Below are 111,904 nucleotides of genomic sequence, written 5' to 3' on the forward strand. Positions count from 1 at the left end.
GCTCTCAGGATGTCGGCGGCCGGTCGGCCGCTGTCGAGTGCCTCGCCGACCTGATCGCGATCGAGCCGGTGGACGGCCTGGAGGTAGGCGACGACGAGGTCTTCCTTGCCGGGGAAGTGGCGGTACAGCGTCGCGCGGGTCACCTTCGCCTCCGCGACGATCCGATCGATCCCGACGGCGTGGATGCCTTCGGTGTAGAAGAGCCGGGTGGCGGTTTCGAGGAGCCGCGATCGTGCTTCGGAAACCTGACCTCGAGCGTGATGCGCCATCGTGCGGAGTGTAATCGATAGAACGTTCAGTCTGCCGCCATCATCGGCCCCGTTGATGATGGCGGTATCGCGCGGACCGCTCAGCCGTTGCGGACGATACTGACGCCGCCGAAGATCCCGTAGCGGTGCACTCGAACGGTCGGCGCGTCCGGACCGCCGGTGCCGCGGAACCGCCGGCGTCCGAAGAGGCCCGGCACTCCGAAGCCGATGGCCTCCACGGTGACGTCGGCCGGCACCGTGAGCCTCACGCCGCCGACGAGTGACACCTTGACCACGGTCACATCGTGGTCGATCCCGCTCAGGTCGACATCCGCGCCGCCGATCGGGGAGATGGACACGAAGCGCGGGGACGCCTGCTGTTCGACCTTGTACTCCGCGCCACCGAGGACCGCGATGTGGAATTTCGTGTTCGTGTTCGTCATGCCCTGAACGCTAGAGACGCCCAGGTCGGCGCGTTAGTACCGGCGATCATGCTTCGCCGATGACAAAAGTCATGGCCCCGAGCGGGGTCATTCGGGTGGGTGGAGCCGGGCGCGGAGTTCGGTCTTCCGGACCTTGCCGAGTTCGTTGCGGGGGAGCGCGTCGACGCATTCCAGGCGAGTGGGCAGCCACCACTCCGTCATGCCCGCACGGAGGAGGTGTTCCCGCAGGTCGGTGAGGGTGGGAGCCGGGCCGGCGGGAACCACGACGGCGCAGACGGTCTCCTCGGCGGCGTTCCGGTCCGGGCAGCCGACGAGGGCGACGTCGGCGACGGCGGGGTGGCGCAGTAGTTCGTCCTCGACCTCCAGGATCGGAATCGGGTGGGGGCTGCCGATCCGGTCGGCGACCCGGGAGAGGTAGCACAGGCCGCCGCGGCCGTCCTCGCGGACGAGGTCGCCGGTGTCGTACCAGCCGTCCGTGGCCGCCGGGTCCCAGGTCGGCCGCCGGTCGCGGAGCCGGAAGGTGCCCGCGCACACCGAGGGGCCGCGTACGTGGAGGCGGAACGCCCGGTCCGGGGAGGGCGGCTCGGCGGCCACCAGGCGGATCTCGCAGCCGGGGACGGGGCGGCCGATGCTGTGGCCCGCCCAGCCGGGCGGGTCGTCGACGGCGGTCGCGGTGAGGCCGCCCGTCTCCGTCATGCCGAAGCCGTTCACCAGGCCGGGGGACAGCCATTCGTGGATCGGGGCGACGAGGGAGGCTGGCAGCGGGGCCCCGGTGCTGGTGATCACGCGCAGGGCGGGGAGGGGCCGGTACCGGCGCCGCTGGGCCTGGATCAGGCTGAGCAGCATGTGGGGGGCGCCGAGGAAGTGGGTGACCCGGTGGCGGGCGAGGAGGTCGAGCCAGACGTCCGGGTCGCGCGTGTCGGCGAACACGGAGCAGCAGCCCGTCACCAGGGGCGTCAGGACGTTCGTCCGCATCCCGACCGAGTGGGTCAGGTCGGCGGGGGTGGCCGTTCGCGGCATCGGGACGCCGCGCAGGGCGCCGCGCCGGGCGCGGGTGGAGGCGTACTGGGTGTTGGGGGTGTGGAGGATGCCCTTCACCTCGCCCGTCGTTCCGGAGGTGAACAGGATGAGGGAGACCTCGTCCGGTCCGCGGGGCGCGGGTGCGCCGGTGGCGGGCGCTTCGAGGAGGTCGGTGAACGCGGTCGCGCCGGTCGCCGCCGCGTCGCCGATGACGATCCGGTGGCGGAGGCGCGGCAGGCGGGGGCCGAGGTCGGCCAGCAGGCGGGCGGGGCGCGCGGTCTCCCATCGGTCGACGACGACGCAGGCACCGGCCTCCGTCCCGGACAGGATGCGCTCGACCTCGCGGGCGCCCAGCGTCGCCATCATCGGCACGGCGATCAGGCCCGCGTCCAGGCACGCGAGGGCGAGCGCCGCCGCCTCCCACCAGTTCGGGAGCTGGAAGGCGACCACGTCGCCGGGGCGCAGTCCGAGGCCGCGCAGCCCGGCGGACAGGCGGTCCACGGCCGCCGCCAGGTCGCCGCAGGTGACGACGACCTCCCGGTTCAGGTCCCGGCGCCAGTTGACGAAGACCGTACGGTCGGGCGTGTCCGCGGCCGCGGCGCGCAGGTCGTCCACGAAGGTCTCCCGGCGCCACCAGCCGCGGGCGTAGTACGACGCGGCGGGGCGGAGGCGGCCGTTCACCGGACCGCCGTCCGCTCGTCGGGGCCGAGAGGACGCAGGGTGAGCAGGCGCCGGCGGCGCCGCGACGCCATCCGGCGGAACGCCGCCGTGTCGTTCAGGTGCGGGAACGGCTCGTCCGGCCTGGGCACGCCGAGGAAGTCGCACAGCGGTCCCCAGCCCTGGCCGACCTCGTACACCAGCAGCCGATGAGCGGGGATGACCTCCTGCACGTGGGCGTTGTGCCATTCGAATACCTGGATGGCGAAGTCGGGGTCGGCGAACCGTGACCCGAAGGTGCCCTCCCAGATCACCCGCTCGCACATCCGGCGCCGGACGCGGAGCCCGGCGCAGGCCCGGTCCTCCAGCCACATCGCGAGGCCGTGCCATCCCGGCTGCCGGTGGCTGGAGCGGTAGATCGTGTCGCGCATGCTGGCGTACCACCGGGCGGGATCGCGCACGGTGAGGATGACGGGGGCGTGGCGGTAGGTGTCCGCGAGTTCCTCCCAGAAGAAGCACGAGGGCCAGTCGACGGTCGCGCGATAGCCCGCCAGGAGGTCTCCCCAGGCCACCGGTTCGCCGCGGGCGGCCGCCTCCCAGCCGTTGATCCGGCCGAGGTCCCCGCCGAGCGAGGACATGTGGTGACAGGGCCCGTGTCCCAGGCGCTCGAGTGCTGCTTTCAGCGAGTAAGTGCCGGTCCGTCCCATGCCGGCCCCGATGACTTCCAGCATGTGCTCCCCCCGGTGCGGGTCGACTGTATGTCCGGCTCCGTCCGCGGCCCTTATTCAGATCGGGGGGTTAACACCCAGTTTGACACGTGAACAGCGAGTTTGACGCTGGTTGTCGTGGTCAGCGAGCCCTGGCATAGAGTCGCCGACCATGAGGTCCCCCGCCCCCCGGGTCGTCATCGGCCTGCTCCTCGTCGTCGCGATCGTGGGATGCGTCGCGGTCTTCGGACTCTCCGCGCGGCCGTGGTCGGTGCTGGCGGTCCTCACGGCGGGGACCGCGGCGGGGGCCATCAACGCGATCGTCGGGTCGGGATCTCTGATCACCTTCCCGACGCTGCTCGCCGTGGGGCTGCCGCCGATCACCGCGAACGTCTCGAACAACATCGGCCTGGTGCCCGGCGGCGTCACCGGCGTGCTGGGGTACCGGGCCGAGCTGAAGGGCCAGCGCGGCCGGCTCGCCCGGCTGGCCCCGGCCTCGGTGCTGGGCGCGCTGGTCGGCGGCCTGCTCCTGCTCACCCTGCCCGAGCAGGCCTTCACGGTGGTGGTGGCCGTCCTGATCGGGGTGTCCTGCGTGCTGGTCCTGACCCAGCCCCTGATCAGTCGCCGGCTCGCCTCCCGGCCCCGGCGGGCGCACGGCGGGCCCTGGCTCTGGCTGGGGGTGTTCGCGGGGGGCGTCTACGGCGGCTACTTCGGCGTGGCGCAGGGCGTCCTCCTCGTCGGCCTGCTCGGCATTTTCCTCGATGAGGACCTGCAGCGCGTCAACGCCGCGAAGAACCTGCTGACGATGCTGGTCAACGCAACGGCGGCGGTCCTGTACATCTGCGTCGCGAAGGTCGACTGGCAGGCCGTGCTGCTGGTGGCCCTGGGCTCCATGGTGGGCGGTCTCCTCGGCGCCAGGGTCGGGCGCCGGCTGCCGCCCGTGATCCTGCGCACAGTGATCGTCTGCGTGGGCGTCGCCGCGGTGATCAAGCTCGTCGCCGGCTGAGGACCGCTCAGCCGCGGGGCTGACCGCGCCGGTTCAGGTGCAGGTGCGGCCGCCGGTGGCGACGGGCCTGCTCGTGGCCGTCGACGAGGGCGGGCTCGGCCGCCGGTTCGATGCCGGTCGTACGCCGGAGCAGCTCCCACAAATGGTGGTTGACCTCGGCGGCGCGCTCCAGGGGCAGCAGGTGACCGGCGCCGGGGACCACGACGAGATCGGCGCCGGGGATCTGCGCGGCGAGAGCCTCCGCGTGCCGCATCGGCGTGATGAGGTCACGGTCACCGACCATGACCAGCACGGGCACGCGGCCGAGGGCGGGCAGCGCGGCCCGCTTGTCGTACGCGATCAGCTCCGTGTAGAAGGTCGCGATCACCTCGATCGGCACGGACGCCATCAGCCGGGTGGTCACCTCGGCGACCTGCCTCGACACGTGGGCGCCGAAGAGGTACGAGCGGGTGAGCAGGAAGGACATCCCGCCGAGCGGCCGGCGTGCGGCGTCCACCAGTCTGGCCTGGTGGCGGAGCGTGCTCAGCGTGACGGGGACCATCCGGTGCAGGACCCGCGCGGTCCGCTCGGGGAGCCCGATCGTGACGGAGGACAGGTCGCCCGAGGAGGTGGAGGCGAGCAGCACCCCGACGATCCGGTCGCCGAACAGCTCCGGGTGCGCGTCGGCGAGCCCGAGGATCGCCATGCCGCCCATCGAGTGGCCGACCAGGACGACGGGCCCCTCCGGTGCGGCCTCCGTCAGTACCGCGAACAGGTCGCGGCCGAGCTGGTCGATCGTGGCGTTCGGCGGGGAGCCCCACCCCGACCGGCCGTGGCCGCGCAGGTCCCAGAGCACGACGCGGACCCGGCCGGCCAGCGCGTCGCGCTCGACGCGCCAGCTCGTGGAGTTCAGCAGGAACCCGTGGCAGAAGACGACGGTCGCGTCCGCCTCGGGGGCCTCGCTCACCTCGACGTGGAGCCGGATTCCGTCGTCGGCCGTCACGGTCGGCGTGCGGAGATCGCCGGCGACGGCGTCCCGGACCTCCCGCGTCTCCCCGGGTGATCCGCTCATCCACCAGCTGTGCCGGCCGAGGATTTTGGTGATTTCCGTGAAGGACATGGCCACCTCCGCCCGTTGCCGCTCCCAGCCTTTTACGGTGGCCCCTAACTCCAGTTTGGGTCATGGTGGAGGCATCGTCAAAGGCAGGAGCCCTGCTCAAGGACCTCACGGCGGTCCGGGACAGGCCACCGCGAGCCGCCCGTCCTCCTCGACGACCTCCGTCCCGAACGCCGCGCAGGCGCTGATGAACCGGTCCCGGATCCAGGCGTGGTCGGTGCCCGTCGCCAGGCGCGTACGGGCGTACTCCAACGTGAGGGGGAGCGCCGTCAGCCGGGTGATCCGCGAGCCGTCGAGAGCGACGTGGAAGACCAGGCCCAGGTCGTTGCGCAGGGCCGGATCCACGGCGTAGTCGTCGACGAGGTCACCGAGGTCGTACAGCACGCGGCCGGACATGCCGTGGAAGACGTGCGCCGAGTGCCCGGCGATCAGGGTCGCCCCCGCGTCGACGAGCGCATGGGCGGCCACCTGGACGTATCGCGGGGGCTCCGTGGTCATGTTCGGGCCCCAGTGCGCCAGCACGAGCACGCGGAACCCGTCGGCGGACAGCCGGCGGATCCGGTCGGTGAGCCAGGACGGGATCTCGCGGCGCAGGTCCGCGTACGCCACTCCGGGCCGCTCCTCGCGGGCGGCGTAGTCGGCGGGATGGTCGGTGATCCCAAGGACGGCCACGGGCCCGTCCGCGGTGTCGAACAGGGCGGGTTCGCGCGCCCGGCGCACGTCGGGCCCCGCCCCGACGGCCCGGATCCCGACCCGTGCCAGGTGGCCGAGCGTGTCCGTCAGCGCCTCGGGGCCGTAGTCCAGGGCGTGGTTGTTGGCGAGCGTGACGCAGTCGATCCCCAGGTCGGCGAGGGTCTCCGCGGCCGGCGGCGGCGCACGGAAGTGGAACGGCCTGCCGGGGGCAGCCCACGGCTCGCCGCGTGCGGAGACGCAGCACTCCAGGTTGACCAGGGCCAGATCGGCGGATCGGAAGATCTCCCGCACCTCGTCGGCGAACATGCCGTACGGGCCGCATGCCGCGATCCGCTCCGCGACCCCGCGTCCCAGCATCGTGTCGCCGCCCAGGGCGACCGTCATGGTCACATCGAACTCCCGCTCTCCAGGATGGTCGCGCCGGGCGCGCGCGGCCAAGGGACCAAGGTCCCCCGGCGGCGATCACCCGTGTTCGTCCACAGCCTGTGGGCGGAGCCGTACTCTGGGACCATGCCGGAGCTGCCCGAGGTCGAGTCCCTCGCCGCGTTCCTGCGCGAGCACGCCGTCGGGCGGGTGATTGCGCGGATCGACGTGGCGGCCATCTCGTCGCTGAAGACGTACGACCCGCCGATCACCGCGCTGAACGGTCTCACGATCACCGGGGTCGCCCGCCACGGCAAGTTCCTCGACCTCGACGTCGACGGCATCCACCTCGTCATGCACCTGTCCCGGGCCGGCTGGCTCCGGTGGAAGGACGCGCTGCCGCCCGCGCCGCCCCGGCCGGGCAAGGGTCCGCTGGCCATGCGCGTCCATCTCGACGACGGCTCCGGGTTCGACCTCACCGAGGCGGGCACCCAGAAGCGGCTCGCGGTGTACGTCGCAGGAGACCCGGCGGACGTGCCGGGCGTCCGGTCGCTCGGTCCCGACCCGCTCGGCGAGGGCTTCACCGTCGAGACGCTGAAGGGCATCCTCGACGGGCGGCGCACCCAGATCAAGGGGCTGCTGCGCGACCAGAGCGTGATCGCCGGGATCGGCAACGCCTACTCCGACGAGGTGCTGCACGTGGCGCGGATGTCGCCGTTCAAGCTGGCCGCGAGCTTCACCGACGAGGACGTCACGACGCTGTACGACGCGATCGTCCGCACGCTCGGCGACGCCGTCGAACGCTCCCGTGGCGTCGCGGCCAAGGACCTCAAGGGCGAGAAGAAGGAGGGCCTGCGGGTCCACGGCCGGGCGGGGCAGAAGTGCCCGGTCTGCGGCGACACGATCAGGGAGGTGTCCTTCGCGGACTCCGCCCTGCAGTACTGCCCCACGTGCCAGACCGGCGGCAAGCCGCTGGCGGACCGCCGGATGTCCCGCCTGCTCAAGTGAGCCGGTCCCGGCGGCCCGGCGGCCGGGTCAGCGCTCGGGCGGCGTCGTCCCGAACAGCGAGGCGAGGTTGCCCCACCGCTTGATCTCGCAGCCGTTCCTCCGGTTGAACGTCGCGTCGATCTTCTTGCCGTTCCAGGTGCCGGTGACCGTGGCGGTCTGCGGGCCGCCGTAGATCTGGGTGCACATCTGGTCCTTGGGCGTGGGCGCGAACGGGTCCTCCCCCTTCGCGGCCGCCGCGGCCAGCACCGTGCACGCCTGCTCGGCCGCGGGCAGGCTCCCGCCCACCGGGTCGCAGGTGAGCGTCCAGGACTTCGGCGCCGACGTCTGCGACGCCCGTACGGTGACGGTCAGACGGGTCCCGGCCGCCGACCCGCTCGGGGCGGGCGCGGTCGGAGAGGTGGTCGGCGCCGGTGTGCCCGGCGCCGCCGACGAGGTCGGGGTCGGGGAGTCCTTGCTGTGCGCGGTGGCGCCTCCGTCCCCGTTCTTGCAACCGCCCAGCGCAAGGGCGGCCAGGATGCCGGGGATGGCGAGGGCCGTGGGTCCCAGTCTGGAGAGAGATTGCCTCATGACGATTCGACTCCGGGCGACGACTCATGGTTCCTTTGATGGGTGAACTCTTTCAGGGAACAGATTCCCGCCGTGGAGGTCGCCAAGGTTCCGGACGACGCGTTCCTGCTGGACGTGCGCGAACTGGACGAGTGGCAGGCCGGTCACGCGCCCCGGGCCGTACACATCCCGCTGAGCCAGCTCGGCGCCCGCGCCTCCGAGGTGCCGACCGGTGAGGACATCTTCGTCATCTGCCGGTCGGGGGCGCGCTCGGCGTCGGTGGTCGCGGCGTTCAACAACGCGGGCTGGAAGACCGCGAACGTCCAGGGCGGCATGAACGCCTGGGCGGCGGCGGGCCGTCCGATGGTCAGCGAATCGGGCGGGGAGCCATACGTCGCCTGATCGAGGTACATTGACGGCGGAAAAGTAAAGACCCGCGGGAGCTCGGACGACGACCGGGCTGAGAGGGCGGCTTCGAACGTGCCGCCGACCGCTCGAACCTGACCGGATAATGCCGGCGTAGGGAGTGTGCCTTGAGCGCTGCCGTCGAAGAGCGTTCGTCCAACGAGGCCCCGTACACCCTCGACCAGCCCGCGCCGAAGGTCCTCAGCTTCTGGGACCAGAGCGCCTTCTGGGCGAACCTCGGTGTGAGCCTTCTCGCCTTCTCGGGCGCGTACACCGTGCTCGCCCCGGACGCCCAGGGCACGCCCCGGCTGCCCATCGTCGCGGGGATCCTCGCCATGGTCGTCGGCACCGCGATCGGCGGGATCATGCTGGGCCTGGCCGCCGTGCCCGGCACCCGCGCCGGCGTTCCGGCGATGATGCTGCTGCGCGGCCTGTTCGGCACGCGCCTGTCCTACATCCCCACCGTCATGAACATCCTGCAGATGGTCGGCTGGGGAACGTTCGAGCTCGTCACGATCGCGGGCGCGGCGAAGGAGCTCGTCGGCGGCGGACCGCGCTGGGCGTACGTGGTCGTGGCCGGGGCGGTCACCACCGTGCTGACGCTCTGGCCGCTCGGCTCGGTCCGGGTGCTGCGCCGGTACGTCACCGTCGCGGTCGTCCTCGCCCTCGGCTACTTCTACGTCCAACTGGCCCGGCAGCCGCTGCCGAACCTCACCCACGGCTCGTGGAGCCACTTCTGGATCGGCGCGGACGCCGCGCTGGCCGTCTCCATCTCCTGGGTGCCGATGGCGGCGGACTACACGCGGCACTCGCGCTCGGAGCGGGCGGCGTTCGGCGCCGCGAGCGTGGCGTACGGTCTGACGCAGGTCGTCGCGTACGTCCTCGGGCTGCTGGCGCTCGCGCTCGTCGCCGGCGACTCCTCCAAGGTGTTCGGCCCGTTCCAGCACGTGGCGCTCGGCACGCTGTTCTTCGCCGTCTTCGTCCTGCGCGAGGTCGACCAGTCCTTCGCGAACGTCTACTCGACCGCGGTCTCCATCCAGAACCTCGTGACCCGCGCGGACCGGCGGGTGCTCACCGTGGTCCTGGGGGTCCTGACGACGGTGCTGGCCCTCGCGCTGAACATGGACAACTACGCGGGCTTCCTGACGCTGATCGGGTCGGTGTTCGTGCCCATGCTCGGCGTGCTCGCCGTCGACTTCTTCTGCTTCACCGGGCGACGCGGCTGGGACGTCTCCGACCGCGCCCCCGCCCGCTGGGGGATGATCGTCGCCTGGGCGGCGGGGATCGCGGCGTACCAGCTCATCAACCCCGGCCAGGTCGGCTGGTGGTCCCGGCTGTGGACGCACGCCCAGAGCGCCCTGCACTTCACCCCATCGGACTGGATGAGCGCCTCACTGCTCTCCTTCGCCGTCGCCGCGGTTGTCACCGCCCTGATCGGCACCCTCCACCGCCGCCGGGCCACCGCCTGAGGAGTACGGAAGGCTCGGCGAACGCGACCCAGCAGCCGCGCAAAGCCTCCATACCGGCACCGCAGGCGGCCCTTCAGCGAGCATTAGGTACCACCCCACCCGAGGAAGGCGGCCCCGAGGCCGTCGGTCATGAGGAGCAGCAGCGGCGGGTGGCCGGGCGCGGCCGGATGCATCGTCGGTTCGGTGCCCGGTACCGGGAGCACGGGTGGGGTACGGAGCATTCCCGGTCCTCCATGCCCGTCGCGGCGTATTCGGCGGCGTCCCGGCAGCGATGGCAACGGCCGGCCTGTGCCGGAGCGGCACCTGTTGCGACCCGGGCGCTTGAGTCGGGCGCTCCGGAAGGAGTTCGGCATCACCGCGGCCGAGATCCGCCGCACGGCGCTCCCCGCGGAGGTGGCCGTGGCCGGTACGCGCCCTGCCCTGCAGATGAACCGTAACTAAAGGGGCATATCGGTACGAAGAGGAGTAAACGGCACGCTTGCCTTCCGCTACCGACCTCCTTACCTGCGGCTTCCTACCGTGTCCGCACGCACGGCTGAAGGGGGCGCTGACCTTGGACGATGTTGGTATGAACGCTGGCGGACCGACCCGCGGGCAGACGGGGCCGCGTGGTCAACGGCTCCTGACACCATGAGCACGCCGACCGCGACACTCGAAAGGCTCACCCCCTCCGCGGACTCTCCGGCTGATCCTGCTGATCGGCGCTTCCGCCGCGTCTGGTGGTCGTTGTGGTACTGGGCCGCCATCTGGACGGGGGTCCGTCTTCCGGGCTGCGGCGGGTCGTGGCACTACTTCGCTCAGGGGGGCCACCTGCTGTTCGAGGACGAAGCCGGTCAGGGGCTGCATCTGTACGCGACCCATCCGGAGCTGCAGATCGGGCCGATCTCCCTCATGGCCGCCGCGCCCCTGCAGGTACTCGGCCCGTTCGCGGGCCGGCTACTCGCCGTCCTGTTGATGAGTGGGACGGGGCCGCCACTGTTGAGTGCGCTTTGGCGGCTGGTCCCGCCCCCGGCACGCCGGCCGTCGCGGCTGCTCGCGGCCGGGCTGGTATTCATCCCTGTATGGGCCGAACTCGTCACCCACGCCGGCCATCTCGACGACGTGCTGGCGTTGGTGTTCGGGGTCGCTGCTCTGCACGCACTCGTCCGGCAGAACCCGATCCTCACCGGCCTGCTCGTGGCGGCCGCCGCCGACTCGAAGCCCTGGGCGGCGGCGTTCGCGCCCCTCCTCCTGGCCCTTCCGGCGCGTTCCTGGTGGCGGGCGGCGACGGCGTGCGCTCTCGGCCTCGCGGCCGCGTGGCTTCCCTTCCTGCTGTACGACTCGCACACGCTCACGGCGGCCAGGTTCACCATCCCCAACGCCGCCTCGTCAGGGCTGCGGGCCCTCGGTGTCACGGACCCGCGTACCCCCGCCTGGGACCGTCCGGTCCAGCTGCTCCTCGGCTGCGCGCTGGGGACGGCGGCGGTCGTACGACGGCGGTGGCCCGCGGTCATCCTGCTGGCGACCGGGGCGCGGATCATGCTCGATCCCGAGGTCTACTCCTACTACACCGCGGGAGTCCTGCTCGGGGCCGTCGCCTTCGACCTGATCGCGACGAAGTGGCGCGGACCGTGGCTGACCGTCGGCGGGCTCGTCACCCTCTACGTGGCACGCCTGGCCGCCCACGTCCTGCCCATCTCCCTGCACGTTCTGGGCCTGCTGCGCGTCGGATATGTCGTCGCCATCGCCGTGATCGTCCTTCTGCCTTTCCGTGGCCGTGGCAGGTCCGGACGCCATCGCCGCCGTCATCCCGCGCCTCCGGACCCGGTCCCCGACGCCGCCGTTCAGGCCCCGATCCGCCGGGGGGAGCGCCGCCCCGTACCCGGTGATCGACGCTCCTGGGGTTCGAACGACCGGCTTTGTGGCGCCGGCCGTGCCGTCGGCCGAGTTCGGCCAGGACGGGTCGCGACAGTCCTTTACGCTCTCGAAGGATCTGGATGCGTTCCCCTGTCCTTCGTCCTTCCAAGTCGTCGAACATGACGTGCCTTCGTCGTCGTACCGTTATTCCCGCCAGGCTACGCGCGCCATCCGAGGTCCCGCGCGGGGAACGCGATCCCGCTTGCCAGGTAGCCGGACAGCGCGGCGTCGAGGGCGTTTGCGAGCTTCATCAACGTCGTGGGCACGCGCTGACCGGCGTCGGGCCCGGGCGGGATCAGCCGGTGGCGGGGATGGGCTTGTCGAGCATCGTGCAGATGGCCGCGGTGACCAGATCGTCCTCAGCCGTACCCGCCGCGGCGTCGGTCTTCAGACCGAAGTGGGTCGTGCTCAGCACCGAGACGGTGCGCCGTCCCGACTGGTCGGTGTAGTTGTCGCTGCGGTATCCGGGGAGTGCGCCGTCGTGTCCCCACACGGTGCCGCAGGGAGTGCGGACCTCCTCCAGGCCCAGTCCGTAGGAGCGGTTCAGCCCGTTCGCCTCGTCCTCTTGAGTAGTGACCATCATCTGGGCGAGCAGCGACTTGGGAAAGAGCCGGCCGGACATCAGGGCCTTGTCGAACCGGGCCCAGTCGCTCGTGGTGGAGACGATGGAACCGGCCGCTCCGTCCCACGACTGGTCGATCCCGGTGACGTCGACCCGCTCGCCGCGGGCCGGTCCGACGAAACCGAAACCCGCCGGCGTACCGGGCGGCAGGATTGGCGCGAGGTGCGCCGCGTCGGGCTCGTACCCGTGGGCGAACCGGCGATCGGCGGGGTCCGGGGCATCGGTGGACAGGTAGGTGTGCCGAAGCCCCAGCGGCTTGGCGATACGGTCCTGGATCAGGTCCGCCACGCTGTGCCCGGTGACCTTCTCCAACAGCAGGCCGAGCGCGATGTAGTTGGTGTTGCTGTAGGTCCAGCCCTGACCGGGCGGGAACTCCACCGGCAGCCTCGTGCCCACGGCGAGCAACTGCTCGGCCGTGGGCCGCTCCGACTGGTGGCCGGTCATCAGCGCCAGCGCCTCGGGGTCGTACGCGTAGTCGGCCAGGCCACTGGTGTGGTTCAGCAGCATCCGCACGGTGATGTTCCGGCCGTTCGGAACGGCTCCGGGGAGCCACTTGTCGATGGGGTCGTCCAGTGCGACGCGGTCTTCGCCGACGAGTTGCAGCACCAGCGCCGCGACGACCGTCTTGGTGTTCGAGCCCATCCGGAACTCGTCGTTCGCGGTCAGCGCGTGATCAGGGATGCTCCACGACGCCTGCCGGACGACGTTCACGACCGGGCCGTGCCCGTCGTCCACCCGGACGATGACCCCCGGGACACCGGCGGCCGTGGCCTTGTCGGCGCTCTCGATCAACTGTCGGGTCTGTGACGCCCGCGCGGTGTCTCCTCCGCTTCTGTGCGCCTGCGCCGACGCCGGGCCGGCCACCATGACACCGACACCGAGTGCCAGCCCCAGCACCGCCGCCATCCGCCGAGCGGGGGGCGAGCCGAGTCGCCTGTTGTTCAACGTCATGCCGATTCTCCTTCAGGGGTGATCGCCTATGTCGAAAACGCTAGAAGCCACTGCGGTGCGCTTCGATAGGGCGACGCCCCCATTGGGGGTGGTGCCAGCACCACCCCACGGCCGTGGCGCGCCCGTCCGGTGGAGCCTGGCGGAGTCGGGGTGATGTGAGCGCCCGCGCGGGCACCCGGGCTCTTTCGGGAGCCGGGGCGTCCGCGCGGGATCAGCCGGTGGCGGGGATCGGCCGTCCGGTCATCAGGGCCTCGTCAGGAAGTGGGCCCCCACTCACTCGGGTCGGAGACCACGATGCCGGTCGCGCCGTTCCCCGACCGGTCGATCGCGGTGGCGCCGTTCCACGCACCGTGGGCCGGTCCGGCGAAACCGGAACCCGCCGGAGCACCGGCCTTGCCGGCGCTCTCGACCGGCCGCCGGGTCTGTGACGCCCGTGCGGTGTCTCTTCCGCCCGTGTGCGCCTGCGCCGACGCCGGGCCGGCCACCACGACACCGAGAGCGAGCGCCGGCCCCAGCACCGCCGCCGTCCGCCGAGAGCCGGTCGAGCCGAGCCCCTTGATCTTCCGCGCCATGCCGATTCTCCTTCGAGTGCGGTCGTCGATGGTAAAGACCCTAGAAGCCACGGCGGTGCCGCTTCGATGGGGCGATGTCCACTTCGGGGGGTGGTGCCCGCCCCACCTCGGCGCTTCCGCGCGGCCACGGGGAGGGCGAGTGGCCGAATAGCCCGGCGCGGGGGCCGTACGGCGGTCATCATGGGAGGTACGGAGCGCGGGGAGGCGATCACCATGGCGCATTGTGACCACGACTGGGTGCACACGGCCCCCAACCAGAAACGATGCCGTAAGTGCGGATTGGTGCTGACCTTCGCGTAGGCGCGCCGCGCGAGTGGCACTATGGGCCCCGTGGGCGCCTCGGATGCGATGTTGCGCGCGGCGGTGGCCTCTTCCGCCGACGCGATGATCGCGGTGGACGCCGACCTGACCGTCCGGTTGTGGAATCCCGCCGCCGAGCGGGTGTTCGGCTGGGCCGCGCAGGAGGTGCTGGACCGGCCGCTGCGCACCATCCCGGAGGAGCACACCGCCGAGCACCGCGCCGTCCTCGAACGCGTCCGCGAGGGCGGTCACATCTCGTTCGTCACCCGGCGGCTGCACCGCGACGGCCGTCTGCTCGACATCCGGGCGGTCGTCAGCGCCATGCGCGGCGAGGACGGCCGGTTCCTCGGCTGGGTGGGCCTCTACCGGCCCGTGCGCGAGGACGAGGCCGTCCAGCGCCAGACCGCCGAGCGCATCCGCCTCGTCCGGCGGCTCAACGAGGTCGTGGCCGACCTCAACACCGAGCCCGCGCTGTCGGCGGTCCTCGACCGGGTCACCTCGGGCCTCATCGAGCTGACCGGCGCGGACGCCGCCGGCTTCGTCGTCATCGAGCACCAGACCAACACGCTGAAGCTCGTCAGCATGACCGGGCTGCCGCGGAACCTGCGCGACTCGACCGCCGACCTGCGCTCCAGCCTCGTCGGCGAGCTGCTCCGCGCCGGGCGCACGGTCATGCTGGCCACGTCCGAGGCGCGCGGGCTCGGCGACCTGATCTGGTCCGAGCTGGACGGGCTGCACACGATCGCCGTCGGCATCTCGAACGTCCACGGCAGCCCGTACGGCGCGCTGTACGCGCTGTTCTCCGGCCGGCGGGCGGGCCACATCGAGCTGGAGCTGCTCGAGTTGTTCGCCGGGCACGCGGGCGTGGTGATCGGCAACGCCCTGCACTACGACGAGGCGGTCCGGCAGCGCAGGCACGAGCGGGCGGTGATCGAGGCCAGCGCGGACGGTATCGCGGTGCTGGACCGCGACGGCGTCGTCAAGCGGTGGAACCTCGCGGCGGAGCGGATCACCGGCCTGGCCCCCGAGGAGGTCATCGGCCGTCCGCTGCCGTTCCCGCTGCCGGATCCGGACGGCGAGCCGACGATCCGGCTGGAGTCCGGCACCTGGCTGGGCGTCCTGCACACCGAGATCGAAGGCCACGACGAGGTGGTCGTGGACTTCCGTGACGTCACCGAGGCCAAGTCGCTCGAGGCGGAGAAGGATCTCTTCCTGTCCATGACCAGCCATGAGCTGCGGACGCCGATCACGGTCGTACGCGGGTTCGCCAAGACGCTGGTGGACCGTTGGGAGAAGCTGGACGAGGCGGACCGGCGGCGGGCGGTCGCGACGATCGCCGACCGCGCCGACGCCCTCGGCCGTCTGGTCGACAACCTCCTGTACTCCCGCGCGGTCCCGAACGGGCTCACCGTGACGAGCGAGCCGTTCGACCTGGCGGGGCTCCTGCGCGGCGCGGCGTACGGCCTGCGGGGCGTGTCCGAGCGCCACGCCGTGGAGCTGGACGTCGCCGCCGATCTGCCGGCGGCCCTCGGCGACCCGATGGCCACCGACATCATCGTGGGCCAGCTCTTGGAGAACGCCGTGAAGTACTCCCCGGACGGCGGCGTCATCACGGTACGCGCCGGGGTCGAGGGCGACGCCATCGTGGTGACGGTGGAGGACGCCGGGATCGGGATCACCGCCGGGGACCGAGAGCGGGTCTTCGAGCGCTTCGTTCAGGGGGAGGCGGGGGATCGCCGCCGGTTCGGCGGTCTCGGGCTGGGCCTGTACATCGTGCGCCGGCTCGCCCGCGCTCAGCAGGGCGAAGTCTCCGCGCACCCCCGCGCGGACGGCCTGGAGGGCACCAGTATGCGGTTCACCCTCCCCCACTGTGGTGACACTCCGTAACCGGTCATACTTGGGCATACCGCCCAGCTGGGCTGCGCCTTCGCCACGTGGTGGAGGTCACAGTTACACGTGGTGTTGGTAACAGATTCCTGTGGCGCGGTTTCCGCGTTTTTTAAGTGGGCATTTCGGTCGTTACCGGGGTGACCAAGTTACGGGGAGTATCCGGGAGCCAACCGCCCGGGGAGGTGAGGGTGTCGAGCGTCGTGTTCCTGCCACACGCGCCGTCCAGCGTCTCGGAAGTGCGAAAGCGCCTGTGCGCCGAACTCCGCGCGTCGGGGGTGTACGAGGAGATCGCGGATGACGCGGCCGTCATCATCAGCGAGTTGATCAGCAACGCGCTGCGGCACGCCCGTCCTCTGCCATCCGGCGACATCCGCGTCTCGTGGACCCACGAAGGAGAACTCATCCAGCTGGCCGTCAGCGACGGCGGCTCGATGACCGAGCCGCGCCGCACCCGCGCCGCCCTGTCCTCCCTCGGCGGCCGCGGCCTCAGCATCGTCGAGGCGCTGTCCGACAAGTGGGGCGTCTCCCACGAGGCGGAGACCACCACCGTCTGGGCCAAGCTCCGCGTGGACCAGCAGTCGAGCAACGGCCGGGCCGCCGCCCTGATGATGCAGCCGCTGCACATCGCCTTCGACCAGTCCGCCTGAGCCGGGACGGCTCGGCGGATCCGGTGCCCATTCCGGCACCGGATCTCTTCATTCCGTCCCTCTGCTCAACGGACCGTCCGTCCCCCTACCTACGCTACCGGGCCGGGTCGCGGAGGATGGGGCAGGACATGCAGCGCGGGCCGCCGCGACCGCTGCCCAGCTCGCTGCCCTGGATCCGGATGACCTCGATGCCGGCCGCCTCCAGGCGTGCGTTGGTCTCGACGTTGCGCTCGTACGCGACCGCCAGGCGCGGGCCGATGGCGAGAGTGTTGTTGCCGTCGTCCCACTGTTCGCGTTCGGCGGTCACCGGGTCGAGGCCGGTGTCGATGACCCGGAGCCGGTCGATGCCCATCGCGTCCGCGGCGGCCTCCAGGAACGGCCGCGCCCGTGAGACCCGCAGGTCGCCGTCGTCCTTCGTCACCGTGTAGGCGACGAGGGAGTAGGCCACGGCCGGGTACATCACGACCTTGTCCACGTCGACCATCGTGCAGATCGTGTCGAGGTGCATGGTCGCGCGCTCCTGCGCGATCGGCACCGCGAGGACCGTGTGCGCCAGGCCCGCGTCGAACGCGCGGCGGGCGATCCGCTCCACGCCCGCCGGGGTCGTACGCTCGCCGGTGCCGATGGCCAGCACGCCGGGGGCCAGCAGGAGGACGTCGCCGCCCTCGATGTGCTCCAGATCGGGGTCGTACAGGTGCTTCGTGCCCTCGAAGCGCGGGTGGTAGCGGTAGATCACCCGGGTGAGGGCGGTCTCCCGGCGGCGCGCGTTCATCGCCAGGCTGGTGACGGCGACCTGGTCGCCGACCCAGACGCTGGAGTCCCGCGTGAACAGGAGGTTCGGCAGCGGGTCGATGACGAAGTCGTGCCGGTCCATCAGCCGGTACACCAGGCCGCGGCCGGTCTTCAGCTCCTCGTGGGCCAGGCCGGCCACGAGCACCTGAGTCAGGTCCTCGGTGGTCAGGTCGGCCAGGTGGCTCTCCAGGATGACGCGGAGCTGGTCGCCGAGCCGCTGGTCGCTCAGGACGTCCGCGATGGCCTCGCTCCGCGCGTCCTGGTACTCGAGGGTCTCCTGCAGCAGCTCGGTCAGGTAGAGGACCTCGACCCCGTGGTCGCGCAGTGCCTGGGCGAAGGCGTCGTGCTCCTGCTGGGCACGGCCCACCCAGGGGATGCCGTCGAAGAGCAGTTGATCGTTGTTGCGGGGAGTGAGTCGCTTGAGCTCTGGGCCCGGCCGGTGCAGAAGGACCGTGCGGAGACGACCGACCTCGCTGTCGACGCGATGCACATGAGTCACATCAGTGAGCTTAACTGGATATACAGCCCCTGACCCCTCCAGACGGTCTCGAACCGACCAAAGACTCAGCAATGCGACAGGTGGCCGGTCAGAGGGTCTCCCATGGCGCGTCAGACCGGCCGCACCAGCGTGTCAGGGCAGGAAGACGGCGTACTCCGCGATCTCGGGCATGAGGTCCGGGTGCAGGTCCGCCGTTGCCGCGAGCTCCTCGGCGGAGGAGAAACCGCCGACGTGGTCGCGGATGCGCGCGATGTGCTCGGCGAGCTCCGGCGTCACGCCGGAGAACAGGGTCAGCACCTGCGGGGGCACGTGATTGACGTCGATCAGACCGCCGTCGTCGTACTGGCGGGGCAGATCGGGGCGGCCGATCCGCAGCTCACGCGCGAGAACGATGTCGGCAGCGGCCTGCTCCCGCGCCTTCTGTCGCAGGTCGCGCCGCTGGGTCGCGGCGGCGACCGCCTGGGCGTTGACGTTGCCGGGCGGCGGCCCGGGCGGGCCGGGCGGGGCGAACATCGGCGGCCCGATCGGCGTCACCGGACGGCCGTTGTACAGCAGCACGCCGTGCGGGTCGACGGTGATGGTGAGGCGCTTCTCGGTGCCCGTGATGGCGAGGATGATCCAGACGGGCAGCCACAGCCCGCACAGCAGGAGCGTGATGACCAGGTGCAGGGCGTGGTTGACCTGGCCGCCGCTCGCCATCACCGCCTGCACGTCGGACTGCGCCTGCACGCGCCACCCCAGGGACGCCTGACGCATGATCGCGCTGTTGAGGATGGCGCGAATCTGCTCGGGAGGAAGCGTCGGCCGCATCGGCGGCGGCGCTCCGGGTCCCGGCGGCCCGGGTGGTCCCAACGGCCCGGGTGGTCCCAACGGCCCGGGTGGTCCCGGCGGCAGCGGTGCTCCGGGCGGTACGGGCGATCCCGGAGAACCCGGTACGGGGCCCGGCTGCCCCGGCGGCGGCCACGACGGTGAGTCCGACGGCCCCGATGGCGATCCTGGCGGGTACGCGTTCATGGTCTCCCCCTGCGTGCGCGGTTCGGTGCGCCGTACGGCGTCGGCTGGTCCGGCGGATCGCTGCTGCGGCTCCCCTCGCCTTCGGCCCCCTCCGCCGCCCTGTCTCAACGAACGGAACGGCTTTCGTGCTCCCAATACGGCCGGCGGAGGTCGCGCTTGAGCACCTTGCCGGTCGGGTTGCGCGGGATGGCGTCCGTCCATTCGACGGAGGTCGGGCACTTGAAGTGGGCCAGCCGGTCCCGGCAGTAGTCGATCAGCTCCCGCTCGCCGACCTCGCCGTCGCGGACCACGATCGCCTTCGGCGTCTCGCCCCACTTGGCGTCCGGCACGCCGATGACGGCGCAGTCGGCCACGGCCGGATGGCTCATCAGGACGTTCTCCACCTCGGCGGGGTAGATGTTCTCCCCACCCGAGATGATCATGTCCTTCACGCGGTCGTGGATGTAGAGATAGCCGTCCTCGTCGAGGTACCCGGCGTCACCGGTGCGCAGCCAGCCGCCGGGGAGCCTGGCGTCCCTGGTGGCCTGGTCGAGCGACCAGTACCCCACCATGTTCTGGGCCGTCCGGCAGACGATCTCGCCGACCTGCCCGGGCGCCACCGGCTCGGCGGTCGCCGGATCGATGATCTTCAGCTCGGTGCCGGGGTTCGCGATGCCGGCGCTGCGCAGCCGTTCGCTCTCGGGAACGTGGTCCGCCGGCGGCAGGTGCGTGATCGCCCCGGTCGTCTCCGTCAGGCCGTACACCTGCATGAACGCGCAGCCGGGCAGCATCCGCATCGCGCCGCGCAGCACGTCCTCGCTGATCGGCGAGGCACCGTAGATCAGCAGGCGAAGGCTGGACAGGTCCGTCTCGGCCACCTGCGGGAGCTGCTGCATGAACAGCAGGATCACCGGGACGAGGAAGGTGTGGGTGACCTCGTGCGCCTCGATGCCCCGGGCGATGCCGACCGGGTCCGGCTCACGGACGAGCACGCAGGGAATGCCGTTGTAGACGCCGGAGACGGCGAGGACGCACCCGGCGATGTGGTACAGCGGCATCGCGGCCATCAGCACGCTGTCCGGGCGGAGGTCCCAGATCTCCTCGCTCATCGGCAGCGCGGTCAGGAAGTTGGCGTGGGTCAGCATGACCCCCTTCGGGCGGCCCGTGGTGCCCGAGGAGTACAGCTGGACGAACACCTCGCCGGGCTCGTCGACGGGCTCGGCGTCCCGGTCGGTCCACGCCGCGTAGTCCGCGTAGCGGTGACCGGTGCCGCCGACGACGATCAGGTGTCCGGTGTGCTCGAGGCGATCCGCGATCGCGTCGAGCACCGGAACGAACTCCTGTCCCACGACGAGGACGGGCGCCTTCGCGTTGTCCACGATGTAGGCGACCTCGTCGGCGGCCAGCCGGTAGTTGATCGGGACCTGTACGGCTCCGGCCCGCGCCGCGCCGAACAGCAGCTCGACGTGGGCCAGGGAGTTCTTGTCGAGCACGGCGACGCGATCGCCCGGCCGGACTCCGGAGGCGCGCAGAGCCGCCGCGACCTGATCCACCCGGCGGTCGAACTCGGCGTACGTGACGCGGGCGCCCTCGTAGAGATAGGCGGTCGCGTCCGGTCGCTCGGCCGCACGGCTCCGCAGGATGCCCGTCAGGTCCATTCCGGAATCATCCGCGCACGCCCTGCGGCCGCACAAGGCCCGTTGTCAGCTCTTCGCCATTTTGCTGATGACCGTGACGATGATGGCGCCGACGACCGCGAGAACGCCGAGCCAGATGAGGAACTTCAACGCGGCGACGAGCATTCCGAGGACCGTGAAGAACAGCCAGATCGCCAGCAGGATTCCGATGATGTTAAGGATGGTCCGCCCCATGGGGGCGAGCGTACGCGGTCCGGGCGCGATCACGGGCCGAACCAGATGGATCTCGGCCGCGATCACTCCTGATTCATCGGGCTCCCGTGTTCGTCCACCGTCCACCCCGCACCTGTGGACAACCGGTGGACAACTCGTGGATAAGGCGGGTGCGCGACTCGGCGGCTCACGTCGGCAGGCCCTTGCCGCGCTGGTCAGTGGCATTTTCCCGGGACTGTGGACCCTGTGGACGGCGAAACCCACACCCTGTGGATAACCCGGCCGTGCGGGCCCGTTCGCGCGGCGATCCGTACGGCGGAGGGCCGGGAAGCCGGTACGGCGGGGCGTCGACGGCCCCCACGGCGAAGGCGGCCGGCACGGGGAGGCGCGTCCAGGAGCCCGCGACGGCCGGAGCCGCCCGAGGCGCCGCGTGTCACCGCGATCGAACCGGCCGGTGACGGATCGGGGAACCGCCCGCGAAGAACGCCGCAATTCCTCGTGGCGAATCACGCGGGGCGCGTTGACCACCGCGCGAACGGCCGTGGCTGGAAACGGTCAGGAGCCCGGCACCCGATCGACGGCCTCCTGAATGGCGCGAAAGGTCGGGCACGGCCATCGCCACATGCACGCCCGGCATCGGCACATCGGATTTCCGACGTCACTGGTGATCCCGCCGGCGTCGCGCGGCTGGTGCAGATCGATGAGGCGCAGGGTCATTTCGCAGAAGGCGATGACGTCGTCGCGGGCCGAGGCGAGAAAGACGATGTCCTCGCGCGCGAGTCGCGCCTTCACGGGAACGTAGCCCTCGCGGTTGACCAGCCGGGACACGTACTGTGTCATGGACCGCCACGAACTGGACTTCTCGGATCTGGTGCGGATCGTCTCCAGACGTTCACGGACACGGCGGTGTCCGAAATCGCCGGACATTCGGGTTGCCATCGCGCGTCGTGTCACCATCCCAGCTTCTCGCATGGCGACGCGCCGGTGGACGGATTCGCGGACATCGGCGGCGATATTTGAGAAGATCTCCATGTCGCTGCGCCGGAGCCAGAATTGACGGACATTTCCGTCGTAAGGGGCAGAAGTCGTGGGCTTCTTGGCAAAGCGCAGACCATGGCCCGGCAATGGGCGGGACCTAATCCCGCTCGGCTCTGGTTCACCCGCTCGGAGGACGCTAGTGTGCGGCTCGTGGAGCTAAAGGTCTCGACCGCATCTCAGGGGGGTCACGCCGTCGTATCCGTCTACGGCGAGGTCGATCTCTATACGGCGCCCAGATTGCAAGCCGAGCTGGCCTCGCTCGTTCGCGACGGAGCCGGCCGGGTCGTGGTGGACCTGAGCGGGGTCGAGTTCTGTGACTCGACCGGGATGAACGTCCTGCTCTCGGCCATGAAACGACTCCGTGAACACGGCGGAACACTGGAGCTGGCGTCGCCGCGTCCGGCGGTGCGCCGCATCCTTCAGGTCACGGGCCTCGACACGGTGTTCTCCGTGCACGATGCCCTACCGGCCCTGGAAGGCACCTGACCGCCACTACCATCGCCATCATGCAGGCGGACACGGCCGTCATCATCGCGGCCAAGGATGAGCAGGACCGGATCGCCGCGACGGTGGAGGCGGCGGCGTCGCTGCCCGGGGTGGACCTCGTCGTCGTCGTCGACGACGGGTCCACCGACGCGACGGGACGGCTGGCCGAGGGCGCGGGCGCGAAGGTCGTACGGCACTCGCGCAACCGCGGCAAGGGGGCGGCGATGGAGACGGGCGCCGCCGCCGTCCGGTTGCTGGACGGCGACGTCCCGCGTCATCTGCTGTTCCTCGACGCGGACCTCGGCGACACCGCCCGGCTCGCGGGGCCGCTGATCGAGCCGGTCCGTGCGGGCACGGCCGCGATGACGATCGCCGCGTTCTCCGAGCGGGTGAAGCTCGGCGGCCACGGCTTCGTCGTCCGCCTGTCCCGTGACGGCATCCAGCGCCTGACCGGCTGGACGCCGACCCAGCCGCTGAACGGCCAGCGCTGCCTCACCCGGCAGGCGTTCGAGGCGGCCCTGCCGCTCGCCCCCGGCTTCGGGGTCGAGACGGGGCTCACCATCGACCTCCTGCGCCAGGGTTTCAAGGTGACCGAGGTCGAGGTCGCCCTGTCGCACCGCGCCACCGGCACCGACTGGCGGGCGCAGCTGCATCGCGCCCGGCAGTTCCGCGACGTCGGACGGGCGCTCGCCGCCCGTGAACCCGCCGTGGCCCGGCAACTGGCCCGGCTCCGTCGTGACCCGCGCTGACCGACTGGGCTTCGCGGGGCTGTCCGCCGCGGCGCTCGGCCTGGGCTGCTTCCTGACCGTGGCACTGCTCGGACCGTCCGTGATGGAGCCCGTCCTGTCCGGCGGCGCCGGGCAGCCGCCGTACTCCCTCACGGCCCACCCTTCGGCGCACCTGGTCCTCGGGCTGACCGCGGCCGGTGTCGGGCTGTCGGCGCTCGGCCTCGGCCTGTGCCTCTTCGCGTCCCGGCGCGGCTGGTGGATCCGGCCGCGGATCCTGCTGATCGCCGGCGCCGTCGTGGCCGTCGCGTTCATGTTCATGCCGCCCATCGGCTCGGCGGACCACCTCAACTACGCGGCGTACGGCCGCATGGCGGTCACCGGCAACGACCCGTACGCCACGGCGCCGCGCGACCTGCCCGCCGACCCGGTCATCGGCGCGGTCCAGGACTGGCGGAACGCCCCCACCCTGTACGGCCCGATCGCGACGGCCCAGCAGAGCCTCGCCTCGCTGATCGGCGGAGACTCCGTACGGCTCACCGTCTTCGTGATGTCGGTGACCGAGGTGATGGCCTTCCTGGCCGTCGGGCTGCTGCTGGCGCACGCCGCCCGCGGCGACCGGGACCGCCGGCTGCGCGCGGCGCTGCTGTGGTCGGCCAACCCCCTCATCCTGTACGCCGTGGTCGCCGGGGCGCACAACGACGTCCTCGCGCTCGCGTTCGCGGTCGCCGGGCTCGTGGTGTTCGCGCTGCCCGACCCCCCGTGGGCGCGGCGGCCGGACGGCCGGACGCTCGGCCGCTGCGTCGCCGCCGGGATCCTCATCGGCGCCGGTGCCGCCGTGAAGCTCAACGTCGCGCTCGCCGGTGCCGGGCCGGGCTGGATCCTGCTGCGCGAGTGGTGGCAGGCCCGTGCCGCCGCCGGTTCCGCGCGACCGGCCGTACGGGCGGGCGCGGGCGCGGTGGCCGCCCGGCTGCCCGCGCCGCGCGGCGCGGCGCTCGTCCGGTCGCCCGCATCGCACGGGTCGGCGCTCGCCCGGCTGGTCGCGCTGCCCGGCGCGGCGCTCGTCGTCACCGGCCTGGCGTACCTCATCGCCGGGCCGCACGCGTTCGACCAACTGCAGCGCGCCTCGAAGGCGGTGGCGCTGGCCACGCCCTGGCACCTGTTCGCCGGGACGGACGGCGGGCTCCTGCTGACGCTGCCGCGCTCGGCCGTCCAGAACTCGGCCATCGTCCTGACCGCCGTCCTGGCCGTCCTGCTCCTGCGCGCCGCGCCCCCGTCCCGGCTGCGGGACGTCCGCGTCGCAGCCGACCCGACCGGCGAGGACGCGCTGCGGATCACCGCGGTGCTGGCGATCGCCTGGCTGTTCGCCGCGCCGTACGCCCTGCCCTGGTACGACGGCCTCGGCTGGGCGACGCTGGCGCTCGTGCCGTGGTCGCGACTCGACGGGCTCCTCCTGGCCCGTACGAGCGTGCTGGCCCTGGCCTACCTGCCCGCCCGCGACCCACGGCTCGCCGGGCTCCCGCGCTCCCTCGACTGGCTGATCACCGACGTGCGCTCGCGGATCACCCCGTGCTTGCTGACGGCTCTTCTGATCGCTCTGGTCGTGGTGGCACTTCGTTCCCGGCGAGCTCCAGCGCCCGTACGCTCGCCGCGAGCGCCAGCGGAACCGCGACCGTGAACGCCATCGCGGGGATCGCCGTGCCGGAGTCGTTGACGAGCATGCCGACCACCGCGGTGACCAGCGCGGCGGTGAGCGTGGCCCGCAGGGCGGGAGCGCGCTCGTAGGCCATGTGCAGCGCGGCGGCGCGCCAGGCCAGCGGCCGCAGCAGGCCGAAGAACAGGAAGCCGATGCCGAGCACGACGATCGCCGACAGCTGCCAGTGGCTGAACGTGCCGATCATGCCGAGGAACTTGCGCATCACGACCGTACCGGCGTCGCCGCTCGTCAGCTGGTCCCAGAACTCCCCGATGTGGGTCGGGTTCGCCCGCAGCGAGTCGAGGAACGAGACGCCCAGCACGAGCACGGCCCCGGCCGCGAGCACGGCGATGACCCGCGTGGGCCGGACCCCGCGTCCGGCGATCATGAATCCGAAGACCGTGAACCCGGGGATCACCGCGATGATGCCGCCGAAGTCCGCTCCCCACATCGGCCCGCCGTCGATGACCAGCGCGACCACCCCGGCCACGACCACGATGGCGAGGGGGACGACGCGCCGGTCGCCGCGCCGGGCGATGGCCAGGCCGGCCAGTGCGCCCGCCGCGATGATCAGCCCGGTGACCCACAGCGCGTAGGTCGTGTTGCCGAAGCCGTAGAACCGGCCGGCGACGACGGGGGTGTACCCGAGCATGCTGCAGTTCTGCAGGTGGTTCCCGGTCATCACGTCCAGGCTCAGGAACACCGCGGTCGCCCCGGCGACGATCGCGCCCGGCCCGGTCACGGACCGGCGCCACGGCCCGGCCAGCGCCGCGCCCGTGACCAGGACGGCGCCGACCAGGATCGCGGCCGCCAGCGTCAGCGCGGGATGCCCGCTGTGCCACCACGGGACGACGTTGGCCAGGAACGCCGCGACCGGCAGCGCCCCGGCGGCGAGCGCCAGCACCTTGGTCGCCGCGAGCCGCCGGTCGCTCTTGCGGCGCAGCGCCACCGTCGCGAAGGCGTACAGGGCGACCTGCACCACGATCAGGACGATGTAGAACGGCATGACGTACCGGCTGTAGATCCGCGCGTGGGTGTCGCGGTCCGCCATCGCGCGCACCACGCGGGACACCGACGCCGACTTCCGGCCGTCGAGGCGCCACGGCGAGCCCACCGCGTCCTTCGGCTGGGCGACGCCGAGGGTGTGCAGGATCGTCGACGTCACGTCGGTGAGCGTGACCAGGCCGCCCGTGCGCGTGGAGTTCGCGGTCAGGTAGCGCGGGGCGTATCCCGGCCCGGCGGCCATGGCGACGTGCAGGCGCTCGCTGCCGGTGTTGTCCGACAGGCCGGCCAGCAGCACGGTCGTGCCGGCGGGTGCCGCCCGCAGGATCCGGCCGACCTGCGCGTCGGCGGCCGATGCCGCCGCCGCACGGACCTTCGGAGTGACCCGGACCGGGTGGCCGTTCACGTCGACGCCGGCGTCGACGTAGGCGCGGACGACGTCGTCGACGTCGGCCACCGTGAGCGCGCAGCGCGACCACGCGTCGGCGGGCGTCTTGTCGGCCGACGGGTAGTACCCGTCGACGCGTCCGGCGCGGTCCGCCGCGCCGACCGCCGCGCCGGGACCGATCGCCGTCGTGCAGGCCCCGGCGCCGTGCACGGCGTCACCGAGGAGGCCCAGTTTCGACCCGTACTTGCTGTGGGCGTTGTCCTCGCGCATCCCGGCGAAGCCCGGGACGGACGTGCCGGTCGGCGCGGCCGGCAGGCCACAGCTGCCGTGGCGCAACTGGGAGCGCTGCCCGGCCGACAGGGTCAGCCAGCCGTCGATCGGGCAGGTGTGCCCGCCCACCGTCTTGACCGAGAGCATGCCGACGGCCGCCTGGCCCGTCAGCTTCCAGAGATTCGGGGTGCCGGTCCGGCGGATATCTGCCCAGCGCAGCCCGGGAACGCCGATGAGCAGCACCCGCCCACGGCTCTTCGCGGACCCGCCCGCGGCCGGCGGGGAGGCCGCCGAACCGGCGGAGGTGGTGGGCGTCGGCGTGGGACTCGCCGCCTCCGGTGTCGCCGTTCCCGGGCCGGCCGCGCCCGGTGTCGGCGACGCGTCGGTGGGCGCGGCGGTCGCCATGCCCGGCAGCAGACCCAGCGACGCGGCCGTGAACAGCACCACCACGGCGATCACAGCGCCCAAATGGTGACGTTCCGCCTTTCGTGGCCGTGCCACGATCACCTCCGGGAATCTTGGGACGCCCCCAGGCTAGTGCCGTGTCCACCATGCTCGCCGGTGTACTCCGCTTTGCCGATCTTCGCGTCCCGGTGGCCACGGCGGCGGCCCTTTCGTCACCGCGCGGTCCCTTTCCCGGCCGTTCACGGGCCCCGTACGGCACCGCAGCACTGCGCGCGGTGGGACAGGATGGACCCATGGCTGAGCGAAGGACGAAACGCGAGATCGCGATGGTCGTCGCGGGGCTCGCGATCGTCGTGGCCGCGGTGGGGCCGCTCGCGCTGCACTGGCTGACCAACGCGCCCGACCAGCGGATGGTCGACCTGGACGTCTACCGCTCCGGCGGGCAGGCCGTGCTGCGCGGCGCGCCGGTCTACGACTTCATGACCCAGCCGCCGCAGCTGCTGCCGTTCACCTATCCGCCGTTCGCCGTGCTGCTCGCGGTGCCGCTCGCCTTCCTCCCGTGGGCCGCCGCCCAGTGGGTGTGGGCCGGCCTCATCCTGCTCGCGTTGACGGTGACGGTCCGCTACGCCTTCCGCGGCCTGCTCCAGCGGTTCCCCGCGTGGGCGCCCGTCCTCACCGGGGTCCTCGTCGCGGTGTGCGCGTACCCGATGCCGCTACGGGACCAGTTCCGGTTCGGGCAGGTCGACGTCTTCCTCGTGGCGATGTGCGTGGCGGACTGCGCCGCGCCCCGTACGCGCTGGCCCCGCGGCCTGCTCGTCGGGCTCGCCACGGCGATCAAGCTGGTGCCGGGCGTCTTCGTCATCTACTTCCTCGTCACCGGCCGCCGGCGGGAGGCGGTCAACGCCATCGTCGGCGCCGCGGTCGCCACGCTCGGGACCTTCCTGGTCCTGCCGGCGGACTCGGCCGACTACTGGTTCGGCGCCCTGTTCGACAGCGAACGGCTCGGGTCCAACACCGCCACGACGAACCAGTCGATCCGGGGGATGCTGCTGCGGGCCTACCTGCCGAGCCCCGTCGTGGCCGCGCTGTGGCTCGCGTGCGCGGCGGTGATCGCCTACTTCGGCTTCCGCGCCGCGCGGCGTGCCGCGCAGGCGGGCGACGAGATCGGCGCCATCGCGATCACCGGGCTGGTGGCGGTGCTCGTCTCGCCGGTGTCCTGGATCCACCACCTCGCCTGGCTGGTCGTCGTCCTCGGCGCGCTGGCCGGAACCGGCCGCGACCGGAAGGGCCTCGCCCTCGCCGCCGGCGTGTGGCTGTTCTACGTCCTCACGATCCCGTGGTGGGGGATCGACCTGCTCGCCCACCACGTCGGCCCACGTCCGATCGGGCGGATCGTTCAGGACGCGTACGGCCTGGGGGCGGTCGTGCTCCTCTTCGTCTTCCACCGGCGGCGGCCGGCGAAGGGTGCTCCAGGGCCGGAATCCGAAAGTGATCGCGTGGATGCGTCGCGTGATGCGTCCCAGGTGGGTACGCTCAGTTCGTGATCCTCGTCACGATCGCCCTGGCCGCCGTCGGCATCGGGCTCCTCGGTCTCTACGCCGGGCTGACCGCCCGGCGTCGCGCCGCACAGGCGGTCGAGGAGTGCATCGAGCTGGTGCGCCGTCGCCTGGAGACGAGCGCCGACGTCACCGACGGCCGGGCCATCCGCGATGTCGCGATCGTCCACTACGACGCGCTGCGCGAGGACGCGGGAGGCCTGTCCTTCTCCCTGGCCCTCCTCAACGCCGCGGGAGACGGCGTCGTGCTCACTTCGATCAACGGGCGCACCGAGACCCGCACCTATGCCAAGATCGTGCACAGTGGCCGCAGCCTGCAGTTGCTTTCTCCAGAAGAGGACCAGGTCGTGCGCGCGGCCAGGCTCGGCCAAGGGCCGCAGATCCGGCTCGACGACGGGCGCGACATCGGCGTGAACGGGAGATCCTCGACGTCCACGTGACCGGCGAACGGTGCTTCCCAGCTGCGAACCGCCCGTAACCTGGGGTGACGCCGGATCTGTCCAGCAGCGGCAAAGGGGACTCCGTGACCGACGACAGCCCGCGAAACGTGGCCGCACCGGCCGACCGACCCGAGCTCTTCGCCTATTTCGGCCCTGAGGGCACCTTCACCGAGGCCGCCCTCCTCACCCTGCCCGAGGCGCGGCGGGGCAGCCGGGAGCCGTTCACCACCGTGCCGATGGCGCTGGACGCGGTCCGCCGCGGCGACGCGGACGCCGCGATGGTCCCCCTGGAGAACTCCGTCGAGGGCCCGGTGACCACGACCGTGGACGAGCTCGCCGACGGCGACGTGCTGCTCATCACCGGCGAGGTGCTCATCCCGGTGGAGTTCGCGCTGCTCGTACGGCCGGGCACCGCGCTGGAGGACATCAAGAACATCTGCACCCACCCGCACGCGCACGCGCAGTGCCGCCGCTGGCTGGCCCGTACGCTCCCGGACGCCCACGTGGCGACCGGGACGTCCACCGCCGGCGCCGCCATGGCCGTCGCCGACCCCACGTCGGGCTTCGACGCCGCGATCGCCGCGCCGATCGCGGGCGAGCGGTACGGCCTCGTGCCCGCCGCGGAGAGCATCGCCGACCGTCCGGGCGCGGTGACCCGGTTCGTCCTCGTCCGGCGGCCCGGTCCGCCCGCGGCGCCGACCGGGTTCGACCGCACCTCGCTGATGGCGTACATCACCGACGACCACCCGGGTGCGCTGCTGGAGTTCCTCACCGAGTTCGCGGTCCGCGGCGTCAACCTGACCCTGATCCAGTCCCGGCCGACCGGAGGCGGCTTCGGGCGCTACCGCTTCTGGATCGACTGTGAGGGCCACGTGGCGGACGCGCGGGTCGGCGAGGCGCTCATGGGCCTGCGCCGCATCTGCTCCGACGTGCGGTTCCTCGGCAGCTACCCGCGCGCCGACCAGGGCCGCATCGAGATCCGGCGGGGCACCCACGACAGCGATTTCGCCGAGGCGTCCGCCTGGCTGCACGCCATCCGCTCCGGCCACGACCTCTGACGCGATACGGCGGCGGCTCCGGTCCCGGAGCCACCGCCGACGAGTCGATCGCAAGATCAATCTAGGAGCGCCGGTCGGACAGCCGGGCCAGGACGGTGTCGTGCAGGAGGCCGTTCGTGACGATGGCGCAGTTCCGGTCGATGCGCGGCTCGCCCGCCAGATCGCTGAACCGCCCGCCGGCCTCCTCGACGATCACCTGGATCGGCGCGTTGTCCCAGATCTTGCCGCGCGGGTTGAGGCTGACGTCGCAGCGGCCCTCCGCCACCAGCATCTGCCCCCAGAAGCAGGCCGAGGCGAACTCGTACCGCGCGGCCCTCGACAGGCCGAGCAGGCCGGGGACGAGGCCGCGCGACTCCCAGTGATCCAGCGCCGCGTACGAGAGGTGGACGTCCGCCAGGTCGCCGACCCCGGACACCTGGATCCGCCGGCCCTCGCGCGCCGCGTCCGGCGCGCCGAGCCACGGCGGCCCGCTGGTGTACGCGCCGTGGCCGCGCGCCGCCCACCAGCGGCGGCCCATCGCGGGAGCCGACACGACGCCGACGGTGATCCGCCCGTGCTCCTCCAGCGCGATCAGCGTCGCGTAGACCTCGATGCCCCGCGTGTAGTTGTCGGTGTGGTCGACCGGGTCGAGGATCCAGCGGCGGCCTTCGCCCGGCGTCTCGTCGAACTCCTCGCCGAGGACGCCGTCGTCCGGCCGGTGCTCGGCGATCAGTGCCCGCAGCTCCCGCTCGGTCGCGAGGTCGGCCTCCGTCACCGCGGACCGGTCGGGCTTGGTCCGCACGTCGAGGTCGGCACGCCGGAACCGGCCCATCGTGACGGCGTCCGCCCGGTCGGCCAGGAAGAGCGCGAATGAGAGATCATCCATGCCCGCGACTCTGCCATCCGGGCCGCCCGGCCGCTGTCGGCCGGATCGGCCGGATCGGCCGGATGATCGGTTATCCGGTCGGTCCGGGGGCGGGGCGGGCGGTAGCCTCGTGTCTGTGATTGACCTGCGAGCCCTTCGAAACGATCCCGACCGGTTGCGCGCGAGTCAGCGCGCCCGGGGCGAGGACGAGGCCGTCGTCGACGCGCTGCTCGGCCTGGACGAGCGGCGCCGATCCGCGCTGAGCGCCTTCGAGTCGCTGCGCGCGGAGCAGAAGAGTTTCGGCAAGTCGGTGTCGAAGGCGCAGGGCGATGAGCGGCAGAAGCTGCTGGACCGGGCCAAGGAGCTCGCCCAGCAGGTGAAGGAGGCCGACGCCGAGGCCCAGCGGCTCGACCAGGAGCTGCAGGCCCTCCTGTTCACCGTGCCGAACGTCGTGGAGGAGGACGCGCCCGAAGGCGGCGAGGAGGACTACGTCGTCCTGGAGACCATCGGCACGCCGCCCGCGTTCGACTTCGAGCCGAAGGACCACCTGGAGCTCGGCGAGCGGCTCGGGGCCATCGACATGGAGCGCGGCGCGAAGGTCTCCGGTGCCCGGTTCTACTTCCTGACCGGGGTGGGCGCGCAGCTGCAGATGGCGCTGCTCAACCTGGCGATGGAGCAGGCGATCGAGGCCGGCTTCACCCCCATGATCCCGCCGGTCCTGGTGAAGCCGGAGTCCATGGAGGGCACCGGGTTCCTCGGCGCGCACGCGTCGGAGGTCTACCACCTGCCCGAGGACGACCTGTACCTCGTGGGCACCTCCGAGGTGCCGCTCGCGGCCTACCACCGCGACGAGATCGTCGATGCGCTGCCCCGGCGGTACGTCGGCTGGTCGTCCTGTTTCCGGCGGGAGGCCGGCTCGTACGGCAAGGACACCCGCGGCATCATCCGGGTGCACCAGTTCGACAAGGTCGAGATGTTCTCCTACTGCGATCCGGAGGACGCGCACGAGGAGCACCTTCGCCTGCTGAACTGGGAGAAGCAGATGCTCGCCAAGGTCGAGTTGCCGTACCGCGTGATCGACGTGGCGGCGGGCGACCTCGGAGCGAGCGCGGCCCGCAAGTACGACTGCGAGGCCTGGGTGCCGACGCAGAGCCGCTACCGCGAGCTGACCTCGACCTCCAACTGCACCGAGTTCCAGGCGCGCCGGCTGTCCGTGCGCTTCCGCGACGGCGAGGGCCGCACCCGTCCGGTGGCGACGCTGAACGGCACGCTGGCCACCACCCGGTGGATCGTCGCGATCCTGGAGAACCACCAGCAGGCCGACGGCTCCGTGCGGGTTCCGGAGGCGTTGCGCAAGTACCTCGGACGCGAGGTGCTCGAGCCCGTCACGCGATGACTCCCCGGGTCGTCGCCACGGACCTGGACGGCACCGTCGTCCGCAGTGACTACACGGTGTCCGAGCGCACCGTGGCGGCGTTCGCCCGTGTCGAGCGGGCGGGTGCCATGCTCGTCCTCGTGACGGGCCGCCCGCCGCGCTGGATGCGGTCCGTCGCCCACCTGGTCGCGCACCGGGGCCTGGCGATCTGCGCGAACGGCGCGATCACCTACGACCTGCACACCGAGCAGGTCGTGGACACGCACCTCATCCCCGTCGACCGGCTGCGTACGGCGGTCGCGGTGCTCGGTGAGGCGCTGCCGGGTCTGGGCTTCGCGGCCGAGTACGACGACGGGATGCTCTACGCGCACGGCTTCGAGCTTTCGTACTGGGACTCGCAGACGCCCCGTACGCCGACGCCGATCAGGGAGCTGGTGGCCCGGCCGGCGGCCAAGCTGCTGGCCCGCCACCCCGAGCTGGAGGCCGACGCCCTGCTGGCCGAGGCGCGACGGCTCGTGGGCGACCTGGTGCTGCCGACCCACTCGAACGGCGACCGGCTGATCGAGATCAGCGCGCCGGGGGTGTCCAAGGCGAGCACGCTCGCCGAGCTGTGCGGCCGGTACGGCGTCGAGGCCGCCGACGTCGTGGCGTTCGGCGACATGCCGAACGACCTGCCGATGCTGGAGTGGGCGGGCCGCTCGTACGCCGTGGCGAACGCGCATCCGGAGGTGCTGGCGGCCGTCCACCACAAGGTGCCGGCCAACGACGAGGACGGCGTCGCCCGCACGATCGAGGAGCTCTTCCCCGGCTGACCGGCCCCGGCGGTCGGGGGTCGGCGCGGGAGCCGGCGTGGGCCGGTCCCGCGCCGCCTGACGGTTTACAGGTACGGGCCGGACGAGCGGCCGTTGCCCGGGTCGTCCTGCTGGGGGATGACGCCGGGGGGAAGGGCGCGCCGCATCTGCTCCAGCTGGGCGCGGGCCGCCATCTGCTGGGCGAACAGCGTGGTCTGGATGCCGTGGAACAGGCCCTCGAGCCAGCCGACGAGCTGCGCCTGTGCGACGCGGAGCTCGGCCTCGCTCGGGGTGACCCCGGTGTCGGTGAACGGCAGCGAGATGCGTCCCAGCTCCGCGATCAGCTCGGGTGCCAGGCCGTCCTCGAGCTCCTTGATGGAGCGCTGGTGGATCTCGGCCAGGCGCGCTCGGCTGGCCTCGTCGAGCGGGGCGGCCCGGACCTCCTCCAGGAGCTGGCGGATCATGCTGCCGATGCGCATGACCTTGGCCGGCTGCTCGACCATCTCGGTGACCGGTCGTTCCTCCGACTCGCCGTCGCCCTTGGGCTCCCCGGCCACGATGGGCATGCCGTTGGGCCCGACGACGACGACCTGTGGGTCTTCGCTGTTCAGTGGATTATTCATAGATGTCCCAGTCTCACACCGTTAGAACGATCTTGCCGACGTGCGTGCTCTCCTCCATCACGCGGTGCGCCGTGGCGGCGTCCGCCATGGGAAGGGTACGGTCCACGATCGGGCGTACGGTCCCGTCCTCCAGCAACGGCCACACGCCCTCGCGTACCGCCGCGACGATTTCGGCCTTCTCCTTCAACGGCCGGGCGCGCAGCGAGGTTGCGTGCACGGACGCCCGTTTCGCCAGCAGCTTGCTCAGGTCGAGCTCTCCCACCCCGCCGCCCTGCAGGCCGATGACGACGAGGCGGCCGCCGGTGCCGAGGGCGTCGATGTTGCGGGGGAGGTACTTGGCGCCCATGATGTCGAGGATCACGTCGACGGGGCGGGCCGCCTCGACGAAGTCCTCCGTGCGGTAGTTGATCGCGACGTCGGCGCCCAGCTCCCGGCAGCGCTGCAGCTTCTCCTCGGTGCCGGCCGTGCACAGCACCCGTGCCCCGTGCGCCTTGGCGAGCTGGATGGCCATCGTCCCGATCCCGCTCGAACCGCCGTGCACGAGCAGCGACTCGCCCGCGCCGAGCCCGGCCACCATGAAGACGTTCGACCAGACGGTGCAGGCGACCTCCGGCAGGGCGGCCGCCTCGACCAGACTCAGGCCCCGCGGAACGGGCAGGAGCTGTCCCGCGGGCACGGCCGCGCGGGTGGCATATCCGCCCCCGCTGAGGAGCGCGCAGGCCTCGTCGCCGACCTTCCATCCGGTGACGCCGTCGCCGACCGCGGCGACGCGCCCGGACACTTCGAGGCCCGGATACTCCGATGCGCCTTCCGGTGGTGGATAAAATCCCCGTCGTTGCAGGGTATCGGCGCGGTTGACACCTGCCGCAACGACGTCGAGCAACACCTCGTCATGACCGATGACGGGGTCGGGCACTTCGCTCCAGTGCAATACGTCTGGATCGCCCGGTTTTTCGATGACGATGGCATGCATGGGTTTCACGGTAGCCGGGGATGCTCCAGCGACACGGTATTGGTCAATGCCTGTGGTGGCTTAGGCTGCGGATGAACATATCGTGCTGATTCATCCACTGCGCGTCCGCGAGGGGGACCTGGTGGCCAAGAACGATCAGGATAAAACGGGCCGTTCTCTTGAAGAGCAGCTCGCGTCTCTTGATGCCATGAACAGTGAGTCCGCCGAGCCGCGGGACCAAGCCGCGGAGGAGGCCGCGCCGCCCAACCCGTGGACGAACACCCCTCCGGCGCCGATGTTCCCCGCGCCGCCGGCGGACGCGGCGCAGCCGGCCGACGAGGAGCGGCCGGCCGGTGAGGGGCAGCCGCCGCACGCCTTCGGGACGCCGGGGTATCCGCCGCCGCCGGAGTTCGGCGTGCCCCCGCAGTTCCCGGGCGCGCCGTCGCAGGAGTACGGTCCCGGCTTCCTTCCCTTCCCGCAGCAGGGCTTCCCCGGCTCCGCGCAGGAGCCCCAGGACGGCGGGGCGGCCGAGCAGCGGAACTCCGGCCGGCACCCGCAGGACGACCGTACGGACGAGGCACCGGCCCAGCCGTACGACGCCGGGCCCGTGGATCCGGACGACGGCTCGGCGCCCTACGACGTGCAGCAGCCGTCCCCGCCGGCCGATCCCGCGGCCGACCGGGAGCCGGACCTCGACGACGCCGAGCGGACCCAGTTCGTCGAGCAGCAGCAGCGCCCCATCGCCGAGGTCACCCAGGCGGACGGCTTCGAGGTGTACGGCGACGGCGGCTACCCGGGCTACCCGCAGTACTCCGCTCCGGGGTTCGGCCCGGCGCCGTACGCGCCACCGCCGGCCGGTTACCCGGCGGCCGAGCAGGGCCAGCCCTATCCCGGCGCGGCTCCGGACTACTCGGCGCAGTACCCCGGACCCGACTACGGACCCCAGCAGTACCCCGGCCGCCCCGCCGAGCAGCCGGGCCAGCCCTACGCCCCACCGCAGTACGGCGGCCGGCCCGAGGCCGCGCCGTACGGCGGCCGGCAGGACGCCCCGCCCTTCCCCCAGCAGGAGGCGCCGCCGTTCCCGCAGGAGGCGCCGTCGTACGCACAGCCGGACGACGGCCCGCCGTTCCAGCCGCTGCCGGAGACGTACGCCCAGCAGCAGGGCGCCGGGCCGACCTCCGACAGCCTCAGCGCCGACACGCTGCTGCGCGGCCGGCGGCAGGCCCCCGCCAACGGCTGGCGCCGCGCGCTCTACAAGGCGTCCGGCGGCGTGATCCACCCGGGCGAGTCCCCGGCCGAGCTGCGCCGCCGCGAGCTGCTGGCCCGCGCCCGTACGCCGGTGGCCGGCGGCCACCACCGGGTCGCGGTGATGAGCCTCAAGGGCGGCGTCGGCAAGACCACGACGACGGTCGGGCTCGGCGCCACGCTCGCGTCGCTGCGCGGCGACCGGGTGATCGCGGTGGACGCCAACCCCGACCGCGGCACGCTGTCGGACAAGGTGCGGCTGGAGACCGCGACGACCGTCCGCGACCTGCTCAACGAGCACGAGCAGATCCAGCGGTACGCCGACGTGCGCGCCTACACCTCCCAGTCGCCGTCCCGGCTGGAGGTGCTCGCCTCCGACCGCGACCCGGCGGTGTCCGAGGCGTTCAGCGAGCAGGACTACCGCACGGTCGCGCACGTCCTGGAGCACTTCTACTCGATCTGCCTGACCGACTGCGGCACCGGCCTGCTGCACTCGGCGATGGCGGGCGTCCTCGGCCTGGCCAACCAGCTCGTGCTGGTCAGCTCGCCGTCGGTGGACGGCGCCCGCTCGGCCTCGGCGACGCTGGACTGGCTGGAGGCCCACCACTACGGCGAGCTGGTCCGCGGCGGCGTCGTCGTGCTGTCGATGGTGCGGTCGCGCAGCCGCAGCACGGTGGATCTCGACCGGCTGCAGGCCCACTTCGAGAGCCGCTGCCGCGCCGTCGTCCGCATCCCGTACGACCCGCACCTGGAGGAGGGCGCGGAGGTGGAGCTGGACCAGCTCTCCCCCGCGACGAGGGACGCCTACCTCGTCCTGGCCGCGACGGTCGGCGACGGCTTCGCCTGGCCGCGCTGACCCCGGAACGAACGCGAGAGGCCGCCGCCCGGCACGGGCGGCGGCCTCTTCGCTCGGCGGAGGGTGTGGGATTCGAACCCACGAGGACTGTCCCCAGCCCTGGGCGCTTTCAAGGCGCCTGCACTAGTCCACTATGCGAACCCTCCAAGTGGTCAACACCTTAGCGGCACGGGCAAGGCCGCGCGCGCCGGACACCTGCCGGAGCCGGACACCTGTCGCACGCCGGGTCTCGCCGAGGCGGGCGAGGTGTCAGCCGGTGCGGCGGCGTACCCGTCGCCGGTCCTCTTGCGGCAGGGCCTCGGCCACCGACAGCCTGGGCAGCAGCTCCGGCTCGGAGGTCAGGGCGCGGAAGGCCAGCGCGACGGTGACGTCGTGTGCCGGGCGGTCCTCGACCGTGATCGAGTCGCCGGCCCGGATGTCGCCCGGTTCGACCACCCGGAGGTACGCGCCGGGGAGGGCGGCCCGGGTGAACCGCTTGATCCAGCCCTGCTGCTCCATCCAGCCCTGGAAGGTGCCGCAGGGGATGCGCGGGCAGGAGACCTCGAGCAGCACCCGCTCGCCGACGCGCCAGCGTTCGCCGATCAGGGCGCCGTTCACGTCGAGGCCGGAGGTCGTGAGGTTCTCGCCGAAGACGCCGTCCGGCAGCTCGCGGCCCAGCTCCGCCGCCCAGCCGTCCAGGTCCTCGCGTGCGTAGGCGTACACCGCCTGGTCGTCGCCGCCGTGGTTCCGCACGTCGTACACGCGGTCACCGGCGAGGCCGACGGCACCCGTGCCCTTCGGCCCCGGCGCGGTGACGGCGACCGGCCCGTCGACGGGACGCTTGTCGATGCCCGTGATCCCCGTTGTCTTCCACGGGTTCGGCCGGGGCCGTCCGATGTTGACCGAAAGGAGCAGCGCCATGGTCGAACGGTAAGCGGACGGCGCGCCGTGCGCGACTGATTTGTCCTCGGCTTCGTCCGCCGGCCGGAGGCTCATCCGTCCGAGGGCCAGTGCCGCCAGTCGAACGCGTCCCGCCATCCCGGTGCGTCGGCCGCCCAGGCGGTGAGAACCTCGTGGACCTGCCAGAGGTCGACGGCGACGGCCTCGAAGTGCCGGTCGGCCGCGCCCTCGCGATACTCCACGGCGAACGTCCCGTCGACCTCCCGGTACACCTGCATGTAGTGGCCGGTGCCGGGCGCGTCGAGCCGATCGACGATGAGGTACTGGTTGTCCGGTCCGAGCTCGTCCAGCAGCCGGAGGAGGAGGGCGCCGGAGGGAGCGTCGTACGCCGCGCCGCGCGCTGTTTCAGCACGCACTTCCGATCCGCCCATGCGTGTCACGTTATGTGACGCTTCCGAGGTTGGAAAGCACGGACGCCGGCCGCCCGACGTCCCTGGTCACGCCCGGTCTCGCCGGATGTCGCGAAAGGTCGGTGACCTCGGCGTATCTCCACTATCTTCACGTGCATGCCGAAAAACGAACAGGATCCTGCGGGCAGCACCCAGCAGTTCCGGGCGTTCGCCAACCGGGGAGACTCCGCGTCGTCCGGTCCGAACACCGGGCTGATCATCGGCGGCGGGGTCGTCCTGCTGGTGGTCATCGTGGTGATCGCGCTCCTCGTCATCTGACGGCGGCACGCCCGCCGCGACCGGTCAGTGGCCGCTCTCCGAGAAGTGCTGGAAGTCCCAGGGGCCGCCCCACGTGCCACCCCAGCCCCAGCCGATCGAGCGGAAGGCCCGGACCACCTTGTCACCCGCGTGGATCACGCCGGGGTCCTTGCGCTTGCGGTCGCCGTACTTGACGCAGCGCGGGTGCTCGATGTGACCATTGGAGTGCACGTAGGGGTTCTCGCACGTGTTGAGGTCGACGGCGAGCCCGTACGCGTGCTGCGACCAGTTGCTGGACCCCGTGGCGTTCCGGCAGTTGAACGCCGAGGTGTTGTCGGCCTCGATCGAGTCGAAGTCGCTGCCCTTGTACTTGTCGACCAGCTCCATGCGCCGGATCGGATAGCGCTGGTCGTACAGCTTGTGGAAGACGCTCACGACCTTGGCGGCCACGCGGGCGTTGACCACCATCTCGCCCTGGTGCGGCTTGTGGTCCATGCCCCAGTACGTCATCCGGATCAGCCGGAGGCCGTCGAGACCGACCGGGCAGCCGGAGTGCCAGGAGTACTTGACCGTCGCGCGCGACGGGATCTTCGAAATCTTTGCGGTGAAGGCCTGCGGCCTCGCCGAGGCCGTTGCGGAAGGCGAGGAGGTGGGGGTGGCTGAGCCCGGAGTGGTGACCGGCGACGTCGCCGCCGGCGCGGCCGGTGGACGGGCCGTCGTACCGGACGATCCTCCGCCACAGGCCGAAAGTGCCAGCGCCGCGCCACCCAGGACGGCGGCCAGGGTCAGGCGTTCCATAACGGAAGGATTACATGCGGGCGCCGATGCTTCGTCCGTGATCGGCGGGCGAACTAGTCTGCCGCTACGGCCGGGGCAGTCGATCCGCGAGGACCGATCATGACGGATACGGGCGAGAAGCGGCGACCGACCCTCGGCATGCGTGAGATCACCGCTGTCGGTAGCGGACTCGTCACCTTCATCCTCGTCGACTCGATCATGATGTACTCCGCCCTCGAGATGAACCTCTCCGGCGGCAAGGACTTCAGCCTGCTGGCCCAGGCGCTGGCGCTGCTGCTGCTGGCGTTCGGGCTCGGCGGCTTCCTCGCCTGGAAGATGACCGGCTTCACCCGGTTGTACGGCGTCGGGCTAATGTGCGGCTGGACGTTCATGACGCTGTTCTCGCTCGGCTTCTGCACCGGGCTGAACTCGTGACGTGACCTCGGCCGACCTGTGCTCAGCGGGCCTTGCCGACCTGCTCGACGACGGCGCTGAAGGCCCGGCCGACCGCCTTCAGATCCTCCGGGTCGATGACATCGATGAAGTACTCCCGTACGGTGGCGACGTGATCGCGCGCGGCCCGCTCCAGGAAGGCGAAGCCCTTCTCGGTGAGCTCGGCGTTGACTCCGCGCTTGTCGTCGCCGCACGTGCCGCGCGAAACGAGACCCTTGCACTCCAGGCGCGCGACGGTGTGGGAGAGGCGGCTCCGCGACTGGCTCGCGTACTCGGCGAGCTCGGCCATGCGCAGCCGCCGGTCGGGGGCCTCGGACAGCCGCACGAGGATCTCGTACTCGGCGGTGGTCAGCCCGTGCTTGGCCTTCAGGTCCCGGTCGAGGAGGTCGGCCAACCGGACGCTGCCCTCGATGTAGGCGCGCCAGTCACGCTGTTGGGAGGCATCGAGCCAGCGCGGTTCGCTCATGTCTCCATGATACTTATTGGTTGAAGATTCAACAAGCTTGGACTAGCGTGCGGTGCGGCTGTTCGGCGTGCCGGAGCGAGGGTGCGGCGGAATAGTTGAAGATTCAATCACGTTCGACTGGTCGTATCGACCGAGGAGGACCCGATGCCCGCCGTCACCGCAGACCCGCTGACCCTGACCCGACTGCCCCGCCTGCCGGAGCAGGACACCGCCTGGCGGCCCGTCGCCAAGGTCGTCACCGCCTCCAAGCACCTCGAAGGAGAGGGCTTCCAGGTCCGCCGGCCGTTCCCCGGCATCGACCTGTCGCTGGCCGACCCGTTCCTCCTGCTCGACCACATGGGCGCGGTGGAGTACGCGCCGGGTGAGGCGAAGGGCACGCCGTGGCATCCGCACCGCGGCTTCGAGACCGTGACCTACATCATCGACGGCGCCTTCCAGCACCAGGACACCACCGGCGGCGGCGGACTGATCACCGACGGCGCCACCCAGTGGATGACCGCGGGCGCCGGGATCCAGCACATCGAACAGCCCACACCCGAACTGGTCGCCAAGGGCGGGCTCTTCCACGGCGTGCAGCTGTGGGTGAACCTGCCGCGCGCCCAGAAGCGGGTGCCGCCGCGGTACCAGGACATCGAGTCCCGTGACGTGGCGCTGCTGTCCAGCGACGACGGCTCGTCCGTCGTCCGGGTCATCGCCGGCGAGCTGGCCGGGCACCAGGGGCCCGGCGTGACGTACACGCCGATCACCTACCTGCACGCGACGGTCGCGCCCGGCGCGCGGCTCACCCTGCCGTGGCCGCGTGACTTCAACGCGCTGGTGTACGCCCTGTCGGGCCGTGGCCAGGCGGGGCCGGACGGGCGGCCGGTGGACGAGGGGCAGCTCGCGGTCTTCGGCAAGGGCGACGCGCTCACCGTCACGGCGGCCGACTCGCAGCCGCTGGCCGGCCGGAACGGCTGGGAGATCCTCATCCTCGGCGGCCTGCCGATCCGGGAGCCGATCGCGCGGTACGGCCCGTTCGTGATGAACACCCGCCAGGAGATCCTTGAAGCGTTCGAGGACTTCCAGGCCGGCCGGATGGGCACCGTCCCCGCCGAGAAGGTCCCGCACCGCAGCGCCGCCGACGAACCGCTCGCGTAACACACGGGTGGTGGCCGAGCCGGTGTGCCGGGCGGTCGTGATCGGGGGCGTGGATCGTCATCCGCGAGGGGCCCCGGTCCAGCAGGACCGGGGCCCGAGCGTGTCGGTGACCTCCTGTCTCAGCGCTTGACCACGTAGGTGTCCACAGCGCTGAACTCATCCGGGGTGTGGCCGGTCTTCGTGGTGAACCCGCCCGAGACGCGGAGCCTGGTGCCCTTGTCGGCGTGGATCGCGGGGGATTCGACGGTGCCGCGGGTGTGGACACTGGTCGCGTGCGGCGCGTTCCAGCGGTGGTGCTTGGCGTCGTAGGACTGGATCCGCGCGAACGTCTCGTGGGCGTGGCGGGTGAACGACTTCCGCTTCACGACCCGAACCCAGGCCGTGTGGCACGTGGCCGAGCGGAGGATCTCCAGCCTTCCGCCATCGGTGCCGTCGTCGCCCTTCAACAACCCGTCGAGTTCCATTGCCGCGACGACCTTGCCGGCGACCTTGCCGTGCTCGGTGGCGCAGGAGGCCGTGACGGGGGCGGTGGTGTCGGCGAACGCGCTCGAGACGGGCACGCTCGCGGCGATGCCGCCGGCGACGGCGGCCGCGGCGACGAGGGCGGACAGACGATTGATCTTGCTCATGGGTCTCCTCTGTGGCCTGGGGCTCTCCGCGGGATGGATCCCCCGGATTTCCGGACAACTGATGAGACATCCGGCCGGGAGGGGGGGTTCTGACGGGCCCGGTTAAAGATCGTTTGGGTTATGTGAGGGAAAATCCAACTTTGTCGGAGGGGAGGGTCCGTCTCGGAGGGCGTCAGAGGCTGACCGCCGCGATGCCGGCGAGGACGATCGCGGCGCCGATGATGCGGCGCGCGAGGTGGGCTTCGTGAAAGAGCCGCCAGGCGAGGAGGGATCCGACGACGATGGAGGATTCGCGCAGGGGGGCGACGAGCGCGACGGGGGCGGTCCGCATGGCGGTGAGGACGAGGATGTAGGCCAGCGGGGAGAACACCGCGACGGTCAGGATCGGCACCGCGTTCGTCCGGATGGCGGTCTGGATCTGATCCCGTCGGTGGAGGGCGCGTGGGGTCAGGAGCAGGCTCTGCAGCAGGAACGCGCCGGTGAAATAGGTCACGGGGGCCTGGTGCAGGGACGTGACCGAGTAGCTGTCCCAGAGGGTGTACGCCGCGATCGTGGCACCGGTCGCGGTGCCCCAGAGCACGCCGCGAAGGGGGTGGCGTTGGCCGCTTCGGAAAGGGTTGCCGGCGACGACGACGATGCCGGCGACGACGACGATGGCACCGATCACCGCGATCCCGGTCGGCCGCTCTCCGAGCAGGAGGATCGCGGACAGCATCGTCAGAACGGGCCCGGTCCCACGAGCGACGGGGTAGACCAGGCCGAGGTCGAAGCGGTCGTAACCGGCCTGCAGTGTCAAGGAGTACACCGCGTGCAGTACGGCCGAGACGATCGAACCGGCCGCGAGCTGCCAGCTCACCGGCTGCGTGCCGGCGATCACGGGGGCGATGCCGATCGGCACGCACAGCAGCGCCGCCGCGCAGGTGTAGGCCCAGACGAACAGGATGGTGTCGCCTCGTTTGTACTTCGACATCGTGTTCCAGACCGCATGCGCGACCGCGGCGACGAGGACGATGGCAATGGTGCCGGGCCGCATCAGTAGATGTCGGGGAGGTCGATGCTCGCGTGCGCGGCTCGGCGGCTTCGGTCCGGGTCCCGGACGGCGAGAGCGGCTGCGAGCGCGTCGATGACGACGAGGTGGGCGAGCCGGCTTCCCGCAGCGGCCATTTGCGCCGGCAGGGGTGCGCCGCCGACGACGAGGGCGATGTCGGCGAGGACGGCGAGCGGCGTGTCGTACTGATTGGTGATCGCGATCAACGTCGCGCCGGCGGAGCAGGCGGCGTCGGCGACACTGACCGTCGATGAGGTGCGTCCCGTTGAGCTGACGGCGATGACGACATCCTCGACGCCGAGGAGGCGCATCGCGATCATCGCCGACTCGTGGTCCGGGATGGCCGAAACCTTCACGCCGAGTGCGCGGAGACGGAACACGGCGTCCGCGGCGACCGCCGCGGATGTGCCTGCACCCACGACGATCACTTGACCCGCTCTTCGCAGCGCGGTGACCGCTTCGTCCAGAGCGGTGAGGTCCAGGGCGCCACTGAGTGCGGTCATCGCGTCGATGCCCGTTCGTACCGATGTCTCCAGCACGGTGGCCGTCGAGGCGTTCTCGGCGAGTGCTTCGGAGGGCGCGAAGAACTCGGTGGTCCCACGGGCGCGAGCGATCTCGAGCTTGAGTTCGGTGAAGCCGTTGAACCCGATCGCGCGCGCGGCGCGGACCACGCTCGGGGCGGACACACCGGCGCGCGCGGCGACCTGCGAGGTCGTGCTCGTGCCGACGAACAACGGATCCGAAAGCAGGAGGTTCACCACCTTCGCCTCACTCGCGGCGAGACCGCCGCTGCGAGCCTGGATGATCCCGAGCCATCGCGTGAGCGGACCATCGCCGAGAGAAACGTCATTACCTCTGCCGTCGGACATGTGTAACAGCGTAACCTGGTCGCCATGGCCAAGATCGACTCTCCAGAGAAGATGGCAACGTCCAGGCACCCGACCGTCGCCGTTGTAGGTCCGGGGGCGATCGGCACCACCGTCGCGGCGGCGCTGCATGAGGCCGGCCGGACCCCGATGCTCTGTGGCCGCACGGCTCGCGAGTGCCTGAAGCTGCAGGACGCCGAAGGTCTCGTCGTCGTGCCCGGCCCGGTGCTGACCGATCCAGCGCAGACCGAAGAGGCGGTCGACCTTGTCTTCCTCGCCGTCAAATCGACACAGGTCGACGCGGCGGCGCCATGGCTGTCGGCGTTGTGCCATGCGGACACCGTGGTCTGCGTTCTGCAGAATGGCGTCGAGCAGGAATCGACCCTCGCGCCCTACGTCCCCGACCGCCCGGTACTGCCCTCTGTCGTGTGGTTCCCGGCCCAGGCCCAGCCGGGCGGTTCGGTGTGGCTGCGCGGCGAAGCCCGCCTGACCGTGCCGGACGTACCGGCGGCCCGGGTGGTGCTTGATGCGCTGCGCGGCACCCGGTGCTCGGTCGATGTGGCCGCGGACTTCACGTCCGTGGCGTGGCGCAAGCTGCTCCAGAACGCGGTCGCCGGGCTGATGGTTCTCAGTGGCCGCCGTTCAGGCATGTTCCGCCGCGCCGACATCGCCCGGTTGTCCCTGGACTACCTGAAGGAGTGTCTTGAGGTCGCCCGCGCGGAGGGTGCGGTCCTGGGCGACGAGGTGCCGCAAGAGATCGTCGCCGCGTTCCAGGCGTACCCGGCCGACATGGGCACCTCCATCCTCGCCGACCGTGAAGCCGGCCGGCCGCTCGAATGGGATCTCCGCAACGGTGTCATAGTGCGGCGCGGGCGAGCTCATGGCATCCCGCTGCCGATCAGCGATGTGGTGGTGCCACTGTTGGCATCCGCGAGCGACGGACCCGGCTGACCCCGAGCACCAATTCCCCCCAATCGGCGGAAACCACTCTCCCGAGGGGGAGTGCTCATTTCGAGGTGTCTACTAGGAGGAGAAGTTTCTTCGCCTAGTAGACGGCCTTGAATTCGCTGCCGGTAGGGGCGCCGCCGGTTTGGTCAAGTCGCTGACCATCTGTCGCGCTTCGTCAGGGTTTGCGTCGAAGTCGCCGTTCTCTAAGGGCGAGCGCTCGGCCTGACGCTTCCCGGACGCGGCGACGTCGCCTTCCGGCCTGGTCGTCCAGGCCGGAAGGCGATGCGAGAGCCGAGGGCGTGTCAGCTCACCGACTGCTTCACGAGCTCGGCGATCCGCGCCTCCACCTCGGGGGTGATCTCGGCCAGGGCGAATGCGACCGGCCACATCGTTCCGTCGTCCAGCTTGGCCACGTCGCTGAACCCCAGCGTCGCGTAGCGCGTCTTGAACTTCTTCGCGGGCTGGAAGTGGCAGACGACCTTGCCGTCCAGTGCGTAGGCGGGCATCCCGTACCACAGCGTCGGCGCGAGAGCCGGAGCGCTGGCCGTGATGACGGCATGCACACGCTCGGCCATGACCCGGTCCGCGTCCTCCATTTCGGCGATCTTCGCCAGCATGTCGCGAAGCGCCTCCGCCGCCTTTTCCGCCTTCGAAGTGCGTCGCGCCGACTTCTTCATCTCCTGAGCGTGGTCCTTCATCGCGGCCCGCTCCTCGGCCGTGAACCCCTCGTACGCTTTGTCGGCGGCGTTGCTCATGGTTGATCTCTCTCTTGCGGATCGCTTGGTGTTCGAGGTTTTGAGAGATGGTCTTACGCCCATCCGGTGAACCCCCGTGACGAACAGACTAGAAGCAGCGCCGGAACGCGCGCTTCTCGATTCCTGATCATCTAGGCGCCTGGCGTGCCGTGCGGTTCAGGGCATGCATACAGACTGTACGTACAGGCTGCATGTATGTATGGTGTGCGGCGTGATCGACATCGGTGTTCTTCTCCCCACCCGGGAAGCCGCGATCGGCGGCGACCGGGACGTGACACGACTGATCGACTTCGCGCGGCGCGCGGAGGACCTGGGCTTCGCGTCCGTGTGGGCCGGTGACTCGCTGACCGCGCGACCCCGCGTGGAGCCGCTCACCCTCCTGTCCGCCGTCGCCGCCGCGATCTCCACCGTGGGCGTCGGAACGGCGGCGCTGACCGGCGCGCTCCGGCAGCCGCTGCTCGCCGCGCACGCGATCACGACCCTCGACCTCGTCAGCGAAGGCCGGCTGACGCTGGGCCTCGGCGCGGGCTTCCCGTACCCGCAGACGGCGGCGGAGTTCGCCGCGGCCGGGGTGCCGTTCACCGAGCGGCTCGGCCGCCTGCTGGAGACCGTACGGCTGTGGCGGTCGCTGTGGAGCATCGACCGGCCGGACACGTTCGACGGCCGCTACTGGCGTTTCGAGGATCTCGCCGGCCTTCCGGCGCCGGCGCGGCCGGGCGGACCGCCGCTCTGGCTGGCCGGTGCCGGACCGAAGGCGGTCGACCGGGTCGGGCGGCTCTTCGACGGCTGGCTGCCCTACCTTCCCGATCCGGTGGAGTACGGCCGGCAGCGTACGGAGATCGACGCTGTCGCCGCCGCGGCCGGACGCGCGCCCGGGGCGGTCACGCCCGCGCTGTACGTGACCGTGCTCCCGCAGCGTGATCCGGACCGGGCGCGGGCGGAGCTGGAGACCTATGTCCGGGGCTACTACGGCTCCTCGCTGGACGACATGGCGCGGCTGCAGGCCTTCGTCGCGGGCACTCCGGACGAGTGCGCCGAGCGCCTGACGGCGTACGCGGACGCGGGGGCGCGGCGGTTCGTCATCCGGATCGGCGCCCTGGACGCCCTGCCCCACCTGGAGACCGTCGCCCGGATCGCGGAGGCCGTACGGGCGGAGACGCGGGCCGTCGCCGGGGACGTCCGATGAGGCGGGCGGAGGTCGTGGCGGGTCTGGCGGGGGAGTACGCGAGGTTCGCCGCGCTGATCGACGGGCTGTCGCCGGAGGAATGGCGCACGGCGACCCGGTGTACGGGCTGGGAGGTCCGCGACGTCGCCGGTCACGTCGTCGGGAACGCCGTCGACTCCGTGCGCGGGGTGATCGGCTCGCGTACGCCCGACGACCAGGCGCGGGAGTTCCGGGACTCCGATCCGGCGGATCTCGCCGCCCGGTTGCGCGAGGCCGCCGCCCGGCTCATCCCGTTCCTGGAGGCGCTCGACGACGCCGCCTGGGAACGGCCGAGCCCGCAGCCGCATCGGTCGCTCGGCAACGGCGTCCACACGCTCTGGTACGACGCGTTCGTGCACGGCGATGACATCCGGGCCGCGCTCGGGCGGCCCGGTGAACGCGGACCCGGCCTGCTCGCGAGCGTCCGGTGGCTGCGCGACGAGCTCGAGCGGCTGGGGCGGGGCCCGGTCCGGCTGGTCCTCGACGGGGCCGGTGAGTACGCGGTCGGCGCCGGCGGTCCCGTGCTGCGGGGCGATCCCCTGCGGTTCGTGCTGGGTGGCGACCGGACGGGCGGATCCGGGGGAGTTCAGGACGGACGCGACCATCAACGTGCACCTACGATGACCCTCATGAGTCTCAAGGTGGAACAGGGCGAGGCGACGCGGGCGGCACTGGTCGACGCCGCCATCGCCCTGTTCACCGACAGGGGCTTCGCCGAGACGTCGACGACGGAGATCGTGCGGCGCGCCGGCGTGACGCGCGGCGCGCTCTACCACCATTTCGCCGACAAGGAGGAGCTGTTCCGCGCGGCGCACGCGGCGATCGAGAAGGACATCTACCAGCGCGCTCGTACGGCCGCCGAGACGGCGGAGGGCGACGCGGTCGAGCGGTTGAAGGCGGGCCTCGACTCGTTCCTCGGCTCGTGTCTCGAACCCGCCGTCCGGCGCATCGTGCTGATCGAGGGTCCGCTGGTGCTCGGCTGGGAGCGTTCGCTCGACTTCGACAACCCGTACTGCTCGCGTCGGCTGCTGCGGGCCTCCGTACGCGAACTGCGTCGGGATGAGGCGCCGGAGCCGCTCGCCCACCTGCTGTTCGGCGCGCTCTGGCAGGCGGGTCTGGTCATCGCGGCGGCGCCGGACAAGCGCGCGGAGATGGCCGGTTCGCTCCATCGCATGATCGATACTTTGTTCGACTGATAGCGGGCGTTCCGCTGACGGGGCCGCTCGGGTGCGCTACCGTTGCAGAACTTCGAACACAGGTTCGACATTCTGTATGCGCACGTCTGAGGAGGCGGGGCCGGTGGCGATCCTCACCGCTCCGAGCGCGACGCGGTGCCGGCCGCATCGGCGCGCGACACGCCGTAGCACTTTCTACGGAAATCTACGGCCGCAGCTATATCCGCTCATAGAGTCCGAGAGCGTGGACCCCGTGCGCAATCCGTACGCCCCCGGCGCGGGGCAGCGGCCTCCAGAGCTCACCGGCCGCGACCGCGAGCTGCGGCAGTTCGAGGTGGTTCTCGAACGCGTCGCGCACGGCCGCCCCGAGCGCAGCATGATCCTGACCGGCCTGCGCGGCGTGGGCAAGACCGTGCTGCTCAACACGTTCCGGTCGATGGCGATCCAGCGGCTGTGGGGGACGGGCAAGATCGAGGCCCGCCCCGACCAGTCGATCCGCCGTCCCGTGGCCTCCGCCCTGCACATGGCCGTGCGCGAGCTGGCGCCCCGGCACCGCGCGCCCGACCGTATCGAGGGGTTCCTCGGCGTGCTGAAGGCGTTCGCGCAGGCCGAGACCGAGCCGGTCAAGGGCAAGACCGCCCCGCGCCGGTGGAACCCGGGCATCGACGTGCCCGCCGCGCGCGGCCGGGCCGACTCCGGCGACCTGGAGATCGACCTGACCGAGCTGTTCGTCGACGCGGCCTCGGTCGCCACCGACCTCGGGGTGGGCATCGCGCTGTTCGTCGACGAGATGCAGGACATCCCGGCCGACGACGTGTCGGCGCTGTGCGCGGCCTGCCACGAGCTGTCCCAGAGCGGCGGCCCGCTCATCGTCGTCGGCGCCGGGCTGCCGCACCTGCCCGCGGTGCTGTCGGCGAGCAAGTCCTACTCCGAGCGCCTTTTCCGGTACGCCCGCATCGACCGGCTCGACCGGTCCGCCGCCGACCTGGCGCTGCTCGCCCCGGCCGAGCGGGAGGGCGTGACCTTCACCCCGGACGCCCTCGACGCGCTCTACCAGGCGGCCGACGGCTACCCCTACTTCGTCCAGGCGTACGGCAAGGTCGCCTGGGACATCGCGCCCGAGACCCCGATCAGCGCGGACGACATCAAGGTCGCGGCCCCGGAGGCGGAGGGAGAGCTGGCGGTCGGCTTCTTCGGCAGCCGGTACGAGCGGGCCACGCCGGCCGAGCGCGACTACATGCGGGCCATGGCGTCGCTGGGCGACGACCCGGTGCCGACCTCCACCGTGGCCGAGGAGCTGGGCCGTAAGCCGTCCAGCCTCTCGCCGGCCCGCGACGGCCTGATCAAGAAGGGGCTGATCTACAGCGCGGAGCGTGGCCTGGTCGCCTTCACGGTGCCACACTTCGGGCATTTCCTCAGGTCGCAGCCGGTCTGACGTCGTATATCGGTCTCTTGCGAGAGCGCTAGAGAGGCGTAGAGCGCCCGATCGAGCGTCGAGCGGAATCTACGCCTTTCTAGCTGTGGCATTAGAGAGCCCTAGAAAAAGATCGAGAGGACCGCGTCGAGTGCTCTCTAGGGCTTTCTAGGGATTCTGGCAGAGTCCGCTATACGCCCGCAGAGAGCAGGTCGGTGGTGCGCAGGACGTGGGCGAACCGGCCGTGGTGCAGGCTGGCTGGCGATCGGCCGGGTAGCGCGAGGCAACGTCGCGCAGGTCGGCGACCAGCGAGGCCCGGTGGTCCTCCGGGGAGGGGTGCCGGACCCGGCCGGGGTCGTTGCGGACGGCGCGCCAAACGAGATTCGGACTCCGGAGATCAACGCCAGTCGCGGGACGGGCCAGCCGCGGTCGACCAGTATCGCGATCATCTGCTCATCCGTGGCCGAGCTACTCCACGCGGCTGCTGGGTCCTGCTCGACGATCCGCTCGCTCGTCATAGTGGCGCATCTCCTCAAGATCAAGATCCCCCGTCATATGTACTCACTCAAAGGGGTAGCCCGACCACCGCTTATGCGCCGAAGCCGTTTTGCGATACGGACCCCAGCCGGAGCAGTCCGGCCGAGCCGGCTCCGCCCCCGCCATCAGCCCACTCGGATCACGGTTTTGCCGCGGGCTCCGCCCTGTCTGGCCGCCTGAACGGCCTCGGGCGCCTCGGTGAGACTGACTTCCCGGTCGATGGGAACGACGAGGCCGCCCGCCGCTAGGCGTTCGCCGACCCAGCGGAGGCGGGCGGGTTTGTCGTCGAGCAGATAGTTGGTGGCGGTGACCCGGCTCTGGGCGGCGAGTTCGCCGGTCACGCCGCCGGCGACGGACACGACCTTGCCGCCGTCGCGTACGTGACGCGCGGCGATGTCGACGCCTTCCGGGTCTCCGACGAGGTCGAGCACGCCGTCGAGGCCCTCCGGATCCGTGGTCCTCAGGGCGTCGCCGATCGCCTGCGTGGCGTAGTCGATGGTCTTCGTGGCACCGAGGAGCCGGATGCGATCGGCGGCGTCGGCGCGGGTGGTAGCGGTGACGCTCAGGGCGGCCTGCGCCGCCAGCTGCATGGCGAGTACGCCGACTCCGCCGGTGGCGCCGAGGATGAGCAGACTGTCTCCCGGCCGCAGATCGAGAAGCTCCAGTGCACCGTACGCGGTCATACCGGCGGTCGGGACCGCAGCGGCCACGCGCGGGTCGACGCCGTCGGGGATGGTCTGTACCGCCCCGAACGACGGACGTTCCGCGATCGTCAAGCGTTCGGCGTACGTTCCGTACTGCAGAACGTCACCCCAGAACTGGCCGAAGACCAGGTCGCCGACGGCGAAGTGGGTGGCCCCGTCGCCCAGAGCCTCGACCCGGCCGACCCCGTCGAAGCCGAGGATCAGGGGGAAACGATTCTTCGCGAGCCCGGTGAGGGCGCCGGTCGAGGCGGCCCAGTCGACCGGGTTGATCGAGGCGTACCGGACAGCGACGAGGATCTCGCCCGGGCCGGGTCGAGGGTCGGCCAGATCGACGAGTCGTGGCGACTCCACGAAACTGGTGACGACGACTGCTTTCATCTTCGAATCCTTCGCAAGGGAGTCGATGGATCGGGCTGGGAAGCGCGGCGGCTCAGAGCCCCGCCGGCGGCCGGACGCTGATGACCGTCCCGGACAGGTGATTCACGGTCTCGCTGCACAGGAAGGCCACGAGACCGATGAGGTCGTCGGGCTGGCCGAGCCGTCCGCCGGGGTAGCCGGCCGAGACGCGCTGGACGTGTTCCTCACCGACGCTGCTGCGCATGCCCGGTGTCAGGGTCAGGCCCGGTGCGATGGCGACGGTGCGGATGCCGTCGTCCCGGTGTTCCTGGTGGACGACGTTGTTGAGGATGTTGACGGCGGCCTTCGTACCGCCGTACGGGGCCATGCCCGGTCCCGCCTGGGTTCCGATGGCGCTGGTCAGGTAGACGATGCGGCCGCCACCGTCGCGGAGCAGCCGGGGCAGGTAGTACTTCGTCGTGAGGAAGCAGCTCACGACGTTCGATCGCCAGACGCGTTCCAGCGTGGCGAGGCCGGTGTCCAGCACGCGCGACAGCCGCCGATATCCATTCCAACAACGTCGTTGCTGGAACTGTATTCGGGAATCGGCCTGGAGGCAACAACATCGTTGTTGCTATGGTCGACCCATGCGTTCCGTGATCATCACTCGTCCCGGCGACCCGTCCGTGCTGGAGATCGCCGAGCGGCCGAAACCGCAACCCGGCCCCCACCAGGTGGTCATCCGTACGGCCGCCGCCACCGTCAACCCGACCGACGTCCTGCTGCGGGAGCAGGGAGGCGGCGAGCTCCCACCGCCGTGGACACCCGGCACGGAGGTGGCCGGGACAGTCGAGGCGGTGGGCGAAGGCGCCGACTTTCAGCCGGGCGAGCGCGTCTTCGCCGCGGTATACCCCCGCCGGCCGGAGGGAGGCGCTCAGGCGGAGTTGGTGCTGGCCCCGGCGGCGTCGGTCGTGCGTACCCCGGACGGTGTCCCGGACGTCGAGGCGGCCACGATCCCGATGAACGGCCTCACCGTCCTGCAGGCGCTGCGCCGCCTGAACCTTCCGCCCGGCGCGACGCTGGGCGTGATCGGCTCCGCCGGCGCCGTCGGGCAGTACGCCGTCCAGCTCGGCGTCCATGCCGGGTTGCGGGTCCTGGCCGACGCCAAACCCGGCGAGGAGGAGCTCGTCCGCGGTTTCGGTGCCCACGAGGTGATTCCCCGCTCGGACAACCCGGGCGCCGCGTTCCGGGCCGTGGTGCCGGACGGTGTGGACGGATTGATCGACGCTGCCGTCCTCGACGCGGCCGCGCTCGCGCCGATCCGCGACGGGGGTGCGCTGGCGACCCTCCGGTTCTGGACCGGCCCGACCGAACGCGGCATTCGCATCGAGCCGATCCTGGTCCTCGACGACATGGAACGGACCGAGAGTTTGCAAGAACTCGCCGACCACCTCCGCACCGGCCGCCTCACCACGCGGATCGCGGACACCTACCCGGTTGACCGCGTCCAAGAGGCGCACCGCCGGCTGGCCGCAGGAGGAGTCCGCGGCCGATTGGTCCTGGTCTTCTGACCAGCGTCGCCGACACAGAGCGCACATCTCGAACGGAAAGGAAAGCAATGATCGTTCGCAATGCCACAGTCGCCGACGACCGCGAAGGCATCGAGGACGCGGTCTATCGTTTCGTCGAGGGGATCGACAAGCGCGACGCCGAGCTGCTGGCCTCTGCCTTCACCGACGACATCGTCTTCGACCTAGGCGGGCTCGACGCGTCCGTGGGTACCTTCGAGCCCTACGAAGGCCGCGACTACGTCGTCGAGATGCTGATGAACCATGTTGGCGAGCTCGACTCGATGCATGCCGTTACCAACATCCGCGTCGAGATCGACGGCGACCGGGCCCATCTGACGTGCTACCTCATCGGGCAGCATCACCGACCGGGTGAGGGAGCCTCGGCGGACTACGGCGATCACCTGTGGCTGGGCAACTTCTTCGACACCCACCTCGTACGCGACCACGAGCACGTCTGGCGGATCCAGCGCCACCGCGTCGACGCGTCGTGGGCCAACGGAAACGTGGCAGCGACGCGCCTGCCGGCGGGACCGGACTCCGCTGTCGACCGTCGCGGCGCTGCCTTGAACTAAGCTTTGGTGGTGCCGCGGACTTCGGAAGATATCCCGACCCGACTGAAACGGGCCGCCGTCGAGCTGTTCGCCGCCGGTGGCCCCGACGCCACGACCGTCGATGAGATCGCCCGGTCGGCCGGGGTCAACCGCGAGCGTGTCTACGCCTACTTCGGGGGAAAAGACGGCCTCTTCGCCACCGTGCTCGGCGACGAACTGCTCGCGATCGCGGAGGCCGTCACCCTCGACACGGCGGGGATCGTGGACATCGGCGCGTTCGCGGGCAGGCTGTTCGACTACCACACGAGTAACCCTCGACTGCACCGGCTTCTGCAGTGGGAAGCCCTGCACTTCGGCGACCGCCCGGTGCCCGACGAGGCCGAACGGCGCAAGCACTACCAGGACAAGGTCGACGTCATCGCGCAGGCCCAGCTCGAGGGCACGCTCAACGACGAGATACCCCCTGGCGACCTGCTGTTCCTCCTCATCACCATCGCGGCCTGGTGGTCGGCCGTCCCGCAGATCACCCGGATGACCGAGCGAGGCTCCACGACCGCCGAGGAAGCCCTCAACCGCCGTCGCGCCAGCGCCGTCCGTGCCGCCGAACTACTGGCCCTCAAACACCCGAACCAATAAGGAGCCGAAGCAGCGACAGGGCTGGTACGCGGCCTGCCGACGGACCGGGATGATCGAGACGGGAGGCCGGTCCGGACCGGCAGCACCGGGCGCGGTCGGTAGCCTGCCGCGATTGCGCGACGCTGCCCGACCGGCGAATCCATCGGCGTCGTTGTCTGCGACGGCATCCGCTCCTTCGACTACGGCGTGATCACCGAAGTGTGGGGCGTCTCCCGCCCCGGCTGCCCGGACTTCGCGCTGTGGCGCTGCGGCGAGGGCCCCGTCGTGCTCGACCACGGCCTCACCCTCGCCCCCGACCGGGGCCTGGACGCGCTCACCGCGTGCGACCTGGTCGTCGTGCCGGGCCGGGTCGACGCCCTCGCGTCCGTGTCCCCGGCCGTCCTCCGCGCGCTGCGCGCCGCGCATGAGGCGAAGGTGCCGATCGCGTCGCTGTGCGCCGGGGCGTTCGTGCTGGGCGCCGCCGGACTGCTCGACGGCCGCCGGACCGTCACCCACTGGGCGCTGACCGGCGCGCTCGCCGAGCGCCACCCCGCCGCCCGCGTCCAGCCCGACGTGCTGTTCACCGAGGACGGCGGCGTCTGGACCTCGGCGGGCACGGCGGCGGGCATCGACCTGTGCCTCCACCTCGTACGCCGGGCCCACGGCGCGGCCGTCGCCAACACCATCGCCCGCCGCATGGTCACCGCCGCGCACCGGGAGGGCGGCCAGGCGCAGTTCGTCGAGCGCCCGGTCCCCGCCCCGGCCGCCGCGCAGTCCGCGGTCGCCGACACCCTGGACTGGGCCCGCCACCACCTGGCCGAGCCGCTGTCCGTGGCGGACCTGGCGAGACGGTCGGGCACGGCTCCGCGGACGTTCGCCCGGCACTTCACGCAGCTGACCGGCACCACGCCCGCGCACTGGCTGATCCGGCAGCGCGTGCCGAGGCGCAGCGGCTGCTGGAGACCACCGACCTGGCGGTCGAGCAGGTGGCGGTCCGCACCGGGTTCGGCACCGCCACCCTGCTCCGCCGCCACTTCGCTCGCGTCGTCGGTGTCCCGCCCACGAGTTACCGCCGGACGTTCGCCGGGTCCCCGGCCGGCGCGTAGTCCTTCAGCGTGAGCGAGTCGACCACCTCCGTGAGGCGCGCGATGTCGTCGTCCGGGACCGCGGCATCGCCGGACGCCTCCAGGCGGTCCCGGTCGACCAGCGCGAGCGCCTGATTCCTGGCGACGAAGTCCCGCAGCTCCGCCTCGTACGCCGCGAACCCGGCCTCGTGGTCGCCGCCGGCCGCCGCCAGCTCCCCCGCCAGGACGTACGCGCCGATGAGCGCCATGCTCGTCCCCTGACCCGACATCGGCGACCCGCAGTAGCCGGCGTCGCCCAGCAGCACGACCCGGCCGCGCGCCCAGCGGTCCATGTGGATCTGGGCCATGGCGTCGAAGTGGAAGTCCGGCGCGTCCCCCATGTACTTCAGCGCGGTGGGGAAGACCCACACGTCGCCGACGCGGTCGGCCAGCAGCCGCTTCTGCGCCTCGATGTCCCGGTAGTCGTAGTCCAGCGGCTCCTCGGACGCGAACCCGACGTACACCCGCACCTCGGTGTTGCCGCGGGCGGTCATCACGCCACCGCCGACGCCGTCCTCCATGCAGAAGGACTGCCAGCGGTCGAGCCCGAGGAAGTTCGGCGCGGTGTAGACCCCGACGTACATCCCGAGGTGCTGGATGAAGTCCGTCTCGGGGCCGAAGACCAGCCTGCGGACGTTCGAGTGCAGCCCGTCGGCGCCCACGACCAGGTCGTACGTCCGCGCGACGCCGCTCTCGAACGTGACGTGCGCGCCCTCCTCGTCCTGGGCGATCGCGGCGATCGAGTCGTCGAAGAGGTACTTCACCCGGTCTCCCACCGCCTCCCGCAGCAGACCGACCAGGTCGTCCCGCATGATCTCGACGTCGGGACCGTCGAGTGCGCCCCCGCTGAACGTCCGCTCGGTGCTGGAGTACAGCTCCTTGCCGGACCCGTCGACCATCGACGAGCCGCGCATGTCCGTCTTGAGCCGGCGCAGGTCCGCCAGGATGCCCATCCGCTCGGCGACGGTCAGCGCCGTGCCGCGTACGTCGATCGCCTGACCGCCGGGCCGGGGCTCGGCCGCCCGCTCCACGACGGTCACGTCGAAGCCGTGCCGCTCCAGCCAGTACGCCTGCGCCAGACCCGCGATGCCGGCGCCGGAGACGAGAACGCGCGTGTTCCGCATGAGAGGACTCCCTGAGACTCGGATCAGACGCGGCGTTCCCGCGCCTGATCCGACTCTCACGCCCGGCGCGCACCGCGGGCTGACGGCCTGCTGGCAGCGCGCGCCGAACCGGTGTCAGCGCACCGTCAGCGTGTCCCCCGGCGGGCCGGTGCCGGGGTGTCGTCCAGCGTGTTCCCCGGCGGGCCGGTGCCGGGGGGCGTCGTCAGCGCCCCCCGACGGGACTGTGCACGCGCTGCGGTCCGGAGTCGTCGTCCTGGCGGTCCCACCCCGAGTCCCACGCCAGCCCGGCGCGTACGGCCGCCGGTCCCCCGTCGACCGGGACGGCGAACACCACCTCGACCGGCCGGCCGTCGACCTCGCCGGGGTAGACGAGGTAACGGTGGCAGAGCTCACGCCACACGTCGGTGGGCTCGGCCGAGGTGAGGGACCCCGCGTGCTCGCGCCACGCGGGGCTCGGCCGCAGGGTCGCGTACGTCGCGTCGAGGGGGACCTCGCGCAGCTCGCACGGGACCGGATGCAGCCTGCGCTCGACCGCGGCCGCCAGCTCAGGGGACAGCGCGAGGAACGCCAGGCACTCCACGGCCAGCAGCGCCGCGGACCGGCCGTCCGCCGAGGCGAGGATCCGCGCGCCGGTACGGGGGACGCCGGCCGCCAGGATGGCCGCCCCGGTCAGCACCCCCGCCCGTACGACGCTCAGACGGCGCGCGGGCTCCGTGCTGAACCGGCCGAAACAGCCGCACGCCTCATCGGACCCGTGCCGTACGAGGTCGGCCACCACGGACGTGGCGGTCGCGAAGAACACCACGCTCGCCAGCCGCACCACGAACAGCGAGGTCGTCAGCAGCAGGACGCCGAGCAACGCCTCGCCGGCCGCGAGGGCCAGGACGGAGACGCCTCCCCCGTACCGGGTCGGGACGGGTGTACGGCCCTGGGGGAGCGCCTTGCCGGCCGCCGCGGCCAGGAGCACGGCGGCCAGGAACGGAATCTGCACCTCGCGGAAGAGCTCGGTCATCATTGATCCACTCGTACCGTGACGTTGAAGCATCCGGCGTCCAGGTCGCCGCCCAGATCGACGAAGGCACTCCTCGACAGCTCGACCACCCGTCCGCGCGGTGACGTCCCGCACCGTACGCAGCGGTCGCAGAAGCGCGCCGCCAGGCAACCGCACTCGATGACGGGCACGGACGCCTCCTGGCCGGTGCACTCGTTGCGGACCCGCACGACGCTGCCCAGCGAGAGGTACGGCAGCCGGGTCACCGGGCCGGTGCCGCAGCCACCGCCGTCGCCGTACGGGTCCAGGGCCGGGTATGCCGCGCCGCGCACGCCGTCGGGATGGTCGAACCAGGTCGCCGTGCCGTGCAGGACCCGTACGGACCCGGCGGACCCGGCGGACCCGCGCGAGGCCGGCTCGATCGCGTGCGGAGCGGGCTGGGGCGAGGTGTGCGCGGGCCGCAGCCCGAGGACCTCATGGCCCCGCCGGACGCCGATGACGTCCAGCAGCGCACCCGGCTCCAGCCGCGGATGGCGCACCTGCACGCGGCGCAGCGCCTGGGCCGGCACGGTCACGGCGAGCCGTCCGCGATGCGGCCCCGCGTCGACCTCGAACACGTCGCCGGCGCGCTTGGTGATCACACCGGTGACCCGTGCGATGTCGACCCAGATCTGCTCCGCGGCCAGCCCTCCGGCCGCCGCCGGGCGCACCACGGCGTACCGTCCGGGGCGCAGCGCCGCGAGCTCGGCGCGGCCGTCGTACCAGATGGAGACGGTCGCCGACATGGGCAGCCGCACCTCGGAGCCGTCCGCGAGGGCGAGCGTGAGAACGTGCGGACTGGCATCGGCGATCACCCCTTCCAGCGCGCGCCGTGGCCAATGGTCTTCTCTTTCCGGATAACGCGGCGCGTCGCCCGACACCGCCGCCCGGAGCCTGCGTCGGCGGTGCATTAAATCGCGGGAAGGCAGCATGGGGGAAGCTCCGAACATCGGTGACAGTGCTCATGGCCGTTGCGACGGGAAGTCGCACGTCAAGCCTTACCCCGCGCGTTCCTTCTGTCGACTCCTTTGTCCAAATCGGCCAAAGATGCCGATAGGTATACGTGACAGTTTTTCATGATTGATGTGCGGCGCGTTGGCCGAAACATGAGGCGCGAGTTGATCCATAATTACGGTCCGCGTGCGATCGTCGGCATCGTCGGTACGAACTCCAGCATGCCGGGCGGTCCCGTGGGAACTGCGTCGCACGATGAGTTCCGTGACTTCGTCGCGGCACGGCGTCCCACGCTCCTGCGCGCCGCCCTCCTGCTCACCGCCGACCGTACCGAGGCCGAGGACCTCCTGCAGGCCGCCCTGGCCAGGACGTACCTCGCCTGGGACCGGATCAGGGACCGCTCCGCCCTCGACGGCTACGTCCGCCGCGCGATGGTGAACATCAACATCTCCTGGTGGCGGCGGCGCCGGCTGGAGGAGTACCCGACCGACGAGATGCCCGACACGCCCGTCGCCGACCACACCGGCCGCAGCGAACTGCGCGACGCCCTCGAACGCCTGCTGGACCGCCTGCCCGCCCGCCAGCGCGCGTACATCGTGCTGCGCTACTTCGACGACCTCACCGAGGCCGAGATCGCCGAAGCCCTCGGCGTCAGCGTCGGAACGGTCAAGAGCACCGTCTCCCGCGCCATGGCCAAACTCCGCGAGGACGCCGAGGAGGAGTTCGCCGTCCTGGACTGAGCGCGGATTTGCCCGGACATGCTGACATGGGACTGTGCGGAGGACCACAATCCGGTCACACCCTCGAGCGTGGAGGCCGCCGTGTGGAGCACGATGCAGGACTATCCGCTGACCATCTCCTCGATCATGCGATACGGCACCCAGATCTCCGGTGACGCCGAGGTCGCGACCTTCACCGGCGACGGGATGCGGCGCACGTCCTACGCCGAGCTCGGCCGCCGCGCCGCCCGGCTGGCGAACGCCCTCCGCCGTCTCGGCGTCGACGCCGACCAGCGGGTCGCGACCTTCCAGTGGAACAACACCGAGCACCTGGAGGCGTACCTCGCCGTCCCGTCGATGGGCGCGGTCCTGCACACCCTCAACATCCGGCTCGCCGCCGACCAGCTCGTCTACATCGCCGACCACGCCGAGGACGACATCGTCATCGTCGACGACAGCCTGGTCCCCCTCCTCGCCGCCGTCCTGCCCCGGATGAAGACGATCCGCCACGTGATCGTCGTGGGTGCGGCCGACGTGACGCCGCTGGAGCCGGCCGGCAAGGAGCTGCACTCGTACGAGGCCCTGCTCGCCGCCGGACCCGACACGTTCGACTGGCCGGAGATCGACGAACGCCAGGCCGCGGCCATGTGCTACACCAGCGGCACCACCGGCAACCCCAAGGGCGTCGTCTACTCCCACCGCACCGCGTACCTCCACTCGATGGCCGTCTGCACCGGCAACGCCGTCGGGCTGTGCGCCACGGACCGCGTCCTGCCGGTCGTGCCGATGTTCCACGCCAACGCCTGGGGCCTCCCGTACGCCGCCCTCATGGCCGGCGCGTCGCTGGTCATGCCCGACCGGTTCCTGCAGCCCGAGCCCCTCGTCCGCATCATCGAGGACGAACGCCCCACCGTCTCCGGCGCGGTCCCGACCATCTGGAACGAGGTCCTCCGCCACGCCCAGGAGAACGAGTCCGACCTCAGCTCCCTGCGCTTGGTCCCCTGCGGCGGCTCGGCCGTCCCCGAGTCCCTGCTCCGCGCGTTCGACGACCTCGGCGTACGGATCGTCCAGGCCTGGGGGATGACCGAGACCTCCCCCGTCGCCTCGGTCGCGCACCCGCCGCCCGCCTGCCCCGACCCCTGGCGTTACCGCGCCACCCAGGGCCGCGTCCTCAGCGGCCTGGAGGTCCGCGTCGTCGGCGACGGCGACACGGTCCTGCCCGCCGACGGCACCTCCGTGGGCGAGATCGAGATCCGCGGCGCCTGGATCACCGGCTCGTACTACAAGGACGAGGACCCCTCGAAGTTCCACGACGGCTGGCTGCGAACGGGCGACGTCGGCACGGTCTCCCCCGACGGCTACCTCGTCCTCACCGACCGCGCCAAGGACGTCATCAAGTCCGGTGGCGAGTGGATCTCGTCGGTCGACCTGGAGAACCACCTGATGGGCCACCCGGACGTCATCGAGGCCGCCGTCATCGGCGTCCCGGACCCGAAGTGGCAGGAACGCCCGCTCGCCTCCGTCGTCCTCCGCGAAGGCGCCGGCACCTCCGCCGACGAGCTGCGCGCCTACCTGGCCGAACGCGTGGCGAAGTGGCAGGTCCCGGAGCGCTGGTCCTTCATCGCCGCCGTCCCGAAGACCTCGGTGGGCAAGTTCTCCAAGCGCACCCTCCGCCAGATGTACGCCGACGGCGCCCTGGACGTCACCGAAACCGCCTAGCCTTCGTCCTCAGCCCTCGCCGCGGTCCGCTCCGATCGCGAGGTGGCCAGCCCGGTGCGGTGCCGCCGGGATCCTCGGCGGCGGGTCAGCGCCGAGGATCCTCGTCGCCGAAGCGACGAAAACCCTCGCCGCAAGGCCGCCGGGCCACCGCGTACGGGACTGATTCGAGCGACGTGGCCTAACGCTTTGCCGGTAGGGGCTGATGCCCGGTACGCTGTGTGCGGCCTGGTGGCCACCGAGGAGGCTTCGCCTAGTCCGGTCTATGGCGCCGCACTGCTAATGCGGTTTGGGCTTACCGTCCATCCGGGGTTCAAATCCCCGAGCCTCCGCTCCTTGATCAGAGCCTTCCCCAGCGAACGCAGGGGAAGGCTCTGATCGTTTCTGCCGCCCGAACGGCGCCGGGCCTCCTCGTTCCGCCGTGTACCTGCGTGCGCACCGCGTGCGCCGGGCCCCGAGAAGTGACGTGCGCCGGATGTGGCGCACGCCGCACGGTCCGGTCGATCCTGGAGCAGCGGGGAACCCAACCGGTCCAGGGCACCCGAGGCTATTGCCGCCGCTCCACGGCGGCCCGGATCTTACGCATGATGGGGCCGATGTTCGCCGCGGTCTGGTTGTAGAAGATCTGCCGGGCGCCCCGGGGCTGCCGGAGGAAGACGACGCCAAAAGTGGTGGGGCTCATCCAGGAGCAGGAGGTGCCCTCGGCGGCGATCATGCCCGACTGACCGAGCGTCTGGTTGCAGATGGCCGCTCCGCCGTGGGGGCCCGGATCGGTGTCCTCCCAACTCGACGTCATTCGAGCGGTGCCGACGACCTGCGTCTGTGGTGGTCTCCAGAGCTTGGCGTGAAGTGTCGCGGGGTCGAAGCCGCTCCCGTTGAGCCCGGCGAACACCGCGTACAGCTGATCGGCCTTGTCCTCGTAGACCGCGGAGACCTGGGCGCCGGAGATGCCGAGCGCCCGGGTCTGCCCTGCCAGCGCCTGGGCCAGCATGCGCTGCTGGTCGGCGGTCATGCGGTACCGCGGGTAGGCGCCGATCCTGGGCGGGGTGGTGAGGACGTACGCCTTGGCGGGCGCGGCCGGTGCGGCCGCGGCCCGGGTCGGAGCGTCGGCCGATGCCCGCGGACCACCGCCGCCGGAGGCGTGGTCGGGGCCGCACGCGGTGGCGGTGAGGACGCAGGCGAGCGCGACCGCGCCGTACACCGCGCGTGATCTTGGGCGTGACATGGTCAGTTCCTTCGGTGAGGGATTCGACGTGGCATGTCGCGACCCGGACATCGTCGCGATCGGCGTTCGAGGGCGGCAATACGGCATCACTCAACCCACAGATTAGAAATACTTAACGCCATGGAGCTCGATCCGAGGCGGCTGCTCCTGTTGCGGGCGATCGCCGACGGCGGGTCCCTGGCCGCCGCCGCACGCGCTCTCGGCCATACCCCCTCCGCCGTCTCCCAGCAGCTCAGCCGGTTGGAGCGGGATGTCGGCATGCCGCTGGTGGATCGAGCGGGCGGGCCGCTGCGACTCACCGTGGCGGGGCGGCTGCTGGCCGACAGCGGCGAGCGCATCGCGGAGGCACTGACCGACGCGGCGCGCCGGCTGAGCGCGCTGAGCGGACGGGTGAGCGGTCCCGTCTCGATCGGCGCGCCCCTCGACGGCCTCAGCCAACTGACCACGGATACCGCTGCGGAACTGACCGTCACTCACCCGGCGCTGGTACCCAGGTTCGTCGAGACCGCGATCGTCGAGGGGCTGCACGCGTTGCGGCTGGGAGACCTGGACGTCCTGCTGGTCGCCGATGACCTGGACACCGCCCTGCCCCTGCCTCTCGGCGTCCGCGCCCGCGTCCTGTTCCGCGACGAGTATCGGATCGTGGTCCCGGACGGGTGGCCGGCTCCGCGGACGGTCCAGGAGTTGTCCGGCCGCCCGTGGATCACGATGTCGGAGTCCTCCGCCAACGGCCGCGCCCACGAAAGGCTGATGGCCGCGCATGGGATCCGGCCTTCACTGGAGCACTGCGCGCTGCATCAGGCCGGGGTACGCGCCATGGTGGCAGCACGGCTCGGCGCCACGGTCGTTCCCGCGTTCGTCGGCGCGCAGCTGCGACAGCTCGAGAACGCCACCATCACCGACCTGCCGGTCACCGGGTACTACATCGTCAGAGTGCTGTGGCGCACCAGCCGCCCGGACGTCGTCGCGGCTGCGGACGCCGCCGCCGACGCGGTGATGCGGGCGACTCACATGGCGATGGAACGCGCGGGAGACGCGGGGATGACCGAGAAGGAACCCACCATCCGCGTGATCCGTGACCCCAGCGAGCAGCAGGTCTGAGTCGGCGCTCGGACCGGGCGGGTCAGGGCTCGGGGTGATCGGCCGGTGTCGACGGTCATGATCGCCGGCACCGTACGGTCGCTCATGGGAGAGCGCGCTCGTAGCGGTGGCTCAGACCGGATCGCCGACGTCGCGGGCGATCCAGCCGGGCGTGTCGAAGCGCACGGGCTGCGTGCCCACCAGCGCAGTCAGGTGCTTCTCGATGGTCTCCAGTTCGGCGGCACCGATCTGCTTCGCCCACTGTTCGCGCAGCTCGTCAAAGATCGCCTCACCTTGGCGCAACACCTCGAAGCCGAGCGCGGTGACCTGAAGCCGCTTGCGGCGGCCGTCGCGTGGATCCGCCTCGCGTGTCACGTATCCGCGCTCTTGGAGCACGACAATGGTCTTCGCCGCCGACTGCTTGGTGATCGACAGGCGGCGGCCCAGCTCCGAGGCGCTGTCGGCGCCTGCGGCGATGGCTCGCAGGGCGAAGTCGTGGACGGGCCGCACGTCCTCGTGGCCGCGCTCGGCCAGTTCGACGATCGCGGCGTCCACGAGCGCACGGAAGCCCCCGAGCAGCAGTAGCGCGAGATCGGCACCAGAGCGAGACATGCGGCAAGACTACGGCACCCTCTGGACTTCGACAGTCTTGGTGTCTATATTTCGACAGCCATGGTGTCTAGCTGAGGAGAAGAAATCATGACCACACCAGCGAGTCCCACTGTGCCGGGGATCGCCCACCACCGTGCCCACGTCAACGGAACGACCCTGCACTACGTCACCGCGGGAACCACCGGCTCCGCGATCCTGCTGGTCCACGGCTTCCCCGAGACCTGGTACGCCTTCCACCGGCTCATCCCCCTGCTCGCCGCGAGTCACCGGGTCTTCGCCGTCGATCTGCGCGGCTTCGGCGACTCGGACACCGCGCCGAGCGACTTCACCAGCACGACCTCGGCCGAAGACCTGCACCAGCTGATCGCACACCTCGGCATCGGCCCGGTCCACCTCACGGGACAGGACATCAGCGGGGCGACGGTCTTCCGACTGGCCACCACCCACCCCGAAGACGTGCTCAGTCTCACCGCCATCGAGATGGGCCTGGCCGGGTTCGGTCTCGAGATGCTGGCCGACATCACCCGCGGTGGTGCCTGGCACATCGGGGCGCTCACCGCGCCCGGCATTCCCGAGATGCTCCTGACCGGCCGCGAACGCGAGTTCCTCGGGCGGTACGCATTCCCCTCCATGATCGCCGACCCGGCAGCGATCGCCGATGCGGACATCGACGAGTTCGCCCGCACCTACGCGCGTCCCGACGGCTGGCGCGGCGCGATCGGCCTCTACCGGTCGATGCTGCAGGAGGGCCCCGAGATCCGGGCACTCGCCGAATCACCTGGCCTGAACGTGCCCGTGCTCGCTGTCGGCGCCGGGGGCGGTTCCTTCACGGCCGACACCATGTCCCGAGCCGCGTCGTCGGGAATCAGCTTCGTCCAGCTCGACGGTGTCGGCCACTACGCCGCGATGGAGGCCCCCGAGGCGCTGGCGAAGGCCGTTCTCGCCTTCGTCGACGGCATCGACTCCTCTACCGCGACGTTGCCGAAGTGATCAGCGGCGGACGCATGTCGCTGTATGGCCGAAGCGGGTCGCAAACTTCCCTTATGCCGTTCCCGTAGTTAAAGTCCTCATAGGCTTTTTCCAGGGGAACGGGGAGATGCGTGCGGTATTTCACCTTCCGGCGTATGGTGGCGAGAATGTCCGCCATCGGATTGGTCGGCGTGGGGGTCGGTTCCGTCGGCGTCGGTACGGCGAGTGCGGCGTTCAGCCCGCAAGCGGGGCCGGTCTTCAACGACCCTGAGGGTGGTTCGGCCCGGCAGTACGCGATTGTCCGACAGATCGAGCACAACATCGACACGGCTCCCAAGGGGTCGGTGATCCGGGTCGCGGTGTACAGCATGACTCTGAACGACTTCGCCGACAAGCTGATCGCCGCACATAAGCGCGGAGTTCATGTGAAGGTCCTCATGGACCAGCATTCCAAGAATGCCATCTGGAAACGTCTCGTGGCCGCACTCGGTAGCAAGGTGAGCACCAAGAGCGCGAGCAGCTATGCGGCGCTGTGTTACGGCGGGTGCATCAGCCATGACTACTCGGGTGGCGAATCGGCGGCGTGGCTCCACGCGAAGTACTACCTCTTCTCCGGCGGAGGCAGGCGCACCGTGACCGTCTCCAGCGCGAACCCCACGACCGCACAGGCGAAGGTCGCCTGGAACAACAGCTACACGGTGGTCGGCAACACGGGCCTCTACAACGCCTACGTCAAATATTTCACCGACATGTCGAAGGGCGCGACAGGCGCTCACAAGAAGGACTATTACTGGACGTACGGCTCGAACCCGAAGGCGTACTACTGGCCCAAGGCCAGGAGCGGCAGCGACACGATCCTGAGTTTGCTGAAGCTCGTCACCTGTTCGAAGGTGTATCCCACTCAGGTCCGCATCGCGATGTTCGAGTGGACCGACAACCGGCTGTCACTCGCCAAGCAGGTCGCCGCCATGGCATCCAGGGGATGTAAGGTGACGGTGCTTTACACCAAGAGCGCGGTCTCGTCGGGCGTTCGGTCGACCTTGGCGAAGTCGAAGGCCGATGTACGGGACTCGACGCACGGCAGGAACAGTAAGGGATATGCCGAGCACTACACGCACAACAAGTATCTGCTGATCGACGGCAGATACAACGGGGTGAGCGGGCGGAAGGTCGTCTTTACCGGCTCGGCTAACTACACCGCGAATTCGCTCTATCACAATGACGAGTCGGACCTGAAGATCACTAGTACGGCCGTTTACCGCGCCTACTTGGCGAACTTCAACGCCGAGCTCTCATCGCTTTCCTCCGTCGGCGCGAAGCAACGGGCCCTCGGGCAGAGCCCGACGATCCCGGTCGACCCCGCCGAGATCGCGGACAGCTGATCGAGTCCATCGGACGGTTCCGGATCTCGGGGCCGCCGTGGACCGCCGTTCGCCGGGGGCACTGCGTTATCGGGCGCGGAGCCCCGACGACCACGAGCGCAGGATCACTTGGATCGAAGGGTCTTGCGGAGGATGATCCCTTGTCTGCGGTAGGCCATCCGCTTCTCGTAGAAGGGGACGGACAGCGGGCTGCTCAGGTTCGTGTCGGTCACCGCGACCTCCGCGCCCTCATCCCGCCCCCACTCCTCGGCGGCCTCCATCAGCGCCGTGCCGACACCCTGGCGGCGGTACTCCGCGACGACCGCGAGCGCGTTGATCACCAGGCGCACCCGCGACAGGTCCCGCTGGAGCTGCCAGCGGGCATCCGGCGCGGGCCGGATCACCGTGGCCTCGATGACCCCGATCACCCGCCCGTCGTCCTCGGCGACCAGGCAGACGGTGTCGTCCCCCGGTGATTCGCCGATGGACTGCTCGAACCACTCGACGAGTCCCTCGGGGTCCGGTTCCTGAACGACCTCCGGCACGATCGCGGCGTAGTGGCGGCCGGCGTCTCGCCAGGCCCGCGCACAGCCCTCGCCGTCTCCCGGCCGGGCCTTCCTCACCATGACTCCGCTCATGCCGTCCATCGTGACGGCCGGCGTCGGGTCGGGGGCGTGAACGCGTCATGGACGCGCCCCGGGCGATGGATCTTGCGGTGCCGTGCACCTTCTGGAGACAGAAGGTGCACGGGCCATCGCCTTCACGTCGGTCGTGCGGGGCCGACCTCACCCGGTGATCTCGGCGAGCTTCTGCAGGTCGTCGTCGCTCGGGGTCCACTGTGCGGCCTCGACGTTCGTACGGATCTGCTCCGGCGAGGTCGCCCCGGCGATCACCGAGGCGACGGCCGGCTGGGCGGCGAGCCCGCCGATGGCCACGTGCAGCATCGACATGCCGCGCTGGTCGGCGAACTCGCGGATCGCCTCGATGGTGTCCCAGTCCGCGTCCGCGTGCATGGAACGCCGGCTGTCGCCGATCCGCGTCCCGGCCGGGGGCTCCTCGTCGCGCCGGTACTTGCCGGTCAGCAGGCCGGACTCCAGCGGGAAGAACGGCAGCATGCCGACGCCGTAGGCCTGGCAGGCGGGGATGAGCTCCGCCTCGGGGTCGCGGTGGAGCAGGTTGTAGTAGTTCTGGGCGCTGATGAAGCGGGCACCGCCCGCGGCGCGGGCGACGTAGTCGGCCTCGACGACCTGCCATCCGGCGAAGTTCGAGGAGCCGATGTAACGGACCTTGCCCTCGCGGACGAGCTCGTCCAGCGCGGCGAGCGTCTCCTCGATCGGGGTCACGCCGTCGGGCGCGTGGTACTGGTAGAGGTCGATGTGGTCGGTGCGCAGCCGGCGCAAAGACGCCTCGACGGCCCGGCGGATGTAGCGCCGGGACCCGCGCGCGCCGAAGTCGGGGCCGTTCGCGCCGCGCATGTCCATCCCGAACTTGGTGGCGACGACGACATCGTCGCGGCGGCCGACGAGGCACTGCCCGAGGAGATCCTCGGACAGGCCCGGCTCGGCACCGTAGATGTCCGCCACGTCGAACAGGGTGACGCCGGCGTCGAACGCGGCGTCGATGACCTTTCTGGTGCCTTCGAGCGTCTCCGTACGGGTTTTCGCGCGGCCCAGGTTGTTGCACCCGAGACCGACGACGGAGACGGCGAGGCCGGAGTCGCCCAGCGGGCGATACGCCATATCGGACATGCTTCCGACCCTAATGAGGATGGCCGCGGACCTGCGGGCAGGGGCACGCCGCCGTGCCGGCGCTTTCCCGCAGGTTTCCGGCGGACGCCCCCGGTCAGGGGGCGGGGGTGGTGAGCCATGCGTCGATCTCTCGGCGCAGCCGGCCCTTGGTCGGTTCCGGGGCGAACGACGCTTCGACTCCCGCACGCGACAGTTCGGCCAGCACGGCGTCGTCGTATCCGAAGGCGGTACGGATCCGGGCGTACTCCTCGGTCGTCGTGGTGCCGATGATGACGGGGATGTCGGTGTTCACCGTCACGACGAGGCCGGCGTCGCGCAGCCGGGGCAGCGGGTGCGCGGCGAAGGAGGGCGCGAGGCCGAGCGCGACGTTCGACGAGGGGCACACCTCCAAGGGCAGGCCCCGGTCCCGTACCTCGGCGACCAGGTCCGCGTCGTCCAGGATCCGGATCCCGTGTCCCAGCCGCTCGGCGTGGCCGACGGTGATCGCCTCGCGGATGCTCTCCGGCCCGCAGGTCTCCCCCGCGTGGTGGACGAGGTGGAGGCCCGCGTCCCGCGCCGACCCGATGACCTCGGCGAACGGCGCGAGGGGATGGGACTCGTCCCCGGCCAGGCCGATGCCGATGACGCCATGGTCCGCGTACCGCACGGCCAGGTCCACCGTGCGCCGGAAGCGGTCGACCGAGCGCCGGCGCGAGTGGTCCAGCAGGACCCGGCACTCGATGTCGTACGCGGCCCGTCCCTCGGCGAGCCCGTCGAGCACGGCTTCGAGGGGCGTCTCCGGGCTGCCCAGGCGCTCGCCGTGCGCGGCCGCGGTGAAGGTGACCTCGGCGTACCGCGTCCCCTGCGCGGCCTCGTCGGCGCAGAACTCCAGGGCGACACGGCGGAAGTCCTCCGGCTGGCGCAGGCAGTCGCGTACGAGCGTGCCGAGGTCGGCGAACCGGCCGAAGCCGTCGAAGACGACCGGCCCGTCGGCGGGCGGTTCCGGAACCGGGACGCCGTTGGCCGTCCCGATCTCCCGGAGCGTCGCCCAGCGAATGGTGCTCTCCAGGTGGACGTGCAGGTGGGCCTTGGGGAGGAGGGTCAGGTCGCGCACCGGGCGCAGCTTAAGGACCGGATATCGACATGTCATCCGATTTCTGCGGCCGCGGCGAACGCCGGCGGCCCGCCGGTCCGGAGGGATGCCGGAAACCGGGTAAGGGCAACGTCAAGGATCTGTGGCGATTGGGACACGCTCCATTGCCCGCCGTTTGCCTCTCCGGTTTCGCGCTGAGCTCTCCTGAGTCTCGCTGTGGAGAACCCGGCCGCGCGGCGGGTGAGCCCTTTACATAGAGAGTCGGCGTCCCCCGGCCGGCCGGAAAGGCGGTGTTAGCCTTTCCACCGGTCAGCAAGAACCTTCGACTTTTCGAGATCGCCGGCCAACTGGAGGGTGCGTGAAGCGGTACGACCCGTACGCGTGGATGGCATGCCGCGCCGTGCGTCCGAATTGCCGCTCAAGCATCCAGACCGCCGCTTTCGCGGGCACGATGGCTGCATCTCGCGCACATTCCGATTCAACGTGATCGTGCGATCCCGCCGCGACGGAAAATCACCGCATCATCACTGGAAAACAGACACCCTTGGGGGACCAATGCGTAAATGGACTGTTCGCGCCGCCCGCGCTCTCCTCGTCGGAGCCGCGTTCGCGGCGGTCGGCGGCGGCATCGCCAACGCCGACACCAACACCACGCGCGGCGACCGCAGCCTCCTCGGTGGCGTGCTCGCGGACGTCACGGCCCCGATCACCGCCAACAACCTGCTGCAGGGCGCCACCGTCAACGCGGCGAACGGCAACGCCCTCAACGCGCTGAGCCCGCGTTCGACCGCGGCCACGGGCGCCGCGCAGCGCCTCAGCTACATCAGCCACCACACCCACGGCATCGAGGCGACCTCGATCGGCAGCGACGACAAGGTCAGCGCGCCGGTGACCGTTCCGATCCTGATCTGCGGCAACGCGATCTCCGACAAGGGCCTGGGCACCGCGGCGTGCCACGGCCACGCGAGCATCAGCAGCGGCAGCGCGTCGTCGCAGGCGACCGCCACCTGCCCCGCCACCTGCTCGTCGTCGACCCAGGTGAACGCCGAGCCCGCCAAGCCCGCCGCTCCGGCCTGCCCGGCGGCCTGCGCTCCGGCGGCCCAGCCGCCGGCGCAGACCACCACGCACCAGGCGCCCGCCTGCGCCCAGGCGTGCTCGCAGCCGATCGGCGCGCCGGTCTGCCCTGAGGCCTGCAGCCAGTCCTCGACGCAGAACACCGCCTCCTCGTCGACCCACCTGCTCAGCAACGACCAGGTCAGCGCTCCGGCCACGATGCCCATCACCATCTGCGGCAACGCGGGCGCCATCCGGGGTCTGGCCGCGGCGGCCTGCGACGGGAACGCCTCCTTCACCAAGGGCGGCAATTCCTGACCCGGAAACTCCATTCCGCCCGGCCGGTCCTCCGGCCGGGCGGTTTTCGTTTCACCCGGTGCGCCGCCTTCCCGCCCCTCTCGGGGCAGGGAAGGCGGCGTTCCGTTTACCGATGCCTGGAGCATTCAAATGCCGGGACTGACTTCTTGCTATAGGAGGCCCTGTCGGAATCCGGATGGCGGGGATTGCGGCGAAAAGGGTAATGGTACGTGCCCCGCCTTTCAGGGTAGATCATGCGCTGAAAAGGCTCACTCGCCATTTGGAGGATGGTGGATGAAGTCGACGTACCACGACCGTGTTCGGGCCGGTAAAGCGCACCTCGGTGTGGCGGGCCCCGCTTTACTGCGATACCCGGTGATCGGCGTCAGCGTGCTCCTGGCCCTCTGGACGCCATCCAGCGCGGCGGCCCGTACGGAGCGGGGAGACGCGGTCATCGCGATCTCCGGGCCGACACACCGGCAGTCCCGGATCCTGTACGCCTACGAGCGTTACCTGGCCCGGATCGCCGCTCAGCGGGTCGCGGCCCGGCGAGCCGTCCGATTCGCCTACCGGCAGATGGGCAAGCCGTACCGGTTCGGCGGGGCCGGACCGCGGTCGTACGACTGCTCGGGCCTGGCGATGGCGGCCTGGCGGAGGGGCGGTGTCCGCCTGCCGCACCGCGCGGACATCCAGTACCACATCATCCGGCGCAAGGTCCCGATGAGGAGCCTGCGCCCCGGCGACCTGGTGTTCTTCTCAGGCGCGAGCCACGTCGGCATCTACGTCGGACGTGGCCGGTTCGTCCATGCTCCGCACACCGGGACGGTCATCCAGCGCGGTTCGCTGACCGGCTGGCGGCGCCGGGCCTTCGCGGGCGCGGCCCGGCCCGGAGCGCCCGCGTACCGCATGTGGCCTCGCTGGGTCAGGACCCTCGCGGGCCGTCCTCGGCGACGGGTCACCGGGTCGGTCTCCGTTCCGGCCCGGGCCGCGGCCTGGGACGGTCCGGTGTCCGTACCGCGCCGCCGGCCGGCCACCGCGGGCGGTGACTCGACGCCCGCTCCGACGCCGCCGGGGGGCGCCTCCCGCGAGGCCGCCTCCGCCCCGAGCGGGGGAGGCGACCCCACGGAGCCGAACGGCCCGCCGGGATCCGGTCCTTCCGGCTCGCCCGCCGATGTGCAGTCCGCACCTGACGACTCCGCGCCGACCGCGTGACCGTCCGCGCCAGGCCGACCGCTACCTGTCCGGAATCGGACAGGTGGCGGTGGCTTGGCCGGCGACTTCGGATTCGTGCGTTCTGCAAGGTTTATTTGCGATGTGCCGGGCAAAGTGCGTTACGGCTGTCGACAGGGGCGATACATGAATAAGAACGATCAACGTGCGGAACGCCGGGCCGGCCTCAGGCGCTGGGCGCCGTCACGGAACGACCCACGGCACGCGGTGATCCGTACGCTGGTGGCAGAGCACGTACACCTGCTCCGGTTAGGGCTGTCCGCCTGTCTCGACCGGGAGCCCGATATTCACGTGGTCGCCGACCTGTCCCATGGGGACGGCCTCGCGTCGGCGGTCGCGACGTTATGCCCCACCGTCGCGGTCATCGACGTCGACCTGCCGGGTCCGGCCGGATCGACGGGCGTGGCACACCTGCGCGAGCTGGCCGCGGAATGCTCCGTGGTGATGCTGGCCGACCGCGGTGACCCCATGGGAGTCCGCCGGGCGATGACCGTCGATCCGCTCGGGCTGCTCAGCAGGCAGGCACCGGCCGACGTCCTCATGCGCGTGGTCCGTCAGGTCGCGGCGGGCCGGCGGATGATCGACCCGGAGCTGGCCGGCACCGCCCGCGCCGTCGAGGAGAACCCGTTGACCCCGCGCGAGCTCGAGGTCCTGCGCATCGCGGCGAACGGGGCGACGACGGCGGAGATCGCCGCCCGGCTCTCCCTGTCGGTGAAGACCGTGCGCAATCACCTGTCGAGCGTGATCACGCGAACGGCCGCGCGCAACCGGATCGACGCGATCCGGATCGCCAGCGAGCGGGCGTGGCTCTAAGGCCGGTCACCGGGCGTCCGGCGGCGAGGCCGCCCCGAGCGCGTCGAGCAGGTCCATGACCGGCTGCAGCTTCTCGTACAGCAGCAGGATCGGCTCGCCCGGCGTGGACACGCCCAGCGCGATGCCGACCGCGTCCTTCAGGTCGCCGGCCGGGTGCACGCGGACGTCGGGGCGGGCGTCGACGAGCCCGCGGGTGATGAGCCGGGCCATCTCGCCGGGCCGCCTGCCCCGCAGGTCCTCGTCCTCGTACACCACCACGCGGCCGAAGGACCGGGCGACCGCGCGGGCGGTGTCGATCACCAGCTCGTCGCAGCGGTCGCCGGGCAGCGTCACGGCCGCCACGCCGTCCCGCCGCCACACCCGCCGCATCAGCTCGCCGACGGCGGCGACGGCCGCCGGGTTGTGGGCGTAGTCGACGACGACCGGGCGGTCCTCGACCCGGAAGGTGCAGCCCCGTCCGGGATTCAGGTCGTACGGGTCGAACGTCCGCAGTCCGCGCGCGACCAGGTCGGCCGGCATGCCGAGGGCGCGGGCCGCCGCGGCGGCCGCGAGCGCGTTGCCGATGACGTGCCGGGCCAGTCCGCCGAACGACCCGGCGACGTCCGCGGCCGGGAGGATCCGCGACCTCCCGGTTCCGCAGGCCTCGGTCAGCGCGCCGTCCTCGACGAAGTAGGCGATCCCGCCCGCGCCCAGGTGCTCTTCGACGCGCGGAGCGGACGCGGACAGGGCGAAGTAGCGGACGACGGGCTCGCGGTCCCGGACGCGCGGTCGGTCGGCGAGCGCGGCGGTCCGCGGGTCGTCGGCGTTCAGCACGAGGTGGCCGCCACGGCGGATCTCCTCGGCGACGAGCGCCTTGATCTCGACGAGGTCCTCGACGGTGGCGATGTCGTCGACGCCGAGATGATCGTCGGTGATGTTGGTGAGGACGGCGACGTCGGCGCGGTCGTAGCCCAGTCCGCGCCGTACGATGCCGCCGCGCGCGGTCTCCAGCACCGCCGCGTCCACGGTGCGGTCCGCGAGGACCATCGCCGCGGACAGCGGGCCCGAGGCGTCCGCGCGGTAGACGAGCTCCCCGCCGACGTACACGCCGTCGGTGGTGGTCATGCCGACGCGCCGGCCGTCCTGGGCCAGCAGGTGCGCGATCATCCGGACCGTCGTGGTCTTGCCGTTGGTGCCGGTGACGGCCACGATCGGCACGCGCCCGGACGTCCCGGGCGGGTAGAGCCGGTCGATGATCTCCGCGGCGACGTCGCGAGGGCGCCCCTCGTACGGCGCCAGGTGCATGCGCAGGCCGGGTGAGGCGTTCACCTCGATCACGCCGGAGGCGCCGGCGTCGGCCGGGATCGGGGCGGCGATGTCGGGCAGGCGCAGGTCGATGCCGCAGATGTCGAGGCCGACGGTGGTCGCGACGCGGCGGCAGAGCCGTACGACGTCGGGGTGGACGCGGTCGGTGACGTCCTTGCTGGTCCCGCCGGTCGACAGGTTGGCGTTGCGGCGCAGCGTCACGACCCGGCCGGGGGCGGGCACGGAGTCCGGGGCGAGGCCCTGCCGGGCCAGGTGCGCGCGTTCGGTCTCGCCCAGCGCCAGGCGGGTCAGCGGCCGGTCGTGGCCCTCGCCGCGCGCCGGGTCGGTGTTCGCGGCGGCGACCAGGTCGGCGATGGTGGACCTGCCGTCCCCGGTCACCCGCGCGGGGTTGAGTTCGGCGGCGGCCACCACGCGGTCGCCGACGACGAGCACCCGGTGGTCGCGGCCGGGGACGTACGCCTCGACGAGCGCCGCGCCTCCCTCGGCGGAGGCGGCGCGGAAGGCCGCGGCCAGCTCGCCGGCGTCGGTCAGCTCGATCCAGACGTTCTCCCCCTGGTGGCCGGAGAGGGGCTTGACCACGACGGGCGTGCCGATCTTCTCGAACGCGGCGACCGCCTCCTCGGCGGTCGTCACGACGACGCCCTCCGGCACCGGCAGCCCGGCGCCCTCCAGCAGCCGCTTGGTGAGCATCTTGTCGCCCGCGGCCTCGACGCCGATCGCCGAGGTCCGGTCGGTCATCGCGGCCCAGACCGTGCGCCGGTGCCGTCCGTGCCCGAGCTGCAGCAGGTTCAGGTCGTCGACCCGGCGTACGGGGATGCCGCGCCGCCGGGCCGCCGTGGCGAGGGCGGCGGTGCTGACGCCCAGGCTCGTCCGCTCGTACGTCGCGGCGAGGGCGGCGAGCTCGGCGTCGAACGCGACGTCCCCGTCGTTCAGCAGGCCCGTCACCGTACGGACGGCGAGGTCGATCAGGCAGCCGACGACCGGTGACTCCTCGGGCTCGTCCACCGGGCGTTCGAGGATGACGTCGTAGTGTCCCGGTGCTCCGGCCGACACCGTACGGCCGAAGCAGACGTCCCGGCCGATCATCGCGGACAGTTCCAGCGTCACGTGCTCGGTGACGTGCCCGAAGTACGTTCCGCGTGCCATCGCGGTCAGCAGCCCGCCCGGTCGGCCCGCGGAGCAGTGGTGTTCGGCCAGACCGGGGAGCGCGGCCACGAGCCGCTCGGCGAAACCGGGGAAGTCCGTGGTCTCCCGGCCGGTCAGTTCTCCTAAATCGAGGCGGGCGATCACCACCGGTCGCGCGAGGTAGAGATTGGGACCGTTCAGCCGGCGCAGATGCTCGAGGTGCATGGTCACTCCTCTGCTGCGGGTACGGGGCCGAACCACGGTTTGCGCTGTTCCATGTCGAACCAGCAGCCGGCCGGAAGGAGATGGAGACGGACGTCGAAGAGGGCCAGCGGATCGTCGTCGCACTCGGCGTAACCGACGGTCGCCTGGTCGGCGTCCACGATGGTCACGACCCCGCTGCCGATCACCTCGAAGCGGCCCTCGCGGACCACGATCGCGGTGTCCTCGTCGATGCCGACGCCCAGCCGCAGCGTGTCGAGCGCGATGCCGCTGAGGAGACGGGGCAGCCGGCCTCGTTCGGCGAAGTGCATGTCGATGAGCACGTCGTCGAGCAGGCCGAGCCCGGGCCCGATCCGGACCGTGGAGGCCGCGACCTCGTGACCGTCGCCGCCGAGGATCATCCAGCGGCCCATCGCGGTCGCGCCCGCGCTCGTCCCGGCGATGACGAGCCCGTCGGCGGTGAGGCGCCGCCGCAGCAGGGCGTTGGCCTTCGAGCCGACGAGGCTGCGGATGCGGGACTGGTCACCGCCGCTGAACAGCACGCCGGTGGCCTTGCGGAGCACGTCGAGCGAGTCCTGGCTGTCGGCGACGGCGCGGTGCGGGAGCCGGAGTTCGGTGACGGAGGAGACGCCGAGCCGATGGAACACCCGCGCGTACTCGGCGGCCACCTGTTCGGGCTTCTCGGTCGCCGTGGTCACCACCACGATCCGGGATTCATCCGCCCCGGCGAGGGAGACGAACTCCTTCAGCGGCCCGGTCCCGCAGGTGCGGTTCTCCGCGCCGCCGATGACCAGGAGCCGGCCGTCGCGGCGTCCCTCCTCCGTTATGTCGGTCACGACAGCTAGTTACCCTAATGTCACTCGAAGTAGTCGAGTGGATCGTCTCCGGCCGAGGTCGGCCGAAGATCACCCTCGTTAGAATCCACGCCATGACCGAGAGGCCGCCGCCGGGGATCGACGTCTCGGTGCCGAACGTCGCGCGCATGTACGACTTCTGGCTCGGCGGCAAGGACAACTTCGCCGCCGACCGGACGGCGGCCGAGGAGGTCATCCGGATCTCCGAGGGGCGTGTCCTGCGCGGGGTGAAGCTCAACCGCTCCTTCCTCGGCCGGGCGGTTCGGACGGCCCTCGACGCGGGGGTCCGGCAGTTCCTGGATCTGGGGTCCGGGCTGCCGACACGGGAGAACGTCCACGAGGTGGCGCTGCGCGCGGACCCGGAGGCGAGGGTCGTCTACGTCGACAACGACCCGGTCGTACGGCTGCACGGGGAGGCGCTCCTGTCGCGGGAGGGCCGTACCCGCTTCGTCCAGGAGGACCTTCGCCGGGCGGAGGAGATCCTCGGTCACCCCGACGTACGGGCCGTCATCGACCTCGGGAGGCCGGTGGCCGTCCTGCTGGTCTCCGTGCTGCACTTCGTGCCGGACGAGGACGATCCGTGGGCGATCGTCGCGCGGTACCGCGAGGCGATGGCGCCGGGGAGCCACCTGATCCTGTCCCACCTGTCGTCCGATCCGCATCCGGAGAAGATGGCCAGGGCGGAACGCGTGTACGAGGGCGCCAGCGCGCGGCTCGGCGCGCGGAGCCGGGACGCGATCCTCCGGTTCTTCGACGGGTTCGACGTTCTCGAGCCCGGATTGGTGGGGCCGACGGAATGGCGCCCGGAGCGCGATGAGGCGGCGCGTGAAAAGTTCGCAGGCGTCGTGGGTGTGGCCGTCAAGCGGTAAGGTCGCGGGCAATTACCCTAAAGGCCGCAAAAACTGGACTTATGCGTAACGCCCTTCGCCGAACCGACTGCCACGTGCCTTCCGCGTCGAGGTCGACGCCCTCTCCTCGCTGCCGGTTACGACTCGTTGACCTGGTGGAACGAGTCGATCGGCCGGCGTGATCCGACAGATCACCTGTCGCCTGGGTAACCTTCGGCTTACCTGAAGGAACTTCCGGCGCCGTTCTCGCGTCTAAGGTCCGCTGGTTTCGCCGGTCACCGGAAGGACGTGGGGAAGGTACCGAAAAAGAGGGGCGCTGGTCATCCTCCGAGAGGCACACTCTCTCCGAAGTGGAGCGAATGGGGGCGCACAGCCCAGTTTGCTTTGGAGGTGTCCATGCCGCTCACGGACGTTCACGCTGACGTTCGCCTTACCTACCGCCTTGTCCTGGCGGTGGACGTAGAGAAATATAGCGCCCGCGACGCGCGTGGCCAGCTGCGTGCGCAGACCGATCTGCGCACCATCCTCAGCCTGGCCGCGCAGGACGTCGGCCTCGACCGCAACCTCTGGTACGAACAGGTCAGCGGCGACGGCGAGCTCGCGGTGCTGCCCGAAGACGTCGACGTCTCGCTCGTCGTCGGCGACTTCACCCGCCGCCTCGAGGCCATCCTCGGGGAGTTCAACCGGGAGCGGAGCGGCGGCAGGCGACTGCGGCTGCGCGTCGCGCTGCACCACGGCACCCTTACGCCGGGGCCGTTCGGCCCGGCGGGCGACGCCCCCATCGTCGTCAGCCGGCTGCTCAACGCCAAGCCGCTGCGCCGGCTCCTCGCCGACCAGCAGCACCGGGACGTCGCGCTGATCGTGTCCCAGACGCTGTACCAGGACGTCGTCCGGACCGGCTTCTGCTCCCTCGACCCGCGCGACTTCCAGCCGGTCCGGGTGAACGCCAAGGGCGTGCTCTACCACGGCTTCGTCCAGCGGCGCGCGGCCGAGGAGCAGGTCGTTCCGCGGCGTACGACCGAGGAGGAGATCGTCCAGCCGGTGCTGCGGGCGCTCGGCGAGGCCGGCGGCGCGGACCGCGGCGCGAACCTCGTCGCCCTGCCCGGCGGCCGGGGCTGACCACCGCGGCACGGCACCTCCGTGACTCAGAAGACCGAAAGGTCCCAGGAGACGGTGACCGCGGTGGAACGACCTCCACCGTCGGTCACCGTCACCACGGTCTGACCGGGCAGCGTGACGGCCTGCCGTTTCAGGATGACCTGAAGCGTGGCGTGCTCCCCGGCGGCGATCGCGCCGCTCACGTGGGACAGCGCGATGTTCGGGTCGGCGTCGGCGGCCGTCCAGTCGACCCTGCCGCCCTGAGCGGTGAGGCCGATCTCGCCGATCGTGCCCCGGCCCTGAATGTGGACCGAGAGGGGCGCCACCGCGAGGACGCCCGTAGGCGGTTTGGGCGGCGACTTCGGCGGCCGGTGCGACCTGCTCGGAGTGGGCGACGGCATGAGCTGCGGGCCCGTCTCGGGGCCCGTCTGCCCCTGGGAGCGTGACGCGGCCGGTGGCCGGGTCACGACCGGCCCACCGCGCGGCGGCGTCGCCCGGGTCGCCGGCGTGCCCGTCCGCGGCTTACCGCCGCCCGGCCACTGCAGGTCCGGCACGGCCACGTTCGGGCCGATGAACATCATCACCGCGACGGCGGTCGCCAGCGCCGCCACCGACCCACCGCTCGCGAACGCCCAGCGCCGCGCCAGCCGGGAGGGCGCGTCCGGCTGCCGGGGCATCCCCTCGGCCGTCAGCGCGCCGCCACGCGCGGCGATCTCCGTCCGGTACCCGGCGAGCTCCGGGTCCGTTCCCGCGTGCAGCACCCGGTGCCGGAGCGCAGCGGGAGGCTCCGGGACCGGGACCGCCCCGACGATGTCCTCGGCCTCGGGCGACTGCTGCGTGGCCCGGTGCAGACGTCGCTGAGCGCGCAGCGTCGTGATTCCGAGTGTCGCGGCCAGGTCCTCGCCGGTCAGATCGTGCCGGTGGACGAGGAAGAGGACCTCCCGGTCGAAGAAGTCCAGCCGGGCGAACGCCTCGTCGTCCGCCATCGCGGCCGGCCGCTTGCGGAGGAGACAGCGCCGCCGGGCGGCGGCGTACAGCCAGGCGCGGAGCCGCTCGCGCTCCCGTAGCCGCGGGGCGCGGCGCGACGCGTCGATCAGGGTGTCGTGCACGACCTCCTCGGCGGCCTTGAGATCGCCCAGAAGTGCCGCGCAGTAGTCGTACAGCCGCTCGGCGTAAACGTCGTAGAGCGTCGCCAGCGCCTCTTCGTCCCCCTCGTGCAGCGCCTTCACCAGGCGCCTGTCGGCGGTGGGGGCGAACGCGGACCACCTTGCCATGCACGTGCTCCAGATATCGGACGGCGCGGCTCCTGTTTACACCAGTGTCAAGGATAGGTCACAAGATCACCCGAATTACCGCAAAAGCCGTGAGCTTGATCTGTTTTTCGATGGCCGAACGCGAATCCCCTCCGCGTTTGCAGAAAGATCGCTCAGCGGCCGAACCGCCGGACGAGTGGCCCGGGTACCCCGCACCCGGGACCCCGCGCGACCCCCGTGCCCGCCGTCGCGAGGCCCGGCCCGCCGGCCGGCGGTCGTCGGGACGGTGACGTCGGACACCTCCTGCGGCCGGAACCGCGCGGAGGTCACGTCCGGGACGTGGTCGCGGAGAGGACCGGCACTCACGCGAGGCCGTCCGGACCGGCGGCCCCACCGGCAACTCCGACCCGCCGCCGGGGCGCCGCGGTATCCGATTCGCGTGTCCCCCCAGAGTGCCGCTACACTCTTGGACGCCAGCAGCCGTAGCTCAACGGATAGAGCATCTGACTACGGATCAGAAGGTTGGGGGTTCGAATCCCTCCGGCTGCGCCCAGCTCAAAGGCCTCCTGCGATCACGCAAGGGGCCTTTTCGCTAACGGGTTCGCTAACCCGGCCCTGGACAGCCGTGGACCGAGCTGGACGGTTCAGCCGTCCCGCAGCAGGCCGGCGCAAGTCTGTGACAGGTCCTCATGGACGAGTACAGCTGTGGCCTGCCCTACGATCTGATGACCTTCGAGGAGCGCGACCAGGTCGACGCCGAACGGACCGACGCGATCCGAGAGACCGTGTCCAGCCTGCCCGCGCGGCCCGGTAGCCGACGCTAAGGAGCCCCCCGACCGTGAAGATCATCGACCGCGTCAAGGCGTACATCCGAGAGAAAAAGGGACGCGACCCCCGCTCGACCAGCGACCCGCTCGGCGGAGCGGCCGCCCCCGTCCATGAGGCACCGGAGCCCGAGCCTGCCACCGAGCCGGCTATCGAGTCGGCCACGGAGCCAGCCGCCAAGTCGGCCGCCGAGTCGGCCACGGAGCCGGTCGCTGAGCCGGCCACGGAGCCGGTCGCCGAATCGGCCGTCGAGTCGGCCACGGAGCCGGTCGCTGAGCCGGCCACCGAGCCGGTCGCTGAGCCGGCCACGGAGCCGGTCGCTGAGTCGGCCACCGAGCCGGTCGCTGAGCCGGTCGCTGAGTCGGCCACCGAGCCGGCCACCGAGCCGGCCACCGAATCGGCCGTCGAGTCGGCCACGGAGCCGGTCGCTGAGCCGGCCACGGAGCCGGTCGCTGAGCCGGCCACCGAGCCGGCCGCTGAGTCGGCCACCGAGTCGGCCACCGAGTCGGCCACGGAGCCGGCCACGGCGCCCGCCGCGTGCCCGCGCTGCGGCGCGACCGGTGATGCGCCCTGCACGACCCCGTCGGGCAAAGCCACGAAGACCCACAAGGGGCGCGAGCAATGAGCAGCGGTGCTGCAGACTCCCGGACGGGTCCGCAGCCATCTGAAAGGGAATGAGGACGCCCCAGACGAAGCCGAGCAGGCCAGGCTCCAAGGGCGAAGGTCGTTCGTCCGGTGGGGCGCTCCACCTTCATCCCTGGGGCCTGGCCCGCTTGGTTACGTCCAGCCGAGTGGCGAATGAGTCGGCCTTCGCCTGATCCGTTCCCGCAGGTTAAGCGGTGATCGCTTGTGCAGCGGCGTCCTGGCCCGGCGTTTCGTCGCTCAGGAGTCGCAGGCGTGCTCTGGCGAGGAACGCGGGCCCATGTAGCAGCGGGACAACCTCGCGGCGCGCGGGCTGCCGCACCTCCGCAATGACGCGGAGGCACTCGAGTCCCGGCTACGCTCCAGCGCACGCCACACCCTCGGCACGGCCGGTGGCGATGCGGCCGACGGCCGCCAACCGCCGGACGAACACGGCGTGCTCACTCGGTGTTCGCTCGGTCGAGCCGAGCGGGAGGGGAGACCGGGCGTGGCCGCCGGTCTACCGAACCGACGGCGGTCTCAAGCAGGTAGGCCGCGGGACAACCGGGCTTCGGCGTTGTCCAGCCACTGTCGATACCACCGGGCGAATCCCAGCGGCGTTCCGTCATCGTCGGCCAGCGGCCGGAAACCGCCGTCGTCGGCGGTGTCATCAGCCCACATCTGGCCTCTCGCCGGTCCGCTGACGACGAGCACCTCGCGCTGCGCGCAGCCCAGGTGACATAGGTACAACAGCCCGAGCGAATGCTCGGGTCGGAAGACGACCTGGTCGTGCCGTTCCCAGTAAGCGTCCTCGGCGGCGTTGAAGGCGTCCAACGAGTCGTAGTCGTCCTCGTCCGGCGGGTCGGGCAGCCCATCGGCCGGGTTGAACGCCTCAACGTGCGGAAAAGGCCGGGCCAGCGTGGCGAGGTCGGTCAGCTCGGCCCCGTCGCCCTCCCACCGCCATCGCCCCTCGACTCGACGGACGGGAAACAGACCGTACGCCGGCCCGGCCCCTCCGCTCCCCGCCCCGAGGAGAAACGACCGGTACTCGCCCGGCAGCTCCACCCCCAACTGGCCCTCGACCTCGTCCAACTCGGCGGCGCTCAGGGGCGGCTCAAGCCACCACCGGTGACTGCTCGAACCGAAGATCTCACCGGCACCCGCCTCAGCGGCCAGGCGCGCAAGCCGTTCACCGATATCCGACCAGTCAGAGGGCGTCACGGTCGGCACGATAACAGCCGCCTCGCGGCACCTACCCAGGTACGGAACGGGTACCCACACAGGTGCTTCCCCCGTGTCGATAGGTGACGCTCAGCCACAGTCTGGCAGATGCCGAGAGGAATCCATTCAACGCTCGGTAAGGAGCCGAGAGCATCATGCATCAGTACCAGCGCACGGCTGTCCGCCCGCGAACGTTCTGGACACAGAGCAAGGGATCAAGACTGCTCCGCCGCGGTGCGGTGAACTTCTACGGACCCGGCAGGCTCGTCCGCCGGCGGGCGTACCGGTCCGGCCGACCGCAGCGCCCGGGAGTGGGCGGCGTGAATCCGATCACCGAATCCAACGCCCCCGGGCGAGTCTCCTGGTCACTTCCTTCATCACCGCCCTCGGTGGCCCGCGCCCGCCATCTGACCGCCGATCAGCTGGCCGGTTGGGGGTTCGCCGAGCACCGTGAGACGGCCGAACTGCTCATCAGCGAATTGATCACCAACGCTCTGCAGCATGGCGTCGGCCCGATTCGGCTGAACATTCGATTCCTCGGCGGCGTACTGCGGTTCGAGGTCGCGGACGCCGGCCCACGGTATCCGCGCATGCGCCCGGTCGACGACGAGGACGAGGGAGGACGCGGACTGCACCTGGTGGAGTCACTGTCCAGTCGCTGGGGGTACGCCCGCGCGACGATCGGCAAGGTGGTCTGGTTCGAGCTACCCGCGGCCTGATCCGGGCTACCAGGCCAGCCGTCGCGCAGAACGTCACGGCTGATCAACGGGGGTGCGCCGCCATGATCCCGCCGTCCGGCCCCGGCACGTCACGCGCCGCCGTCACCAATGCCGCGATCTGCGCTCGCGAGGTGAATCCGAGCTTGGTGAGGATGTGCTCGACGTGGCCTTCGGCCGTACGCTGGGCGATCACGAGCTTGGCGGCGATGTCCTTATTGCTCAGCCCTTGTGCGACCAGTTCCGCGACCTCTCGTTCCCGTGGAGTGAGCATGGGGAGATCCTCGCGCGCCGGTGGTGACGGTTTCGCCGAGGCGGCGACCGGCTTCTCCTCGAGCGCGAACGCGATCGCCTCGCTCAGGGACATGCCCGTGCCGCGCTCGAAGCTGGAGGCGAACGCCTCGGGGCCCATCGCCCGGCGCGTCCGCGTCTCCCAGCACTCGTGGAACCGGGCGAGCCAACTGAGATGAGTAGGTGACGCGCCCATCAATTGGTCCAGCGCGTGGACGGCACCGAACAACCGGGCGGCGCGCGGGTGCTCGCCGCGCGCCTCGGCGAGCCAGGCCATCGTCGCCAGGCAGTACGTGCTGCCCCAGGGATCGTAGGAGAGCTGTTTGATGCGCAGGGCCTCCCGCAGGAGCGTGACGGTCCGGCGGTGGCAGCCACGCCACCACCAGGTGTACGCGGTGGCCCACAGCAGAAGGGACTTCGACCAGAGTGCCTCGTGGCGGTCGCACAGAGCCAGGCCCTGCTCGCCCAGGTCTCCCGCGTGGTCGGGATCCCGAAGAGCCTCGATGATGGTCACCTGATAGAGCGTGACCCACAGGCCGTTGAGGTCGTTTCTCGCGCGGTGCCGGGTCAGGACCTGCTCGAACAGCGACACGGCCCGGGCAGGGTCGGGCTCGCTTCGAAGCATCTCGGCCAGCGCGAAGAGTTGGGCGACCTGGGCGAGGGCGTCCTCGTCGCCGATCCGCTCCGCCACGCCACGGCATTCCTCGAGCATGGCCAGGCCGACCACGGCGTCACCTTGCAGCAGCGCGAGCCAGCCGCAGACGCACAGCCCCTTGTTCCGCGAGGGCCCCGGTCGCCGTTCCAGGGCGAGTGCGTGTTCGAGCCATCGACGGCCCTCGGCGACCCTGCCGGAGACGAAGATCCAGTAATGCCAGAGGGAGGCGGCGATCTCCAGCCCGGCGTCCGCATGTCCGGGCTCGCTCAGGCAGAAGTCCAACGCGGCTCGTAGGTTGGCGTGTTCGGCCGACAGCCGGGCTCCCCACTCCATCTGACGCGGGCTGAAGAAGTCCTCCTCCGACTCGGTGGCCAATCGCCGGTAATGGTCCCGATGGCGGACCCGGACGGGATCCGGTCCCTGCGGGGATGAGGTCAAGCGGTCCCATCCGTACTGGCGGACGGTCTCCAGCAGCCAGTAACGTCTGCCGTTCCTGTCCTGGCCGACGATGGACTTGTCCACCAGACCCGCGATCAGCCCGAGGACCTCATCGGCGGCGATCCCCTCGCCGGACGCGACCTGTTCCGCCGCGGCCAGATCGAACCCGCCGGTGAAGACCGACAGCCGTTCCCACAGCATGCGCTCGGCCGCCGAGCAGAGGTCATAGCTCCAGTCGATCAGTGCCCGCAGTGTCCTCTGGCGGGGCAGCGCGGTGCGGCTCCCGCCGGTGAGCAGGCGGAAGCGGTCGCCCAGTCGTGCGACGATCTGATCCAACGACATCGATCGCCGTAGTACCCCCGCCAGCTCGATGGCCAGCGGAATCCCGTCCAGGAGCCGGCAGATCCGGGCCACCGTCGGGCCGTTCGCGGCCGTGATCTCGAAATCCGGGACGACGGCGGCCGCTCGGTCGGCGAACAGGCGGATCGCCTCGTAGCGCAGCAGGTCACCTGGTCCCAACGGCTCGTCTTCCGCCGGTACGGACAGCGGGGGCACCTCGAACACGTGCTCGCCGGCGATCTTCAGCAGCTCCCGGCTCGTCGCCAGGACCCGCACGCCGGGAGCGGCCTTCAACAGCTCACTCACCAGGATCGCGCAGGCATCCGCAAGGTGCTCGCAATTGTCGAGGACCAGGAGCAGCCGTCGGTGTCTCAGGTAGTCGATCAGCCTGGCCACCGTCGGCGCGGTGGAGCGGTCGCGCATGCCCAGCGCGGCGCCCACCGTCTCCGGCAGCGCCTCGGGATAGGTGAGTTCCGCCAGCTCGACGAGCCAGACTCCGTCGGGGAACGCCCGCGTCACCTCTGCGGCCACCCGGAGGGCCAGTCGCGTCTTGCCGACCCCGCCGACGCCGGTGAGCGTCACGATGCGGGCCGACGAGAGGAGCCGCTTGACGTCGGCCGCCTCGCGCCGGCGCCCGACCAGCTCTTCGACCTCCACCGGAAGGTTGCCGGCTGGGCAGCGGGCCTTCGGACCAGCCATGATTACCTCACGCTACACCCGGTATCTCCGGGTGCCGACGCTCCGGGCGTAAGGGAGAAAAGGACCGGATGAAGTGGCTGCTGTCGCTGAAATGCCAGCGCGCCGCGGCCTGTGACACGCTCAGCGGTGACCGGGGAGCGATGAGCGCCTCGGCCGCCTCCTCCAGACGCCGGCGGCGGACATAGGCGTTGAACGGCTCGTCCAGATCCGCGACGGCCCGCTGGAGTGTGCGGACCGAGACGTGCAGTTGCCGGGGGATCGTGGTGGACGACAGTTCGGCGTCGGTGAGCCGGGCGTCGGCCAGGTCTTTGGCCGCTTGTGCCAGTGCCGGGACGAAGGTGGGCTCGCGGTCGTCGAAGTGGTCGAGGATCAGTCCCCTGGCCAGTTCGTGCAGGGCGCTGCGGGACGCGTCGGCGCCGGCCGGGCCGAGGCCGCCCAGGGTTCGCTGCAGCATGCTGGTGTGCGCCATGAGGATCTGTGCCGAGGGCGACGCGACCTGACCGGTGCGTGGCCTCCCGCTGACGAGGGCCCGCAGATCGCCGCCGGGGAAGATGAAGATGCGGGCGCCGATCACGGGAGTGGAGTGGAAGTGATTCTCCGTCACGCAGTGGTGGGCGTAGTAGGTGCCGGCCGAGACGTACGCGTCGCCGCCCTGATCATGAGGGTCTCGCAGGGTCAGACCGCCGCGCAGCCCGACGTGGAGCCGCACCAGGTCCTGCTCCTGGGCTCCGACTGCCTGAGTGCTCAGGGGTGAGGACGCCCAGAGCTCGTTGACGGCGGTGTCTCCCCAAGGTCACCGAGCGCATCGTTCCCTGGAAGCCGTCGACCGTGGAGGCGGTGAATTCCGGGAGGGGGTACAGGTCTCCCATGCGGTCGTTCCAGGCATCGATGAACGGCTCCCAGGTCCCCCGGCCGGCGCCGGTGGAGTCGGCGTCGACGGTGAACGTGCCGACTCTGCCGTCCGGACCATGAAATCGCGGTCTGCGCATCCCCTGTCCCTCGTACCGATGGCGCTGTCGCCGGAGTTCCATCCGCTGTCGCGCCGGTACACGTTTCCCGCATACCGGCGTTTCCAGAGTTGACCTGCGTCCGCCGCCGAAGCCGGGGGCGCCTCGCCGCCGGCGAGTCTCCGCCTCTCACGGGGCGCATGTCGATCACCTTGCCCCCTCAGGGCTGTGACCCACCGCACAGACATCAGCGCTTGCTTCGAATTCGAAGCGGTCGTAAGGTCATCCCTAGTTGCTTCAAGTTCGAAGCAATCCCCTCCATCGGAAGTGAGCTCCGCAATGAAGGCAGTGCGTTTCCACGAGTACGGCGACCCCGACGTCCTGCGCTACGAGGACGTGGAGCAGCCCGTCCCCGGTGCCGGCCAGGTACGGGTCCGGGTCGCCGCGACGTCGTTCAACTCGGTCGACGGCAACATCCGCGCGGGCTTCATGCAAGGTCCCATCCCGGTGACGCTGCCGCACACTCCCGGCCTCGACGTCGCCGGCACGGTCGACGCGCTGGGCGAGGGCGTGGACGGCATCGAGGTCGGCGACGAGGTCGTCGGTTTCCTGCCGATGACGGGGGTCGGCGCGGCCGCGGAGTACGTCCTCGCGCCGGCCGAGGTCCTGACGGCGGCGCCCAAGAGCGTCCCGCTGCCCGACGCCGCCGCGTTGCCGCTGGTGGGCCTCACCGCGTGGCAGGCGCTCTTCGACCACGCCGAGCTCACGAGCGGGCAGCGGGTGCTGATCAACGGTGCGGGCGGAGCGGTCGGCGGCTACGCCGTGCAGCTGGCGAAGAACGCCGGCGCGTACGTGATCGCCACGGCCGGCCCGCGCAGCAGCGAGCAGGTCACGGCCTGGGGCGCCGATGAGGTCATCGACCACACCACCACCGAGGTGACCGCGGCGGTGAGCGAGCCGGTCGACGTCGTGCTCAACCTCGCGCCGGTCGACCCGGAGCGGCTGGCCGCGCTGGTCGGTCTGATCCGTCCCGGCGGCGTGCTGGTGAACACGACGGTGTGGATGCCCGCGCCCTCCGACGAGGAGCGCGACGTACGCGGCATCGACATGTTCGTCCGCAGTGACGCCGACCAGTTGTCGCGGCTGGTGGCGCTGGCCGACTCCGGCGAGCTGCGCGTCGACGTCGCCCAGCGCGTGCCGCTGGCCGAGCTGCCGGCAGTCCACGCCCAGGCCGCCGCGGGCACCCTGCACGGCAAGGTCGTCATCGTCGCGCCCGCCGCCTGATCCTCCCAAGCACGGAAAGAAGAACGAATCATGTCACTCTCGTTGGATCCCGAGATCGCTCAGCCGAGGAGGTCGCCGGCGTGGTCGACGAATTCCGCCACGCGGCGTCGGCCGCCATCGCCGCCGGTTTCGACGGCGTCGAGATCGCCGACGGCCCTGCTCCTCAACCGCGCGGGCGCCGACGTCGACGCGCGTGTCGCCGATCTCGACGCCGGTCTGGCCGACGTCATCACGGTCGCCACGATGGCGCTGGCCAACCCGGACCTCCCGGCCCGCATCCGTTCGGGCGCGCCGCTGAACGAGGCCGACCCGGCCACGTTCTACGGTGGCGACCACCGCGGCTACACCGACTACCCCGTCCTCGCCGCAGCGTCGAACTGACGTGCCGCGGCGTGTCCATGCCCGAGGCCGGCTTTCCGGCGCGGCTTCCCGAGCCGGCCACGGGCGGAGGGAGCCGGGGCCAATAGGAATCCCCTATGGCGCCTGCTGACATTTCGTCTTTGCCTCCTGCCATTTTCCGGCCGTACCGTGAAACAGCTCGATGAGGCGCCGACCGCGATTCTTCCGAAGATTCGCGCTCAGCGCACCGTCGACTTGTTCTCGACAATGGATGAAAGCGCAGGAGGACACGATGTCGCTCACCCTCGACACCTACCGGTTGTTGGGCCGTTCCGGGCTTCGCGTCTCGCCGTTGGCGCTGGGTGCGGCGACCTTCGGCACCGAGTGGGGCTGGGGCGCCGAGCAGGACGAGGCGCGAAAATTGTTCGACCTCTACGTCGAGCGCGGCGGCAACTTCATCGACACCGCCGACACCTACACCAATGGTAGTTCTGAGCGCCTGCTGGGCGAATTCACCCGCGACAATCGCGAGAGCCTGGTGCTGGCGACGAAGTACACGACGCTGCGCCGGCCCGGGGATCCGAATTCCGGGGGCGCTCACCGTAAGAACCTGTTCGCGTCGGTGGAGAACAGTCTGCGACGGCTGAACACCGACTACATCGACCTGCTCTACCTGCACGTGTGGGATTCCACGACGCCGGTCGAGGAGATCCTGCGCGGCATGGACGACCTGGTCCGGCAGGGCAAGGTCCTGTACGTGGCGATCTCCAACGCCCCGGCCTGGCAGGTGTCGCGCATGCAGGCGATCGCCGACCTGCGCGGCTGGTCGCCGCTGGTCGCGCTGCAGATCGAATACAACCTGATCCAGCGTGCCGGCGAACGCGACCTGATCCCCATGGCGCGCGAGATGGGGCTGGGAGTGGTCCTCTATTCACCACTGGCCGGAGGGGTGCTCACCGGCAAGTACAGCCGCGACGACCTGACCGCGACGAACGTCGCATCCGACGGCACCCGCAAGAGCTTCAACGTCGGCCTGGGCGCGCTCACCGAACGCAACCTCGCCATCGCCGACGTCGTGAAGGACGTCGCCGCGGAGCTGGGCCGAACCCCCGCCCAGGTCGGGCTGGCCTGGACCCTGCAGAACCCGGCCGTCACGGCACCGATCATCGGCGCCCGCACCCCCGCGCAACTGGAGGACAACCTGGGCGCCCTGGAGGTCGACTTCACCGCCTCCCAACTGGCCCGCCTCAACGAGGCCGGCGCGATCGACCTCGGCTTCCCGCACGACATCCTCGCCAGTGACCACATCCGCACCGTGACCAGAGGCGACCTGAAGATCGAAGAGCACCGCTGACACCCGATGGAACTTCGAGGGCGGCACCACCGCCGCCCTCGGGGCGATCACCGCCTTCACCTGCTTCCTCGGCGGTCAGGACACCGGTGAGAAGGACGCGGCCTTGTACCAGCTCTCTTGACGCAGGAGTTCGAGCAGGGCCGTCTCCGCCGGGCCCGAGCCGGGCCGGACCGCGGCGACGACGGGCTGGGAAACGACCGGGAACACCGGGCGCGCGAGGTGCTCGTGGCCGTGGGGCACCGCGGATGCGGGGACGAGCGTGACCCCCAGCCCGTGGACGGCCCAGTGCACGGCCGTCGCCGTCTGGGACACGCGGGCGGCCGTGGTCGGGGCCAGCTCGTTGTCCCGCAGCACGTCCCGCAGTACACCGTCGAGCGCGCTGTTGTGGTCGAACCGCACCCACGGCTCCCGCTCCAGCTCGCGCAGCTCGACCCGGTCGGCGGCGAGCTGCGGGTGCCCGGCGCCCAGCACCACGACGAACTCCTCGTCGCCGAGGCGGTGGCCCTCGTACAGCTCTTCCCCGCATGGCCCGGCCACCAGGGCGAGGTCCAGGACGCCCCGGCGCGCCAGCCGCTCCAGCTCGGCGAGGTTCGGCTCCTCGAAGACGGTGACCTCCAGCCGTGGGAAGCGGCTGCGCAGCGCGCCCAGCGCGCCCGGCAACTGCCGCGTGCCCAGCCCCATCTGCGCCGCGACCACCAGCTCGCCCACCAGCTCGTCGGCGCCGGCCCGCGCCGTCGCTCTCGCCCGCCGCGCCGCGCTCACCGCGGCCTCCGCCTCCCGCAGGAACGCGCGGCCGACCACGGTGGGCACCAGACCGGTCGGCGTACGGGCGAACAGTTGCACGCCGAGTTCGCGCTCCAGGTTCCGGATCTGCTGGGACATCGACGGCTGAGCGACGTGCAGCAGCTCCGCCGCCGCCGTCACCGAGCCCTCCTGGGCGACGGCCAGGGCGTACTCGAACTGACGAAGACTCATCGGCTCCCGTTCCCTCCCTGCGGTGGACCGCCGTCCACTCCGTTGTATCACTGTAATCACAGTAATCGCCGTTGCATCGGGAGGCTGCTCGGCGACGCGGGAACGATCGGGGGACCACGTGACCGCAGCCCCGCTCGCACCGAGGCCGATGGGCGGCCGGCATGGTCTGCGGTCGGCGCTCTGGCCACGAATAGGTCTGAGGGCCTAATCGTCATTGATCCCGCAGCCTCTTGTAAGGCGGCGTAACGCATCCCTAGGTTGATCCCGATCACGACGGATCGACTCCTGGGGGAAAGATGCGCAAACTCTCCATGGTCCTCGCCGGCGCCGTGGCAGTGGCCGGTCTGGCATTCACCAGCGGTACGGCGGGCGCGAGCACGGTGCACGCGGAAAGTGCCAGCAAGTGCGGTTCCAAGTGGTGCGGCTACGTGAACGGCAAGAAGCTGAGGGTCGAGAGCATCACCGTCTCGCACAAGGGCAGCACGAAGTGGAGCGGCTACATCTACATCGAGGTGACCACGCCCCACCACAAGCCCTATTTCCTCTGGACCACGAAGTCGTTCAAGAACGTGAAGTTCGCGCGGGCCGACGTCAAGAGGTCGTTCCCCAACAAGACCCTGCTCTGCACCGGCGTCGACAAGAAGAAGAGGAACGTGGACCACGTGGGCGACGCCTGCTTCACCATCCACAAGTAGGCGGCGGGGTCTCCGTCCTCGGCCGGAGAATCCGTATCGGCGCCCGGCACGGAGCCGGGCGCCGATTGGGTCAGGTCAGGCCGCTGACGTGCCGGCCGGGTCGAGATGCCGGACAAGGAACTCGTCATCGACCCCGACCCAGCGCATGCGGCGATGGGTGCCCGGGTTGGCGAGCAAGGTCTTGTCCTTCGAGGAGAAGGCGTCGAACAACGCGAGAACGGTCCCGCGATCGACGTACTCCTCATCCCACGGCAGCAGGAACTGGACCGGGACGGTGATCCGTCTCGCCGCCTCGATCAGAGCCTGGTGAGCGAAGAACCCGCCGCCGAAGATCGCGGCGGTGATCCTGGGCTCCACCGCCGTCAGCGGAATCCCGATCGCGGTGCCCAGCGACATGCCGCCCCCGTAGCCGATCGGCGCTTCGGTGCCGATCTCGGGCAGGTCCTGGAGGGCGTCCAGGGTCGCCTGCCATTCCGGTACGGCACGCTCCGCGAGTGAGGCGCTGTAGCGGACGCTGATCGACTCGAAGCGCTCGGTCTCGCCCGCCGCCAGAGCCTGCTGCAGGTCGGCGCGCGCCTGCTCGTCCTCCGCCGTACGCGGGCGGTCGCCGTGTCCGGGCGCGTCGATGGCGACCACGGTGAAACCCCACCGGGTCACGGTGTCGCGGGCGCGGGCCATGAGTCCCGGTGTCTTCTTGTGCAGGCCGCCGCCGTGCCCCATCAGCACCAGCGGGGCGTGGTCGGGTCCGGAGACGGGCGACCAGAGCACGCCGGTGACCTCACCGACGACGAAATCGCGTTCGAGGACGCCGTTCGACGACGTCTGCGCGATGAAACGCATTGAATGCACAGGTGTTGCCTTTCGGAAGTGCCTTGTTGTCGAGGCACTCCCGGCGACACCTATGTCAATCGCCCGACCATGACGACGAGGGGAGCACCCACATCGATACAGCGTTCATGGGTCTCACCTCCTCACGTGATGTCACGGCCTGCAGGAGGCTACCAGCCCTGACCTCTCGCGGCCCCTCTCCCGAGCGTACGAATCGGCGTTGTTACCGTTTCTTCGGGTGCTGATCACCGCGACGACGGAGGATGAAATGCGCCTGACGAAGCGCGTGCTGGGGGCTCTGCTCATTGTGGTCGGCTCCGTCGTGGCGGGGTGCGGCCGGGGACACCGCGAGCATGCCGTGATCGGCGTCGATGCTCCGGTCTCCTTAGCCGATCGGCCGGTCCATCTGAAGATCAGCGGCCTCTCGCCGCACGACACCATCGAGGTCGGCGGGGCCGCCCAGGATTATCAGGGCGGGAGGTGGCACAGCCAAGCCGTCTTCCGCGCGGACGGCCACGGGGTGGTCGACCTCGAACATGCCCGTGCGCGCTCGGGCACGTACACGGGCGTCGACGGGATGGGGCTGTTCTGGTCGATGGTCCCGCCATCCGGTGACGCGGACGACAGGAGCTTCGTCCCGCCGCCGCCGAACGTGCGGGCGGCCTGTGACGTGCAGATCACCGTCGACGCACACGGCCACCGACTCGCGGCCCGGACGCTGACCCGCCAGTGGCTGACCCCGGGAGTCGGCCACCAGTCGCTCACCCTCGCGGACGACAAGGTCGACGGTGACCTGTACCTGCCCCCGCCGACCCGGGATCGCCATCCCGCAGTCCTGTTGTTCGGTGGCTCGGAGGGGGGAAATGACGGGAGCTTCGACGCCGCACTGCTCGCGTCACACGGCTACCCGGCGCTGTCTCTGGCCTACTTCCGCGACCCTGGTCTGCCCGCCACCCTCCAGGACATTCCGCTGGAATACTTCGCCCGGGCGGCACGCCTGCTGGCCGCCCAGCCCGGTGCCGATCCGGCCCACGTGGTCGCCCGCGGGATATCCCGCGGCACCGAGGCGGCCCTGCTACTCGGCCAGCTCTACCCTCGCCTGATTCACGGCGTCATCCTGTACTCGCCGTCGAACAGGGTCAACCCGGGTCTCGGCACGCGCGGAGCCAGTGGAGCCGCCTGGACGTGGCACGGCCGCCCGATTCCCCAGAAGGTGATCCCGCTCGACCACGTCGACGGCCCGGTCCTGGCGATCGCCGGGGCGGATGACCGGCTCTGGCCGGAGGCGAGCACCTGGGCCCGGCAGATCATGACCGATCTCGACCATGACCACGACCGCTTCCCGCACCAGGCGCTCATCCATCCGAGAGCAGGTCACGGCGTCGGCACCTTTCCGTACGGCGCGGCCGGCGTGGTCGTGACCAATCCGACCGACGGCAGGACCCTGCGGCTTGGCGGCACCCGCGCCGACAACGCCGCCGCGAGGGCGCAAGACTGGCCCAAAGTGCTCGCCTTCCTGGCCGCGATGAGCTGACCGCTGCGTCGTCCTATTCGATGGTGGTGAGGAAGAACTCCCGCACGTCCTCGGCGAGCAGGTCCGGCACCTCCATCGCGGCGAAGTGGCCGCCGCGCTCGAACTCCGACCAGTGCCTGATGTCGTACGACCGCTCGGCCAGCGGTCGCACCGACTGCGTGATGTCGTGCGCGAACACCGCCACGCCGACCGGCACGGGGCACGGCTCGATCCGGCGCGGAGTCTCGCGGCTCAGCCGCGCCGAGGAAGCCGCGGTAGCGGTGAGCCAGTACAGCGAGATGTCGGTGAGCATCCGGTCGTCGCTGATCTGCGAGCGAGGGTCGGTCCACTGTGCGAAGCGCTCGGCGATCCAGGCCAACTGGCCGACCGGCGAGTCGGTCAGCGCGTAGCCGATGGTCTGCGGAGTGGTGGCCTGCAGCGCCTGGTACGGCGGACGGTTCGCCATCAGTTGCCGGATCTTGGCCAGGCGGGCTTCATCCGTTTCGGACAGTTCGAGGTCGGCGTCCGGGATCGGCCGGGTCGGCAGGTAGTTGACATGCACTCCGACGACCTGCTCGGGTGCCACCGCGCCGAGCGCCAGCGAGATGCCCGAGCCGAAGTCACCACCCTGCGCGCCATAGCGCTCGTACCCGAGACGGCGCATCAACTCGGCCCAGGCCCGCGCGACCCGGACGATGTCCCAGCCGCGCTCGTGGGTCGGCCCCGAGAAGCCGTAACCCGGGATGGACGGGATCACCAGGTGGAAGTCGCGCGAGAGCGGCTCGATCACGTCGAGGAACTCGAGGAAGGAACCGGGCCAGCCGTGCGTGAGGACCAGCGCGAGCGCGTCCGGTTTCGACGACCGGACATGGAGGAAGTGGATGTTCTGGCCGTCGATCTCGGTCGTGAAGTGGGGGAGCTCGTTGAGCTCGGCCTCGTGCGCGCGCCAGTCGTAACCGGTGCGCCAGTATTCGGCGAGCTCCCTGAGCCGTGCCAGCGGGAATCCGTAGTCCCACCCCGCGTCGGCGACCTCGTCGGGCCAACGGGTGCGGGAGAGCCGGTCGGTCAGGTCGTCGAGGTCGGCCTGGGGGATGTCGATGCGGAACGGCTCGATCATGTCTCAGCTCCAGGGGTTTCGTTCAGGCGCCCGAGGCGGGTCATGAGGTCGTGGAGTCCATGAAGGTCGACGCGATCCATGACGCCACTTCATTGGTCTCGCCAACGTTGGTCGCGCCAATCATAGGCATTCGTGGGCTCCACCAACAAGTCGGTAGGCTGACGGCCATGACGGGCGACCGAACGCCACCGATGCGTCTCAAGGGCGCGCCGAGCTGGCTGATCAACCAGGTCTCCGCGCACAGCCATCGTCTGGTGACCGAACGGTTCGCCGCCGCCGACGCCCGCGGCTACCACTACCGGCTGCTGGCCGCGCTGGCGGAGTTCGGTCCCGGCAGCCAGGCCGAGCTGGGCCGCCGCACGGGCGTCGACCGTAGCGACGTCGTCGCGGCACTGAACGAACTGGCCGAGAAGAAACTGGTCGAGCGCTCCCCTGACCCGACGGATCGCCGGCGGAACATCATCACCGTCACGCCCGAAGGGCGTGATCACCTCTCGCACCTCGACGGCGTGCTGGCACAGATCCAGGAGGACCTGTGCGCTCCGCTCTCGCCTCCCGAACGCGAGGAGCTCATCCGGCTGCTGACCCGCATCGTCGACCATCACGTCCGAGCCCGTCCCTCGGAATCCCCCGGCGCTAAGTAGTCGAAGACCTCACCAGATCGCGAGCCCGAGCCCACGCCGCGCCTGGCCATGGTCGGGATCCGCCGTCATCCGGAGGGCTGCTGGAATCCGGTGAAGTCGAAGGTGGCGAGCATGTGATCGACGACGGTGTCGTACCTGCTGTCGAGGGCCGAATAGATCCAGAGCTTCGTCACCGGCAGCCACCAGACCCGAAACTTCATCTGGGTGCCGTCCGAGTCCGTTGACAGGAACTCGCGGTACAGCGCTTTGTGGCTACCGACGTAGGCGGTACCTGCCCGTGTGAAGGTTCCCGGAATCGAACCAGCGTCAACGGTGCTGGTGTTGGCCCATCCGACGGACGCGCCGATCTGCCGTCTCCAGTCGGCTTCTGAGTCGAGCTTCGTCGGGCCCAGGCTGAACGTCAGCGCGCCGCGGCACATCGCCATCCCCGCAGGGGTGACGGTGGGCGGGAGTAGGCACAGGAAGTCCGGCGAATCACTCGGCGAGAGGTCCGGGAAACCGTTGTTCCAGTCTCCGGGCGCGTAGAAGACGATGCCTGAAAGATTCTCCGGCTGCCATGACGACGGCGGGGAGAAGGTGGGGATCGGGTCGGCGGAGGTCACGGACGCCCGGGGTGTCGCCGACGTCGCAAGAGAAGCGGGCGGCGTCGGCGATGGGCTGTCGGCGTTGATCAGGAGCCGGTGGGATGTAGATCGCGGGAGCGCCGTCTTGGCCGGTCGGTTCACCATCACGACGGCGGCCGCGGTCGATGCGAGGACGGCGGCCGCGGCGATACCGCCGATCGCCGCGGTCCGTCGTGAGAAACGGGGTGCCCGGCTCCATGAGACCGTAGCGGGGAGTGCTCGCGCGAGGGGATCCCATCCGGTCTCGAGGATGGTCGTCGCCACCTGCGTCGCGTCGTCCGCAGGCACTTCGCCCAGTTCGGCCAATGCTTCGATGAGCGCTTGCACGGTGGGCCGGTCGGCCGGATCCTTGGCCAGCGCGGAAGAGACCAGGCCCCGGAGAGGGTCTGGGATGCCGTCGAGATTCGGCTCCTCCTTCAGGACCCGATGGGCCATGACCTCGATGGAGCCGGTTCCCAGCGGTGGCCGGCCCGTCGCCGCGAACGCGATGACCGCCCCCCACCCGTACACGTCGCTGGCCGGACCGATCTCATCGCCCCGGTACTGCTCCGGACTGGCCCAGCCCGACGAACCGACGAAGACGTGCGTCACGGTGATGGCTGTCTCGTCCAAGGCCCGGGCGATCCCGAAGTCCAGGACCTTCGGGCCGTCCGGCGACAAGATGACATTGCCGGGTTTCAGATCACGGTGGATGACACCCGCGCGGTGAATGACCGCAAGAGCTTCGGCGACGCCGACCGCGACGGACAGCAACGCCGTGCCGTGCAACGGACCGGTTCGGCCGATATGGGCGTTCAAAGTCGGTCCGGGAACATATGAGGTCGCCAGCCATGGACGAGCTGTTTCGGTGTCCGCCGCGAGGAACTGAGCCACGCAGGCGCCCTCGACTCGCGAGAGGAGGGCCACCTCGCGCCGGAAGCGCTCGCGGAACTGCGCGTCGGCTGCGTACTCGGGCCTGATGAGTTTGAGCGCGGCGCGGGTGCCTGAGCGCCTTGCCGCGTAAACGACGCCCATGCCGCCCTCGCCGAGGCGGCCGACGACCCGGTACGGACCGATCTTGCGGGGATCGTGGCGCTGTAGGGGTAGCAGGGCATCATCCAACGCCACGTCACCGCTCCCGAATTATGTGAAGGTTCAACGAACTTACTTTTATATCGGGATATCTACGGTTTCAGGAGGGCAGCAGTGCCACGATTCGGAAGTCGGCGGCCGGTGGCCTGTCCTGGACACCGGCAGTTGCGCGTAGCGATTGTCGCCTCGCATTACGTTATCTACGCTCACGGCATGGCGATTCCGACAGAACCGATCGGCAGCATCCCCCGATCCCCGCAGCTACTGACCGCCATGGCCGCGCACGCCGCAGGAGAGATCGACGACGCGCGGCTGGCCGCCGCGCAGGACGAGGCCGTACGCGACACCATCCAGCGTCTCGAGGCGATCGGTGCGCCGGTCGTCACCGATGGCGAGCAGGCCAAACCCAGCTTCGCGACCTACCCGATCGCCGGCCTCGCCGATCTGGCGCCCGACGGAGCAGTGATCCCGTTCGCCGACGGCCACCAGCGACAGTTGCCCGTCCTGACCGCCGGCCCGTTCCGCTATCAGGTTCACGCCGACCGCTACTACACGGCCGCGGCGCGGCACGCGACGGTGCCGGTCAAGCAGAGCGTCATCGCCGCGTCCGCGCTCAGCCTCCTCTACCCACCGGCGGGCATTCCCGGGTACACCCGCGAGGAGTTCCTGGCCGATCTCACCGACGAGGTGGAGGCCGACATCCGCGGTCCGCTGGAGGCGGGAGCGCATGTGGTCCAGCTCGACTTCACCGAAGGGCGTCTGTCGCTCAAGCTGGATCCGAGCGGCGGCGTGCTGGATGAGTTCATCGCGCTCAACAACCGGGTTCTGGAGCGCTTCACCGACGTCGAACGTGCCCGGATCGGGGTGCACACGTGCCCGGGCGGAGACCAGGACTCGACGCACAGCCTGGACATCGACTACGCGGGTCTCCTGCCCAAGCTGTTCCAGCTGAAGGCGGGCAACTTCTACATCCAGCTGGCCAGCGAGGCCGACCCGGACAAGGTCCTGGCGATCGCCGCCGAGCACCTTCCCGCCCACGCCCGGCTCTTCGTCGGCGTCATCGATCCGATCGACCCACGCGTGGAAACCCCCGAACAGGTCCGTGACCGCATCCTGGCGGCCGCCCGGCACCTGCCGCCCGAGCGCCTGGGCACCTGTGACGACTGCGGCTTCTCGCCCTTCGCCGACGACACCTCCACCTCCCGCGAGACCGCCTTCGCCAAGATCGCCGCCCGCGTCGAGGGCACCGCCCTCGCCGCCCGGCAGCTCGGACTCTGAGTCGGCAATGTCGAGAGCAGTTCGGCGTGGTGACCCCTCGCCGGGCTGCTTTCGACATTGCACGCGGCACCTGGTCCGGGAGAGCACCCCTCCCGGCGCCTTGGCGGCGGCCGGGTGGGGCGTCGTCGCCCCGTGACGGCTAGAGGAGAGCGGGTCGCGTCGCGGCGGTCGCGGCGGAGGGAGCCGGTGCGGTCGGGTTCGGCTCCGGGTTGGCCTGGCAGACGGCGTCAGTGCCCTTCTTGGACGCCGGGCGGGTGCCGTCCCGCAGGTAGGAACTGACGTAGTCGTTGAGGCAGGCGTTGCCGTTGGCCGACAGCGACGCGTCCACGTTGTCGCCGCCGCGCTCCAGGATGAGCCGGGAGTTCGGGAACAGCCTGTGCGTCTCGTAGGCGCCGCCGACCGAGTGCACGGCGTCGTTCTCCGGCTGTACCAGCAGGATGTTCACGTCGCGCCGACCGACCTTCTGCGGCCTGTCGGCGGGCACGGGCCAGAACGCGCACGGGGCGTTGATCCAGGCGTTCCGCCAGGTCCAGAACGTGTTGCCCTCCCGGTACTGGCGGGAGTAGTCGTTGTGCCAGCGCTTCCAGTCGCGCGGCCAGGCCGCGTCGCGGCACTGGACCGCGTTGTACATCGCCTGGAGGTTCTGGTGGGGGTACCCCGGCGCGCCGACGCCGGCCCGCAGCCCCGTCGGGTCCTGGCGCAGCACCCAGTCGGCCAGCGTCTTCGCGTGGTAGGTCCAGGAGTAGTTGCGGTACACGTCGACCGAGAAGAAGTCGGTGTACTCGGCCGGGCCGATCCTGCCGTCGATCGGCGCCTCGCGGACCATCGCCAGGCCCTTGTCGTAGCCGGCCTCGACCGCGGACTCGGTCGTGCCGAGGTGGTAGACCGCGTCGTACTTGGCGATCCAGGCGAAGAAGATCTTGACTCGCTTCTCGGTCGCGGCGTTCTCCTCCAGGCCGGCGTCGTACCAGACGCTGCTGGGCCGTGCCACGGTGTCCAGGATCATCCGGCGGACCCGGTTCGGGAACATCGAGGCGTAGACCGAGCCGAGGTATGTGCCGTAGTCGTAGCCGAGGTAGTTGAGCTGCTCCTGGCCGAGCGCCCGCCGGATCATGTCCAGGTCACGGGCGCTGTCCTTGGTGCCGAGATAGGTGAGCTCGTCGCCGTACCCGCTGCCGCAGCTGTCGGCGTACGCCCGGGCCTTGTCGAGCCACGCCTGCTCCTCGGCGGCCGTGTGCGGCATGGGGTCCGCCTGGGCGCGACCCGGGTCGATGTAGGTGGGATCGCAGGTGACCATCGGCTCGCTGGCTCCGACGCCGCGCGGGTCGAACCCGATCCAGTCGTACGTGGAGCCGATCGCCGTGGGCAGGCCGGTCGTGCCCTGGGCGAAGCGGGTGGGCAGGTCGCGTCCGATGCCGCCGGGCCACTGGCCGCGGTTCAGCAGCACGATGCCCTGGTACTGCGCGTCCGGCGCGGTGTGCCGGGCCCGGGTCAGCGCCAGGGTGATCTGGCGGCCGTGCGGCCGGCTGTAGTCGAGCGGTACCTTGAGCGAGCCGCATTCCAGTCCCTTGAGCAGTCCCCCGAGGACCGGGTCGTCGTCCGGGCAGGGCGACCAGGCGACGCCGCCGGCCGGCGGGTCGGCCTGGGCCTTCGCCGGCGCCGCCACGGCCACTGGTGCCGCGACGACCGGGCCCACCAGCCCCGTCGCGGCCGCAGTGATCAGTACGAGCTTCTTCACGATGTCCCCTTCTTGCGCGGGCTCACCAAGGTCCCCGACGCCGCGCAGGTCGAAAGAATCACGGCCGTACGGGGCTGGCTAGGGCTCAACGCCGAATCGTGACGAGTCAGAAATTAGTCAAACACCTCATTTTCGGGCGTGACAAAAGGTGCCGCCGCCTACCGAAAACAGCGTGAAATGCGACGGAAAGCGTGGGCCTTCGATCCGAGAGCCGGCATCGGGCGGTGGGCATCCCGGGTGCCTGGTCACGACTCCAACGTCGGGCCCTTACGCTTTCGAGGGCGAGCGACAACGTCCTGTCGGAGTTCTCGGAAGGCGGCCTCTGGGATGGATCACCCGCGCCCGTACGTCGTGCTGAGCGTGGCCACCTCGGTGGACGGTCACATCGACGACACCGGCCCCGACCGGCTCGTGCTGTCGAACGAGGCCGACTTCGACCGCGTCGACCAGGTGCGCGCCGAGTCCGACGCGATCCTGATCGGGGCCACGACCCTCCGGCGGGACAACCCTCGCCTGCTCGTCAACTCCGCCAGGCGGCGCGACGAGCGTGCGGCACGGGGGCTCCCGCCGTACCCGCTGAAGGTCACCGTCACCCGCAGCGGCGATCTCGATCGCGACCTCAGGTTCTGGCACCACGGCGGGGACAAGCTCGTCTACTGCCCGGACCCGGCCGTCCCGAAGCTCCGCGAACGCCTGGGCGACCTCGCCGACGTCGCCGGCCTCGGCCCGGATCTCGACTTCGGGGTCATGCTCGATGACCTCGGCCGACGCGGGATCGGACGCCTCATGGTCGAAGGCGGCGGGACCATCCACACGCAGTTCCTCACCGCCGGGCTCGCCGATGAGATCCACCTCGCCATCGCGCCGTTCTTCCTCGGCGACCCGGACGCTCCGCGGTTCGTCAACGCCGGCCGCTTCCCGTACGGACCCGGGAACCGGATGACGCTCGCGGAGGCCCGTACGATCGGGGACATCGCGTTCCTGCGCTACCTCCCCGAGGGAAGGGCCGTCTCGTTGTCTCCCGCACCGCCCAGTCGCTCCGAGGACCGGCGATGGCTGTCCCTCGCCATCGACCTGGCCGAGCAGTGCCCGCCCAGTGACACCGCCTTCTCGGTCGGGTGCGTGATCGTCGACGCGGACGGATCCGAGATCTCCCGGGGCTTCTCGCGGGAACGGCCGCACTTCCACGCCGAAGAGTCCGCCCTGAGCAAGGTCGCGCCCGATGACGAGCGCCTGCCCGGAGCCACGCTCTACAGCTCGCTGGAGCCCTGTACGCGGCGCAGCTCCCGTCCCCGGCCGTGCGCCGAGCTGATCCTCGACTCCCCGATCCGGCGAGTGGTCGTCGCATGGCGTGAACCGCCGGTCTTCGTCGCCGATGCTCACGGTGTCCAGGCGCTGGAGGCCGCCGGGATCACCGTCGTGGAGATCCCCGAACTCGCCGACGCGGCGTCGCGGATGAACGCCCATATCCTCGGCCTCTAGGCAGATCTGCCGGCCGACCTCAGGTCAGAGCGGAGACGACCTGTTTCGTGGCATCGGCGATCAGGGCGTTCTCGGGTGGCGTGCTGTATCCGGATCTGTCGGTCATGATGGCCAGGACGAGCGGGGCGGTGTGGGGCGGCCACACGATGGCGATGTCGTTGGCCCTGCCGTAGTCGCCGGTTCCTGTCTTGTCGGCCACCGTCCACCCCTTGGGCAGCCCGGCCCGAATCCGTTCGGCGCCGGTGGTGTTGCGTCGCAGCCAGTCCGTGAGCAGGGCGCGTTTGTCGGCGGTCAGCGTGTCGCCGAGGACCAGTTGCCGGTAGTCGGCGGCGACCGCGCGGGGAGTGGTGGTGTCGCGCGGGTCCTTCGGAGGGATCCTGTTCAGCTTGGGTTCGTAGTCGTCCATCCGGCTGACGCCGTCTCCGATCTCACGGAGATAAGCGGTCAGCCGCGCCGGTCCGCCGATATCGCGCATCAGCAGATTGCCGGCCGTGCCGTCGCTGTAGCGGATGGCGGCGTCACACAGCTGCCGAATGGTCATCCCGGTCGCGATGTGGTGCTGCGTGACGGGCGAGATCGAGTCGACGTCGGCCCTCGTGTAGGTGACGCGTTGATCCAGGTGACCGAGCGGGTTCCCGTGCAGGACCGCCGCGGCGGCCAGTGCCTTGAAGGTGGAACAGAACGCGAACCGCTCGTCCGCCCGGTAGGCCACCGTCGCCCCGGTGCCGGTCGCCAGGGCGTACACGCCCAGACGGGCCCGGTACTTGTGTTCGAGCGCCGTGAACCTCGACGTGTCCGGAGAAGTGGAAGGGCGGCGCGTCGGCGCCGGGGATGCGACGGAGACCGGGGGGTCGTGGGAGTCGCAGCCCGCCAGCGGCAGGAGAGCCGCGGTCACCAACAGGGCACGGCGGGACGGACCCGACTGCGCAACGGACATTCGGTAGTACCTACCTCAAGGGCCGGCTCAGGCGTGGCTTTCGGTGCCCGCGAGGGCGGCGGCGACGTCGTCGTACATGGGGAGGCGCTGGGCCAGACCGGTGATCCACAGGACTCGTGCGGTGCGGTACTGGGCGCCCGCCAGGGCGAGGAAGCCGTCCTCACTGGAGGCCAGGCGTTTCCAGTAGGAGACGACGGTGCTCAGCGCACTGGTGTCCATGAAGTCCAGGCCGGTCAGGTCGAGGATGATCCGCCCGCCGTGTTCCTTGATGGTCCTGTCCAGGTACGTGACGAGCTCAGCCCGGCTGATGATGTCCAACTCGCCGCTGACATGCAGGACGGTACGGTCGCCATGCCGGCTGGAGGAAAGTTCGAGCGCTGCCATGGTGCCCCCCTCGGCCTTGGAGGACCCACGGTACCGGTCAGATGTACCGCGCTGTCGAGGAGAGTTCCAATCGTACGACTGTGCCGTTGTTTCCGGTGTTGATGGAGACGGCCGAGCAGATCTGGCGGGCGACCCAGATGCCCATGCCGCCCTCGGCCTCGGGCGGGGGCGGGGTGGCGCCGGGGGCCGAGGAGAGGCTCCAGCTGCCGCTGTCGTGGATCTCCGCGATGACGCGACCGTCCTCGGTCCACATGCGCAGCTCGGCATGGGCCGACCCGTGGCGTACGGCGTTCGTGGCGATCTCGTTGACGGCGATCACCAGGTCGCCGATCAGGCCGTCGTCGACCTTGTACCGGCGGGCGTGCTCCTCCGTGAAGCGGCGGACGCCTGGCAGCTGTTCCGCCGTGAACTTCATCTCGCTCATGGGGCCGGCCGAATCGTTCGGTGGTGGCTGCCAGGACTCCGCTATGGGGTGTCTGACAGCCATAACGAGCCCTCGCATGTCTGTCTCACCGTGCCCCTCATTCGAGGTCATACTCATCCGTGTCACCGTGACTCAGTTTTGTCCCGGGTTCATATACCCAATGAACGTCCTTTGGTGCACGCTGCACGTGCCTTCTTCGGACTTTTCGGGGACGGGCGACGATCGTCGTGAGCCCGGTGGCAGGGGAGTACGGCCGCGCGGGCGGCGCCGGCCGGTCGAAGATCCAGGTCGGCCCGGCCTCAAGGATCTGAGACCGGGCCGACACGGACGAGACCATCTCAGCGGCCGAACCTGACCTGGCCGCGCGCGTCGGCGGCGAGCCGTACGGAGTCGCCGTCCCGTAGCGGCGCCTGCTCGCCCGGTCCGAGACGCCGGTCGTTGACGAACGTGCCGTTCGTCGAGCGCTCGTCGCGCACCCACGCCTGGCCGCTGCCGTCGACGCCCAGCACCGCGTGCCGCCGGGACACGTTGTCGAAGCGGGAGAACGTGCCGGCGACCGGTGACTGCACCGGGTCCCGGCCGAGGACCAGCTCCTGACCCGCGCCGACCTGCACCTCGCCCGAGGAGAACTGGACGAACACCGTGACCTGCTGCGGGCCCGGGGCGCCGCTCTGGTCGTGCAGCGGGCGCAGGCAGTTGACGCAGACGGGGTTGCCGACGTCGGGGATGTCGGCGCCGCAGTGCGGGCAGAACGGCGTGAACGCGGCCGTCGACTCGCCACCGGTCATGGTCGGCTCGCGCGGCGGCGGCGGCACGTGGGGCGCGCCCGGCCCGCCGTAGCCGCCTCCGTACCCCTGCTGCTGCGGCGGGGCGTACTGCTGCTGCTGGTGCGCGCCGTAGGGCGGCTGCTGGTCCTGCGGCGGCCCGCCGTACGGGGACGGGTCCTGCTGGGGCGGCGCGCCGTACGGCTGCTGGCTCTGCGCCGGCGGGTACCCCCGCTGCTGGTCCTGTGGTGCGCCGTAGGACTGCTGCGCGCCGCCGTACGGAGACGGGTCGTGCTGCTGGTGCGCGCCGCCGTAGGGCGGCTGCTGGTCCTGCTGCGGCGCTCCGTACGGGGACGGGTCCTGCTGGGGCGGCGCGCCGTACGGCTGCTGCTCCTGCGGGGCGCCGTAGGACTGCGGAGGCTGGTCCTGTCCGTACGGGGACTGCTGGGGCGCGCCGTACGGCTGCTGGTAGTCCTGCTGCGGCGCCCCGTACGGCTGCTGTGGCGCGCCGTACTGCGGCTGGTCCTGCTGGGGTGCGCCGTAGGGCGACTGCTGGTCCTGCTGCGGCGCGCCGTACTGCTGCTGCCCGTACGGCGACTGCCCCTGGTCCTGCGGCGGGTAACCGCCGGGCTGCTGGGCCGCCGGGGGTGCCTCCCGCCGGGCCAGGTTCGCTCCGCAGTTGATGCAGATGAGATCCCCTTGCCGTACCGGCGCGGCACAGACCGGGCATGTCAGGGGCGCCATGAAACCTCCCCGGCGTGTACCCCGGAGAGCGAGAGTCGCTGCGTCAGCCGCTCCATGTCGCCCCTCCGAGGAATCCCGATGTAGTAGATACGGTTGTCTTCCACCGAAACCTGCATATGGGGGGGTTCTTCGCCCCTCTCCGCGTCACCATAGCGTTTCCTGCCAAGGTCGCTGACGGTGATGAGCTGTTGGTTCGACGATCCGCGCCACCGAAGCCCCCGATCTACCTGGTTCAGGCGTTCAATGTACGGTCCCGTGACCACCGCATCGCACAACTCCAGGAGTTCGCGGGTGCGGGCGGACCTCCGGAGTCGTGACGCGGCGTAGCCGCTGTACACCAGAACGTCGACCTCGGGCGGCGCCCAGGCCCGGATGCCCAGCAGCAGCGCGCGCAGCGCCTCCGGCTGCTGGAAGGGCTCTCCCCCCGAGATCGTGACGCCGTCGACGCCGGTCAGCGACCGCAGCCAGCCGAGGACCGCGCTCACCGGGATGGCGGTGCGCGGGTCCGCCTCCCAGGTGTCGCGGGACACGCAGCCGGGACAGTGGATCGTGCAGCCCTGGGTCCAGATGCCCGCACGTCGGCCGGGCCCCAGCGTGGTGACCGGGAAGTGCGCCTTGGCGAGCAGGAGTGTCCGCTCCTGGCCACCGTCCTCGTCGGCGGTCACCGCAGGTCCAGCCGGACGATGCTGCCGTCGCGGTGCACGCCCGAGACCGTCACGTCGGTGGCCGGCCCGAGGTCGAACAGCGCGCGGGCGAGGGGGTTGATGAAGTACGACTCCAGGGCCATGCCGATGCCCCGGCCGCCCTTGTCCAGCTCGCTCGTGCACCAGGCGCGCAGGGTCGCGGTCACCTCGTCCGACAGGCGCAGCTTCATGTGGTGTTCGTCACTCACGCGCCGGCAGATGTTGGCGAGCTGGAGGTCGAAGATCCGGTCGGCGGCCTCGGGCCCGATGAAGTCGAAGATCACGATGTTGTCACCGAAGCGGTTGAGCAGCTCCGGGCGGTTCAGCGCGGTCGTGAAGTGCTCGGTGATCGCGCTGCGGACCTGGGCCTCCAGGTCCTCGTACGGCATGCCGGGCGTGATGCCACGAGTGCCGAGGTTGGAGGTGAAGACGAGGATCGACTCGGAGAAGAACGCGGTGTTGCCGCGGCCGTCGGTGAGCCGCCCGTCCTCCAGGATCTGCAGGAACTTGTCGAGGATGCGCGGGTGGGCCTTCTCGATCTCGTCGAACAGGATCACCCGGAACGGGTCCTGGCGGACCGCGTTGGTCAGCTCGCCGCCGGCCTCGAAGCCGACGTAGCCCGGCGGGGAGCCGATGAGCCGGTCCCCGGCGTGCTCGGCGGAGAACTCGCTCATGTCGAAGCGGAGGTAGGCGTCCTCGTTGCCGAACACGAGCGAGGTGATGGCCTTGGCCAGCTCGGTCTTGCCGACGCCGGTCGGGCCGGCGAAGAACAGCACGCCGCGCGGGCGGCTGGAGGCGCGGGCGGCCTGCGCGCCCGACAGGCCCAGCACCGCGCGCTTGAGGATGTCCAGAGTCTTGGTGACCGCCTGCGGCTGCCCGACCACGCGGGACGGCACCCGCTCCTCGCCCTCGACGATGCGCCGGCGCAGGTGCTCGCGCTTCCAGGGGTTGTCGAGCACGCCGAGCTTGTAGGTGCGGACGGCGTCGGGCAGGTCCTGCAGCGGGACGTCGCGCTCCTTGGCGAGCCGGGTGATCTCGATCATCGCCTGGAGCGTGAGACCCTCCGCCTCCTGGGCGAAGTCGTCGGTGACGTCGACGCCGGAGTCGCTGGTCTCGAACGCGCGGGCCAGCAGCCGGGCGGTCTGCTGACGGTCACCGAGGTGGGGACGCGGGATGGCGATCTCGCGGACCGCATCGTTGTCGGCGGTGAACCACGGAGGCAGGTCGCCCGGACGGCCGGCCAGCCAGATGACCGGGTTGTACAGCGGCTTGGGCCGGTCGCCGTCACCGCGCACCGGCAGCGCCGTGCGGGACAGCTTCTCGCAGAACACGAAGAAGTCGCGCTCGGCGGGTTCGAGGTCGGTGGGGCTGCGCGCGATCCGGGACGCGTAGTCGATGACGAACGCGGCGCGGATCTGCCGGGTCGGCCGGGCCAGCGCGCTGAGGTACGTGCGCAGCCCCTCCAGGGAGGGGGCCTTCCGCTCGTCGACGCGGCTGCCGAACAGGCTCGCGGCGGCGTCGGCGGCGGCCTTGTCGTCGGCGGGGTGGACCCGCAGCCCGTCGACACGGTCGTAGACGACCATGAAGGAGTAGCCGCTGCGGCGCAGCGCCTCCCAGAGCAGCTCGCGCAGCGGGAACAGCCTGCCCTCGTCGGGGACGAGGAAGCTGTCGTGCAGGTTGCCCCACAGGACGTACTGCGCGTGGACGGACAGGGTGGCGTCCAGCTCGCGGACGAACGCGGGCCAGCTCGCCAGTCGCGTGTCGCCCGAAGGACGTCGCGTGTCGCCCGAAGGGCCCGGCTGCGTTGTCACCTGCCGAAGCCTAATCCCTGCGCGGCCCGTTCACCGGAGGGTGACGACCGCGTGGCCCGGAACGGAGGGGGCGCAGCGGACGGCCACGGGCCGGCCCGGTGACGACCGCGTGGTCCGGAACGGCGGACGGCACGCGATCGTCACCGAACGGCCGTCTCAGCCGCCGACCGCGCTCGCGGGCGGGTTCTTGTCCTGGAAGCCGGCGCCCGCGCTCGCGGCGTCCTTGTGGAACCCGTCGACCCCGCCGGCGACGGAAGTGATCTGCGTGGGGTCGACCGTCCCGCCCTTGAGCTTGCCGGACAGGTCCTTCATCGACGCGCTGAGCTTGTCGATCGGCCCGATGAGCACCTTGCAGAGGGTCGGGTCGGCCTGGGCGTTCGCCCGGGCCCGCCGGAGCTGGTCGAAGGCGAAGACCGCCGCCGCGCCCGCCTTGACGATCGACCGCTTCCGCTTGGGCGCGCCGCTGTTGAACGCGCCCGCCCGGAACGGCTTGTAGATGTAGCGCCGGAACGTACCCGCCGCCAGGCCGGCGTTGGTGAGGAACCGCGTCTTGACGAAGTGCCGCTCCCTCTTGGTCGGGCAGGCCGCCGGGGTGGCCGTCTGCCCGTAGGCCCCCGGTCCGGTCGCGCCCGGGGCCGCCGGTGCGCCGGCGGCCGGAGGCTGCGCCTCCGGCTTGTTCTTGGTACCGCCGCCGCACCCGGACAGGGCGAGCAGCATTATGGAAATGATGACGAACGATCTGCGGAGCATTCGTTTCCCCCGAATAGCCCACTGAGTTGGACAATGTAGATGCGCCCTCGGCATCGCACTTCCTTTTTACCGTGCGTGTGATGGCGGCGGGCGATCGTGGGCGTTCGATGGTTCAAGTCGGTAAGTGCGATATCGTCATTCGATGTGACATCGCGGAGCTTCTACGCCATCGCATTCCTGCTCGTGGCCGCGGCCGGCTGTAGCCAGGACCGGCGGCCCGAGCCCACGGCCTCGGCGCCGACAGGGCCGCCGGTCTCGGAGCGGTACAACGCCGATCAGCTGACTCAGGCGCTGCTCACCGACATTCCCGGATATGAGCATTCGGGGGTGCCGCAATCAGGGCAGTACGGCGCGCTCACGTCCGTACGGAATTCCCTCCAGATGCAGCAGGCCGCGAAACTCGACAAACCCGAATGCGCGTCGTCGACCCGCGCCGTCTCCTCGAACAAGGAGGTCTGGACCGCGCCCTCGGCGTTCACCGCGTTCGCCAAGGGCCGGGACCAGACCGTTTCGGAGACGCTGATGGCGGTCGGCCCGGACGCGGCCGCGCAGGAGGTCGGGCTCCGCGTCCCCGCCTCGTGCCGCACGTTCCACGCGAGCGTCGGCGGCCACTCGTCGACCGGCACGATCGTCGAGGCGCGGGGCGCGCGCATCGGCGAGGCGACCCGGACCGTCGGCGTGGCGACGACGACGGGCACGGCGACGGTGAAGACCTGGTACGTCGTGCTGCGCTCGCGCGGATACCTCGCCACCATCACCCTCTTCGGGCCGAACGCGACCCGCGACGAGGCCGAGAACCTGGCCCGGCAGGCGTACCAGCAGGCCGAACGCATCCTGCCGTGAACGTCCCCGTGGAACCCCGGACGGCCGCACTCTAGAGGCGGGATCATCGCGGCGGGTACGGTGCCCGTGGGAGAAGGAGGAACGCCGTGGTGGGCAGGCAGGGCCGGGTGACCGGCAAGATCGGTCCAGGCCTGGTCGGCGAGGTGATGATCGCGATCCGGGGCGGGGTGGAGGCGTTCTACGCCTACCCGGCGATCGACGGCGAGGAGATGGCGGTCGGTTCTCTCGTGGTCGTGATGGATTACCACCCACCGCGAACCGTCTACGTCTCCTCTGCGTCTATTTGACGTCCTAACCGCACGGCTCCCTAGGAGGAGCAGATGCCGATAGTCGCCGTGGCGATCGGTGTGGTCGTCGCCGTCATAGTCATCGCCGTCCTGTTCAAGGCGATCTGGCGGGTCGCCGAGCCCAATGAAGCGCTGATCATCTCCGGGCTCGGTGCGCGCGCGCACAACCGGGACACCGCCGAGAGTCTCGGCTTCAAGATCACGACGGGCAAGGGCACCATGGTCCTGCCCGGCTTCCAGACCTGCCGACGGCTCTCGCTGGACACCCGGGTCTCCGGGCTGGAGGTCACCTGCGTGACCTCACAGGGCATCAAGGTGCACGTCCGCGGCGTGGTGATCTACAAGGTCGGTGACGACTTCACCTCGATCGCCAACGCCGCCCGGCGCTTCCTCGACCAGCAGAAGCAGATGGACGACAAGACGCACCAGCTGTTCGCCGGGCACCTGCGCTCCATCGTCGGCAACCTCACCGTCGAGGACCTGCTCCGCGACCGCGACCGGCTCACCAACCAGGTCCGCACCTCGTCCGCCGACGAGATGGGCAAGCTCGGCCTGGTCGTCGACTCGCTGCAGATCCAGGACATCGAGGACGAGGTCGGCTACATCGACAACCTCGGCAAGCCGAACTCCGCCGCCGTCGCCTCCGCCGCCCGCATCGCGCAGGCACAGCGCAACCAGGAGGCCACCCAGGCGGAGCAGCTCGCCGAGCAGGCCAACGCCGCCCAGATCCGCGACACCGAGATCAAGAAGCGTGAGTACCAGGGCCAGGTCGACCAGGCCGCGGCCGAGGCCCGCCAGCAGGTCATCCTGAAGGAGACCAAGAACGCCGAGCTGGAGGCCGACCGCAAGGAGAAGGCCCTGGAGGCCGAGGTCCGCAAGCCCGCCGACGCGAAGGCGTACGAGCGGGTCACCCTCGCCGAGGCCGAGCGGCAGGCGGAGGTGGCCCGGGCGCGGGCCGAGGCGGAGGCCACCAAGATGACCGGCCAGGCCGAGGCCGAGGCCACCCGCGTCAAGGGTCTCGCCGAGGCGGAGGCGATCAAGGCCAGGGCCGACGCGCTCGCCGAGAACCAGGAGGCGGTCATCGCCCAGCAGCTCGCCGAGAACTGGCCCGAGATCGTCGCCGCCGGCGCGAAGGTGTTCGGCAACGTCGACAACATGGTCGTGCTCAACGGGGCGGAGGGCGTCGAGGACATGCTCGCCAAGGCGCTCACCCTCGGCGGCACCGGTCTCGGCGTCGCCCGGCAGCTGCTCGCGTCGATGAACAACGGTCAGCAGGACGTCGCGGCCCGCGACGGCAGGCCCGCCGTGCCGCAGAGGGCCGCGGACGCCGACGGCGCCGCCTGACGACCCGCGACCGGCCGGAGCCCGAGCCGAACCGAGACGTACGGGGCCGGTCGAGCCTTACCAGGCCGACCCCATCCCTCGTAGGGCCGGCGGAGCCGTGGGACCGCACGAGCGGCTCCCTACGGCCCGTACGGGGCCGGGCCGGGGCCGATCGGCGGTGGCGCCGGGCTTCGCCCGGCGTGAAGAGGGCCGGAGCGTTCGCTCTCGGCCCTCGGAGGCCGCGCGGCCCGATAGCGTAACGGCATGACCGACGCGCGGGTGGCCGTCACCGTCGATCTCGTCGTCCTCACGGTTCGCGAGCATCGGCTGTGCGCGCTCGTCTGGCGCCGTGACCGGGCGCCGTACTCCGGTGCCTGGTCCCTGCCCGGCGGGTTCGTGCAGCTCGACGAGGACCTGCCCGTCGCGGCCCAGCGGCTGATGGCCGAGCGGGCGGGCCTGGCCGGGGTGCGCGTGCACCTGGAGCAGCTGGCGACCTACGGCTACCCGGACCGCGACCCGCGGCAGCGGGTGGTCAGCGTGGCCTACCTCGGGCTCGCTCCGGACCTGCCCGCCTCCAGCCGGGCGCAGGTGCTGTGGGAGCCGGTCGGCGACCTGACCGAGCGCGACAAGGCGGCGTTCGACCACCGGCGCATCCTGCTCGACGGGGTCGAGCGGGCCCGCGCCAAGCTGGAGTACTCCCCGCTGGCCGCGGCGTTCTGCCCGCCGGAGTTCACCGTCGCGGAGCTGCGGCGGGTGTACGAGATCGTGTGGGGCACGCCGCTCGACCCTCGGAACTTCCACCGGAAGGTGACCAAGGCGGAGGGCTTCCTGGTGCCGACGGAGCGCACGACGACGCGGGACGGCGGGCGGCCGGCGCGCCTCTATCGCCGGGGCAGCGCCGAGTCGCTGCACCCGCCGATGATGCGCCCGGGCTGTTGATGGGGCATTTGTCCGGTTTTGGTACCTTCCTGCCATGCCTGAGGACGTTGCACGCGAGCTCGTACGCCAGATGATCGGCGAGGTCGGCGAGGAAGGCGTCGCGGCGATGGGACGTCTGCCGGGCCTCGCCGCCGCGGTCGACCAGCACGCGGCGGCGATCCGCGACCTCGTCGCGGGGTCGGGCCGGGAGCTCACCCCGCAGTTCCTGCGGGAGTACCTCGACGAGTTCACCGACGCCGCCATCGAGCGCGGCTGGTGGCCGGACGAGGACTTCGACTTCGAGACGATCCGGGTGGTCGCCATCTGCGCGCTCATCCGGGAGCTCGAGCGGCTCGGTTAGTCCCCCGGGCCCCCAGGGCCCCGGCCCGCCGACGGGCGGTTCATGGCCGTTCGCGGCCCTTGGTGTGCTCTGACCGGCCGCCGGTGGCGACAGCGCCCCGTCCCACTTCGTACAGTGATCTCGTACGTCTCCGTCCCGGGAGGACAAGGGTGTCCGAGCAGCGCATACCACGTTTCCGTTTCGTGCTCGACGACTACGTCGCGTACAAGCCCGGCAAGGTCGCCCGGTCTCCGGAGGGCCGGTCGTTCAAGCTGTCCTCGAACGAGTCCCCGTACGGGCCGCTGCCCTCGGTGGTCGAGGCGATCGGCCGCGCGGGCGAGCTGGTCAACCGGTACCCCGACAACGGCTGCGTCGCGCTGGTCGAGGCGATCGCCGGGCGGTTCGGCGTTCCGCCCGAGCACGTCGCCGTCGGCTGCGGCTCCGTGGGCGTCGCCCAGATGCTGCTGGAGTCCGTCGGCGAGCCCGGCGTCGAGGTCGTGTACGCCTGGCGGTCCTTCGAGGCCTACCCCACCCTCGCCGACCTCGCCGGCGTCACCTCGGTCCGCGTGCCGCTGGCCGAGGAGGCCCACGACCTGCGGGCCATGGCCGACGCCATCACCGACCGGACCCGCCTGATCTTCGTCTGCAACCCGAACAACCCGACCGGCACGGTCGTGCGGCGCGCGGAGCTGGAGGAGTTCCTGGACCGGGTGCCGGAGGACTGCCTCGTCGTCCTCGACGAGGCCTACCACGAGTACGTCCGCGACCCCGAGGTCCCCGACGGGCTCACCCTCTACGGCGACCGGCCGAACCTCGCCATTCTGCGCACCTTCTCCAAGGCGTACGGGCTGGCGGGCCTGCGGGTCGGCTTCATGGTCGCCCAGCCGCACATCGCCGAGCAGGTGCGCAAGACCTACCTGCCGTTCACGGTGAACGCCGTCGCCCAGGTGGCCGCCATCGCCTCCCTCGAGGCCGAGGCCGAGCTCTTCGAACGCGTCGAGGCGACCGTCAAGGAGCGCGAGCGGGTCCGCGAAACGCTGCTCACCCAGGGCTGGACGGTGCCGCCCGCCGAGGGGAACTTCGTGTGGCTGCGCCTGGGGGAGGACACGATGAGGTTCTCCGCGGCCTGCGACGCCGCCGGGGTCAGCGTACGGCCGTTCCCCGGCGAGGGCGCGCGCGTGTCGATCGGCGCGCCCGAGGAGAACGACGCCTTCCTCGCCGTCGCGGAGGCCTACCGCGGCGGCTCCTGAGCCGCGGGCTCGGCGGCCGCCGCTTCGACTCCGGCCGCCGGGCCCGGCTCCGCGTCCGTACGGGGTCGGCGCTCCGTCGACACGACCAGGCCGACCCCCAGGATGATGATCAACCCGCCGGCGAGGATCGCCCACGAGGCGTGCTCGCCGGCGAACGCCACCCCCAGCAGCACCGCCACCGCCGGGTTGACGTACGCGTACGTCCCGACGAGGGAGATCGGGGCGTTGCCGAGCAGCCAGACGTACGACGTGAAGGCCACGAGCGAGCCGAAGACGATCAGGTAGGCGAGGCCCAGCCAGGACGCCCGCGAGACCTCGCCGAGATGCAGCGTCTCGCCGCGCCCGAACCCGGCGGCGAGCAGGGCGACCCCGCCGGCGGCCATCTCGTACACGCTGGCGGCGAAGGGGTTCTCCGGCATCGGCAGCCGGGACGACAGGAACGACCCGATCGACCACGACAGTGAGGCGATCAGGATCACGGCCACACCGGTCACGTCGCCCGAGCCGCCGCCGCGCGTGAGGGTCAGCAGCGCCAGGCCGCCGAAGCCGACCAGCACCCCCGCGACCGTCGCGACCGGCGGCCGGTCGCCCGTGGCCACCCGGAACAGCACCAGCCACAGCGGAACGCTCGCGACCAGCAGCGCGGCCAGGCCCGAGGAGATGTGCTGCTCCGCGATGCCGACCATGCCGTTGCCGCCGGTCAGCAGCAGCAGGCCGACGAGGGCG

Annotated in this window: 108 protein-coding genes, 3 tRNA genes, 1 pseudogene and 1 riboswitch (2 of these 113 running past the window's edge); of the genes and pseudogenes, 56 read left to right on the plus strand and 56 right to left on the minus strand. The window is 70.9% G+C overall.

Annotated elements, in window-relative coordinates:
* From NDW01_RS17900 to NDW01_RS17915, 4 genes are all read right to left on the minus strand, one after another.
* A protein-coding gene (locus NDW01_RS17900) for a TetR/AcrR family transcriptional regulator (protein WP_252821933.1) crosses the window boundary here: on the minus strand, positions 1–269 show its 5' end (the start). The gene continues 328 nt to the left of window position 1, outside the view; only the first 269 of its 597 coding nucleotides appear in the window; the start codon lies at positions 267–269; its stop codon lies beyond the left edge, outside the window.
* Between the two features lie 80 nt (positions 270–349).
* Positions 350–691: a hypothetical protein gene (locus tag NDW01_RS17905; RefSeq protein ID WP_252821935.1), complete on the minus strand. Its 342-nt coding sequence runs from the start codon at positions 689–691 to the stop codon at positions 350–352.
* A gap of 87 nt (positions 692–778) precedes the next feature.
* Positions 779–2,392 carry an AMP-binding protein gene (locus tag NDW01_RS17910; RefSeq protein ID WP_252821937.1) on the minus strand — a complete coding sequence of 538 codons (1,614 nt, stop codon included), beginning with the start codon at positions 2,390–2,392 and terminating at the stop codon, positions 779–781.
* The gene (locus NDW01_RS17915) at positions 2,389–3,099 is read right to left on the minus strand and encodes a sulfotransferase family protein (protein ID WP_252821939.1); all 711 of its coding nucleotides are present in this window, start codon (positions 3,097–3,099) and stop codon (positions 2,389–2,391) included. Before NDW01_RS17915 ends, NDW01_RS17910 begins: the two co-directional genes overlap by 4 nt.
* A 148-nt stretch (positions 3,100–3,247) precedes the next feature.
* On the opposite strand from NDW01_RS17915, the gene NDW01_RS17920 reads away from it, so the two are divergent.
* Positions 3,248–4,081, plus strand: coding sequence for a sulfite exporter TauE/SafE family protein (locus NDW01_RS17920; protein ID WP_252821941.1), 834 nt, complete (start codon positions 3,248–3,250; stop codon positions 4,079–4,081).
* Between the two features lie 7 nt (positions 4,082–4,088).
* On the opposite strand, the gene NDW01_RS17925 is transcribed toward NDW01_RS17920, so the two are convergent.
* Together NDW01_RS17925 and NDW01_RS17930 are read right to left on the minus strand one after the other, a co-directional pair.
* Positions 4,089–5,180: an alpha/beta fold hydrolase gene (locus NDW01_RS17925; protein WP_252821943.1), complete on the minus strand. Its 1,092-nt coding sequence runs from the start codon at positions 5,178–5,180 to the stop codon at positions 4,089–4,091.
* A gap of 105 nt (positions 5,181–5,285) precedes the next feature.
* A complete protein-coding gene (locus NDW01_RS17930) occupies positions 5,286–6,254 on the minus strand; it encodes a CapA family protein (protein WP_252821945.1) in 969 nt (322 codons plus the stop codon).
* Positions 6,255–6,380: 126 nt separating this feature from the next.
* Here NDW01_RS17930 and NDW01_RS17935 point away from each other — a divergent pair, with 126 nt between their 5' ends.
* A complete protein-coding gene (locus NDW01_RS17935; protein ID WP_252821947.1) occupies positions 6,381–7,241 on the plus strand; it encodes an Fpg/Nei family DNA glycosylase in 861 nt (286 codons plus the stop codon).
* A gap of 27 nt (positions 7,242–7,268) precedes the next feature.
* Here NDW01_RS17935 and NDW01_RS17940 read toward each other — a convergent pair whose 3' ends face one another.
* Complete coding sequence (locus tag NDW01_RS17940; protein ID WP_252821949.1) at positions 7,269–7,808, minus strand: SSI family serine proteinase inhibitor; 540 nt, start codon at positions 7,806–7,808, stop codon at positions 7,269–7,271.
* Between the two features lie 42 nt (positions 7,809–7,850).
* On the opposite strand from NDW01_RS17940, the gene NDW01_RS17945 reads away from it, so the two are divergent.
* From NDW01_RS17945 to NDW01_RS17955, 3 genes are all read left to right on the plus strand, one after another.
* Entirely contained in the window at positions 7,851–8,189 is a 339-nt protein-coding gene (locus NDW01_RS17945) for a rhodanese-like domain-containing protein (protein WP_252821951.1), read from the plus strand.
* A 24-nt stretch (positions 8,190–8,213) separates the two neighbouring features.
* A riboswitch (TPP riboswitch) is annotated at positions 8,214–8,330 on the plus strand.
* A complete protein-coding gene (locus NDW01_RS17950) occupies positions 8,321–9,661 on the plus strand; it encodes a purine-cytosine permease family protein (RefSeq protein ID WP_252821953.1) in 1,341 nt (446 codons plus the stop codon). Its footprint overlaps the riboswitch before it by 10 nt.
* 630 nt (positions 9,662–10,291) lie before the next feature.
* Entirely contained in the window at positions 10,292–11,680 is a 1,389-nt protein-coding gene (locus tag NDW01_RS17955; RefSeq protein WP_252821956.1) for a hypothetical protein, read from the plus strand.
* A gap of 172 nt (positions 11,681–11,852) precedes the next feature.
* On the opposite strand, the gene NDW01_RS17960 is transcribed toward NDW01_RS17955, so the two are convergent.
* A complete protein-coding gene (locus NDW01_RS17960; protein WP_252821958.1) occupies positions 11,853–13,130 on the minus strand; it encodes a serine hydrolase domain-containing protein in 1,278 nt (425 codons plus the stop codon).
* 254 nt (positions 13,131–13,384) lie between these two features.
* Complete coding sequence (locus NDW01_RS17965; RefSeq protein ID WP_252821959.1) at positions 13,385–13,702, minus strand: hypothetical protein; 318 nt, start codon at positions 13,700–13,702, stop codon at positions 13,385–13,387.
* A 321-nt stretch (positions 13,703–14,023) separates the two neighbouring features.
* Here NDW01_RS17965 and NDW01_RS17970 point away from each other — a divergent pair, with 321 nt between their 5' ends.
* Positions 14,024–15,889, plus strand: a complete 1,866-nt coding sequence (locus NDW01_RS17970; protein ID WP_252821961.1) for a sensor histidine kinase — start codon at positions 14,024–14,026, stop codon at positions 15,887–15,889.
* Between the two features lie 203 nt (positions 15,890–16,092).
* On the plus strand, positions 16,093–16,539 hold the full coding sequence (locus NDW01_RS17975) for an ATP-binding protein (RefSeq protein WP_308211731.1): 447 nt from the start codon (positions 16,093–16,095) through the stop codon (positions 16,537–16,539).
* 94 nt (positions 16,540–16,633) lie between these two features.
* Here the strand turns inward: NDW01_RS17975 and NDW01_RS17980 are convergent, their stop codons facing one another.
* From NDW01_RS17980 to NDW01_RS18000, 5 genes are all read right to left on the minus strand, one after another.
* Positions 16,634–17,830 carry an arginine deiminase gene (locus tag NDW01_RS17980; protein WP_252821966.1) on the minus strand — a complete coding sequence of 399 codons (1,197 nt, stop codon included), beginning with the start codon at positions 17,828–17,830 and terminating at the stop codon, positions 16,634–16,636.
* 132 nt (positions 17,831–17,962) lie between these two features.
* Positions 17,963–18,640: a helix-hairpin-helix domain-containing protein gene (locus NDW01_RS17985; RefSeq protein WP_252821968.1), complete on the minus strand. Its 678-nt coding sequence runs from the start codon at positions 18,638–18,640 to the stop codon at positions 17,963–17,965.
* Between the two features lie 308 nt (positions 18,641–18,948).
* Positions 18,949–20,481 (minus strand): long-chain-fatty-acid--CoA ligase, encoded by a 1,533-nt coding sequence (locus NDW01_RS17990; protein ID WP_252821971.1) that lies wholly within the window; start codon positions 20,479–20,481, stop codon positions 18,949–18,951.
* A gap of 45 nt (positions 20,482–20,526) precedes the next feature.
* Positions 20,527–20,760, minus strand: coding sequence for a hypothetical protein (locus NDW01_RS17995; RefSeq protein ID WP_252821973.1), 234 nt, complete (start codon positions 20,758–20,760; stop codon positions 20,527–20,529).
* A 468-nt stretch (positions 20,761–21,228) separates the two neighbouring features.
* Positions 21,229–21,705: a hypothetical protein gene (locus NDW01_RS18000; protein WP_252821975.1), complete on the minus strand. Its 477-nt coding sequence runs from the start codon at positions 21,703–21,705 to the stop codon at positions 21,229–21,231.
* Between the two features lie 156 nt (positions 21,706–21,861).
* On the opposite strand from NDW01_RS18000, the gene NDW01_RS18005 reads away from it, so the two are divergent.
* The 3 genes from NDW01_RS18005 to mptB are packed head-to-tail and all read left to right on the plus strand — an operon-like array spanning position 21,862 to position 24,600.
* Positions 21,862–22,197: an STAS domain-containing protein gene (locus NDW01_RS18005; protein ID WP_252785280.1), complete on the plus strand. Its 336-nt coding sequence runs from the start codon at positions 21,862–21,864 to the stop codon at positions 22,195–22,197.
* Positions 22,198–22,217: 20 nt separating this feature from the next.
* Positions 22,218–22,946 (plus strand): glycosyltransferase family 2 protein, encoded by a 729-nt coding sequence (locus tag NDW01_RS18010; RefSeq protein WP_252785170.1) that lies wholly within the window; start codon positions 22,218–22,220, stop codon positions 22,944–22,946.
* Positions 22,933–24,600 (plus strand): polyprenol phosphomannose-dependent alpha 1,6 mannosyltransferase MptB, encoded by a 1,668-nt coding sequence (mptB, locus tag NDW01_RS18015; RefSeq protein ID WP_252821977.1) that lies wholly within the window; start codon positions 22,933–22,935, stop codon positions 24,598–24,600. Before NDW01_RS18010 ends, mptB begins: the two co-directional genes overlap by 14 nt.
* On the opposite strand, the gene NDW01_RS18020 is transcribed toward mptB, so the two are convergent.
* Positions 24,485–26,746 (minus strand): hypothetical protein, encoded by a 2,262-nt coding sequence (locus NDW01_RS18020; RefSeq protein ID WP_252821980.1) that lies wholly within the window; start codon positions 26,744–26,746, stop codon positions 24,485–24,487. The two genes, mptB and NDW01_RS18020, sit on opposite strands and share 116 nt — an antisense overlap.
* 230 nt (positions 26,747–26,976) lie before the next feature.
* Between NDW01_RS18020 and NDW01_RS18025 the strand changes: the two genes are divergently transcribed.
* The 3 genes from NDW01_RS18025 to pheA all read left to right on the plus strand — a co-directional run bounded on the left by NDW01_RS18025 (position 26,977) and on the right by pheA (position 29,737).
* Positions 26,977–28,227, plus strand: coding sequence for a glycosyltransferase 87 family protein (locus NDW01_RS18025; protein WP_252821982.1), 1,251 nt, complete (start codon positions 26,977–26,979; stop codon positions 28,225–28,227).
* The gene (locus NDW01_RS18030; protein WP_252821984.1) at positions 28,224–28,679 is read left to right on the plus strand and encodes a DUF4446 family protein; all 456 of its coding nucleotides are present in this window, start codon (positions 28,224–28,226) and stop codon (positions 28,677–28,679) included. The genes NDW01_RS18025 and NDW01_RS18030 overlap by 4 nt, the downstream gene beginning before the upstream one ends.
* Before the next feature lie 83 nt (positions 28,680–28,762).
* Complete coding sequence (gene pheA / locus NDW01_RS18035) at positions 28,763–29,737, plus strand: prephenate dehydratase (protein WP_252821985.1); 975 nt, start codon at positions 28,763–28,765, stop codon at positions 29,735–29,737.
* A gap of 61 nt (positions 29,738–29,798) precedes the next feature.
* On the opposite strand, the gene NDW01_RS18040 is transcribed toward pheA, so the two are convergent.
* Complete coding sequence (locus NDW01_RS18040; RefSeq protein WP_252821987.1) at positions 29,799–30,602, minus strand: inositol monophosphatase family protein; 804 nt, start codon at positions 30,600–30,602, stop codon at positions 29,799–29,801.
* A gap of 115 nt (positions 30,603–30,717) precedes the next feature.
* Between NDW01_RS18040 and serS the strand changes: the two genes are divergently transcribed.
* Complete coding sequence (gene serS / locus NDW01_RS18045) at positions 30,718–31,977, plus strand: serine--tRNA ligase (protein ID WP_252821990.1); 1,260 nt, start codon at positions 30,718–30,720, stop codon at positions 31,975–31,977.
* Positions 31,974–32,768, plus strand: a complete 795-nt coding sequence (locus NDW01_RS18050) for an HAD family hydrolase (protein WP_252785156.1) — start codon at positions 31,974–31,976, stop codon at positions 32,766–32,768. The genes serS and NDW01_RS18050 overlap by 4 nt, the downstream gene beginning before the upstream one ends.
* A gap of 65 nt (positions 32,769–32,833) precedes the next feature.
* Here NDW01_RS18050 and NDW01_RS18055 read toward each other — a convergent pair whose 3' ends face one another.
* Together NDW01_RS18055 and NDW01_RS18060 are read right to left on the minus strand one after the other, a co-directional pair.
* Positions 32,834–33,370, minus strand: coding sequence for a bacterial proteasome activator family protein (locus NDW01_RS18055; RefSeq protein WP_305883792.1), 537 nt, complete (start codon positions 33,368–33,370; stop codon positions 32,834–32,836).
* A 13-nt stretch (positions 33,371–33,383) separates the two neighbouring features.
* Positions 33,384–34,343 carry an NAD(P)H-quinone oxidoreductase gene (locus NDW01_RS18060; RefSeq protein ID WP_252821993.1) on the minus strand — a complete coding sequence of 320 codons (960 nt, stop codon included), beginning with the start codon at positions 34,341–34,343 and terminating at the stop codon, positions 33,384–33,386.
* 187 nt (positions 34,344–34,530) lie between these two features.
* Between NDW01_RS18060 and NDW01_RS18065 the strand changes: the two genes are divergently transcribed.
* Positions 34,531–36,423: a MinD/ParA family ATP-binding protein gene (locus NDW01_RS18065; RefSeq protein WP_252821996.1), complete on the plus strand. Its 1,893-nt coding sequence runs from the start codon at positions 34,531–34,533 to the stop codon at positions 36,421–36,423.
* A gap of 57 nt (positions 36,424–36,480) precedes the next feature.
* On the opposite strand, the gene NDW01_RS18070 is transcribed toward NDW01_RS18065, so the two are convergent.
* The 3 genes from NDW01_RS18070 to NDW01_RS18080 all read right to left on the minus strand — a co-directional run bounded on the left by NDW01_RS18070 (position 36,481) and on the right by NDW01_RS18080 (position 37,733).
* A tRNA-Ser gene (locus tag NDW01_RS18070) sits at positions 36,481–36,569 on the minus strand.
* A gap of 103 nt (positions 36,570–36,672) precedes the next feature.
* Positions 36,673–37,323, minus strand: a complete 651-nt coding sequence (locus NDW01_RS18075; RefSeq protein WP_252821998.1) for an MOSC domain-containing protein — start codon at positions 37,321–37,323, stop codon at positions 36,673–36,675.
* Between the two features lie 71 nt (positions 37,324–37,394).
* Positions 37,395–37,733 (minus strand): hypothetical protein, encoded by a 339-nt coding sequence (locus NDW01_RS18080; RefSeq protein WP_252822000.1) that lies wholly within the window; start codon positions 37,731–37,733, stop codon positions 37,395–37,397.
* A 135-nt stretch (positions 37,734–37,868) separates the two neighbouring features.
* Between NDW01_RS18080 and NDW01_RS18085 the strand changes: the two genes are divergently transcribed.
* On the plus strand, positions 37,869–38,030 hold the full coding sequence (locus tag NDW01_RS18085) for a hypothetical protein (protein ID WP_252785146.1): 162 nt from the start codon (positions 37,869–37,871) through the stop codon (positions 38,028–38,030).
* Between the two features lie 24 nt (positions 38,031–38,054).
* On the opposite strand, the gene NDW01_RS18090 is transcribed toward NDW01_RS18085, so the two are convergent.
* Positions 38,055–38,807, minus strand: coding sequence for a M15 family metallopeptidase (locus NDW01_RS18090; protein ID WP_252822002.1), 753 nt, complete (start codon positions 38,805–38,807; stop codon positions 38,055–38,057).
* A gap of 99 nt (positions 38,808–38,906) precedes the next feature.
* Between NDW01_RS18090 and NDW01_RS18095 the strand changes: the two genes are divergently transcribed.
* Positions 38,907–39,221 (plus strand): hypothetical protein, encoded by a 315-nt coding sequence (locus NDW01_RS18095; protein WP_252785138.1) that lies wholly within the window; start codon positions 38,907–38,909, stop codon positions 39,219–39,221.
* Between the two features lie 22 nt (positions 39,222–39,243).
* Here NDW01_RS18095 and NDW01_RS18100 read toward each other — a convergent pair whose 3' ends face one another.
* Positions 39,244–39,705, minus strand: coding sequence for a MarR family winged helix-turn-helix transcriptional regulator (locus tag NDW01_RS18100; protein ID WP_252785137.1), 462 nt, complete (start codon positions 39,703–39,705; stop codon positions 39,244–39,246).
* A gap of 144 nt (positions 39,706–39,849) precedes the next feature.
* On the opposite strand from NDW01_RS18100, the gene NDW01_RS18105 reads away from it, so the two are divergent.
* Positions 39,850–40,842 (plus strand): pirin family protein, encoded by a 993-nt coding sequence (locus NDW01_RS18105; protein ID WP_252822004.1) that lies wholly within the window; start codon positions 39,850–39,852, stop codon positions 40,840–40,842.
* A gap of 119 nt (positions 40,843–40,961) precedes the next feature.
* Here NDW01_RS18105 and NDW01_RS18110 read toward each other — a convergent pair whose 3' ends face one another.
* The 3 genes from NDW01_RS18110 to NDW01_RS18120 form a co-directional block, all read right to left on the minus strand.
* Positions 40,962–41,471 carry a hypothetical protein gene (locus NDW01_RS18110; RefSeq protein ID WP_252822006.1) on the minus strand — a complete coding sequence of 170 codons (510 nt, stop codon included), beginning with the start codon at positions 41,469–41,471 and terminating at the stop codon, positions 40,962–40,964.
* A 172-nt stretch (positions 41,472–41,643) separates the two neighbouring features.
* Complete coding sequence (locus NDW01_RS18115; RefSeq protein WP_252822008.1) at positions 41,644–42,504, minus strand: DMT family transporter; 861 nt, start codon at positions 42,502–42,504, stop codon at positions 41,644–41,646.
* A complete protein-coding gene (locus NDW01_RS18120; protein ID WP_252822011.1) occupies positions 42,504–43,388 on the minus strand; it encodes a MurR/RpiR family transcriptional regulator in 885 nt (294 codons plus the stop codon). The genes NDW01_RS18115 and NDW01_RS18120 overlap by 1 nt, the downstream gene beginning before the upstream one ends.
* 24 nt (positions 43,389–43,412) lie before the next feature.
* On the opposite strand from NDW01_RS18120, the gene NDW01_RS18125 reads away from it, so the two are divergent.
* On the plus strand, positions 43,413–44,336 hold the full coding sequence (locus tag NDW01_RS18125) for an oxidoreductase (RefSeq protein WP_252822013.1): 924 nt from the start codon (positions 43,413–43,415) through the stop codon (positions 44,334–44,336).
* 299 nt (positions 44,337–44,635) lie between these two features.
* Here NDW01_RS18125 and NDW01_RS18130 read toward each other — a convergent pair whose 3' ends face one another.
* Positions 44,636–45,088 (minus strand): iron chaperone, encoded by a 453-nt coding sequence (locus NDW01_RS18130; protein WP_252822015.1) that lies wholly within the window; start codon positions 45,086–45,088, stop codon positions 44,636–44,638.
* Between the two features lie 211 nt (positions 45,089–45,299).
* Between NDW01_RS18130 and NDW01_RS18135 the strand changes: the two genes are divergently transcribed.
* The 3 genes from NDW01_RS18135 (at position 45,300) to NDW01_RS18145 (ending at position 48,902) form a co-directional block, all read left to right on the plus strand.
* Positions 45,300–46,274, plus strand: coding sequence for an LLM class flavin-dependent oxidoreductase (locus tag NDW01_RS18135; protein ID WP_252822016.1), 975 nt, complete (start codon positions 45,300–45,302; stop codon positions 46,272–46,274).
* Positions 46,271–47,488: a maleylpyruvate isomerase family mycothiol-dependent enzyme gene (locus NDW01_RS18140; RefSeq protein ID WP_252822018.1), complete on the plus strand. Its 1,218-nt coding sequence runs from the start codon at positions 46,271–46,273 to the stop codon at positions 47,486–47,488. The genes NDW01_RS18135 and NDW01_RS18140 overlap by 4 nt, the downstream gene beginning before the upstream one ends.
* Before the next feature lie 223 nt (positions 47,489–47,711).
* Entirely contained in the window at positions 47,712–48,902 is a 1,191-nt protein-coding gene (locus NDW01_RS18145) for an AAA family ATPase (protein ID WP_252822020.1), read from the plus strand.
* A 641-nt stretch (positions 48,903–49,543) separates the two neighbouring features.
* On the opposite strand, the gene NDW01_RS18150 is transcribed toward NDW01_RS18145, so the two are convergent.
* Complete coding sequence (locus NDW01_RS18150; protein ID WP_252822022.1) at positions 49,544–50,500, minus strand: NADP-dependent oxidoreductase; 957 nt, start codon at positions 50,498–50,500, stop codon at positions 49,544–49,546.
* A gap of 52 nt (positions 50,501–50,552) precedes the next feature.
* Positions 50,553–51,005: an SDR family NAD(P)-dependent oxidoreductase gene (locus tag NDW01_RS18155; RefSeq protein ID WP_252822024.1), complete on the minus strand. Its 453-nt coding sequence runs from the start codon at positions 51,003–51,005 to the stop codon at positions 50,553–50,555.
* Positions 51,006–51,105: 100 nt separating this feature from the next.
* Here NDW01_RS18155 and NDW01_RS18160 point away from each other — a divergent pair, with 100 nt between their 5' ends.
* The 4 genes and pseudogenes from NDW01_RS18160 (at position 51,106) to NDW01_RS44345 (ending at position 54,301) form a co-directional block, all read left to right on the plus strand.
* Positions 51,106–52,029 carry an NADP-dependent oxidoreductase gene (locus NDW01_RS18160; protein ID WP_252822026.1) on the plus strand — a complete coding sequence of 308 codons (924 nt, stop codon included), beginning with the start codon at positions 51,106–51,108 and terminating at the stop codon, positions 52,027–52,029.
* Positions 52,030–52,076: 47 nt separating this feature from the next.
* A complete protein-coding gene (locus NDW01_RS18165) occupies positions 52,077–52,601 on the plus strand; it encodes a nuclear transport factor 2 family protein (RefSeq protein WP_252822028.1) in 525 nt (174 codons plus the stop codon).
* Positions 52,602–52,610: 9 nt separating this feature from the next.
* Positions 52,611–53,216: a TetR family transcriptional regulator gene (locus NDW01_RS18170; RefSeq protein WP_252822029.1), complete on the plus strand. Its 606-nt coding sequence runs from the start codon at positions 52,611–52,613 to the stop codon at positions 53,214–53,216.
* A 141-nt stretch (positions 53,217–53,357) separates the two neighbouring features.
* Positions 53,358–54,301: pseudogene (locus NDW01_RS44345) on the plus strand (GlxA family transcriptional regulator).
* Here NDW01_RS44345 and NDW01_RS18185 read toward each other — a convergent pair.
* The 3 genes from NDW01_RS18185 to NDW01_RS18195 all read right to left on the minus strand — a co-directional run bounded on the left by NDW01_RS18185 (position 54,262) and on the right by NDW01_RS18195 (position 57,288).
* Positions 54,262–55,443 carry an FAD-dependent monooxygenase gene (locus tag NDW01_RS18185; RefSeq protein WP_252822030.1) on the minus strand — a complete coding sequence of 394 codons (1,182 nt, stop codon included), beginning with the start codon at positions 55,441–55,443 and terminating at the stop codon, positions 54,262–54,264. The pseudogene NDW01_RS44345 and the gene NDW01_RS18185 sit on opposite strands and share 40 nt — an antisense overlap.
* 202 nt (positions 55,444–55,645) lie before the next feature.
* A complete protein-coding gene (locus NDW01_RS18190; protein WP_252822031.1) occupies positions 55,646–56,455 on the minus strand; it encodes a MauE/DoxX family redox-associated membrane protein in 810 nt (269 codons plus the stop codon).
* The gene (locus NDW01_RS18195) at positions 56,455–57,288 is read right to left on the minus strand and encodes a septal ring lytic transglycosylase RlpA family protein (RefSeq protein WP_252822032.1); all 834 of its coding nucleotides are present in this window, start codon (positions 57,286–57,288) and stop codon (positions 56,455–56,457) included. The genes NDW01_RS18190 and NDW01_RS18195 overlap by 1 nt, the downstream gene beginning before the upstream one ends.
* 360 nt (positions 57,289–57,648) lie before the next feature.
* Between NDW01_RS18195 and NDW01_RS18200 the strand changes: the two genes are divergently transcribed.
* The 3 genes from NDW01_RS18200 to NDW01_RS18210 all read left to right on the plus strand — a co-directional run bounded on the left by NDW01_RS18200 (position 57,649) and on the right by NDW01_RS18210 (position 60,194).
* The gene (locus NDW01_RS18200) at positions 57,649–58,167 is read left to right on the plus strand and encodes a SigE family RNA polymerase sigma factor (RefSeq protein WP_406567729.1); all 519 of its coding nucleotides are present in this window, start codon (positions 57,649–57,651) and stop codon (positions 58,165–58,167) included.
* 18 nt (positions 58,168–58,185) lie between these two features.
* Positions 58,186–59,865: a fatty acid--CoA ligase gene (locus NDW01_RS18205; RefSeq protein WP_252822035.1), complete on the plus strand. Its 1,680-nt coding sequence runs from the start codon at positions 58,186–58,188 to the stop codon at positions 59,863–59,865.
* A 239-nt stretch (positions 59,866–60,104) separates the two neighbouring features.
* Positions 60,105–60,194, plus strand: a tRNA-Ser gene (locus NDW01_RS18210).
* A 215-nt stretch (positions 60,195–60,409) separates the two neighbouring features.
* Here NDW01_RS18210 and NDW01_RS18215 read toward each other — a convergent pair.
* Positions 60,410–61,087, minus strand: a complete 678-nt coding sequence (locus NDW01_RS18215; RefSeq protein WP_252822037.1) for a hypothetical protein — start codon at positions 61,085–61,087, stop codon at positions 60,410–60,412.
* Between the two features lie 120 nt (positions 61,088–61,207).
* Between NDW01_RS18215 and NDW01_RS18220 the strand changes: the two genes are divergently transcribed.
* On the plus strand, positions 61,208–62,188 hold the full coding sequence (locus tag NDW01_RS18220) for a LysR family transcriptional regulator (protein WP_252822039.1): 981 nt from the start codon (positions 61,208–61,210) through the stop codon (positions 62,186–62,188).
* Positions 62,189–62,299: 111 nt separating this feature from the next.
* On the opposite strand, the gene NDW01_RS18225 is transcribed toward NDW01_RS18220, so the two are convergent.
* The gene (locus tag NDW01_RS18225; RefSeq protein ID WP_252822041.1) at positions 62,300–62,722 is read right to left on the minus strand and encodes a MarR family winged helix-turn-helix transcriptional regulator; all 423 of its coding nucleotides are present in this window, start codon (positions 62,720–62,722) and stop codon (positions 62,300–62,302) included.
* Between the two features lie 144 nt (positions 62,723–62,866).
* On the opposite strand from NDW01_RS18225, the gene NDW01_RS18230 reads away from it, so the two are divergent.
* Both NDW01_RS18230 and NDW01_RS18235 read left to right on the plus strand, forming a co-directional pair.
* Positions 62,867–63,769, plus strand: a complete 903-nt coding sequence (locus NDW01_RS18230; protein WP_252822045.1) for an alpha/beta fold hydrolase — start codon at positions 62,867–62,869, stop codon at positions 63,767–63,769.
* Between the two features lie 146 nt (positions 63,770–63,915).
* Positions 63,916–65,130, plus strand: a complete 1,215-nt coding sequence (locus NDW01_RS18235) for a phospholipase D-like domain-containing protein (RefSeq protein ID WP_252822047.1) — start codon at positions 63,916–63,918, stop codon at positions 65,128–65,130.
* Positions 65,131–65,234: 104 nt separating this feature from the next.
* Here the strand turns inward: NDW01_RS18235 and NDW01_RS18240 are convergent, their stop codons facing one another.
* The 3 genes from NDW01_RS18240 to add form a co-directional block, all read right to left on the minus strand.
* Positions 65,235–65,747: a GNAT family N-acetyltransferase gene (locus NDW01_RS18240; protein ID WP_252822049.1), complete on the minus strand. Its 513-nt coding sequence runs from the start codon at positions 65,745–65,747 to the stop codon at positions 65,235–65,237.
* 147 nt (positions 65,748–65,894) lie between these two features.
* On the minus strand, positions 65,895–66,857 hold the full coding sequence (locus NDW01_RS18245; protein ID WP_252822057.1) for an aldo/keto reductase: 963 nt from the start codon (positions 66,855–66,857) through the stop codon (positions 65,895–65,897).
* A gap of 94 nt (positions 66,858–66,951) precedes the next feature.
* A complete protein-coding gene (gene add, locus NDW01_RS18250) occupies positions 66,952–67,950 on the minus strand; it encodes an adenosine deaminase (protein ID WP_252822059.1) in 999 nt (332 codons plus the stop codon).
* Between the two features lie 534 nt (positions 67,951–68,484).
* Here add and NDW01_RS18255 point away from each other — a divergent pair.
* The 3 genes from NDW01_RS18255 to NDW01_RS18265 all read left to right on the plus strand — a co-directional run bounded on the left by NDW01_RS18255 (position 68,485) and on the right by NDW01_RS18265 (position 71,322).
* Complete coding sequence (locus NDW01_RS18255; protein ID WP_252822061.1) at positions 68,485–69,300, plus strand: hypothetical protein; 816 nt, start codon at positions 68,485–68,487, stop codon at positions 69,298–69,300.
* 273 nt (positions 69,301–69,573) lie between these two features.
* Entirely contained in the window at positions 69,574–70,491 is a 918-nt protein-coding gene (locus tag NDW01_RS18260; protein WP_252822063.1) for a C40 family peptidase, read from the plus strand.
* Between the two features lie 240 nt (positions 70,492–70,731).
* Positions 70,732–71,322: a LuxR C-terminal-related transcriptional regulator gene (locus NDW01_RS18265; protein WP_252822065.1), complete on the plus strand. Its 591-nt coding sequence runs from the start codon at positions 70,732–70,734 to the stop codon at positions 71,320–71,322.
* 6 nt (positions 71,323–71,328) lie between these two features.
* Here NDW01_RS18265 and cphA read toward each other — a convergent pair whose 3' ends face one another.
* Positions 71,329–73,977: a cyanophycin synthetase gene (cphA, locus tag NDW01_RS18270; RefSeq protein ID WP_252822067.1), complete on the minus strand. Its 2,649-nt coding sequence runs from the start codon at positions 73,975–73,977 to the stop codon at positions 71,329–71,331.
* Between the two features lie 2 nt (positions 73,978–73,979).
* Positions 73,980–74,810, minus strand: a complete 831-nt coding sequence (locus tag NDW01_RS18275) for a cyanophycinase (protein WP_252822069.1) — start codon at positions 74,808–74,810, stop codon at positions 73,980–73,982.
* Positions 74,811–74,902: 92 nt separating this feature from the next.
* Here NDW01_RS18275 and NDW01_RS18280 point away from each other — a divergent pair, with 92 nt between their 5' ends.
* Positions 74,903–75,697, plus strand: coding sequence for an SAM-dependent methyltransferase (locus tag NDW01_RS18280; protein WP_252822071.1), 795 nt, complete (start codon positions 74,903–74,905; stop codon positions 75,695–75,697).
* A gap of 432 nt (positions 75,698–76,129) precedes the next feature.
* The gene (locus NDW01_RS18285) at positions 76,130–76,795 is read left to right on the plus strand and encodes a hypothetical protein (RefSeq protein ID WP_252822073.1); all 666 of its coding nucleotides are present in this window, start codon (positions 76,130–76,132) and stop codon (positions 76,793–76,795) included.
* Between the two features lie 26 nt (positions 76,796–76,821).
* On the opposite strand, the gene NDW01_RS18290 is transcribed toward NDW01_RS18285, so the two are convergent.
* Positions 76,822–78,048, minus strand: a complete 1,227-nt coding sequence (locus tag NDW01_RS18290; RefSeq protein ID WP_252822075.1) for an RNA polymerase sigma factor — start codon at positions 78,046–78,048, stop codon at positions 76,822–76,824.
* 455 nt (positions 78,049–78,503) lie between these two features.
* On the opposite strand from NDW01_RS18290, the gene NDW01_RS18295 reads away from it, so the two are divergent.
* From NDW01_RS18295 to NDW01_RS18300, 3 genes are all read left to right on the plus strand, one after another.
* Positions 78,504–78,576, plus strand: a tRNA-Arg gene (locus NDW01_RS18295).
* Positions 78,577–78,716: 140 nt separating this feature from the next.
* Positions 78,717–78,851, plus strand: coding sequence for a hypothetical protein (locus NDW01_RS42995; RefSeq protein WP_256512231.1), 135 nt, complete (start codon positions 78,717–78,719; stop codon positions 78,849–78,851).
* Between the two features lie 14 nt (positions 78,852–78,865).
* Positions 78,866–79,477: a hypothetical protein gene (locus NDW01_RS18300; RefSeq protein WP_252822077.1), complete on the plus strand. Its 612-nt coding sequence runs from the start codon at positions 78,866–78,868 to the stop codon at positions 79,475–79,477.
* Between the two features lie 536 nt (positions 79,478–80,013).
* Here NDW01_RS18300 and NDW01_RS18305 read toward each other — a convergent pair.
* Positions 80,014–80,703, minus strand: coding sequence for an SMI1/KNR4 family protein (locus tag NDW01_RS18305; RefSeq protein ID WP_252822078.1), 690 nt, complete (start codon positions 80,701–80,703; stop codon positions 80,014–80,016).
* A gap of 146 nt (positions 80,704–80,849) precedes the next feature.
* On the opposite strand from NDW01_RS18305, the gene NDW01_RS18310 reads away from it, so the two are divergent.
* Positions 80,850–81,413, plus strand: a complete 564-nt coding sequence (locus tag NDW01_RS18310) for an ATP-binding protein (RefSeq protein ID WP_252822080.1) — start codon at positions 80,850–80,852, stop codon at positions 81,411–81,413.
* A gap of 43 nt (positions 81,414–81,456) precedes the next feature.
* Here NDW01_RS18310 and NDW01_RS18315 read toward each other — a convergent pair whose 3' ends face one another.
* Positions 81,457–83,832 (minus strand): ATP-binding protein, encoded by a 2,376-nt coding sequence (locus tag NDW01_RS18315; RefSeq protein ID WP_252822082.1) that lies wholly within the window; start codon positions 83,830–83,832, stop codon positions 81,457–81,459.
* 7 nt (positions 83,833–83,839) lie between these two features.
* Positions 83,840–84,541 carry a helix-turn-helix domain-containing protein gene (locus NDW01_RS43855; RefSeq protein WP_252822084.1) on the minus strand — a complete coding sequence of 234 codons (702 nt, stop codon included), beginning with the start codon at positions 84,539–84,541 and terminating at the stop codon, positions 83,840–83,842.
* Positions 84,542–85,118: 577 nt separating this feature from the next.
* Here NDW01_RS43855 and NDW01_RS18325 point away from each other — a divergent pair.
* The 3 genes from NDW01_RS18325 (at position 85,119) to NDW01_RS18335 (ending at position 87,756) form a co-directional block, all read left to right on the plus strand.
* Positions 85,119–86,063, plus strand: coding sequence for an NADP-dependent oxidoreductase (locus NDW01_RS18325; protein WP_252822086.1), 945 nt, complete (start codon positions 85,119–85,121; stop codon positions 86,061–86,063).
* Positions 86,064–86,093: 30 nt separating this feature from the next.
* Complete coding sequence (locus NDW01_RS44350; RefSeq protein ID WP_406567730.1) at positions 86,094–86,444, plus strand: hypothetical protein; 351 nt, start codon at positions 86,094–86,096, stop codon at positions 86,442–86,444.
* 250 nt (positions 86,445–86,694) lie between these two features.
* Positions 86,695–87,756 (plus strand): aldo/keto reductase, encoded by a 1,062-nt coding sequence (locus NDW01_RS18335; protein ID WP_252822088.1) that lies wholly within the window; start codon positions 86,695–86,697, stop codon positions 87,754–87,756.
* A gap of 75 nt (positions 87,757–87,831) precedes the next feature.
* Here the strand turns inward: NDW01_RS18335 and NDW01_RS18340 are convergent, their stop codons facing one another.
* A complete protein-coding gene (locus NDW01_RS18340) occupies positions 87,832–88,731 on the minus strand; it encodes a LysR family transcriptional regulator (protein ID WP_252822090.1) in 900 nt (299 codons plus the stop codon).
* 296 nt (positions 88,732–89,027) lie between these two features.
* Between NDW01_RS18340 and NDW01_RS18345 the strand changes: the two genes are divergently transcribed.
* A complete protein-coding gene (locus tag NDW01_RS18345; protein WP_252822091.1) occupies positions 89,028–89,426 on the plus strand; it encodes a hypothetical protein in 399 nt (132 codons plus the stop codon).
* A 75-nt stretch (positions 89,427–89,501) separates the two neighbouring features.
* On the opposite strand, the gene NDW01_RS18350 is transcribed toward NDW01_RS18345, so the two are convergent.
* Complete coding sequence (locus NDW01_RS18350) at positions 89,502–90,266, minus strand: dienelactone hydrolase family protein (RefSeq protein ID WP_252822093.1); 765 nt, start codon at positions 90,264–90,266, stop codon at positions 89,502–89,504.
* Between the two features lie 256 nt (positions 90,267–90,522).
* On the opposite strand from NDW01_RS18350, the gene NDW01_RS18355 reads away from it, so the two are divergent.
* Entirely contained in the window at positions 90,523–91,788 is a 1,266-nt protein-coding gene (locus NDW01_RS18355; RefSeq protein ID WP_252822095.1) for an acyl-CoA thioesterase/BAAT N-terminal domain-containing protein, read from the plus strand.
* A 13-nt stretch (positions 91,789–91,801) separates the two neighbouring features.
* Here NDW01_RS18355 and NDW01_RS18360 read toward each other — a convergent pair whose 3' ends face one another.
* Positions 91,802–92,884, minus strand: coding sequence for an epoxide hydrolase family protein (locus NDW01_RS18360; protein ID WP_252822097.1), 1,083 nt, complete (start codon positions 92,882–92,884; stop codon positions 91,802–91,804).
* Between the two features lie 167 nt (positions 92,885–93,051).
* On the opposite strand from NDW01_RS18360, the gene NDW01_RS18365 reads away from it, so the two are divergent.
* Positions 93,052–93,528 carry a MarR family winged helix-turn-helix transcriptional regulator gene (locus tag NDW01_RS18365; RefSeq protein ID WP_252822099.1) on the plus strand — a complete coding sequence of 159 codons (477 nt, stop codon included), beginning with the start codon at positions 93,052–93,054 and terminating at the stop codon, positions 93,526–93,528.
* A 65-nt stretch (positions 93,529–93,593) separates the two neighbouring features.
* Here the strand turns inward: NDW01_RS18365 and NDW01_RS18370 are convergent, their stop codons facing one another.
* Positions 93,594–95,258: a serine/threonine-protein kinase gene (locus NDW01_RS18370; RefSeq protein ID WP_252822101.1), complete on the minus strand. Its 1,665-nt coding sequence runs from the start codon at positions 95,256–95,258 to the stop codon at positions 93,594–93,596.
* Between the two features lie 177 nt (positions 95,259–95,435).
* Between NDW01_RS18370 and NDW01_RS18375 the strand changes: the two genes are divergently transcribed.
* Positions 95,436–96,500 (plus strand): cobalamin-independent methionine synthase II family protein, encoded by a 1,065-nt coding sequence (locus tag NDW01_RS18375; RefSeq protein WP_252822103.1) that lies wholly within the window; start codon positions 95,436–95,438, stop codon positions 96,498–96,500.
* Between the two features lie 139 nt (positions 96,501–96,639).
* Here the strand turns inward: NDW01_RS18375 and NDW01_RS18380 are convergent, their stop codons facing one another.
* Positions 96,640–98,238 carry an alpha/beta hydrolase gene (locus NDW01_RS18380; protein WP_252822105.1) on the minus strand — a complete coding sequence of 533 codons (1,599 nt, stop codon included), beginning with the start codon at positions 98,236–98,238 and terminating at the stop codon, positions 96,640–96,642.
* Positions 98,239–98,565: 327 nt separating this feature from the next.
* Between NDW01_RS18380 and NDW01_RS43860 the strand changes: the two genes are divergently transcribed.
* Positions 98,566–99,720 carry a dihydrofolate reductase family protein gene (locus NDW01_RS43860; protein WP_308211726.1) on the plus strand — a complete coding sequence of 385 codons (1,155 nt, stop codon included), beginning with the start codon at positions 98,566–98,568 and terminating at the stop codon, positions 99,718–99,720.
* Positions 99,721–99,739: 19 nt separating this feature from the next.
* Here the strand turns inward: NDW01_RS43860 and bla are convergent, their stop codons facing one another.
* The 7 genes from bla to NDW01_RS18425 all read right to left on the minus strand — a co-directional run bounded on the left by bla (position 99,740) and on the right by NDW01_RS18425 (position 106,184).
* Positions 99,740–100,657 (minus strand): class A beta-lactamase, encoded by a 918-nt coding sequence (gene bla / locus NDW01_RS18395; RefSeq protein ID WP_252822107.1) that lies wholly within the window; start codon positions 100,655–100,657, stop codon positions 99,740–99,742.
* Positions 100,658–100,684: 27 nt separating this feature from the next.
* Positions 100,685–101,041, minus strand: coding sequence for an STAS domain-containing protein (locus NDW01_RS18400; protein WP_252822109.1), 357 nt, complete (start codon positions 101,039–101,041; stop codon positions 100,685–100,687).
* A gap of 37 nt (positions 101,042–101,078) precedes the next feature.
* On the minus strand, positions 101,079–101,465 hold the full coding sequence (locus NDW01_RS18405) for an ATP-binding protein (protein WP_252822113.1): 387 nt from the start codon (positions 101,463–101,465) through the stop codon (positions 101,079–101,081).
* A gap of 338 nt (positions 101,466–101,803) precedes the next feature.
* Positions 101,804–102,973 carry an FHA domain-containing protein gene (locus NDW01_RS43535; protein WP_305883793.1) on the minus strand — a complete coding sequence of 390 codons (1,170 nt, stop codon included), beginning with the start codon at positions 102,971–102,973 and terminating at the stop codon, positions 101,804–101,806.
* Positions 102,961–103,638: a 4Fe-4S single cluster domain-containing protein gene (locus NDW01_RS18415; protein ID WP_252822114.1), complete on the minus strand. Its 678-nt coding sequence runs from the start codon at positions 103,636–103,638 to the stop codon at positions 102,961–102,963. Before NDW01_RS18415 ends, NDW01_RS43535 begins: the two co-directional genes overlap by 13 nt.
* A complete protein-coding gene (locus tag NDW01_RS18420; RefSeq protein WP_252822117.1) occupies positions 103,635–105,467 on the minus strand; it encodes an AAA family ATPase in 1,833 nt (610 codons plus the stop codon). Before NDW01_RS18420 ends, NDW01_RS18415 begins: the two co-directional genes overlap by 4 nt.
* A 156-nt stretch (positions 105,468–105,623) precedes the next feature.
* Positions 105,624–106,184, minus strand: coding sequence for a hypothetical protein (locus tag NDW01_RS18425; RefSeq protein ID WP_252822119.1), 561 nt, complete (start codon positions 106,182–106,184; stop codon positions 105,624–105,626).
* A gap of 177 nt (positions 106,185–106,361) precedes the next feature.
* Here NDW01_RS18425 and NDW01_RS18430 point away from each other — a divergent pair, with 177 nt between their 5' ends.
* From NDW01_RS18430 to hisC, 6 genes are all read left to right on the plus strand, one after another.
* The gene (locus NDW01_RS18430; protein WP_252822121.1) at positions 106,362–107,060 is read left to right on the plus strand and encodes a hypothetical protein; all 699 of its coding nucleotides are present in this window, start codon (positions 106,362–106,364) and stop codon (positions 107,058–107,060) included.
* 86 nt (positions 107,061–107,146) lie between these two features.
* Positions 107,147–107,347, plus strand: a complete 201-nt coding sequence (locus NDW01_RS18435; protein WP_252785069.1) for a hypothetical protein — start codon at positions 107,147–107,149, stop codon at positions 107,345–107,347.
* 33 nt (positions 107,348–107,380) lie between these two features.
* On the plus strand, positions 107,381–108,691 hold the full coding sequence (locus tag NDW01_RS18440) for a flotillin family protein (RefSeq protein ID WP_252822123.1): 1,311 nt from the start codon (positions 107,381–107,383) through the stop codon (positions 108,689–108,691).
* Positions 108,692–108,934: 243 nt separating this feature from the next.
* Entirely contained in the window at positions 108,935–109,609 is a 675-nt protein-coding gene (locus NDW01_RS18445; RefSeq protein ID WP_252785065.1) for an NUDIX hydrolase, read from the plus strand.
* A gap of 34 nt (positions 109,610–109,643) precedes the next feature.
* Positions 109,644–109,949: a DUF6401 family natural product biosynthesis protein gene (locus tag NDW01_RS18450; protein WP_252785064.1), complete on the plus strand. Its 306-nt coding sequence runs from the start codon at positions 109,644–109,646 to the stop codon at positions 109,947–109,949.
* 149 nt (positions 109,950–110,098) lie between these two features.
* Positions 110,099–111,178 carry a histidinol-phosphate transaminase gene (gene hisC, locus NDW01_RS18455; RefSeq protein ID WP_252822125.1) on the plus strand — a complete coding sequence of 360 codons (1,080 nt, stop codon included), beginning with the start codon at positions 110,099–110,101 and terminating at the stop codon, positions 111,176–111,178.
* Here hisC and NDW01_RS18460 read toward each other — a convergent pair.
* Positions 111,160–111,904, minus strand: partial view of an EamA family transporter gene (locus NDW01_RS18460; RefSeq protein ID WP_252822127.1) — the 3' portion only. The gene runs 233 nt beyond the window's last position; only the last 745 of its 978 coding nucleotides appear in the window; its start codon lies off the right edge, out of view — the gene reads right to left on this strand; the stop codon is at positions 111,160–111,162. The genes hisC and NDW01_RS18460 overlap by 19 nt on opposite strands.

It is taken from the genome of Actinoallomurus soli, assembly GCF_024055715.1.
Taxonomy (GTDB): Bacteria; Actinomycetota; Actinomycetes; order Streptosporangiales; family Streptosporangiaceae; genus Actinoallomurus; species Actinoallomurus soli.

Bases quoted from the DNA above. Each gene is read 5' to 3' on its own strand.
- NDW01_RS18125 (WP_252822013.1), top strand. From the start codon at position 43,413: ATGGCCAAGATCGACTCTCCAGAGAAGATGGCAACGTCCAGGCACCCG.
- NDW01_RS18130 (WP_252822015.1), bottom strand. From the start codon at position 45,088: ATGAGCAACGCCGCCGACAAAGCGTACGAGGGGTTCACGGCCGAGGAG.
- NDW01_RS18375 (WP_252822103.1), top strand. From the start codon at position 95,436: ATGGCGATTCCGACAGAACCGATCGGCAGCATCCCCCGATCCCCGCAG.
- NDW01_RS44350 (WP_406567730.1), top strand. From the start codon at position 86,094: ATGTCACTCTCGTTGGATCCCGAGATCGCTCAGCCGAGGAGGTCGCCG.
- NDW01_RS18350 (WP_252822093.1), bottom strand. From the start codon at position 90,266: ATGCGTTTCATCGCGCAGACGTCGTCGAACGGCGTCCTCGAACGCGAT.
- NDW01_RS18190 (WP_252822031.1), bottom strand. From the start codon at position 56,455: ATGACCGAGCTCTTCCGCGAGGTGCAGATTCCGTTCCTGGCCGCCGTG.
- NDW01_RS18080 (WP_252822000.1), bottom strand. From the start codon at position 37,733: ATGGGCGGATCGGAAGTGCGTGCTGAAACAGCGCGCGGCGCGGCGTAC.
- NDW01_RS18230 (WP_252822045.1), top strand. From the start codon at position 62,867: ATGACCACACCAGCGAGTCCCACTGTGCCGGGGATCGCCCACCACCGT.
- NDW01_RS18255 (WP_252822061.1), top strand. From the start codon at position 68,485: ATGCGTAAATGGACTGTTCGCGCCGCCCGCGCTCTCCTCGTCGGAGCC.
- NDW01_RS18245 (WP_252822057.1), bottom strand. From the start codon at position 66,857: ATGTCCGATATGGCGTATCGCCCGCTGGGCGACTCCGGCCTCGCCGTC.
- NDW01_RS17925 (WP_252821943.1), bottom strand. From the start codon at position 5,180: ATGTCCTTCACGGAAATCACCAAAATCCTCGGCCGGCACAGCTGGTGG.
- NDW01_RS18060 (WP_252821993.1), bottom strand. From the start codon at position 34,343: ATGCATGCCATCGTCATCGAAAAACCGGGCGATCCAGACGTATTGCAC.
- NDW01_RS43860 (WP_308211726.1), top strand. From the start codon at position 98,566: ATGGATCACCCGCGCCCGTACGTCGTGCTGAGCGTGGCCACCTCGGTG.
- NDW01_RS18335 (WP_252822088.1), top strand. From the start codon at position 86,695: ATGTCGCTCACCCTCGACACCTACCGGTTGTTGGGCCGTTCCGGGCTT.
- NDW01_RS18165 (WP_252822028.1), top strand. From the start codon at position 52,077: ATGATCGTTCGCAATGCCACAGTCGCCGACGACCGCGAAGGCATCGAG.
- bla (WP_252822107.1), bottom strand. From the start codon at position 100,657: ATGTCCGTTGCGCAGTCGGGTCCGTCCCGCCGTGCCCTGTTGGTGACC.
- NDW01_RS18025 (WP_252821982.1), top strand. From the start codon at position 26,977: ATGGCTGAGCGAAGGACGAAACGCGAGATCGCGATGGTCGTCGCGGGG.
- NDW01_RS18315 (WP_252822082.1), bottom strand. From the start codon at position 83,832: ATGGCTGGTCCGAAGGCCCGCTGCCCAGCCGGCAACCTTCCGGTGGAG.
- NDW01_RS18290 (WP_252822075.1), bottom strand. From the start codon at position 78,048: ATGGCAAGGTGGTCCGCGTTCGCCCCCACCGCCGACAGGCGCCTGGTG.
- NDW01_RS18100 (WP_252785137.1), bottom strand. From the start codon at position 39,705: ATGAGCGAACCGCGCTGGCTCGATGCCTCCCAACAGCGTGACTGGCGC.
- NDW01_RS17905 (WP_252821935.1), bottom strand. From the start codon at position 691: ATGACGAACACGAACACGAAATTCCACATCGCGGTCCTCGGTGGCGCG.
- NDW01_RS17940 (WP_252821949.1), bottom strand. From the start codon at position 7,808: ATGAGGCAATCTCTCTCCAGACTGGGACCCACGGCCCTCGCCATCCCC.
- NDW01_RS18095 (WP_252785138.1), top strand. From the start codon at position 38,907: ATGACGGATACGGGCGAGAAGCGGCGACCGACCCTCGGCATGCGTGAG.
- NDW01_RS18325 (WP_252822086.1), top strand. From the start codon at position 85,119: ATGAAGGCAGTGCGTTTCCACGAGTACGGCGACCCCGACGTCCTGCGC.
- NDW01_RS18160 (WP_252822026.1), top strand. From the start codon at position 51,106: ATGCGTTCCGTGATCATCACTCGTCCCGGCGACCCGTCCGTGCTGGAG.
- NDW01_RS18440 (WP_252822123.1), top strand. From the start codon at position 107,381: ATGCCGATAGTCGCCGTGGCGATCGGTGTGGTCGTCGCCGTCATAGTC.
- NDW01_RS18000 (WP_252821975.1), bottom strand. From the start codon at position 21,705: ATGGAGATCTTCTCAAATATCGCCGCCGATGTCCGCGAATCCGTCCAC.
- NDW01_RS17935 (WP_252821947.1), top strand. From the start codon at position 6,381: ATGCCGGAGCTGCCCGAGGTCGAGTCCCTCGCCGCGTTCCTGCGCGAG.
- NDW01_RS18215 (WP_252822037.1), bottom strand. From the start codon at position 61,087: ATGTCACGCCCAAGATCACGCGCGGTGTACGGCGCGGTCGCGCTCGCC.
- NDW01_RS18090 (WP_252822002.1), bottom strand. From the start codon at position 38,807: ATGGAACGCCTGACCCTGGCCGCCGTCCTGGGTGGCGCGGCGCTGGCA.
- NDW01_RS42995 (WP_256512231.1), top strand. From the start codon at position 78,717: ATGGACGAGTACAGCTGTGGCCTGCCCTACGATCTGATGACCTTCGAG.
- NDW01_RS18355 (WP_252822095.1), top strand. From the start codon at position 90,523: ATGCGCCTGACGAAGCGCGTGCTGGGGGCTCTGCTCATTGTGGTCGGC.
- NDW01_RS17930 (WP_252821945.1), bottom strand. From the start codon at position 6,254: ATGACGGTCGCCCTGGGCGGCGACACGATGCTGGGACGCGGGGTCGCG.
- NDW01_RS18085 (WP_252785146.1), top strand. From the start codon at position 37,869: ATGCCGAAAAACGAACAGGATCCTGCGGGCAGCACCCAGCAGTTCCGG.
- NDW01_RS18240 (WP_252822049.1), bottom strand. From the start codon at position 65,747: ATGAGCGGAGTCATGGTGAGGAAGGCCCGGCCGGGAGACGGCGAGGGC.
- NDW01_RS18115 (WP_252822008.1), bottom strand. From the start codon at position 42,504: ATGCGGCCCGGCACCATTGCCATCGTCCTCGTCGCCGCGGTCGCGCAT.
- NDW01_RS18405 (WP_252822113.1), bottom strand. From the start codon at position 101,465: ATGAGCGAGATGAAGTTCACGGCGGAACAGCTGCCAGGCGTCCGCCGC.
- NDW01_RS18445 (WP_252785065.1), top strand. From the start codon at position 108,935: ATGACCGACGCGCGGGTGGCCGTCACCGTCGATCTCGTCGTCCTCACG.
- NDW01_RS18205 (WP_252822035.1), top strand. From the start codon at position 58,186: ATGCTGACATGGGACTGTGCGGAGGACCACAATCCGGTCACACCCTCG.
- NDW01_RS18260 (WP_252822063.1), top strand. From the start codon at position 69,574: ATGAAGTCGACGTACCACGACCGTGTTCGGGCCGGTAAAGCGCACCTC.
- NDW01_RS18365 (WP_252822099.1), top strand. From the start codon at position 93,052: ATGACGGGCGACCGAACGCCACCGATGCGTCTCAAGGGCGCGCCGAGC.
- NDW01_RS18105 (WP_252822004.1), top strand. From the start codon at position 39,850: ATGCCCGCCGTCACCGCAGACCCGCTGACCCTGACCCGACTGCCCCGC.
- NDW01_RS18040 (WP_252821987.1), bottom strand. From the start codon at position 30,602: ATGGATGATCTCTCATTCGCGCTCTTCCTGGCCGACCGGGCGGACGCC.
- NDW01_RS18075 (WP_252821998.1), bottom strand. From the start codon at position 37,323: ATGGCGCTGCTCCTTTCGGTCAACATCGGACGGCCCCGGCCGAACCCG.
- NDW01_RS17915 (WP_252821939.1), bottom strand. From the start codon at position 3,099: ATGCTGGAAGTCATCGGGGCCGGCATGGGACGGACCGGCACTTACTCG.
- NDW01_RS18065 (WP_252821996.1), top strand. From the start codon at position 34,531: ATGAACAGTGAGTCCGCCGAGCCGCGGGACCAAGCCGCGGAGGAGGCC.
- NDW01_RS18400 (WP_252822109.1), bottom strand. From the start codon at position 101,041: ATGGCAGCGCTCGAACTTTCCTCCAGCCGGCATGGCGACCGTACCGTC.
- NDW01_RS18220 (WP_252822039.1), top strand. From the start codon at position 61,208: ATGGAGCTCGATCCGAGGCGGCTGCTCCTGTTGCGGGCGATCGCCGAC.
- NDW01_RS18235 (WP_252822047.1), top strand. From the start codon at position 63,916: ATGTCCGCCATCGGATTGGTCGGCGTGGGGGTCGGTTCCGTCGGCGTC.
- NDW01_RS17990 (WP_252821971.1), bottom strand. From the start codon at position 20,481: ATGGACCTGACGGGCATCCTGCGGAGCCGTGCGGCCGAGCGACCGGAC.
- NDW01_RS18185 (WP_252822030.1), bottom strand. From the start codon at position 55,443: ATGCGGAACACGCGCGTTCTCGTCTCCGGCGCCGGCATCGCGGGTCTG.
- NDW01_RS18150 (WP_252822022.1), bottom strand. From the start codon at position 50,500: ATGAAAGCAGTCGTCGTCACCAGTTTCGTGGAGTCGCCACGACTCGTC.
- NDW01_RS17960 (WP_252821958.1), bottom strand. From the start codon at position 13,130: ATGACGTTGAACAACAGGCGACTCGGCTCGCCCCCCGCTCGGCGGATG.
- NDW01_RS18055 (WP_305883792.1), bottom strand. From the start codon at position 33,370: ATGAATAATCCACTGAACAGCGAAGACCCACAGGTCGTCGTCGTCGGG.
- NDW01_RS18010 (WP_252785170.1), top strand. From the start codon at position 22,218: ATGCAGGCGGACACGGCCGTCATCATCGCGGCCAAGGATGAGCAGGAC.
- NDW01_RS43535 (WP_305883793.1), bottom strand. From the start codon at position 102,973: ATGGCGCCCCTGACATGCCCGGTCTGTGCCGCGCCGGTACGGCAAGGG.
- NDW01_RS18425 (WP_252822119.1), bottom strand. From the start codon at position 106,184: ATGCTGCTCGCCCTGTCCGGGTGCGGCGGCGGTACCAAGAACAAGCCG.
- NDW01_RS17955 (WP_252821956.1), top strand. From the start codon at position 10,292: ATGAGCACGCCGACCGCGACACTCGAAAGGCTCACCCCCTCCGCGGAC.
- NDW01_RS17985 (WP_252821968.1), bottom strand. From the start codon at position 18,640: ATGCGGCCGACGCTTCCTCCCGAGCAGATTCGCGCCATCCTCAACAGC.
- NDW01_RS18360 (WP_252822097.1), bottom strand. From the start codon at position 92,884: ATGATCGAGCCGTTCCGCATCGACATCCCCCAGGCCGACCTCGACGAC.
- NDW01_RS18280 (WP_252822071.1), top strand. From the start codon at position 74,903: ATGACCGAGAGGCCGCCGCCGGGGATCGACGTCTCGGTGCCGAACGTC.
- NDW01_RS18450 (WP_252785064.1), top strand. From the start codon at position 109,644: ATGCCTGAGGACGTTGCACGCGAGCTCGTACGCCAGATGATCGGCGAG.
- NDW01_RS17970 (WP_252821961.1), top strand. From the start codon at position 14,024: ATGGGCCCCGTGGGCGCCTCGGATGCGATGTTGCGCGCGGCGGTGGCC.
- NDW01_RS18110 (WP_252822006.1), bottom strand. From the start codon at position 41,471: ATGAGCAAGATCAATCGTCTGTCCGCCCTCGTCGCCGCGGCCGCCGTC.
- NDW01_RS18050 (WP_252785156.1), top strand. From the start codon at position 31,974: ATGACTCCCCGGGTCGTCGCCACGGACCTGGACGGCACCGTCGTCCGC.
- cphA (WP_252822067.1), bottom strand. From the start codon at position 73,977: ATGCACCTCGAGCATCTGCGCCGGCTGAACGGTCCCAATCTCTACCTC.
- NDW01_RS18140 (WP_252822018.1), top strand. From the start codon at position 46,271: ATGAGGCGGGCGGAGGTCGTGGCGGGTCTGGCGGGGGAGTACGCGAGG.
- NDW01_RS18345 (WP_252822091.1), top strand. From the start codon at position 89,028: ATGCGCAAACTCTCCATGGTCCTCGCCGGCGCCGTGGCAGTGGCCGGT.
- NDW01_RS18200 (WP_406567729.1), top strand. From the start codon at position 57,649: ATGCCGGGCGGTCCCGTGGGAACTGCGTCGCACGATGAGTTCCGTGAC.
- NDW01_RS17920 (WP_252821941.1), top strand. From the start codon at position 3,248: ATGAGGTCCCCCGCCCCCCGGGTCGTCATCGGCCTGCTCCTCGTCGTC.
- NDW01_RS17965 (WP_252821959.1), bottom strand. From the start codon at position 13,702: ATGGCGCGGAAGATCAAGGGGCTCGGCTCGACCGGCTCTCGGCGGACG.
- NDW01_RS18120 (WP_252822011.1), bottom strand. From the start codon at position 43,388: ATGTCCGACGGCAGAGGTAATGACGTTTCTCTCGGCGATGGTCCGCTC.
- NDW01_RS18340 (WP_252822090.1), bottom strand. From the start codon at position 88,731: ATGAGTCTTCGTCAGTTCGAGTACGCCCTGGCCGTCGCCCAGGAGGGC.
- NDW01_RS18310 (WP_252822080.1), top strand. From the start codon at position 80,850: ATGCATCAGTACCAGCGCACGGCTGTCCGCCCGCGAACGTTCTGGACA.